General features: G+C 69.7%; 74 protein-coding genes and 4 pseudogenes (1 of these 78 only partly in view). 18 read left to right on the plus strand and 60 right to left on the minus strand.

The window, feature by feature from the left end; all coding sequences use genetic code 11:
• The 5 genes from ACI2L1_RS14320 to ngcE form a co-directional block, all read right to left on the minus strand.
• Nucleotides 1–495: the start of a sugar ABC transporter substrate-binding protein gene (locus ACI2L1_RS14320; RefSeq protein ID WP_404739710.1), read on the minus strand. The gene continues 597 nt to the left of window position 1, outside the view; the window shows 495 of its 1,092 coding nt (coding positions 1–495); the start codon lies at nt 493–495; its stop codon lies beyond the left edge, outside the window.
• Nucleotides 496–628: 133 nt separating this feature from the next.
• Nucleotides 629–1,828 (minus strand): ROK family protein, encoded by a 1,200-nt coding sequence (locus ACI2L1_RS14325; protein ID WP_404739711.1) that lies wholly within the window; start codon nt 1,826–1,828, stop codon nt 629–631.
• A gap of 183 nt (nt 1,829–2,011) precedes the next feature.
• The gene (locus ACI2L1_RS14330) at nt 2,012–2,932 is read right to left on the minus strand and encodes a carbohydrate ABC transporter permease (RefSeq protein WP_404739634.1); all 921 of its coding nucleotides are present in this window, start codon (nt 2,930–2,932) and stop codon (nt 2,012–2,014) included.
• 17 nt (nt 2,933–2,949) lie between these two features.
• Entirely contained in the window at nt 2,950–3,885 is a 936-nt protein-coding gene (locus ACI2L1_RS14335) for a carbohydrate ABC transporter permease (protein WP_404739635.1), read from the minus strand.
• Between the two features lie 67 nt (nt 3,886–3,952).
• Nucleotides 3,953–5,398, minus strand: coding sequence for an N-acetylglucosamine/diacetylchitobiose ABC transporter substrate-binding protein (ngcE, locus tag ACI2L1_RS14340; protein WP_404739636.1), 1,446 nt, complete (start codon nt 5,396–5,398; stop codon nt 3,953–3,955).
• A 422-nt stretch (nt 5,399–5,820) separates the two neighbouring features.
• Here ngcE and ACI2L1_RS14345 point away from each other — a divergent pair, with 422 nt between their 5' ends.
• Together ACI2L1_RS14345 and ACI2L1_RS14350 are read left to right on the plus strand one after the other, a co-directional pair.
• Complete coding sequence (locus tag ACI2L1_RS14345; RefSeq protein WP_404739637.1) at nt 5,821–9,549, plus strand: GH92 family glycosyl hydrolase; 3,729 nt, start codon at nt 5,821–5,823, stop codon at nt 9,547–9,549.
• A gap of 20 nt (nt 9,550–9,569) precedes the next feature.
• The gene (locus ACI2L1_RS14350) at nt 9,570–11,507 is read left to right on the plus strand and encodes an alpha-glucuronidase (RefSeq protein WP_404739638.1); all 1,938 of its coding nucleotides are present in this window, start codon (nt 9,570–9,572) and stop codon (nt 11,505–11,507) included.
• Here the strand turns inward: ACI2L1_RS14350 and ACI2L1_RS14355 are convergent.
• Genes ACI2L1_RS14355 through ACI2L1_RS14380 form a run of 6 tightly spaced genes read right to left on the minus strand, consistent with a single transcriptional unit; the run spans nt 11,501 to nt 19,230 of the window.
• Nucleotides 11,501–13,510 carry a beta-galactosidase gene (locus tag ACI2L1_RS14355; protein WP_404739639.1) on the minus strand — a complete coding sequence of 670 codons (2,010 nt, stop codon included), beginning with the start codon at nt 13,508–13,510 and terminating at the stop codon, nt 11,501–11,503. The genes ACI2L1_RS14350 and ACI2L1_RS14355 overlap by 7 nt on opposite strands.
• Complete coding sequence (locus ACI2L1_RS14360) at nt 13,507–14,184, minus strand: hypothetical protein (RefSeq protein ID WP_404739640.1); 678 nt, start codon at nt 14,182–14,184, stop codon at nt 13,507–13,509. The genes ACI2L1_RS14355 and ACI2L1_RS14360 overlap by 4 nt, the downstream gene beginning before the upstream one ends.
• Entirely contained in the window at nt 14,181–15,692 is a 1,512-nt protein-coding gene (locus ACI2L1_RS14365; protein ID WP_404739712.1) for a xylan 1,4-beta-xylosidase, read from the minus strand. Before ACI2L1_RS14365 ends, ACI2L1_RS14360 begins: the two co-directional genes overlap by 4 nt.
• Nucleotides 15,692–17,347, minus strand: a complete 1,656-nt coding sequence (locus ACI2L1_RS14370; protein WP_404739641.1) for an extracellular solute-binding protein — start codon at nt 17,345–17,347, stop codon at nt 15,692–15,694. Before ACI2L1_RS14370 ends, ACI2L1_RS14365 begins: the two co-directional genes overlap by 1 nt.
• A 36-nt stretch (nt 17,348–17,383) precedes the next feature.
• On the minus strand, nt 17,384–18,256 hold the full coding sequence (locus ACI2L1_RS14375) for a carbohydrate ABC transporter permease (protein ID WP_404739642.1): 873 nt from the start codon (nt 18,254–18,256) through the stop codon (nt 17,384–17,386).
• Complete coding sequence (locus tag ACI2L1_RS14380) at nt 18,250–19,230, minus strand: ABC transporter permease (RefSeq protein ID WP_404739643.1); 981 nt, start codon at nt 19,228–19,230, stop codon at nt 18,250–18,252. Before ACI2L1_RS14380 ends, ACI2L1_RS14375 begins: the two co-directional genes overlap by 7 nt.
• Before the next feature lie 203 nt (nt 19,231–19,433).
• Here ACI2L1_RS14380 and ACI2L1_RS14385 point away from each other — a divergent pair, with 203 nt between their 5' ends.
• Nucleotides 19,434–20,429 (plus strand): acetylxylan esterase, encoded by a 996-nt coding sequence (locus tag ACI2L1_RS14385; protein ID WP_404739644.1) that lies wholly within the window; start codon nt 19,434–19,436, stop codon nt 20,427–20,429.
• Here the strand turns inward: ACI2L1_RS14385 and ACI2L1_RS14390 are convergent.
• Together ACI2L1_RS14390 and ACI2L1_RS14395 are read right to left on the minus strand one after the other, a co-directional pair.
• Nucleotides 20,419–23,691: a GH92 family glycosyl hydrolase gene (locus ACI2L1_RS14390; protein WP_404739645.1), complete on the minus strand. Its 3,273-nt coding sequence runs from the start codon at nt 23,689–23,691 to the stop codon at nt 20,419–20,421. The two genes, ACI2L1_RS14385 and ACI2L1_RS14390, sit on opposite strands and share 11 nt — an antisense overlap.
• A gap of 355 nt (nt 23,692–24,046) precedes the next feature.
• Nucleotides 24,047–25,111, minus strand: a complete 1,065-nt coding sequence (locus ACI2L1_RS14395) for a lytic polysaccharide monooxygenase (protein ID WP_404739646.1) — start codon at nt 25,109–25,111, stop codon at nt 24,047–24,049.
• 232 nt (nt 25,112–25,343) lie between these two features.
• On the opposite strand from ACI2L1_RS14395, the gene ACI2L1_RS14400 reads away from it, so the two are divergent.
• Nucleotides 25,344–25,976 (plus strand): Uma2 family endonuclease, encoded by a 633-nt coding sequence (locus ACI2L1_RS14400; RefSeq protein ID WP_404739647.1) that lies wholly within the window; start codon nt 25,344–25,346, stop codon nt 25,974–25,976.
• A gap of 19 nt (nt 25,977–25,995) precedes the next feature.
• On the opposite strand, the gene ACI2L1_RS14405 is transcribed toward ACI2L1_RS14400, so the two are convergent.
• The 3 genes from ACI2L1_RS14405 to ACI2L1_RS14415 form a co-directional block, all read right to left on the minus strand.
• Nucleotides 25,996–26,577 (minus strand): phosphohydrolase, encoded by a 582-nt coding sequence (locus ACI2L1_RS14405; RefSeq protein ID WP_404739648.1) that lies wholly within the window; start codon nt 26,575–26,577, stop codon nt 25,996–25,998.
• Between the two features lie 703 nt (nt 26,578–27,280).
• Entirely contained in the window at nt 27,281–28,786 is a 1,506-nt protein-coding gene (locus ACI2L1_RS14410) for a sensor histidine kinase (protein ID WP_404739649.1), read from the minus strand.
• On the minus strand, nt 28,783–29,508 hold the full coding sequence (locus ACI2L1_RS14415; RefSeq protein WP_404739650.1) for a response regulator transcription factor: 726 nt from the start codon (nt 29,506–29,508) through the stop codon (nt 28,783–28,785). The genes ACI2L1_RS14410 and ACI2L1_RS14415 overlap by 4 nt, the downstream gene beginning before the upstream one ends.
• Nucleotides 29,509–29,966: 458 nt before the next feature.
• Here ACI2L1_RS14415 and ACI2L1_RS14420 point away from each other — a divergent pair, with 458 nt between their 5' ends.
• Nucleotides 29,967–30,554 carry a TetR/AcrR family transcriptional regulator gene (locus ACI2L1_RS14420; protein WP_404739651.1) on the plus strand — a complete coding sequence of 196 codons (588 nt, stop codon included), beginning with the start codon at nt 29,967–29,969 and terminating at the stop codon, nt 30,552–30,554.
• Here the strand turns inward: ACI2L1_RS14420 and ACI2L1_RS14425 are convergent.
• The 4 genes and pseudogenes from ACI2L1_RS14425 to ACI2L1_RS14440 form a co-directional block, all read right to left on the minus strand.
• Nucleotides 30,469–31,194, minus strand: coding sequence for a hypothetical protein (locus ACI2L1_RS14425; protein WP_404739652.1), 726 nt, complete (start codon nt 31,192–31,194; stop codon nt 30,469–30,471). The genes ACI2L1_RS14420 and ACI2L1_RS14425 overlap by 86 nt on opposite strands.
• Before the next feature lie 338 nt (nt 31,195–31,532).
• On the minus strand, nt 31,533–33,053 hold the full coding sequence (locus ACI2L1_RS14430; RefSeq protein ID WP_404739653.1) for a DHA2 family efflux MFS transporter permease subunit: 1,521 nt from the start codon (nt 33,051–33,053) through the stop codon (nt 31,533–31,535).
• 90 nt (nt 33,054–33,143) lie between these two features.
• Nucleotides 33,144–33,874 (minus strand): annotated as a pseudogene (locus ACI2L1_RS14435) (AMP-binding protein); the annotation flags it as partial.
• Nucleotides 33,875–33,879: 5 nt separating this feature from the next.
• A pseudogene (locus ACI2L1_RS14440) lies at nt 33,880–34,126 on the minus strand (aminotransferase class I/II-fold pyridoxal phosphate-dependent enzyme); the annotation flags it as partial.
• A gap of 630 nt (nt 34,127–34,756) precedes the next feature.
• On the opposite strand from ACI2L1_RS14440, the gene ACI2L1_RS14445 reads away from it, so the two are divergent.
• Nucleotides 34,757–34,888, plus strand: coding sequence for a hypothetical protein (locus ACI2L1_RS14445; protein WP_404739654.1), 132 nt, complete (start codon nt 34,757–34,759; stop codon nt 34,886–34,888).
• Nucleotides 34,889–35,135: 247 nt separating this feature from the next.
• Here the strand turns inward: ACI2L1_RS14445 and ACI2L1_RS14450 are convergent, their stop codons facing one another.
• The 3 genes and pseudogenes from ACI2L1_RS14450 to acnA all read right to left on the minus strand — a co-directional run bounded on the left by ACI2L1_RS14450 (nt 35,136) and on the right by acnA (nt 41,693).
• Complete coding sequence (locus ACI2L1_RS14450) at nt 35,136–37,982, minus strand: SpoIIE family protein phosphatase (RefSeq protein ID WP_404739655.1); 2,847 nt, start codon at nt 37,980–37,982, stop codon at nt 35,136–35,138.
• Between the two features lie 402 nt (nt 37,983–38,384).
• Nucleotides 38,385–38,658: pseudogene (locus ACI2L1_RS14455) on the minus strand (GNAT family N-acetyltransferase); the annotation flags it as partial.
• Nucleotides 38,659–38,975: 317 nt separating this feature from the next.
• Nucleotides 38,976–41,693: an aconitate hydratase AcnA gene (acnA, locus tag ACI2L1_RS14460; RefSeq protein ID WP_404739656.1), complete on the minus strand. Its 2,718-nt coding sequence runs from the start codon at nt 41,691–41,693 to the stop codon at nt 38,976–38,978.
• 237 nt (nt 41,694–41,930) lie between these two features.
• On the opposite strand from acnA, the gene ACI2L1_RS14465 reads away from it, so the two are divergent.
• From ACI2L1_RS14465 to ACI2L1_RS14475, 3 genes are all read left to right on the plus strand, one after another.
• Nucleotides 41,931–42,782, plus strand: coding sequence for a class I SAM-dependent methyltransferase (locus tag ACI2L1_RS14465; RefSeq protein ID WP_404739657.1), 852 nt, complete (start codon nt 41,931–41,933; stop codon nt 42,780–42,782).
• A 206-nt stretch (nt 42,783–42,988) separates the two neighbouring features.
• Nucleotides 42,989–43,189: a DUF4236 domain-containing protein gene (locus ACI2L1_RS14470; RefSeq protein ID WP_404739658.1), complete on the plus strand. Its 201-nt coding sequence runs from the start codon at nt 42,989–42,991 to the stop codon at nt 43,187–43,189.
• A gap of 83 nt (nt 43,190–43,272) precedes the next feature.
• Nucleotides 43,273–44,802: a helix-turn-helix domain-containing protein gene (locus tag ACI2L1_RS14475; protein ID WP_404739659.1), complete on the plus strand. Its 1,530-nt coding sequence runs from the start codon at nt 43,273–43,275 to the stop codon at nt 44,800–44,802.
• Nucleotides 44,803–45,037: 235 nt separating this feature from the next.
• Here ACI2L1_RS14475 and ACI2L1_RS14480 read toward each other — a convergent pair whose 3' ends face one another.
• From ACI2L1_RS14480 to ACI2L1_RS14490, 3 genes are all read right to left on the minus strand, one after another.
• Nucleotides 45,038–46,291 carry an NAD(P)/FAD-dependent oxidoreductase gene (locus ACI2L1_RS14480; protein WP_404739660.1) on the minus strand — a complete coding sequence of 418 codons (1,254 nt, stop codon included), beginning with the start codon at nt 46,289–46,291 and terminating at the stop codon, nt 45,038–45,040.
• 196 nt (nt 46,292–46,487) lie between these two features.
• The gene (tal, locus tag ACI2L1_RS14485; RefSeq protein WP_404739661.1) at nt 46,488–47,603 is read right to left on the minus strand and encodes a transaldolase; all 1,116 of its coding nucleotides are present in this window, start codon (nt 47,601–47,603) and stop codon (nt 46,488–46,490) included.
• A gap of 119 nt (nt 47,604–47,722) precedes the next feature.
• On the minus strand, nt 47,723–48,160 hold the full coding sequence (locus tag ACI2L1_RS14490) for a hypothetical protein (RefSeq protein WP_404739662.1): 438 nt from the start codon (nt 48,158–48,160) through the stop codon (nt 47,723–47,725).
• 84 nt (nt 48,161–48,244) lie between these two features.
• Between ACI2L1_RS14490 and ACI2L1_RS14495 the strand changes: the two genes are divergently transcribed.
• Nucleotides 48,245–48,952, plus strand: a complete 708-nt coding sequence (locus ACI2L1_RS14495; RefSeq protein WP_404739663.1) for a helix-turn-helix transcriptional regulator — start codon at nt 48,245–48,247, stop codon at nt 48,950–48,952.
• 49 nt (nt 48,953–49,001) lie between these two features.
• On the opposite strand, the gene ACI2L1_RS14500 is transcribed toward ACI2L1_RS14495, so the two are convergent.
• The 4 genes from ACI2L1_RS14500 to ACI2L1_RS14515 form a co-directional block, all read right to left on the minus strand.
• Entirely contained in the window at nt 49,002–49,286 is a 285-nt protein-coding gene (locus tag ACI2L1_RS14500; RefSeq protein ID WP_404739664.1) for a DDE-type integrase/transposase/recombinase, read from the minus strand.
• A complete protein-coding gene (locus ACI2L1_RS14505; RefSeq protein WP_404739665.1) occupies nt 49,172–49,687 on the minus strand; it encodes an IS3 family transposase in 516 nt (171 codons plus the stop codon). The genes ACI2L1_RS14500 and ACI2L1_RS14505 overlap by 115 nt, the downstream gene beginning before the upstream one ends.
• The gene (locus ACI2L1_RS14510; protein WP_404739666.1) at nt 49,684–49,851 is read right to left on the minus strand and encodes a hypothetical protein; all 168 of its coding nucleotides are present in this window, start codon (nt 49,849–49,851) and stop codon (nt 49,684–49,686) included. Before ACI2L1_RS14510 ends, ACI2L1_RS14505 begins: the two co-directional genes overlap by 4 nt.
• 213 nt (nt 49,852–50,064) lie before the next feature.
• Entirely contained in the window at nt 50,065–51,183 is a 1,119-nt protein-coding gene (locus ACI2L1_RS14515; protein WP_404739667.1) for a hypothetical protein, read from the minus strand.
• Nucleotides 51,184–51,328: 145 nt separating this feature from the next.
• Between ACI2L1_RS14515 and ACI2L1_RS14520 the strand changes: the two genes are divergently transcribed.
• Nucleotides 51,329–52,510, plus strand: a complete 1,182-nt coding sequence (locus tag ACI2L1_RS14520; RefSeq protein ID WP_404739668.1) for an amidohydrolase family protein — start codon at nt 51,329–51,331, stop codon at nt 52,508–52,510.
• 71 nt (nt 52,511–52,581) lie between these two features.
• On the opposite strand, the pseudogene ACI2L1_RS14525 reads toward ACI2L1_RS14520, so the two are convergent.
• From ACI2L1_RS14525 to ACI2L1_RS14535, 3 genes and pseudogenes are all read right to left on the minus strand, one after another.
• Nucleotides 52,582–53,064: pseudogene (locus tag ACI2L1_RS14525) on the minus strand (flavin reductase); the annotation flags it as partial.
• A gap of 204 nt (nt 53,065–53,268) precedes the next feature.
• Nucleotides 53,269–54,003, minus strand: a complete 735-nt coding sequence (locus tag ACI2L1_RS14530) for a TetR/AcrR family transcriptional regulator (protein ID WP_404739669.1) — start codon at nt 54,001–54,003, stop codon at nt 53,269–53,271.
• A gap of 37 nt (nt 54,004–54,040) precedes the next feature.
• Nucleotides 54,041–54,955, minus strand: coding sequence for an NADP-dependent oxidoreductase (locus ACI2L1_RS14535; RefSeq protein WP_404739670.1), 915 nt, complete (start codon nt 54,953–54,955; stop codon nt 54,041–54,043).
• Nucleotides 54,956–55,100: 145 nt separating this feature from the next.
• Between ACI2L1_RS14535 and ACI2L1_RS14540 the strand changes: the two genes are divergently transcribed.
• Both ACI2L1_RS14540 and ACI2L1_RS14545 read left to right on the plus strand, forming a co-directional pair.
• Complete coding sequence (locus ACI2L1_RS14540; protein ID WP_404739671.1) at nt 55,101–56,195, plus strand: NAD(P)/FAD-dependent oxidoreductase; 1,095 nt, start codon at nt 55,101–55,103, stop codon at nt 56,193–56,195.
• 75 nt (nt 56,196–56,270) lie between these two features.
• Nucleotides 56,271–57,074, plus strand: coding sequence for an SDR family NAD(P)-dependent oxidoreductase (locus ACI2L1_RS14545; protein ID WP_404739672.1), 804 nt, complete (start codon nt 56,271–56,273; stop codon nt 57,072–57,074).
• 66 nt (nt 57,075–57,140) lie between these two features.
• Here ACI2L1_RS14545 and ACI2L1_RS14550 read toward each other — a convergent pair whose 3' ends face one another.
• The 3 genes from ACI2L1_RS14550 to ACI2L1_RS14560 form a co-directional block, all read right to left on the minus strand.
• Nucleotides 57,141–58,577 carry an FAD-dependent oxidoreductase gene (locus tag ACI2L1_RS14550; protein WP_404739673.1) on the minus strand — a complete coding sequence of 479 codons (1,437 nt, stop codon included), beginning with the start codon at nt 58,575–58,577 and terminating at the stop codon, nt 57,141–57,143.
• 198 nt (nt 58,578–58,775) lie between these two features.
• A complete protein-coding gene (locus tag ACI2L1_RS14555) occupies nt 58,776–59,531 on the minus strand; it encodes a response regulator transcription factor (protein WP_404739674.1) in 756 nt (251 codons plus the stop codon).
• 176 nt (nt 59,532–59,707) lie between these two features.
• Entirely contained in the window at nt 59,708–60,199 is a 492-nt protein-coding gene (locus ACI2L1_RS14560; RefSeq protein ID WP_404739675.1) for a MarR family winged helix-turn-helix transcriptional regulator, read from the minus strand.
• A 135-nt stretch (nt 60,200–60,334) separates the two neighbouring features.
• Here ACI2L1_RS14560 and ACI2L1_RS14565 point away from each other — a divergent pair, with 135 nt between their 5' ends.
• Nucleotides 60,335–61,789, plus strand: coding sequence for an MFS transporter (locus tag ACI2L1_RS14565; RefSeq protein WP_404739676.1), 1,455 nt, complete (start codon nt 60,335–60,337; stop codon nt 61,787–61,789).
• 211 nt (nt 61,790–62,000) lie between these two features.
• A complete protein-coding gene (locus tag ACI2L1_RS14570) occupies nt 62,001–63,746 on the plus strand; it encodes an LLM class flavin-dependent oxidoreductase (protein ID WP_404739677.1) in 1,746 nt (581 codons plus the stop codon).
• 67 nt (nt 63,747–63,813) lie between these two features.
• On the opposite strand, the gene ACI2L1_RS14575 is transcribed toward ACI2L1_RS14570, so the two are convergent.
• The 20 genes from ACI2L1_RS14575 to ACI2L1_RS14670 form a co-directional block, all read right to left on the minus strand.
• Nucleotides 63,814–64,644: a sulfurtransferase gene (locus ACI2L1_RS14575; protein ID WP_404739678.1), complete on the minus strand. Its 831-nt coding sequence runs from the start codon at nt 64,642–64,644 to the stop codon at nt 63,814–63,816.
• A complete protein-coding gene (locus tag ACI2L1_RS14580; protein ID WP_404739679.1) occupies nt 64,637–65,686 on the minus strand; it encodes an LLM class flavin-dependent oxidoreductase in 1,050 nt (349 codons plus the stop codon). Before ACI2L1_RS14580 ends, ACI2L1_RS14575 begins: the two co-directional genes overlap by 8 nt.
• Nucleotides 65,677–67,557 (minus strand): dipeptide ABC transporter ATP-binding protein, encoded by a 1,881-nt coding sequence (locus ACI2L1_RS14585; RefSeq protein ID WP_404739713.1) that lies wholly within the window; start codon nt 67,555–67,557, stop codon nt 65,677–65,679. The genes ACI2L1_RS14580 and ACI2L1_RS14585 overlap by 10 nt, the downstream gene beginning before the upstream one ends.
• A gap of 209 nt (nt 67,558–67,766) precedes the next feature.
• Nucleotides 67,767–68,639, minus strand: a complete 873-nt coding sequence (locus ACI2L1_RS14590) for an ABC transporter permease (protein WP_404739680.1) — start codon at nt 68,637–68,639, stop codon at nt 67,767–67,769.
• Nucleotides 68,636–69,595: an ABC transporter permease gene (locus ACI2L1_RS14595; RefSeq protein WP_404739681.1), complete on the minus strand. Its 960-nt coding sequence runs from the start codon at nt 69,593–69,595 to the stop codon at nt 68,636–68,638. Before ACI2L1_RS14595 ends, ACI2L1_RS14590 begins: the two co-directional genes overlap by 4 nt.
• Nucleotides 69,596–69,607: 12 nt before the next feature.
• Nucleotides 69,608–71,212, minus strand: coding sequence for an ABC transporter substrate-binding protein (locus tag ACI2L1_RS14600; RefSeq protein ID WP_404739682.1), 1,605 nt, complete (start codon nt 71,210–71,212; stop codon nt 69,608–69,610).
• Between the two features lie 160 nt (nt 71,213–71,372).
• Nucleotides 71,373–72,287: an LLM class flavin-dependent oxidoreductase gene (locus ACI2L1_RS14605; RefSeq protein WP_404739683.1), complete on the minus strand. Its 915-nt coding sequence runs from the start codon at nt 72,285–72,287 to the stop codon at nt 71,373–71,375.
• 57 nt (nt 72,288–72,344) lie between these two features.
• The gene (locus ACI2L1_RS14610) at nt 72,345–73,367 is read right to left on the minus strand and encodes a methyltransferase (protein WP_404739684.1); all 1,023 of its coding nucleotides are present in this window, start codon (nt 73,365–73,367) and stop codon (nt 72,345–72,347) included.
• A 157-nt stretch (nt 73,368–73,524) separates the two neighbouring features.
• Nucleotides 73,525–73,977 (minus strand): nuclear transport factor 2 family protein, encoded by a 453-nt coding sequence (locus ACI2L1_RS14615; protein WP_404739685.1) that lies wholly within the window; start codon nt 73,975–73,977, stop codon nt 73,525–73,527.
• Complete coding sequence (locus ACI2L1_RS14620) at nt 73,974–75,464, minus strand: FAD-dependent monooxygenase (protein WP_404739686.1); 1,491 nt, start codon at nt 75,462–75,464, stop codon at nt 73,974–73,976. The genes ACI2L1_RS14615 and ACI2L1_RS14620 overlap by 4 nt, the downstream gene beginning before the upstream one ends.
• A 5-nt stretch (nt 75,465–75,469) precedes the next feature.
• A complete protein-coding gene (locus ACI2L1_RS14625) occupies nt 75,470–76,159 on the minus strand; it encodes an antibiotic biosynthesis monooxygenase (protein WP_404739687.1) in 690 nt (229 codons plus the stop codon).
• 11 nt (nt 76,160–76,170) lie between these two features.
• Complete coding sequence (locus ACI2L1_RS14630; protein WP_404739688.1) at nt 76,171–77,502, minus strand: FAD-dependent monooxygenase; 1,332 nt, start codon at nt 77,500–77,502, stop codon at nt 76,171–76,173.
• Nucleotide 77,503: 1 nt separating this feature from the next.
• The gene (locus ACI2L1_RS14635; RefSeq protein ID WP_404739689.1) at nt 77,504–78,451 is read right to left on the minus strand and encodes an aromatase/cyclase; all 948 of its coding nucleotides are present in this window, start codon (nt 78,449–78,451) and stop codon (nt 77,504–77,506) included.
• A gap of 35 nt (nt 78,452–78,486) precedes the next feature.
• Nucleotides 78,487–79,275 carry a 3-oxoacyl-ACP reductase FabG gene (fabG, locus tag ACI2L1_RS14640; RefSeq protein WP_404739690.1) on the minus strand — a complete coding sequence of 263 codons (789 nt, stop codon included), beginning with the start codon at nt 79,273–79,275 and terminating at the stop codon, nt 78,487–78,489.
• 9 nt (nt 79,276–79,284) lie between these two features.
• Nucleotides 79,285–79,554, minus strand: a complete 270-nt coding sequence (locus tag ACI2L1_RS14645; protein ID WP_404739691.1) for an acyl carrier protein — start codon at nt 79,552–79,554, stop codon at nt 79,285–79,287.
• 104 nt (nt 79,555–79,658) lie between these two features.
• On the minus strand, nt 79,659–80,882 hold the full coding sequence (locus ACI2L1_RS14650) for a ketosynthase chain-length factor (RefSeq protein ID WP_404739692.1): 1,224 nt from the start codon (nt 80,880–80,882) through the stop codon (nt 79,659–79,661).
• Complete coding sequence (locus ACI2L1_RS14655; protein WP_404739693.1) at nt 80,879–82,150, minus strand: beta-ketoacyl-[acyl-carrier-protein] synthase family protein; 1,272 nt, start codon at nt 82,148–82,150, stop codon at nt 80,879–80,881. The genes ACI2L1_RS14650 and ACI2L1_RS14655 overlap by 4 nt, the downstream gene beginning before the upstream one ends.
• Nucleotides 82,147–82,476: a TcmI family type II polyketide cyclase gene (locus tag ACI2L1_RS14660; RefSeq protein WP_404739694.1), complete on the minus strand. Its 330-nt coding sequence runs from the start codon at nt 82,474–82,476 to the stop codon at nt 82,147–82,149. The genes ACI2L1_RS14655 and ACI2L1_RS14660 overlap by 4 nt, the downstream gene beginning before the upstream one ends.
• Nucleotides 82,477–83,196: 720 nt before the next feature.
• Entirely contained in the window at nt 83,197–83,379 is a 183-nt protein-coding gene (locus ACI2L1_RS14665; protein ID WP_404739695.1) for a hypothetical protein, read from the minus strand.
• 287 nt (nt 83,380–83,666) lie between these two features.
• Nucleotides 83,667–84,713, minus strand: coding sequence for a LacI family DNA-binding transcriptional regulator (locus ACI2L1_RS14670; RefSeq protein WP_404739696.1), 1,047 nt, complete (start codon nt 84,711–84,713; stop codon nt 83,667–83,669).
• A gap of 108 nt (nt 84,714–84,821) precedes the next feature.
• On the opposite strand from ACI2L1_RS14670, the gene ACI2L1_RS14675 reads away from it, so the two are divergent.
• Together ACI2L1_RS14675 and ACI2L1_RS14680 are read left to right on the plus strand one after the other, a co-directional pair.
• Complete coding sequence (locus ACI2L1_RS14675; RefSeq protein WP_404739697.1) at nt 84,822–86,057, plus strand: phytanoyl-CoA dioxygenase family protein; 1,236 nt, start codon at nt 84,822–84,824, stop codon at nt 86,055–86,057.
• Nucleotides 86,054–87,073, plus strand: a complete 1,020-nt coding sequence (locus tag ACI2L1_RS14680; protein ID WP_404739698.1) for a Gfo/Idh/MocA family protein — start codon at nt 86,054–86,056, stop codon at nt 87,071–87,073. The genes ACI2L1_RS14675 and ACI2L1_RS14680 overlap by 4 nt, the downstream gene beginning before the upstream one ends.
• Nucleotides 87,074–87,129: 56 nt before the next feature.
• On the opposite strand, the gene ACI2L1_RS14685 is transcribed toward ACI2L1_RS14680, so the two are convergent.
• The 4 genes from ACI2L1_RS14685 to ACI2L1_RS14700 are packed head-to-tail and all read right to left on the minus strand — an operon-like array spanning nt 87,130 to nt 91,181.
• Nucleotides 87,130–88,149, minus strand: coding sequence for a Gfo/Idh/MocA family protein (locus tag ACI2L1_RS14685; protein WP_404739699.1), 1,020 nt, complete (start codon nt 88,147–88,149; stop codon nt 87,130–87,132).
• A gap of 25 nt (nt 88,150–88,174) precedes the next feature.
• Nucleotides 88,175–89,077 carry an ATP-binding cassette domain-containing protein gene (locus tag ACI2L1_RS14690; RefSeq protein ID WP_404739700.1) on the minus strand — a complete coding sequence of 301 codons (903 nt, stop codon included), beginning with the start codon at nt 89,075–89,077 and terminating at the stop codon, nt 88,175–88,177.
• Nucleotides 89,078–89,082: 5 nt separating this feature from the next.
• Nucleotides 89,083–90,162: an ABC transporter permease gene (locus ACI2L1_RS14695; RefSeq protein WP_404739701.1), complete on the minus strand. Its 1,080-nt coding sequence runs from the start codon at nt 90,160–90,162 to the stop codon at nt 89,083–89,085.
• Nucleotides 90,162–91,181, minus strand: a complete 1,020-nt coding sequence (locus ACI2L1_RS14700; protein WP_404739702.1) for a sugar ABC transporter substrate-binding protein — start codon at nt 91,179–91,181, stop codon at nt 90,162–90,164. The genes ACI2L1_RS14695 and ACI2L1_RS14700 overlap by 1 nt, the downstream gene beginning before the upstream one ends.
• Before the next feature lie 432 nt (nt 91,182–91,613).
• Here ACI2L1_RS14700 and ACI2L1_RS14705 point away from each other — a divergent pair.
• On the plus strand, nt 91,614–91,831 hold a 218-nt coding region (locus ACI2L1_RS14705; RefSeq protein WP_404739703.1), incomplete at its 3' end, for an aldehyde dehydrogenase family protein.

Consider the following 91,831-nt stretch of genomic DNA (forward strand, 5'->3'; position numbering starts at 1 on the left):
GGTCGCCTTGGAGCCGAGCGCGTCCAGCAGGGCCTGACCCTGCAGCTCGCCGACCTTGACGTTGTCGAAGGAGACGTACGCGGAGACCGGGCCCTGGGCCAGACGGTCGTACGCGACGACCTTGACGCCCTTGCTCACCGCGGACGCGATGGAGGACTTGATGGCGGCCGAGTCCTGCGCCGAGACCACGATCACCTTGACGCCCTTGGTGACCATGCTGCTCATCTGCTGGGCCTGCTTGGCCGGGTCGGCCGCGGCGTTGGCGTAGGAGACGGTGCAGTCGCTGCACAGCTCCTTGACCTTCGCCTCGAAGTACGGCTTGTCGAACTTCTCGTACCGCGCGGTGACGTTGTCGGGCAGGAGCAGGCCGATCGACTTGCCGCCCGAGCCGGAGCTGCTGCTGTCGCTGGCGTTGTCGTCGTCGCCGGCCTTGCCACAGGCCGCCGCAGAGACGGCGAGCGCCGAGATCGCGACGGATACGGCCACACGACGCATGAGCGTGTTCACTTTTGAAACCTCCCTGACGAGGCCGCGTCGTTGCGGCCGAGGTGGCTGGAAGTCAACTCGGCCACACGTGCGACGTCAAGAAGTAAATACTTAACGAGATGGCAACGACCTCCTGCGTTATCTAAGTGAACGCAGGTGCCGCCGCATGCAGCGTGCTGTCCAAAAGGGTCGAATCACCCATCTCGCTGAGGGCGAGGGCGAGTGCTCCGAGCACCTCCGCGCGACCTCCAAGTGCCCCTGGAAGCACGGACAGTTGACGTGCCGCACTGGGGATCGCATAGCGGCCGACGGACTCCCTGATCGGCCCGAGCACCAGCTCACCGGCCTCGGCGAGATCACCGCCCAGGACCACTCGGCTCGGGTTGAGCAAGTTGCAGAGATTGGCGACTCCACTGCCGATGTGTCGGCCGACGTCGGCGATCACCCGACGACAGCCAGGATCTCCGTCCCGTGCGAGTCGAACAACGCCTTCCATGGTCAGGTCGGTGCCGTGGCTGGACTGGAGCAGCGGGAGCACATAGCGCGCGGCCGCGAAGGTCTCCAGACAGCCGCGGTTGCCACAACGGCAGACGGGGCCGGACTCATCAAGAGTAATATGCCCGATTTCTCCCGCTGTGCCACCCGGGCCCCGGTAGATCTTGCCGCTGATGACCAGCCCGGCGCCCACACCGCTCGCGACCTTGATGTACGCCAGGTCCCTGACCCCCCGGCCGCTGCCCCAGACCAGCTCACCGAGGGCACCGAGGTTGGCGTCGTTGTCCACGTGCACGGGCACGCCGAGGCGCCCCTGGAGCTCCTCGGCAGGCTTGGTGCCGATCCAGCCCGGCAGGATGGCGGAGGAGCCCAGGGAGCCGGATTCCAGGTCGATCGGGCCGGGGACACCGAGGCCCACCCCGGCGATCTTGGAGCGGTCCACTCCGGTCGCCTCGATCAGCCGGTTGACCAGCTGCTCCGCCCGGTCGAAGCCCTGAGTGGAGGAGGCGTCCACGTCCAGCGGTTCGGACTCCTCGGCGAGCACCTGGTGGGCGAGGTTCCCGACCGCGACACGCAGATGGGTGTGCCCGAAGTCCACCCCTATGACGATGCCGGCGTCACCGCTCAGCGAGACCGCACGGGCCCGCCTGCCACCCGCCGAAGTCGGCGTGACCTCGACGGTTCCGCCGTCCTTGAGCTCGCGGACGATGTTGGAGACGGTTGCCGCGGACAGTCCCGTGGTCCGCGCGATCTCTGCCTGCGTGAGCGACCCGGCCAGCCGGACGGCACGTACGACCCGTTCCAGGTTGGCTCGGTGCAGCGACGACTGCGACCCCGGAGTCTCCACGACGACCTCCTGCGCGCGGGACCGCATCGATGAGGCCCCGTCTATGTCCAACTAGTGAACTCTAAGCTGAGCCGTTCGGGTCGCCTCCCGTCAAGAGGTTGAACAGTATCCGGGGCGTAGGGCACGCGTGAGCGCACCGTCACCGGGACCGGGAACGGTGCGCTTGCGTGCGCTCGCGGAGCGCTACTTCAGGGTCGCCGAGGTGAGGCCCGCCTGTACCTGACGCTGGAAGGACAGGTACACCACCAGCATGGGGATCATCGCGATGGTCACCCCCGCGAAGAGCACCGGAAGGTCCGAGGCGTACCCCGTCTGCTGCTGGAGCTGGATGAGGCCCTGGGTGAGCACATAGCGCTCCGGATCGTCGCCGCTCTGCGGCTGCATCAGCACCGTCGGCAGGATGAACTGGTTCCACTGGCCCAGAGTGTTGAAGATGCCGACGCTGATCAGTCCCGGCTTCGCCATCGGCAGCATCACCTGGAAGAAGGTCCGGGTGTGCGAGGCGCCGTCGAGGACCGCGGCCTCGAAGACCGCCGTGGGCAGCGTCCGGAAGAACGCGTGCATGAAGAACACCGTGAACGGCATCGAGTAGGCGACATACACCAGGATCAGCCCCTGGTAGGTGTTCAACATGTCCAGCCGTTTCACCATGAAGAACAGCGGGACCAGGGCCAGGAACACCGGGAACATCGCGCCCGCGACGAAGAAGAAGTACAGGAACCTGTTGCCCCAGAACTGGTAGCGGGCCAGGACGTAGGCGGCCATGGAGCCGAGCAGCATCGTCAGCGGCACCGAGAAGACCAGCACGATGACGGTGTTCAGGAAGTAGTCGCCGATGCCCTTGTCCCAGGCCCGTCCGAAGACGTCGAGGGACCAGTTCTGTGGCCAGCCGAAGGCCGAACCGCCGATCTGGGCGTCGGTCTTGAAGGAGCTGAGCACCAGCCACAGCAGTGGCAGCACGATCAGCAGGGCCCACAGCGCGAGGAAGCCGTGCGAGAAGACGTTCAGGACGACGCCCTCGCTGCGCTCGCTGTCGCGGGCCGGGGCCGTGCCCGTGGCCCGCTGCGCCGGGACGGCCGCGGTCTCCTTGATGGGTGCGCTCATCGTCGTATCTCTCCCGCTCAGAACTCGACGCGGTCGCGGCGGGTGGCACGCAGCATGACCACGGACAGGACCAGGGTGAGCAGCAGCATGACGACGCCCATCGCGCAGGCGTATCCGCTCTTGCCGAAATACTGGAAGTTGCGCATCATCACCGTCGACATCACGTCGCTGTGATGGTCGGGGCCGCCGCCGTAGGCGCCCATGTTCTGGGTCATCGACGAGACCAGCACGAACATGTCCATCGCGACGATGCCCAGATAGACCCAGGCGGTCTGCACGGTGTCCCAGAGCAGCGGCAGGGTGATGCGGAAGAAGGACTGGTTGCGGCCCGCGCCGTCGATGAGCGCGGCCTCGTAGATGTCCTTCGGGATGGACTGCATGGCCGCCGAAAACAGCACCAGGTAGAAGCCGACCCCGTGCCACACCACGGCGATGAGCAGCATCCACAGCACCAGGTTGGGCTCGTTGAGCCATTCCATGGGGTTCTCGGCGTCGACCAGCCCGAGTTTGATCAGGAATCCGTTGAGCAGACCGCCGCTGTCACTGCGGTACACCGCGTTGAACAGCACGGCGACGATCGCCAGCGACAGCACCTGGGGAAAGAAGTACACGACTTTGTAAATCTGCGATCCGGCGACTCCGCGCACCCCGCCGGCCTTGCTGCGCCCGCCCGCGTTCAGCATGAACGCGAAGAACAGGGAGAGCAGAATGGTGATCACCGGGATGAAGATCAGGAACAGGATGTTGTGCCAGATGGCCTGCACGAAGACATCGTCCTGGATCAGCGCCTTGTAGTTGTCCAGACCGATGAACTTGAACGTCTGCGACTGCCCTTTCCAGTCGGTCAGCGAATAGCCGAACGTCTGGACATACGGCCAGATCACGAAGATCACGTAGAGCGTCACGGGAACGAAGAGAAATCCCGCGACAAACCTGTACTGCCCTTTGCGCATTGGCGATTCCTGCCCCTGGTGTCCTCCCCCGGGCCGGAGCGCTCCGGCCCGGGAAACGGCGTTGCGGTCAGTCCCGGTGGTTCTTCTTGGAGGCCGGGTCCTTGGCCTGCTTGTCGACCGCGGCTTGGGCCCGCTTGAGCCACTCCTTCGGCTGGATGCGCTTGGCCATCAGCTCGTTGGACGCTGCCTCGATGGCGGCGCCCATCTCGCTGTACCACTCGGTGTACAGGTAACGGAAGGTGTCGTCACCGGCCGCCTTCGAGGCCTCGACGGTGGACTGGGTGCCCGGCCGCAGCTTGACGCCCGGATCGACGCCGTCCTTGAGGATGGTGAGGGAGTTGGCCTCCTTGGCGAAGAGGGTCGACCACTCCTTGGAGAGCATGCGCCGCATGAACTCCTTGGCACCCGGCAGGTTCTTGGCCTTCGCCGGGATGATGAAGGGCTCCCCGGAGCCGGCCCGGATCGCCTCGAAGGGCAGCGCGCTGTCGGGCAGCAGCGGCATCGGCATGAACTTCATGTCGAAGTCTGACGGCGTCTGCTTCAGCTGTTCGTTCTCCAGCCAGGAGCCGCAGGTGATGAAAGCGGCCTTGTACTGGTTCCAGCGGGTCTGGGACTCGGTGTGGGTCAGGCCGTTGGTGCCCGGCATCAACAGGCCCTTCTCCACGACCTCGTAGATCGCCTCGACGCCGGCCTCGGCCGCATCCGAGCCGACGAAGGCCTTCGGGTCCAGGTTGTCGATCGCCTTCATGGCGTCCAGACCGCCCTTCTTGGCGATCAGGTCCATGATGGCGACGTTGATGTAGTACGGGTACTTGCCCTGGTGGGCGAGGCCGCCGATGCCCTGCTTCTTGGCGTCCTGACAGACGGCGAGGAAGTCGTCCCAGGTCTTGGGCTCCTCCCAGCCCTTCTCCTTGAAGAGCTTGCCGGAGTACCACAGGCCCCAGACGGTGTAGATGTAGTTGAGGGCGACGACCTTGCCGCCCTGGAGCCCCGCGTCGAGGGTGCCGGGGATGATGAGGTCGCGGACCTTCTTGCTCGGGTCGTCGACCGCGGGTGCGTCCAGGACCTCGGCGAGGTCGAGCAGCTGCCCGTTCTTGTAGAGGACGTCGACCTTGATCTGCTGAGCGCCTGAGTCGTCGACGATGTCCGGCGGGTTGCCCGCGTTGAACCGCGGTTGCAGCTTTCCGGTGATCTCCTGGGTGCCGGTGTGGGTGGAGGTGATCCCGAGCTTCTTCTGGAAGTCGGCCTCCCAAGCCTTGGCGTAGTCGTCGCCATAGCCGCCCTTGAAGATCACGACGTCGAGCTTGCCGCCCTTCGCCGCGCCGAAGGGGTTCTCCTTCGACGTGGCGCCCTTGGTGCTGTCGTCGCTCGAATCGTCGCCCCCGCCGCTGGCGCAGGCGGACAGAAAACCGGTCGCGGGAACGGCGGCCAGTCCGAGTGCGGCGGACCGCTTGATCAGATCTCGGCGGCCGACACCGTGTTCACCGTGACTGTCTGCGGAAGTGGATCCCATGCTCAAGTCCTCGCCTTCTCCAGGACTCAGGCGGTGAACCGGATCCTCCCCGGCACCGCGGTCAGGTCAAGCAGGTTCGTGCAGGAGGTTCGTGCAGGAGGAGTGAATTGCCGACAGGTATAGTCCACTTCCGGTCGGCGGAGCAAGATCGAATGCAAGGTTGGTCATGGGTCTTTTCCGAGTTGAGACCTCGCGGAAATATGAGCGCCCTGTGCGAAGCTTGCCGGAAAAATCCGCGACAAAGGCCCCGAATGCCGCAGCCAACACCCTTGACATCACTGTGCACTTGGGCCACTACTGATCCTTGCACGGAATTGGTGACAACGTTGTCCGTCCTCGTGCAGGGAGGGTACTCGCCGATGGCTCGGTACAGAACTCGGCTCAGACGGAGTACGGCGGTCGTGATCACGGCCGCCTTTTGCGTGACAGTGGGCTCGCAGGGCGCGGCGGTCGCCCTGCCCGACGCTCCCGCCCCGGCCGACCTGGGGTTCTCCTCCTCGTTCGAGGCGGGTGACCCGGCCCCCGACTGGGTCAGCAGCGTCGACGGCGGTAAGGCCTCCGGTGTCGACGGCGGCTACCGCACCGGCATCCCCGGCAACGTCACCGACCAGGTCACCGACGTCCGGGCGAGCGCGGAGAACACCGGCGGCGGTGAGGTGAAGGAGAACCTGGTCGACGGTGAGCCCGGCACCAAGTGGCTGTCCTTCGAGCCCACCGGCTGGGCCGAGTTCGACCTGGCCAAACCGCTCAAGGTGGTGACCTACGCGCTGACCTCGGCCAATGACTTCGCCGAGCGCGACCCCAGGGACTGGACCCTGAAGGGCTCCACGGACGGCAAGGACTGGAAGACCCTCGACACCCGCTCGGGTGAGTCGTTCGACGAGCGGTTCCAGACAAAGTCGTACGACATCCAGGATCCGGCCGAATACCAGCACTTCCGGCTGGACATCACGAGGAACAACGGCGCCTTGGGCATCCTCCAGCTGGCCGATGTGCAGTTCTCCACGGGCGGTGCCGACGCGCCGGTACCGCCGGACATGCTCTCGCTGGTCGACCGCGGTCCGAGCGGATCGCCCACCGCGAAGGCGGGCGCCGGGTTCACCGGAAAGAGGGCTCTGCGTTACGCCGGGCGGCACATCGCCGACGGGCGGGCCTACTCGTACAACAAGGTCTTCGACGTGAACGTGAGGGTCGACCCGCTGACCCGGCTGTCGTACCGGATCTTCCCGTCGATGGCCGATGGCGACCGCGACTACGACGCGACGAACGTGTCGGTGGACCCGGCCTTCACCGACGGCACCTTCCTGAGCGACCTCGGGGCGCGTGACCAGCACGGATTCGCGCTCTCGCCGCAGGGACAGGGTGCCGCGAAGGTGCTCTATGTCAACCAGTGGAACAACGTGCTGTCACGGATCGGGTCGGTCGCGGCCGGGAAGACCGTCGACCGGATCCTCCTCGGGTACGACTCCCCGAGCGGGCCGGCGAAGTTCCGGGGCTGGCTGGACGACGTGACGCTGGAGCGGGCCGCGCCGGAGAAGCCCAAGACGCATCTGTCCGACTACGCGCTCACGACCCGCGGCACCAACTCCAGCGGCGGCTTCTCGCGCGGCAACGACTTCCCGGCGACGGCCGTGCCGCACGGCTTCAACTTCTGGACGCCGGTGACCAACGCGTCCTCGCTGAGCTGGCTCTACGACTACGCGCGGGCCAACAACGCCGACAACCTGCCGACGATCCAGGCGTTCAGCGCGAGCCATGAGCCGAGCCCGTGGATGGGTGACCGGCAGACCTTCCAGGTGATGCCGTCCGCCGCGGCCGACACCCCGGACACCGGCCGGGACGCGCGGGAGCTGGCCTTCCGGCACGAGAACGAGACCGCGCGGCCGTACTACTACGGGGTGCGGTTCGAGAACGGGCTGAAGGCGGAGATGGCACCCACCGACCACGCGGCGACCCTGCGCTTCACCTTCCCCGGCGACGACGCGAGCGTGCTCTTCGACAACGTGACGGACCAGGCGGGGCTCACGCTCGACGAGGAGAACGGGACCTTCAGCGGCTACTCGGACGTGAAGTCCGGGCTGTCGACGGGGGCGACCCGGCTGTTCGTGTACGGCGTCTTCGACCGGCCCGTGCAGGAGGGCACGTCGAGCGGGGTCAAGGGGTACATGCGCTTCGACGCCGGGTCCGACCGGACGGTCACCCTGCGGCTGGCCACCTCGCTCATCAGCCTCGACCAGGCGAAGGACAACCTGCGCCAGGAGATCCCGGACGGAACGTCCTTCGACGAGGTCAAGCGCGGCGCCCAGCGCGTCTGGGACCGGATCCTCGGCAAGGTCGAGGTCGAGGGTGCGACGCAGGACCAGCTGACCACGCTGTACTCCAGCCTGTACCGGCTGTACCTGTACCCCAACTCGGGCTTCGAGAAGGTGGGTTCGAAGTACCAGTACGCCTCGCCCTTCTCTCCGATGCCGGGTCCGGACACCCCTACGCACACCGGCGCGAAGATCGTGGACGGCAAGGTGTACGTCAACAACGGCTTCTGGGACACCTATCGGACCACCTGGCCGGCGTACTCACTGCTGACGCCCTCTCAGGCGGGCGAGATGGTCGACGGGTTCGTCCAGCAGTACAAGGACGGCGGCTGGACCTCCCGTTGGTCCTCCCCCGGGTACGCGGACCTGATGACCGGCACCTCCTCGGACGTCGCCTTCGCGGACGCGTACGTCAAGGGCGTGGACTTCGACGCGAAGTCGGCGTACGACGCGGCCCTGAAGAACGCCACGGTCGTGCCGCCCTCGTCGGGCGTGGGCCGCAAGGGCATGGAGACCTCGCCCTTCCTCGGCTACACGAGCACCGACACCCACGAGGGCCTGTCCTGGGCGCTGGAGGGGTATCTCAACGACTACGGCATCGCGCGGATGGGCCAGGCGCTGTACAAGAAGACCGGCGACAAGCGCTACAAGGACGAGTCGGAGTACTTCCTCAACCGGGCCCGGGACTATGTGAACCTCTTCGACACCAAGGCAGGTTTCTTCCAGGGGCGCAGCGATACGGGTGAGTGGCGCGTCGAGTCCTCGAAGTACGACCCGCGCGTCTGGGGCTACGACTACACCGAGACCAACGGCTGGGGCTACGCCTTCACCGCCCCGCAGGACAGCCGGGGTCTCGCCAACCTCTACGGCGGCCGCGGCGGCTTGGCGGAGAAGCTGGACGAGTACTTCGCGACCCCGGAGACGGCCTCGCCGGACTTCGTCGGCTCCTACGGCGGTGTCATCCACGAGATGACGGAGGCGCGGGACGTCCGGATGGGCATGTACGGGCACTCCAACCAGGTCGCCCACCACGTCAATTACATGTACGACGCGGCCGGGCAGCCCTGGAAGACGCAGAAGAACGTCCGGGAGGTGCTCTCGCGCCTGTACGTCGGCAGCGAGATCGGCCAGGGCTACCACGGCGACGAGGACAACGGCGAGCAGTCGGCCTGGTACCTGTTCTCGGCGCTGGGCTTCTACCCGTTGGTGATGGGCAGCGGCGAATACGCGGTCGGCTCACCGCTGTTCACCAAGGCGACGGTCCATCTGGAGAACGGCCGGGACCTGGTGGTCAGGGCGCCGAAGAACAGCGCACGGAACGTGTATGTGCAGGGCCTGAAGGTCAACGGCCATACGTGGACGTCGACTTCGCTCCCGCACTCGATGCTGTCCCAGGGGGCCGTCCTGGACTTCGACATGGGTCCGCGGCCCTCGAAGTGGGGCACGGGGAAGAACGCGGCCCCGGTGTCGATCACCCAGGACGACGAGGTACCGACACCTCGCGCCGACGTGCTCGCCGGTGACGGGGCGCTGTTCGACAACACCTCGGCGACGGACGCCACCGTGACCTCGGTGGATCTGCCGGTGTCCGGACCTGTCAAGGGCATCCAGTACACGGTGACCTCGGCCGCGGACCACACGAAGGCACCGACCGGCTGGACGCTCCAGGGATCGGACGACGGGACCACGTGGAAGACCCTCGACCGGCGGTCGGCGGAGTCCTTCGCATGGGACCGGCAGACACGGGCGTTCACCGTGGGATCCCCGGGTACGTACGGGAAGTACCGTCTGGTGCTCGACGGCGAGGCGGTCGTGTCGGAAGTCGAACTGCTCGCCTGAGCAAGGGCGTTGGGGGTCTCATGCAGGGTGTCGATCCGGCCTGGCTGCCAGACGGTGCGTTCCGGCCGATCGGCACCCGGCGGACGCTGATCCGCGGCTCGGGTCCGCTGGTGGACACGGTGCACGGGGAGGTGGCGCAGGCCTGCCGGCGGTTCGGCGGAAGCGTGTCGCGCGAACTCGGCCCGCACGACCTGGTGTTGGAGCTGGCCGGTGACGACGACTCCGAGGGGTTCACCTATGCGCGCGGTGACGGGTGTACGACCGTCACCGCGTCCGGTGCGCGAGGGCTGCTGTACGGCCTCTTCCACGTCGTCCGGCTCGGGGAGGCGGCGTTCCTCGGCGAGGCCCAACCCGAGTCACATCGCCCCGAGTTGGCGCTCCGGATGCTCGACCACTGGGACAACGTGGCCGTGCATCCGGTCATGGGCCAGGTGGAGCGCGGGTACGCCGGTGGGTCGCTGTTCTGGGAGGACGGGCGGGCGCGCGCCGACCTGGAGCGGGTGCGGGCGTACGGCAGGCTGCTGGCGGCCTGCGGGATCAACGCCGTGGCCGTGAACAACGTCAACGTGCACGCGGCGGAGGCGCGGCTGCTGACCGACCGCCTCCATGAAGTGGCCGATATCGCGGGCGCGTTGAGGCCGTACGGGATTCGCACCCATCTGTCGGTGACCTTCGCCTCGCCGGTCGTGCTGGGCGGGCTGGCGACGGCCGATCCGCTCGACGAGGCCGTGCGGGCCTGGTGGGACGAGGCGGCCGCGCGGGTGTACGCCGTGATCCCCGACTTCGGCGGGTTCGTGGTGAAGGCCGACTCGGAGGGGCAGCCGGGGCCGTTCGCGTACGGGCGCAGTCATGCGGACGGCGCGAACATGCTCGCCGCCGCGCTCGCGCCGTATGGCGGCACCGTTCACTGGCGGGCCTTCGTCTACGACCACCACCAGGACTGGCGGGACCGCTCGACGGACCGGGCGCGGGCCGCGTACGACCATTTCGTGCCACTGGACGGGGAGTTCGCCGACAACGCCGTCCTCCAGGTCAAGCACGGGCCGATGGACTTCCAGGTACGGGAGCCGGTGTCACCGCTGATCGGGGCGATGCCGGGGACGCGGCTGGCCGTGGAGCTGCAGGCGACGCAGGAGTACACCGGGCAGCAGCGGCATGTGTGCTGGCTGGGGCCGATGTGGAGCGAGGTGCTGCGGTTCGGGATCGCCGGGGAGACGTCGGTCGGCGCCCTTGCTCGCGGTGGGCTCGTGGCCGTGTCCAACGTCGGCGACGATCCGTTCTGGACCGGGCATCCGCTGGCCCAGGCCAACCTGTACACGTTCGGGCGGCTGGCCTGGGAGCCCGGTGCGGATCCGCATCAGGTCCTCGACGAATGGATCCGGCTCACGTTCGGAGACGGACCGGCGGCGGGGGTGCGAGCAGTGTTGACGGGATCATGGCGAACGTACGAGAAGTACACCGCTCCCCTGGGCGTGGGCTTCATGGTGCAGCCGGGGCACCACTACGGGCCGAGCGTCGACGGGTACGAGTACAGCCCCTGGGGCACCTACCACTTCGCGGACCGCGACGGCGTCGGTGTCGACCGGAGCGTGGCGAGCGGGACCGGGTACGCGGGGCAGTACGCCAAGCCGTGGGCCGAGGTGTACGAGTCCACCGAGAGCTGCCCCGACGAGCTGTTGCTGTTCTTCCACCACGTGTCGTACGGGCACATGTTGAAGAGCGGCAAGACGGTGATCCAGCATATCTATGACACACACTTCGAGGGTGTGGAGGAGGTGGAGGCGGCCCGGGAGGTGTGGGCCTCGCTGGCGGACCTCGTGGACGCGGCGCGCCACGCGCGGGTCGCGGAGCGGTTCGAGGAACAGCTCCGCAGTGCCCGCGAGTGGCGCGATCAGGTCAACAGTTACTTCTTGCGGAAGTCGGGGGTGCCGGACGAGCGAGGGCGGACCGTCTACTGACGGCGGAGGATCGCGACGCCCCTGGGGTCGAGGGTGAGTGGGGCGCCCGCCTCCGTCTGTTTCCCGGTGAGCAGGTCGGTGGCCGTCTCGTGGACCGTCAACTCGGCTGCCACCGCCATGTGGTTGAGGAGGAACAGCAGGCGGGTGCCGTCCGGGGCGACCCTGGTCGCGGTCTCCAGGCCCTCGTGCCCGGCATACGGGCCGATCAGGTCGTGGCGGGACAGGACACGGCGGACCACCTGGTCGACGCCGGGCTGGTCGAGGGCGGTGGCGACGTACCAGCCCTCGCCCTGCCCGTAGTGGTTGCGGGTCACGGCGGGAGTCCCCGCGTAGAAGTCGGTGCCGTATGTGGCGACCGTCTCGGCGCCTCGGAGCCGCACGATCTCGAAGACGAGCCGCCCCTCGGACGCCAGCTCCGGGACGGGCTGGGCGAACTCCGGTGCGCGGGAGTCCCATTCGTCGATCCGGATGCCCATGAGGGGGGCGAGGGGGCCGGGGACGTCGGTGAGGAAGGCGCGGTCGTGTTCGTCGACGCGGCCGGAGAGGAAGGTGGTCAGGACCGTACCGCCGCGTTCCGCCACCGCTTCCAGGCGGGCGGCGAGGTCGCCCTTGACCATGTGCAGGACGGGGGCCAGGACCACGTCGTACGAGGTGAGGTCGGCGGTGTGCGGGACGACGTCCACGTCGGCGCCGGCCTCCCGGGCGGCGCGGTAGTAGGCGTGCACCACCTCCTGGTACCTGACCAGCCGCGAGGGGCCGTCGGAGATCTCCAGGGCCCACCAGCTGTCCCAGTCGAAGAGCAGGGCGGTTCGGGCGGGGGTGCGGGCGCCGAGGGAGGCGCCGCCGAGCAGCTCCAACTCCTCGCCCAGCGCGGCCACTTCCTCGAACACTCGGGTGTCGTCGCGGCCCGCGTGGCCGATGACCGCGCCGTGGTACTTCTCGCAGGCGCCGCGGGAGGCGCGCATCTGGAAGTAGAGGGCCGCGTCGGCGCCATGGGCGATCGCCTGGAAGGTGGCCAGGCGCAACTCCCCCGGTCTGCGCAGGGGGTTGACGTCACGGCAGGCCGTTGTGGACGGGGTCTGCTCCATCAGCCAGAAGGGGGCGCCGTCCTTGAGTCCGCGCATCAGGTCGTGGGCCAGGGCGGGCCAGGTCGGCGGGGCGTCGACGGGCGGGTAGCTGTCCCAGGACGCGAAGTCGAGATGGGGCGCCCAGCGGTGGTAGTCGAGGGGGCGAAACATACCCATGAAGTTGGTCGTGACGGGGGTGACCGGATCATGGGCGCGGATCACCTCCTTCTCGGCGAGGAAGCAGCCGAGCAGTGCGTCGGTGGTGAAGCGGAAGTAGTCGAGCGTGATGCCCTGGAAGGCGGTGTGGTCGGGGCCCCGCCAGTGCTCAGTGAGGGCGCTCGGCGGCTCGATCTCGCCGAAGTCGGTGTAGCGGTGCGACCAGAACGTCGTCCACCAGGCGTCGTTGAGAGCGTCCAGGGTGACGTACTTGTCCCGCAGCCACTCACGGAACGCCCCGGCGCACAGCTCGCAGTAACAGACCCCGCCGTACTCGTTGTTGATGTGCCAGGCGAGCAACGCCGGGTGGTCCGCGTACCGTTCGGCGAGCCGCGCCGCCATCTCCGCGGCGAGTCTGCGGTACGCCGTTGAGCTGGGGCAGAAGTTGTGACGCTGGCCGTAGCGGTGCCGACGGCCCTCGAAGTCGGTGCGGTTGACCTCGGGGTACTGGCGCGCGAGCCAGGGCGGGAGGGCGGCCGTGCCGGTGGCCAGGCAGACCTGTCGGCCCTCGGCCGCCGCACGGTCGAGGATGCGGTCGAGGACCGTGAAGTCGTAGGTGTCCTCGGCGGGTTGGGTGAGGGACCAGGAGAAGACGCCGACGGTGAGGGTGTCGATGCCTGCCCGGGTGAACAGGCGGTGGTCCTCGTCCCAGACCTCCTGCGGCCACTGCTCGGGGTTGTAGTCGCCGCCGTACGGGATCTTGGAGCTCGACGGGCTCATACGGTGAAGTCCTCCTGGGTCTCGGCGATCACCGGACGGCTGCTGTGCAGCAGGGACAGCAGCAGCGGGGCGGCCAGCAGCGCGGGCAGGGCCTCGGTCAGTACGGCGGTCCCGGCGGCGGTCAGGACGAGCAGCGAGGCGGCGCCGAGGGTGGCGCGGCCGCGCCGGAACAGGAAGTACGCGGCGAGGCGGGCGGTGTCCCTCGCGCGAAAGGCGAAGAGAGCGGTGAGCACCAGCGCGTGCGCGCCCCAGAGGAGGGAGGCGGCACCGATCGCCGCGAGCAGCACCGCCCACCAGCCGGGCAGGCCGGTGGCGGAGAAATGGGTGAGCGTGAAGGCGATCACCGTGAGCCAGGCCAGCAGCGGGGCCCACAGCCTGAGCGACGGAAGCGCGTTGAGGCGCCAGCCGCGCCAGTAGGTCCGGGCCGGGTGGAGGTCGGCGAGGTCGCGGTCGCGGTGGTGGAGGGCGTACAGGGCGGCGGCCGTCGCCGGGCCGAGGGGCAGCAGGCATACGGCGGCGAGGGGGAGGTTGGCGGGGTCGGGGCCGATGAGAAGCAGCGCGGCCAGGCCCGGCGAGGCGGCGATGAGCAGGAGGGCCTCGACGGTGACGAGGGTGTGGACGAGGGCCGCGGCTCGGGAGAGGGAGCCCTGTCCGAAGGTGACGGGGGTGCTCACCGGGACTCCCTTCCGAGCAGCCGGCGCTCGTCCCACCACTCCGGTGCTTCCTCCACGACCGGGCTCACCTCGACCAGGGTGACCTCGTGCCGGGCCAACGTCAGGTCCAGTTCGGTCCGTTCGTCCGTCACCGGCAGCCGAAGGTGCTGTCGGCCGGGCTCGGACGCCTCGTGGAGTACGTCGATCTGGTGCGGCTCGGGCGAGCGCGGGCTGCCCATCCGCTGCCAGGCGGTACGGGCGTTGCCGTGCTCCTCGTCGACCACGGACCGTCGTACGAACGCCTCCCGCGCGCCCCGCACCGGCACGGACAGGCGCAGCCTGTGCCGCTCGGGACCCGGTGTCTCGCCGCTCGCGTCGACCGGGGCCCAGGCGAGGACGGTCACCCGGCCGTCGGGGTGCCGGGTGACCAGGTGGTCGGCGCCGCGGGTGAGGAGGTCGGGGCCCATGCGGGCCATGAAGGCGTAGAGGTGGTACGTCGGTTTCCGCACCTGTCGGTGGGTGAGCAGGCCGAAGCCGCCGTGGAAGAGCGCGGTCGGCGGTCCGGCCTCCTCGAACATGTCGCTGAAGGTCCAGTACGAGAAGGAGTCGACGTGGTCGCCGCCGCTCGCGAGGACGGGTGCCAGGTAGGCCGCGTGGAAGGCGGTGTCGTGGACCGGGTTGTCCGGGCGGTAGGAGGAATTGAACTCGGTGATGTGGACCGGGAGTTCGGCCAGCCGTGTGCCCTTCAGCCGCTCGCGGGGCGTGGCGAACTGGTCCAGGAGGTGCCGCGCGGGCGCCAGCGTCTGGTGGACACCGAAGGGGACGTGCTGGGCGGGGCCCGAGGTGTAGGCGTGCTTGGACACGAAGTCGACCGGGACATCGCGCTGTTCGGCGAACTCCGCGAAGCGGTCCAGCCACTCGTCCGCTCCGGGTGAGATCGCGGGGCCGCCGACCTGGAGCTCCGGGTCCACTTCCTTCACCGCGGCCGCGGTCACCTCGTACAGCCGGTGGTACGCCTTCTCGTCCGCGCCCTCCCAGAAGTCGGGCAGGTTGGGCTCGTTCCACACCTCGATGGGCCAGGTGCGTACCTCGTCCAGGCCGTAGCGGTCGACGAGATGGGTGAGGGTCGCCTTGACTAACGCCGCCCACTCCTTGTGCGAACGCGGTGGGGTGACATTGCCGCGCCACCAGAAGATCGTCTGTGCCCCCGACGCCAACTCCTCGGGCATGAAGCCGAGTTCGAGGAACGGCCGGATGCCGAGCTCCAGGTAGGCGTCGATGACCTGGTCGACGTACGTGAAGGAGTGCCGGACGTGCCGGGTGCCCTGCCATTCGTAGGGCCGGTACACCCCCATGCCGTCGCTCAGCAGCCCGTGTCCCCGGATGTACCGGAATCCGATGTCACGCTGGAGGAGCTTCAGTGAGTCCTGGTAGTCGCGGCGCAGGGCGAGTTCGGTCCGGCCGGTGCCGACGCAGTGGCGCCAGGCGTCGGAGAGTCGGCCGGAGGGCTCGGCGGGGACGCGGAGGATCACGCGTTCTCCTTCTTGAACCGTTCGTACGCCTTGTTGTGCAGGTCGACGAGCTGATCCATGTTCTTCGCCTTCAACTCGGCGAGGTGCGCGTCCCAGTCGGACATCGGGCGCTTGCCGAGGACGAACTGGAGGGTGTTCTGGATGGCGGTGTCCTTGAGCGGGGTGTCCCAGAGGGTCGCCTGTTCCTGCTCGAAGGACTGGAGCGGGTGGGCCGGGTCGACGGGGAGTTCCTTGCGCTGGGACATGGCGTCCTCGAACTTCTTCTCGTCCGGGCTGAAGGTGGAGGAGACCAGCTCCCAGCTGCCGCCGTAGGTGAACACGCCGTTGAAGAAGCCGTAGTCCTTCTGGAGGTCCTTGGGGGCGTCCGGGTCGGATCCCATCAGCGAAATGCCGGGCTCCAGCGTGTACTTGCCGCCGGACTCGGTGTAAGTGACGCCCTCGACACCCCACTTGCAGAACTTCTGGCCCTCGTCGGAGTACCAGAGCCAGTCCACGAACTGCATCATCGCGACGAAGGTGTCGCTCTTGAGGGCCTTGCTGGAGATCATGATGCCGTTCTCCAGCCGGATGCCGCTCAGCAGGACCGGCCCCGCCGGGCCGAGGGGCACCGGGACCATCTCGATCTTCGCGCCCTTGACCTGCTTGTTCAGGTTGTAACGGTAGTTCTGCACCAGCTCCTGCGGGTTGGCGCTGATCACGTACGACTTCTCCGCGAGCAGCTTCTGCACGGCCTGGTCGTCCTGCTGGGTGAAGCTCTCCGGGTCGAGGAGCTTCTCGGAGACGAGCTTTCTGAGGTACTCCACCATCTGCCGGTAGGCGTCCTGGGTCGCGGTGAAGACGAACTTCTGCGCCTTGGTGTCGAAGCTGAGGTTGTCGTACGTCCAGCCCGCCTTGACGCCGTACGCCTGGCCGAGATAGCGGAACAACGCGCCGCACGGGAACGGGGTGTTGGTGCTCCAGCGGTCGGTCCACGGGTATTTGTCGGGGTACTCCGCCTTGAGCGCCTTGAGGACGTCGTACACCTCGTCCCAGGTCGTGGGGAGGGTCAGTCCGTGCTTGTCGAGGATGTCCGTGCGGAAGGACAGCGAGTAGCCGGACTTGGGCTTCTCGTGCAGGCCCGGCAGGAGGTAGTACTCGCCGTCGGACTGGCGGATGGAGTCGAGTTCGGGCTCCAGGTTCCACTTCTTGACCTTGTCCCGGAAGTTGGGCATCAGGTCGACGTACTTGCTGACCGGGAGGATCGCGCCCGAGGACACGAAGGCGACCTCGCCGGGGTGGTAGGTCTTCGGGATGATGAACGGGGCGTCGCCCGAGCCGATGAGGACGCTGCGCTTCTTCTCGTAGTCGGCCAGCGGGACGTCGAGGGGCTTGATAGTGATCCCGGTACGCTTGGTGACCTCCTTCCAGAACAGCCAGCTGTTCTTGAGGGGGTACACCGGGTTGTCGTTGTGCAGCATCGAGAAGGACAGTGCCTTGGCGGCCTTGAACTGCTGGCCGGCCTGGTAGTCCTTCATCGCGCCGTTCTGCTTCTTGGTCAGGTCCTTGGAGTCGCCGCCCTCGTCGCCGCTGCCGCAGCCGGTGAGGGTGGCGAGACCGATGAAGCCCGCGGCGGCCAGCATCTGACGCCGCGACAGCTCTCCTGCGTTCTTCACGGGAACTCCCTTGGTGCGTAGGTGAGATGAGGGGGGTCAGCCCTTGACCGCGCCGAGCATCACGCCCGAGACGAAGAAGCGCTGGACGAAGGGGTACACGCAGATGATCGGCAGCGCGGTGAGCACGATGGTGACCGCCTGGATGCTCGCGCCGACCTGGCTGAGCTGTGCGTCGGTGGCGCCCGCATTGCCGCCGGTGGTGGCCCCGGCGATCATGTTGCGCAGATAGACGGTGACCGGCATCAGGTCGGAGTGGTCCATGTACAGGAAGGCGCTGAACCAGGAGTTCCAGAAGGACACCGTGTAGAAGAGCACCATGGTCGCCACGACCGCCTTGGACAGCGGCAGCACGATCCTGAGCAGGATGCCGTAGGTGTTCAGGCCGTCGATCTGCGCGGCCTCCTCCAACTCGGTCGGCAGACCTTCGAAGAACGCCTTCATCACCAGCAGGTTGAAGACGCTGATCGCGTTGGGCAGCGCGATCGCCCAGACGCTGTTCTTGAGACCGAGGCTGGTGACCAGGACGTAGTTGGGGATGAGACCGCCGGTGAAGAACATCGTGAACACGGCGATGCCGACCAGCACCCCGCGCCCCTTGAGGTGCTTCTTCGACAGGACGTAGGCGTAACAGGTCGTCAGGACCATGGCGACGACGGTGGCGACGACCGTGTAGAGCACGGTGTTGCCGTAGTTCCGCCAGAACATCGCGTCCTGGAACACGATCTTGTACGTGGTGAGGTTGAACCCCTTGGGCCACAGGGTCACTTCACCGGCCCGGATCTGCCGTTCCCCGCTGAAGGACCGCGCGACGATGTTGACGAAGGGGTACAGGGTCACGACCACGACAAGAGTGAGGATCACCCCGTTGACGCCATGGAAGACCCGGTAGGAACGGCTCGGCTTCACCACAGACTGGTCCCCACTGTGCGGCGCGAGAGCGTGTTGGCGGAGGTGATCAGGACCAGGCCGATGATCGCCTCGAACAGGCCGATGGCGGCCGCGTAGCTGAAGCTGTTGGATTCAACACCCGCCCGGTAGACGTACGTCGAGATCACGTCCGCGGTCGGGTAGGTCAGCGGGTTGTACAGCAGCAGGACCTTCTCGAAGCCGACGGCCATGAACGTGCCGACGTTGAGGATCAGCAGCGTGATCATGGTGGGGCGGATGCCGGGCAGGGTGACGTGCCAGATCTGCTGCCAGCGGTTGGCGCCGTCGATGCGCGCGGCCTCGTACAGGTCCTCGTCGATGGTGGTGAGCGCGGCGAGGTAGAGGATCGTGCCCCAGCCGGCGGTCTGCCAGATCTCGGAGCCGACGTAGATCGTGCGGAACCAGTCGGGTTCCTGGATGAAGCGGATCTCGTCGTGGCCGAACCAGCCGAGGGCGTGATTGACCGGGCCGTCGGTGGCGAGGATCTGCATGGTCAGGCCCGCGACGATCACGATCGACAGGAAGTGCGGGAGATACGTCACGGACTGCACGAACCGCTTCAGGGAACGCCGGCGTACCTCGTTCAGCAACAGCGCGAGGACGATCGGGATCGGGAAGCAGAACGCGAGGGTGAGCCCGCCGAGCCACAGGGTGTTGCGGAACACCTGCCAGAAGGTCGGGTCGCTGAGGAACATGCGCACATAGCGCAGGCCCACCCAGTCCTCGCCGAACATCGAACCGCCGGGTTCGAAGCGCCGGAAGGCGATCACGTTGCCGATCATCGGCAGATAGCGGAAGACCAGGAAGAACAGCAGCGGCAGGACCGCCAGCGAGTACAGCTGCCAGTCGCGGCGCAGGGCCCGACGCCATCCGCCGCGCGGCGCCGGACGGCTGACCGCCGCGGGTGGGTCCTCGACGCTGGATGGTGGAGAGGCCGACTTGATGGATGTGCTCACGCTCGGTCCTCTCAGACGGAGGCACGGAACCGAAACTTTCGAGCTCTTACCGGTAACTTCGCGGCAACTTAGAGGCACCGAGAAAGCGCTGTCAATGGGTCACGCAGGAGATACCTGGGGTGTGAGTGGGGTAGAACAGGGAGGCCAAGTCCCCGTGACCTCCGCAAGTTTCACTGTTTTGACCGACTCATGCGAGGTGTCCTGTGCCTGCGTTCGACCTGCCGACGAGGGAGCTGGAGCGGTACCGTCCCGATGTCCAGGAACCCCCGGATTTCGACGAGTTCTGGCGTGACACTCTGAAAGAGGCGGCGCAGACGGATGTGTTGGTGTCGGTGCGCCCGGCATCGAACGGACTACGGCTGATCGAGACCTGGGACGTCACCTACCGGGGCTTCGCCGGAGATCCGGTGCGCGCCTGGTACAGCAGGCCCGCCGGCGTGCGCGAGCCGCTGCCAGCGGTTGTCGAGTACGCGGGCTACGGCCGCGGTCGCGGACTCCCCCACGAGCGGCTGACCTGGGTGAACGCCGGGTACGCGCATCTGCTGATGGACAACCGCGGCCAGGGCGACCAGTACGGCAATGGCGGTGCGACACCCGATCCGCACGCCTCGGCACCGGGCGGACCGGGTCCGGCGGTGCGGGGCCTGCTGGACCCCCGCGACCACCACTACCGACGGCTGATCACCGACGCGGTGCGCGCGGTGACGGCGGTGCGGGCGCTACCGGGCGTCGACGGGGGACGTGTCGCGGCCGTAGGCAACAGCCAGGGCGGCGGGCTGGCGCTGGCAGTCGCGGGACTGGTGCCGGACCTGGCGGCGGTCCTGGTCACCGCGCCCTTCCTGTGCGGCATCCGACGCGCCCTGGGCCTCACCGACGCCAGCCCGTACGGCGAGATCACCGCGTATCTGTCCGTGCACCGGGGCGCCGAGGAGGCCGCGTATCGCACGCTCGCGTACATGGAGGGCGTCTCCTTCGCGCGGCGCGCTGTCGCCCCGGCCCACTTCGGGGTCGGCCTGCGCGACACGGTGTGTCCGCCGAGCGGGGCGTACGCGGCCTTCAACCGCTACGGGGAGCTGAGCGGCGCGGACCCCCGCAAGGAGATCCGCGCCTATCCGTACAACGGTCACGAGGGGGGCGACGCTGTGCAGGTGCGTCGCCAACTCGACTGGCTGACCCAAGTGTTGGAGCTCAGCTGGTAGCCATCGTGAACACGTGCAAGTCCGTGTTCCGCGGCAGCGTCACGCTCGCGATGGTCTTGCCGTCCGGTGCCGTGAACGGCTTCGTGGCGAAGACGTACGTCGCCACCGGGTCCCGGTCCGCGCCCGCCACGTTGCGGTAGGCGGCCCGGGCGACGACCTCGTTGCCGTACTGGACGGTGCCGCCGCCTCCCCCGACGGTCCAGTCCGTGAAGGCGAGGTCGATCGTGCCGGTGCTGCCGTCTGTGTACGTGACGGTGGCCTGGGACTGCTGGTTGCCGTTGACGGCGCTGCCGACGAAGGACAACTGGCTTACAGGCTTGTCCAGTTGGATGGTCCGTCCGGACGCCGTGGCGTTGTCGGGCCGCCCGCTCGGTGAGTTCGGCCAGGTGAAGGTCAGGCCGTTCACCGTGCCCTGCTTGCCCGGGGTGAGACCCGCCGCCGCCAGTGCCTGGCGGGAGTAACTCCAGCCGCCGCCGTCGTAGTCGGCCTCGTCGTGGTCGCCGGAGTCGTCCGAGATCCCGGTGTTGTCGTAGGCGGCGAGGAGGGTGCCGGGGGCGGCGACCGTGAGGGACACGGGCTGTTCGTAGGCCGTGCCGTTCGAACTCACCGTGATTTGGGCGTCGTAGAAGCCCTGTGGGGTGCTCTCGGCCGAGCTCAGCGTGATCTCCTGCGAGCTGTCGACCACTGTGCCCTCGGCGGGAGTCGCCGTGATGCCCTCGGGTGTCTCGACGTGGAAGCGGACCTCGGGGCCCGTGCCGTCGCCGCTCAGCGACAGCGCGCGGACACCGACCTTCGTGCTGCCGCCCGGTGCGATCGTCGCCGTGGTCGGGCCGACGCCGATCTGGTACGGCTGCTCGCCCGCACGGAAGGACGGCGGCGGGGCCGCGGAGGCACCCCAGGCCGGGTCGGGGGTGCCGGAGAGGGTGTAGTCCAGTCGGCCACCGTCCCGGACGAAGGAGGCCGGGAGCCAAGCGGCTTGACTGGTACGGCCGTTGACCCTGAGTGAGTGGACGTACGGCGAGTCGGCAGCCGCTCCCTGTGCGCGGACGGAGATGTCGTTGGCGCCGGGCCGGTCGATCTCGACGCGCGGGAACAGCGGTGAGGCGAGGACCAGTTCGGACCGGGACGGCACCTGGGGGTACATGCCGAGCGCGGAGAAGACGTACCAGGCGGACATCGCGCCGAGGTCGTCGTTGCCGGGGATGCCGCCCGGCTGGGTGGACCAGAGTTGGCGCATGGCGGCGCGGACGGTCTCCTGTGTCTTGTACGGGGCGCCCGCGTAGGCGTACAGGTAGGGGACGTTGATCGACGGCTCGTTGTCCAGCTCGGACTTGTCGCCGCCGCTGCCGGTGAAGGCCCAGCCGCCGTTCTCGTCGTGGAAGAAGGTGTCGAGGCGCTCAAGGGCCTTGTCTCGGCCGCCCATCGCGGCGAACAGGCCCGCCGGGTTGTGCTGGACCATCCAGGTGTACTGAGCCGCCGTACCCTCGACGAACCCGTTGCCGGTGGCCGGGGTGAAGCCGTTGACCCAACTGCCGTCCGCCTTGCGGTTGGCGATGTAGCCGCCGCTCGGGTCGGCGGCGATGTTGAAGTTGTTCTGCCACCACTGCGATCTCTTCGAGAAGGCCGCCGCTGTGTCCTTCTCCCCTGTCGCGCGGGCCAGTTGGGAGAGCGCGAAGTCGGCGCCCGACATTTCCAGGGTTTCGGCGGCGCCGCCCCAGGCGTTGGAGACGGAGGGCATGTAGTGCAGCTTCAAGTACTTGTCGAGGGAGGGTCGTTGGCCGACGGACAGCACCGGCTTCCCGGCGGACGACAGGTCCTGCTCCGTCGGGACGGTGGCGGCCCTGACGAGGGAGTCCAGTGCGCCGTGCAGGTCGAAGTCCGTGCCGCCGAAGGCGTGGATGCCGGCCAGGGCGATGGGTGAGGGGTCGCCGTTCATGACGTGGGTGCCGCTCGCGCCGTGCAGCCAGCGGTCCCAGACGCCGCCGTTCTGCTCGGCGAGTTCGTAAAGGGACTGGGCGATGTCCGAGCCGGTGCTCGGGTCGAGGAGGGTCAGCAGCTGCACCTGGTCGCGGTAGACGTCCCAGCCGGAGAAGGTGCCGTACTGGGCCCGGTGGCCGCGTCCGAGGGTGTGCACCTCGCCGTCGCCGCCCCGGTATCTGCGGTCGGCGTCACTGATGACGTTGGGGTGCAGGAGGGCGTGGTAGAGCGCGGTGTAGAAGGTGGTGCGCTCGTCGTCGGTGCCGCCGCCGACGCGGATCGCGCGCAGCCGGTCGCGCCAGGCGCGGCCCGCCGCTTCACGCACCGAGTCGAAGGAGCGTCCGGGTGGGTTCTCGGCGGCGAGGTTGGCCTCGGCGCCCGCCCGACTGACGTACGAGATCCCGATCCTGACGCCGACCTGCTCGGTGCCGGGCGCGAACTGGACGTATCCGCCCGCCCCCTTGCCCGCGACGGGCCGCCCGCCCTGCGAGAACCCGCCCGTACCGCCGGACGCCTTGAGTGCACCGGGGCTGAGCCTGTCGTCCTGCCAGGCGCCGGTGGCCGCGAAGGGGCGGTCGAAGTGCGCGGTGAAGTGGACGGTGTAGTAGGAGCGTTGGCCCTCGGGGTCGAGATAGCCGCAGAAGTTTCCGGAGGTGACCGAGCCGGACACGGTCCTGGTCTCCGGGTCGATCTCGACCGTCGAACCGGTCGAGCCCACCTCGGAGTTGGCGGTTCGGAACAGCAGCGAGGCAGGCTTGTCGGCCGGGTAGGTGAAGCGGGCCGAGCCGGTGCGGGCGGTGGAGGTGAGATCGGCGGTGACGCCCGAGGCGAGGCCGACCTTGTAGTGGCCGGGCTCTGCGGTCTCGTCGGCGTGGCTGAAGTCGGCCGCGTACACCGCATCCTTGGTGTCGCCGGCCGGGGACGAGGTGACCTCGCCGGCGAACGGGAAGAGCGGGATGTCCCCGCTGCCGCCCGCACAGCCCGTGCCGGACATGTGCGTGAGGCTGAAGCCGCGGATGCGGGTGGCGTCGTACAGGTAGCCGCCGGGCGCGGCGGTGCGGGTGGCGTCGCCGCGGGTGTTCTCGGGGCTGAAGGAGAACATGCCGAAGGGGGTGACGGCGCCGGGGAAGACGTTGCCGCCGTTCTTCGTGCCGATGAGCGGGTCCACGTAGGCGGTCGGGTCGGTGACGAGACCGGGTGGCGCGGCGGAGGCCGCGAGGGCGGGGGTGGCGCCGGTGACCGTGAGTACGGCCGCCAGCAGCAGGGTCGTAGGACGGAAACGCATGATGCGGCCCCTCCTCCTTCGGACGGGTCGCGCACCACAGGTCGCACAAGCCGCGGGGACAGTAACGTGCGCCACGCGTATCACGGAAGACCGCGTACGGACCGAGTGACATGCGGGGACTTCACCTGACTGGTCCCAGCCACCTCCCCCAACTGATTTGACACCGTTGTCCGTTGGCGCGGTAGGGTCATGTACAGACCACTCGACAACGTTGTCGCGCATCGGGTCGTCACAAGCCATGCACCATCCGCGCCGGCCATCACCCCCCTGCGCCGGCACGGCTCGCGGACCCGGTGGCGCACTGTCCCACCGGGTCCGCCCAGAGCGGAAGGTTCCCTCGTGTGCTGACGGTGACTCAGCCGACCTGACAGGGAAGGGTCGTTGCCGTGTCACCACCGGAGCCGGTGACGACGTAGCCGAACGTCGTACTCTGCCCCGGACTCAACGAGCCGTTCCAGTCCGCGTTGTGGACCATCACGTCCTGGCCCGTGTAGGTGGCGTTGCCGTTCCAGAGACTGTCGACCTTCTGCCCGGTCGGCAGCGTCCAGTCGACCATCCAGCCCAGCATCGGGACGTCACCGGAGTTGGTGACGGTGACCTCGGACTGGTATCCGCCGCTCCAACTGCCCGTGGTCCTACGGGTGGCGGTGCAGGTGCCGGGGACCGGATCGGTCGGGTTGCCTGGCTCATGGATGCCGGTGACCTCGCCGTTGCCGCCGTCGAAGACGACGTCGGAGCAGGAGTAGAAGGTCTCCGCGCTGTCCGAACGCTGCCAGACCATGTAGATGATGTGGCGTCCTGACTTGTTGGCCGGAAGCTGACCGGTCCAGGAGTAGTTGGCCTCGACGGTGCCCGGGCTGCCGTTGAGCGGCGGGTGGTCCACGGAGAGGAAGGGCTGGTCCTCCATGTCGTCCCAGGTGAGGGTCTTGGTCGGGTCGAAGCCGTCCTTGGTGACGTAGACGTAGAACCAACCCGGGTGCGCGGCCCAGGCGTTGTAGGAGAAGTCGACCGTCTTGCCCGAGGTGAGGTGGGTGAGCGGCCAGTCGTTGCGGGGGGCGTTGAAGCCGGTGAAGTTGGTGTTGCCGCCACTGCACAGCTGGCCGTCGGGGACGAAGCCTCGGGTGCGGCCGGCGCCGTCGGAGCGCAGTACGGAGAACCAGTTGTAGAACGGGGTGGTGCCGCTGACGAGTTGGGCGTTCTTGCAGGCCGGGTTGACCGGCTTGATCTCACCAGTGTCGGTCAGCGCGTCCTGCCAGCACAGGAAGGTGCGGCTGGCGGGCTTCATGGGGGTGCCGTGGGCCTCGGCCTCGCCGCCCGCGGTGATGACGAGACTGAGGGCGGGGATGGTGGCGAGCAGGGAGACGAGGACCAGGAAGAGGGCTCTGGGGCGGGTCACCCTCGATAACTTTGTCAGGATCATGACAGTCCAGTCCGTTCCTTGAGGTACGGGCCGTGCGGGTGTGTGGGGTTGCCGTGAGGCGGGAGCGGCACGCGGGCGGGTTCCGGTCCGTCCATGTGGGAGCGCTCCCACCTCACTTCTGCGGAAGGTAGCGGTATGCGGCGCAGTTGTAAACGGGGGGCGCTGGGGTCAATGGCGTGCCGTGGTGTCGCCGGTTCGGGTGGCGGGATCTTCGTACGTACGATCACGGCACGTGACGGCGTCCAGACTGGCGTTCATGGGACCAGGGATGACCACACCGCAGCAGGCCAATGAGGACACCTGGATGTTCCCGCCGACTGAAGGCTGGACCTTCGACCAGGTCAAGGGCTTGGAGCTGCCTTTTGACTGGGAACTCGTGGACGGACGGATCGTGGTTCGAGCACGGACCAAGTTCTGGCACAACCATGTGCGGGACGGGGTGCTGATCGCTTTGAGGGCGGCTCGAACCGAGTTGTACGAGGTCGTGACCGGGCAATTCGTGGTGGTCGACGACCAGAACACACCGAAGCCCGACGTCATCGTGTTCGACCCCCGACAGCTGAGCTTCTTCGACGTCGAGTGCGTTCCGGTGCAGAAAGTCGCCCTCGTCGTGGAAGTCGTCTCCCCCGGCTCACGCCAGGACGACCGCGTACGCAAGCCCGCCCTGTTCGCCGCGAACAAGGTCCCTTTCTACTGGCGCGTGGAACTGGACCGGGACCAGGGGCTCGCGGTGCACGAGTACTGGCTCAACGCGGACACGCTCGCCTACTTCCCCGCGCCGTCCCACCCCGTGCACCACGACAAGCTGGTCACCGAGCTGCCGTTCCCCGTCGAGATCGATCTCGACGCGCTCGTCGGATTCTGATCCCGGGGCTCGGTGACGGTCACACCGGGTAGGCAGCCTGGAAGGCCAGTCGCTCCTCCGCGCCTTCTCCTACGGCGGTCAGCGCGTCGTCGAACTCCAGGAACTCCTCCCACACCGTCCGCCCGCTCGCCTCGGCCAGCCTCCTGACCACGAGGTCCTCCAGCTCCGTGACCCGCTTGTTCTTCCAGATCTTGTCGGCGAGGCTGACCAGCAGGTCTTCGAGGCCGACGTCCGGGAGGGTCCAGGCCGCGTGGGTGGCGGCGAAGCGGGCCAGGTGCGGGGCGACGCCGTGGGCCAGGAGGAGTTCCTGGCCGGTCTTCTCGTGTGCGGAACCGGGTCCTGAGAGTTCGCAGACGTGCGCGGTCTTGCCCACGTCGTGCGTGGCGGCGCCGAACAGCACTGCCTCGCGGTCGAGTTGGAGTGTGGGTTGCTGCCGTGCCAGCCAGTCCGTGAGCTCGTACGCCACCTCGTGCACGAGTCGCAGATGGGCCGCGAGGCGGGGCGGGGCGTCGAGAGTCCGAAGGAGACGGGCCACCGCGTCGGGGAGGGGGCGGGGGCCGGGGTCGTGGAGGGCTCGGTGCAGGAGGTCGGGGATGGTCACGCGGCAAGGGTAGGGGCGGGGGAGGGAGTTGGGCGGTCGGTTCGACGCCACGGTCGGCTCAGTCCTGTCGGCAGGCTGGGGTTCGCGGGTATCTCGCCCGTACGGCAGGATCGGCTCCACCGTCGACTCACAAGCTGGGCGAGCCCGGCCCGCACCGCAGGCTCGGCCCCATGGCCCACTCACTCCACGGCCCGCTCAATCCTGCGGCCGGCTCAGCCCGCGGGCGACGCACCTCCGTGGCGGGATCACCCGCGCGGGCCGGCGCCCTTACGGCATGCGCGGCCCCGCAGCCCCGCAGCCCGCAGCCCGCAGCCCGCAGCCCGCAGCCAGTTCACCCCCTCCAACGACTCACCCCACGCCCCGGCCCGGCCCGGCCCGCCCACTGGTCACTGCTGGGCTGGGCGTGCCGTGGGGCAGAGTTCGACGGTGGGGTCGGGCATGAGGGATGGACACGCCGATTCGCTTCACCACCGGCCTGAAGGCCGATGCACTGCAAATGAATCCCGGTAGCGCCTATGGCACCGGTGGACTCCTCGGCGCTAGCGGCATCGCTGGTCGGCCTTCGCATGTCCCACGTGTCACAGGGGTGTTCAGGGTGAACAGGCCGGCGAGCTGTGCGCTTCAGGATCCGGGTGACCAGGGTAGTCGGGCGGCTACCGGTCTGTTGTGGCCTGTCGCGCAGTTCCCCGCGCCCCTGAGGGGGTTACACCGACGCCGGATTTCCTGTGACCGCTCGCTCCTCCATCTCGGTCTCGGTCGCCGCCGGGAGTTCGATGGTGAACTCCGTTCGGCCCGGCGTGCTGTCCACCCGGATGCCTCCCCCGTGCGCGCCCGTGATCGCGGCCGCGATGGCCAGGCCCAGGCCTGAGCCGCCGGACTTGGCGTCGGCGCGGGAGCGGGAGGTGTCCGCCCTCGTGAAGCGTTCGAAGACCGTGGGCAGGAGGGTCGGTGGGATGCCGGGGCCGTCGTCGCGGACTCGGATCACACAGCGCGTGTCGGCGGCCTCCACCGATGCCACCACCCTTGTGCCGACCGGTGTGTGCATCCGGGCGTTGGACAGGAGGTTGGCCACCACCTGGTGCAGGCGGGCCTCGTCGCCGGTCACCAACGCAGGGGCCTCCAGGCTCAGTTCGAGCTGCCAGTCGTGGCCGCTGCCCGCCGCTCGCGCGTCCCACACCGCCTCGGCGACCAGCGCCGCCAGATCCACCTCGGCGGAGTGGAGGGGGCGGCCCTCGTCGAGGCGGGCGAGCAGGAGCAGGTCCTCCACCAGGCCCGTCATACGGGCGGACTCCGCGGAGACGCGCCGCCAGGCCAGCACCGGCTCGATCCGGTCGGTACCGCGGTTCATCAGCTCGGCGTATCCGGCGATCGAGGCGAGCGGCGTACGGAGTTCATGGCTGGCGTCGGCCAGGAACCGCCGCATGCGCTCCTCGCTGCGCTGCCGCTCGGCGAGGGAGGACTCCACGTGGTCGAGGAGATGGTTGAGCGCGGCGCCGACCTGGCCGGCCTCGCTGTCGGGGTGGGTGTCGCGTGCGGGCACACGGGTCAGGCCGGTGACCTCACCGTGCCCGAGGGGGGCGCGGGAGACCTCGGCGGCGGTGGCGGCGACCCGGCCGAGGGGGCGCAGCTGTCGCCGTATGACCACCGCGCAGACGCAGCCGGCGGCGGCGAGCCCGGCCACGGCGACTCCTGTCTCGATCATCACCAGTCCGCTGATCACGTCCTGGACGTCGTCCATGGGCAGGCCGGTGAGGACCCGGATGCCGCCGTTCACGAGGACGGTGACCCGATAGGTGCCGAGGCCGGGCACGGTCCGGGTGTGCATGGCGCCGTCGGCCCGGACTCCGGCCAGGGCGGTGCGCTGCTCGGCACTGAGGTCCTGGGGAAGGGCGTCCGCGACGACGACGGCCGCGGAGACGATGGCGCCCTTCTCGTCCAGCCGCGCGGAGAGCATCCCGGCGGGCTGCCCGTTCTCCCTCAGGAAGGTCAGGTCGCCCTCCAGGTCCGGGTGCAACGAGGCCCCTCCCAGGGCCCGTTCGGCGATGCCGAGGACGCGGTCGTCCATGTTGCCCATCAGATAGGCGTGCTGGAAGAGCGTGGTGACCAGACCCATCGCGACACAGACGACGACCAGGGTGGTGCTGACGAAGACGAGCAGACGGGTCCGGATGGACCGGCTGCGCATCCGTGTGCTCGGGCGGCGGGTCATCTGCCGTCCTCCGCGGCCCTGATGGTGTACCCGAGACCGCGTACGGTGTGGATCATCGGTGTCCGTCCCCTGTCGATCTTCCGGCGCAGGCCGGAGACGTACACCTCGACGAGGTTTCCGCCGCCGTCGAAGGAGCTGCTCCAGACGCGGTCGAGGATCTGGGCCTTGCTCAGCACCTGGCGGGGGTGTTCGAGCAGCAGGCTGAGCAGGTCGAACTCCTTGGCGGTGAGCTGTACCGGCATGCCCGCCCGGCGCACCTCGCGGGTGTTCTCGGTCAGCACGAGGTCGCCGAGGACGCGTACGGATTCGTCGGTGCGGCCGTGAGCGCCCCCGGCCCGGCGCAGCAGCGCGCGCAGCCGCAGCACGACCTCCTCCAGGGAGAAGGGCTTGGTGACGTAGTCGTCGGCGCCGGCTTCCAGTCCGTCGAGCCGGTGCTCCAGGGCGTCGCGGGCGGTGAGCATGAGGACGGGCAGATGCGGGTTCTCGTGGCGCAGCCGGCGCAGTACCTGCAGGCCGTCCAGGTCGGGCAGCATGCCGTCGAGCACGACGGCGTGCGGTGCGCAGCCGCGCGCGATCTTCAGCGCGCTCCGCCCGTCAAGCGCCGGGTAGGGGCGCCAGCCCGCCTCGGTGACGGCGACGGACAGCACTTCGTTGAGTGCGGGCTCGTCGTCGACGATGAGCACTCGTACGCGGCCGGTTCGGAACCCGGAGGTGCCAGTCATGTACCGATCGTGTCCCTGTCCGCTGAGGGAACCCTGTGTTCCACCTGAGGATGGGTGATGACCTGCAGCGTTTCCTGCCCGGAACGGCGAAAGGGCCGCACCCCTGTCACCGGAGGTGCGGCCCTTTGCCGGGGCCCTCGGCCTCGGTTAGTTCGGCGGTGCTGTGCAGCGTCCTCGGCGGCGGCTTCCTCGTTCAACGGTACGACGGGGGACGCCTGCGGGTCGGTCTGGTAGGGGCGCCAGAGCACCTCGGACCGCTCCCGGCCGTCGGCCCCCCCCCCCACAGGTCGAGGGAACAGTTGAGACGTTGCCTTCAGAGGTGGCATCAGGGGCAGGTCAGATCGGTCCCGGCCTCAATCCGCAAGGTCGGCCTCGAGATGATGGGCTGCGAAACGGCTCCAGTCTATACGACAGGCGTCGCTTATCCATTCCGTGTCGTTCATGGGTAGGGTGGCAGCGTGCTGGAACCCAACGCAGAGACCTCGGCAGGCCGCGTCGACCCTCGGGTGCTCAGGACGCGCGCGCTGCTTCGCACGGCCGCGCTGGAACTCGCCTCGGAGCGCGACGCCGACACCATCACGATGGCCGACATCGCTGAGCGGGCCACGGTGAACCGGGCCACCGTCTACCTCCACTACAAGGACCGGGACGAGCTGCTGCTCGAGGCGATGGAGGGCGAGATCAGTGGTCTCGCCCGCGCCGCCGCCAGCTGCCCGCTCGCCCATCCGCCGGACCGGATGCCCCCCGAGCTGGTGCAGCTGTTCCAGCACGTGGAGTCGCACGCCACGCTGTACCGGCGGCTGCTGGGCCCGTCCGGCACTGCCCGATTCGTCAACCGGCTGCGGGACCTGCTCGCGCAGGAGGTGACGGTCCAACTGCGCGCCCCGGGTGGCCAGCCGTCTGGCGCACTGCCGGACGACCTGCGCGCGCACTATCTCGCCGGTGCCTTCGTGGGCCTGATCACCCAGTGGCTGACGAGGTCGGACCAGGTGTCCTACCAGGAAGCAGCGGCTGTCGCGTGGGAAGGACTGCGGCGCGCCTCCTGACGCCGGCGTTGTCGGCCGCCTCTCGGGCCAGGGCGTGCGCGGCCCGCATGCCCTCCTCCACGGCCCGGACCGCGTTCAGGTCGCGGGCATCGGCTGCGCCGCCCGCGACGCGGTGGGTGACGCCCGCGGCGGTCAGTACTGGACGCAGCGCGTCCACCGGCGTTTGCCCGGCCGAGATCACCACGGTGTCGGCCGGTTCCAGCCGTTCGGTGCCCTCGTCGTCACGCAGCAGCACGCCTTGCGGCAGTACGGCCCGGTAGCGCACCCCGGTCCGCCGGCGCACGGCCGAGGTGGTGGCCACGTCCGTGATCACGTTGACACTGTCGGAGGCACACGTCTCGGTGACATACGCGGCGAACCCCTTCCAGGTGATGATGTGACCGTGCCGGACGTAACGCGCCGTGGTGTCGCAAGGAGAGACGATCGCCGAGGAGGAGGGCGGCAGCCCACCGTCGTCGGCGGTGCGCCAGCGCAGGCGGCCCGCCGCGTCGCGGTAGTAGTTCTGCATGACGATCTGCCGCAGGGCCTCGGCCTGTAGGCCCGGCCAGTAGCCCGCATCGTGCCGGTGGAGGCGCTCCAGTAACCGGCAGGCGTCGTCGCCCGCGGCCAGGATCTCACCGGAACGCGGACGGAGCGACAACGAACCCCTCGACAACTGCATCGGCCTGCGGAACAGCCCCGAGCACGCCCGGTGATCACGCTGGCGCACCGGGAAAATCCAAGATCCCCGACAGAGTCCAGCTGAGAGAGCCGGGCCCTGGGTGGGCCGCGCGGATGGGGGTCTGCTGCGGCTGCAACCGACCGAGCCGGTGTCTCCCCCAGATGCGGCCCGTGCAGGGAGCGGAGTCTTTCCCGTACGGGGTGGGAACGCCCGGAGTCCAAGGCGGGGCCGCGGGCCCGAGGACGCGGAAGGGCGGCGCGGCCTGGACCGTGAGGTCCGTCCGACCGCGCCGCCCGTCTCGAGGCCGCCCGAGGAGGTCAGACCGCGGCTTCGCCCAGTTGCACGGGCTCAGCGGCCGACGAGGACGCTTCACTCGGCTGCCTGCTCGGCAACAGCACGCAGGGCAGCAGGGCAAGGACGGTCAGCCCGAGCGCCCACCAGAACGTCGTCGAGAAGGCACCCGCCAGCGAGTGCGCGATGCCGCTGCCCGGCAGCACCTGGGTCAACCCGGCAGCGCGGCCGTCCAGTTCGGCCGTGGCGCGCTGTTGGAGCACCAAGGCGAGCGCCGCCGTACCGACCGAGGCGCCGATCCGCTGGAAGATGTTGAAGGCGCTGGCCGCGTGCGGCACCGTGGCGGCCTTGAGATTCGAGTAGGCGGTGGTCATGCAGGGGAGCATGGCCGCGCCGAAGCCGAAGCCGCGGACCACCATCGACGAGCAGAGCAGGAGCTTGCTGGTGTCGGCGGTGATCAGACCGAACGGGAGGGTCGCGACCGCGGCGAGGATGACACCCGCGATCGAGACCGACCGCGCCCCGTACATGGCGGTCAGCCGGCCGACCACCACGATGGCGAGCAAGTAGCCGATGCTCTGCGGCATCAGGAGGAGGCCCGACTCCATGACGTCCGCGCCGCGCACCAGCTGGAAGTACAGCGGCAGCGGGATCATCGCGCCGAACATCGCCATGCTGAGGAAGAACGTCGCCGCCGTGCCGCTGGTGAAGTTGCGCTCCCGCAGCAGCCGCAGGTCCATCAGAGGCGCGAAGCGGGTCCGCAGTGCGTGCACGCTGAAGGCCGCGATCAGCAGGACGCCGGCAATAAGCCCGATGATCGTGCGGCCGTTACCGAAGCTGCCCTCCTCACCTACCTCGGACAAGCCGTACAGGAAGGCGCCGAGGCCAGGTGCGAGCAGGACGAGGCCCAGCACGTCCAGGCGAGAGCGGCCGGGGACGACCACGTTTCTGATCTTCATCAGGGACAGCACGATGGTGACGAGGCCCAGGGGCAGGTTGAGGTAGAAGATCCAGCGCCAGCCGATGTCGTCGATGACGACTCCGCCGAGGGTCGGACCGACGACCGGGGCGAACATGGCTGGGATGGAGACGATGCCCATCAGCCTGCCCAGTCGCTTGGTGCCCGCAGCCTGTGCCAGCAGCGACTGGCCGACCGGCATCACCAGACCGCCGCCGATGCCCTGGAGCACCCGGAAGAAGATCAGGCTCTCCACCGACCAGGACAGGCCCGCGAGCAGCGACCCGGCGAGGAAGATCACCTGCGAGAAGAGCCAGGTCTGCTTGGCGCCGAAGCGTTCGACGGCCCAGCCGCTGAGCGGGATGGTCATGCACAGGGCTAGCAGATAGCCGGTCACGGACCACTGGACGGCGGACAGTTCGGCGTCGAACTCCTTGGCGAGCGTGCCGACGGCGACGTTCACGATCGTGCTGTCCAGCAGAGTGGCGAACCCGCCCAGCACCAGGATGCCGGTGAGCCACCACAGATCGGGGCCGATGCGTTCGGAGTCGGCCGCGGCCACCGGCGGCGCCGCGTTGTCCTTGCTCATGGGTGTCCATTCCTTCCGAGGATCGGTCGGCCCCGATCGTTCCACGACACCTGTCGTCTGTGCAACACATGTCGCTTAACCGTCGGCCGATCAGCCCGGAACCACGGACCCCCTGCCGACCAGGGCCGCCAGCTCGCGCTTGAGGACCTTTCCACTGGGTCCGAGTGGGAAGGAGTCGACGAACTCCACTCGTCGGGGGTACTTGTAGGCGGCGAGCCGCTCTCGGCTCCAGGCCACGATCCGCTCGCCGGGCGGCTGCCCGGCCGCCATGCCAGGCCGCGCCACGACCACCGCGCACACTTCCTCGCCGTGCCGCTCGTCGGGCAGGCCGATGACGGCGACCTGCGCGACGGCCGGGTGGTGGACGAGCACCTCCTCGATCTCGCGTGGGTACACGTTGTAGCCGCCACGCACCACCATGTCCTTCTTGCGGTCCACCGCCGACAGATAGCCGTCCTCGTCCTTGACGCCGAGGTCGCCCGACCGGAACCAGCCGTCCACCAGCACCTCGGCGGTCGCCTCGGGACGCCCCAGGTATCCGGCCATCACGTTGTGGCCGCGGACCACGATCTCGCCCACGGTGCCCGCCGCCACCAGTTCGATCCGGCCCTCCACGTCGGCCCGCGCGATCTCCACCTCGACGCCCCGGATGGGCAGCCCCACCGTGCCTGGCCGGGTTGGCCAGGCCTTTTGGTTGTACGCCACCACCGGGGAGGTCTCGGTGAGTCCGTACCCCTCGCACACCGGGCAGCCGAGGGTCCGCCGGACCTCGTGCCGGAGCAGGCGCGGTCGAGCGGGGGCCGCCGAGGTTCGTGCCGCGCCGTTAGCCGGAGCTGAAGATCAGGGCGGTCTCCTTGCCGTGCAGCGCCGCGAGTTCGTTCTCCAGCAGGACGTGGTAGCGGTTGGTGCCGCCGATGCTACGGGAGCCGCCGGAGCCCGCGCCGAACGCGTCCAGGGCGGTGCGCATCGCATCGAGCACCGCTGGATTCTGCCCCATGCCGAGGTAATCGCTGCTGCACCAGACGCTGATGTCGAGGTCGCGGCCGCCGTCCGCGGTCCGCGGTCCGCGCTATCGCGCTGGGGAACCGCCCGGCGCGGTGCCCACACCACCTACCAGCAGTGCGACGGATGCCAGGGCGATGATGAGGCTGCCGAGGCCGGAGACGGCTTCGCCACGGGCCTTCAGCAAGTCTGATGGATGAGAGACGGCGACGTCCTGAGGGGCAGCGGGGTCCGCTGTCGCACTGACGACGTTCTGCACGGACGACACCTGGTCAGGGTCGGTCCGCAGATAGATGGTGATGTCTCAGGAGCCATGTCCGTGGGGGCACGGAGATCACGCTCGGTGAGGTGCTGAGACGTTCAGCTACTGAAGCGAGCGTTCCCTGGCGTCAGTTTCATTCTGGTCGCGGGCTGGGCTGTCGGTATGCCGTGTCGGCGTCGGGCTGGCAGGCGGGGCACAGCTCATGAGCCCCGTGGCGGGTGATCACGGTTCCCCAGCCATTGCATGTGTCGCAGTCGGCGGCCATGGCGGTGCTGGCGCGAGGGCTCGAGTGGGGAGCGGGGGTCGCTCCGGAAGCCATGTAACTCTCCTGGATCGAAATTTTCGTTTCCTTTATAACGCAAAGCCCAGTTTAGCCCATATCGTGCCCGATTGGATCTGTTTGTGCTGATTTTATGTCCATTTTGCGTTTGGACGGCGCATGACACTGGCCTGTCGCCCCCGCCTGCAGGCGGCCATGGCCGAGGTGGCCGGATACGGCAGGCGACAAATCAAGGACCTGGCCAAGCCGTACTCCGGTCCGGACCTGACCCGTGCTCCTCACCCACCGTGACCTCGACAAGTGGGCGTCGACCGCTGATCCCTGCACCGTCACCGCCCGAGGGCGACCTCGATGGGCGCGTTCGGGCAATCGGTGAGGACCTCCGCCAGGGCCGCACCCGAGCTGCCGATGCGGCCTCGCAACAGCGAACACCCCACGTGATCGGCGAGTGCCAGTTCGGAGCCGTTGGTCAGGACGGCCCTGAGCTGGACCCGGTCTCTTCTGACCGCCGATGAGCGCCGATACGGGGTTATCCGGGTCAGGTCTCTGCCCGGCCGGTGGCGTGCACGGGAAGAGAGTCCTCGTTCAGCGGCTGCTCGGTCCAGATGCACTTGCCGTCGCGCGTGTAGCGGACGCCCCAGCGCTGGCTGAGCGCGGCTACCAGTTGCAGTCCGCGCCCGCCTTCGTCGGTGTCCCGGGCGCGGCGAATGCGGGGGGTGGTCAGGCTTCCGTCGGAGACCTCGCAGATGAGGCTGCGGCTGCGGACCAGGCGGAGTCTCAGGGGTCCCCTGGCGTGACGCACCACGTTGCCCACCAGTTCGCTGGCGAGCAGTTCCGTCGTCATCACGAGCTCGTCGAGCTGCCATTTGGCCAGTTGACGACGGATGTGGGAGCGCGCCTGGCCGGCGGCGACCGGATCTTCCGGGAGCGTCCAGACGGCCACGTCGTCGGGGTGCAGAGCGTGGATACGCGCGATGAGCACGGCCGCGTCGTCGCCGGTCTGCTCGCCTTCCGGCAGCAGGGTTGCGGTGAGCGAGGCGCACAGCCGGTCCAGGCGGACGGCCTCGTCCCTCTGCTCCCGCTCGTCCCACCGCGTCCACGGTGCGGTCGCGCTGGACGGGGGCATCGTGTCCGCTGCGGTGGCGAGGGCGGTGGCCAGTTGCGCGATGCCGGTGTCGATGTCGCGGTGGACGGATTCGACGAACCCGTCGGTGCAGAGCACCAGGAGGCTTCCCTCGGCCAGATCCACTTCGGTCGTCTCGAAAGGGGGTGTGGCCGCGCCGAGGGGCGGATCGGCCGCCAGGTCGAGCAGGTGGACGGTGCCGTCGGGGGTGACCACGGCCGGCGGGGGGTGTCCCGCGCAGGAGACCGTGCAGCTACCGGTTGCCGGATCGTACAGGGCGTACAGACAAGTGGCGTAGAAGTCGTCACCGAGTGCGCTGACCAGGTCGTTGAGGTGGGAGAACAGCTCGTCGGGAGGCAGCTCGAGCCCGGCGAGGGTGTGTACGGCGGTACGCAGCCGCCCCATGGTGGCGGCCTCGGACAGGCCATGGCCCATGACGTCGCCGATCACCAGCGCGACCCGGTCACCGGACAGCGGGATGACGTCGTACCAGTCGCCGCCGAGCATGTCCCCGCTGGCCGGGAGATAACGGGCGGCGGTGGTGACGGCGGGCAACGGCGGCAGGGCGCGCGGCAACAGTCCGCGCTGCAACTCCTGCGCGCGGCGATGCTCGGCGTCGTACAGCCGGGCCCGCTCCAGTGTCTGTGCGATCAGTCCGCTCAGCGCGATCAGCAGTCCGCGCTCGGCGTCCGTGAGGCGGCGTGGTCGGTCGAAGGAGATGACGCAGCCACCCACGACACGCCCGGAGACCGTCAGCGGGAGAAAGGCCCAGGCGTGTTTTCCGCCGAGGGCCGCGAAGCCGGCGAGCCCGGGATAGCGGTCCTCCAGCTCCTGAGGCGAGTCGATGAACCGCGGTACACCGTCGTTCAGCGCCTGGTCGAGAGGGTTGTTCTCGGGACGCTCCGGGAGGCGCTCCACGTACGAGCGGGGGTAGCCGACCGATTGGAGCGTTCGGTCGCCGCCGAGGCCGGATGCGTGCACGATCAGTCCGGTGGCCCCGACGAGAGGCAGCAACCGCTCGGCCACGGCGTCGATCACATCCCGCACGGTGAGTGCCTCGGCGAGTGCCCTCGTCAGGCCTCCGATTCGGGCGGTGCGCTCGGCGGCCGCACGTTCCTCGGCGGCGTGTCTGGCCTGCATCTCGCGCTGCTCCGTGACATCGGTCAGATAGACCGTCAGCCCGTCGGGCACGGGGATGATCCGCAGGTGGTATGAGCGCAGGTCGGTCGGCGACCTCACGTCGAGACCAGTGGCGACGCGGTCCGCCATGGCGTCGCGGCACTGTGCGGCGAGGCCGGGCACGGCGACCGGCGGCAGCTCCCACAGCACGCGGCCGATGAGGTCGTCCGAGGCACCGAGGAGTTTCTGGGCCCGCTTGTTGACGTACATGATCCGCCCGTCGGAGTCGACGGCAAGGAATCCGTCGCTCATGTGCTGCAGGGCGCGGCCGACGGAATCCATCGCGGCCCGTGTCTCGGTGGTCTCCCACAGGCGCCCCACCATGCGGGCCGGTCGGCCGTCGTCCCTCTCGATGATCCGGCCCCTGGCCTCCACCCACCCGACGGTGCCCTCGGGGCGGACCACCCGGTGCCTGACGCCGTACTCCCCGCCCTCGCGCAGGGACTGTTCCGCCTTGGTCACCACAGCCGGCAGATCCTCGGGATGGACCAGCCCGCGCCAGGTCTCGATCCGTCCGTCGAAGTATTCGGGGGGGATGCCGAGTACGAGCGGCATGTCCTCGTCCCAGACGATCTCGCCGGTGAGGATGTTCCAGTCCCATGCGCCGACCCGTACCGACTCCAGTGCCGCCCGCAGCGGCGACGCGGCGTGCCGATCCGCGGGGGCGGGCCCCAGCAGGCTGGCGACCCACCGGGCGGCCACCTCTAGAAGACCCTGCTCCGCGGCGGCGGGCGGCCCGGGTCGGCTGGTCACGACGGACAACGCCCCGATGGTGGCGCTGTCACGGCACAGGGGAACGGCCGTCACACCGGTGTGCGGGGTGGAGGTCCGCCCTGGGAATGCCGGCAGCCACACGACCGCGTGTTCGTGGATCGCCCTGGCCGTGGCTGCTTCCGTCTCGGCTTTGACGTGTTCCTCGGAGAGGCGGAGCTCTTCTGGCTTTGCGACGGTCAGCGCGCAGTGCATGCGCAGGGTGCCGCCCGGCCCATCGAGGACATACACCACACCGCTCAGAGCGCCGACAGCCTTCACCGTCTGCTCAAGTGCCGATCGCAGGGGAGCGCTTCCTGGCGTTTCGTCCACTTTCATATCTTCGCACCGGGCAGGTGGATAGGCGGCGCGTCTCACGCACCGAGGGCCCCGCAGCCCGGCGAAACCAGGAGGAGGCGGCCGAGATCCACGAGGCGCGCGCCGCCCTGGAGGGATTGCCGCCGCGCGGGCCGCGGACACGCAACGCGCCCGGATCATCCTCGCCGGCAGCCACTCTGGCGACTACCTGCAACGGGACTGATACCCATAGTCAAATGTGGCGGATGGGGAGATCGGTATCCAGGTATGACTCGTTTGCCGTCCCGCCCACTCTGAAGAACCCGGACGCAGTTGCGGGCGGTGCTGAAGAAGGCCGACCGCAAAAACACCATCGACAGGGAGCTCGAGCTTTCGCACGCATCCCTGACGGCCTCGACCTCTTCGACGCCGCCCCCTTCGGCTGTGCCCCGGCACTCTCCTGAGCAGCATCTGGCCGATCATCGCCCCGTCGAGTTCAACGACGAAACTCCCCGGGCCACCGTTCGGGCACCTCGGGCATCTCGCGCTCAAGTTCGTCACGCGGCCGGGGGCCGCCGAGGTAAGTGTGCACCTCTGGCGACGCCGGCAGCTCGACGAACGCCGCACGGTCGCGTGCCTCGGGCTCTTGGAGCACGAGCCGCTCGGTCTTGATCGGGGCGGGCGGCCAGGCGACGGGCCCGAGTTCAGTCATGCCGACCAACTGATCGGCAGGCTCGGCAACGATCAAGCCGAGCGACGGCGACGACACGCAGCTGCAGCACATCGCCCAGCGGCGCTCGTTCGCCACACGCTCGCAAGGACAGAAGAACCCCGCACCTGGTGTCCGGGCCGTCGGCTTGATCAGTCCGCGAGCCAGGTGCGGGGTTCTTCGTCGTCGTGGATGCGCAGCTCCGCTCCGGGAACAGATCGCGTGCGATCACGCTCGCAGGCGCGTCTTCCGCCCCGTCGCGCGCGAGCGCCCTGCCCCCGCGCGCGAGATGCAGGGGCAGGGCGCTCGTTCACATCAGGTCAAGAACCGGCAAGTTGGCGCAGCACGTAGTGCATGATGCCGCCGTTGCGGTAATAGTCGGCCTCACCGGGGGTGTCGATACGGACGACCGCGTCGAACTCGACGCCCGTGTCGGTGGTGACCTTGACGGTGCGCGGCGTGGTGCCGTTGTTGAGCTCCTCGACGCCGGTGAAGGAGAAGGTCTCCTCGCCGGTCAGGCCGAGGGCCTCGGCGCTCGCGCCCTCCGGGAACTGCAGCGGCAGGACGCCCATGCCGATGAGGTTGGAGCGGTGGATGCGCTCGTACGACTCGGCGATGACGGCCTTGACGCCGAGCAGCGCGGTGCCCTTGGCGGCCCAGTCGCGGGACGAGCCGGAGCCGTACTCCTTGCCGGCCAGGATGGCCAGCGGGGTGCCCTGCTCGATGTAGTTGCGGGAGGCGTCGTAGATGAACGACACCGGGCCGCCGTCCTGGGTGAAGTCGCGGGTGTAGCCGCCCTCGGTGCCCGGCGCGATCTGGTTGCGCAGGCGGATGTTGGCGAAGGTGCCGCGGATCATGACCTCGTGGTTGCCTCGGCGGGAGCCGTAGGAGTTGAAGTCACGACGCTCCACACCGTGCTCGGTGAGGTACTTGCCGGCCGGGGTGTCGGCCTTGATGGCGCCGGCGGGCGAGATGTGGTCCGTCGTCACCGAGTCGCCCAGCTTGGCGAGCACGCGGGCACCAGTGATGTCGGAGACCGGGGTGGTCTCCATCGTCATGCCCTCGAAGTACGGGGGCTTGCGGACGTACGTCGACTCCGCGTCCCACTCGAAGGTGTTGCCGGTCGGGATCGGCAGCGCCTGCCACTGGGCGTCGCCCGCGAAGACGTCGGAGTAGGACTTGTTGAACATGTCCTCGCCGATGGCGTTGGCCACGACGTCGTTGACCTCGGCCTCGGAGGGCCAGATGTCCTTGAGGTGGACCGGGTTGCCGTCCTGGTCGATGCCCAGGGCGTCCTTGGTGATGTCCACCTTCATGGAACCCGCGAGGGCGTACGCGACGACCAGCGGCGGGGAGGCCAGGTAGTTCATCTTGACGTCGGGGTTGATACGACCCTCGAAGTTCCGGTTGCCGGAGAGGACCGAAGTCACCGCGAGGTCATGGTCGTTGACGGCCTTGGAGACCTCTTCCGGCAGCGGGCCGGAGTTGCCGATGCAGGTGGTGCAGCCGTAACCGACCAGGTTGAAGCCGACCTTGTCGAGGTAGGGGGTGAGCCCCGCCTTGTCGAAGTAATCGGTGACGACCTTGGAGCCCGGGGCGAGGGTGGTCTTGACCCACGGCTTGCGGGTCAGGCCCTTCTCGACCGCCTTCTTCGCGACGAGCGCGGCGGCGACCATGACGTACGGGTTCGAGGTGTTGGTGCAGGAGGTGATGGCCGCGACCGTCACCGCGCCGTGGTCGATCTCGTACGTCGAGCCGTCGGGGGCGGTCACGGTGACCGGGTTGGACGGGGCGCCGTTCGGGGCGACGGCCGGGGCGTCGGAGGCCGGGAAGGACTCCTGGCCCGCCTCGTCCACGGAGTCGACGTAGTTGCGGACGTCGACCTTGAACTGCTCGGCGGCGTTCGCCAGGACGATGCGGTCCTGCGGGCGCTTCGGTCCGGCGATGGAGGGGACGACCGTGGAGAGGTCGAGCTCCAGCTTCTCGGAGAAGTCCGGCTCGGCCTTCGGGTCCAGCCAGAGACCCTGCTCCTTGGCGTACGCCTCGACGAGCGCGAGCTGCTGCTCGGAGCGGCCGGTGAGCTTGAGGTACTTGATGGTCTCGTCGTCGATCGGGAAGATCGCGGCGGTCGAGCCGAACTCCGGCGACATGTTGCCGATGGTGGCGCGGTTCGCGAGGGAGGTGGCGGCCACGCCCTCGCCGTAGAACTCGACGAACTTGCCGACGACGCCGTGCTTGCGGAGCATCTCGGTGATGGTCAGCACGAGGTCGGTGGCGGTGGTTCCGGGCTTGAGCTCACCGGTCAGCTTGAAGCCGACGACGCGCGGGATGAGCATCGAGACCGGCTGGCCGAGCATCGCGGCCTCGGCCTCGATGCCGCCGACGCCCCAGCCCAGCACACCGAGGCCGTTGACCATGGTGGTGTGCGAGTCGGTGCCGACGAGGGTGTCGGGGTACGCCTGGCCGTTACGGACCATGACCGTGCGCGCCAGGTGCTCGATGTTGACCTGGTGGACGATGCCGGTGCCCGGCGGGACGACCTTGAAGTCGTCGAAGGCGGTCTGGCCCCAGCGCAGGAACTGGTAGCGCTCGCGGTTGCGGCCGTACTCCAGCTCGACGTTCTGCGCGAACGCGTCGTGGGTGCCGAACTTGTCCGCGATGACGGAGTGGTCGATGACCAGCTCGGCCGGGGAGAGCGGGTTGACCTTCGCCGGGTCGCCGCCGAGCTCCTTCACGGCCTCACGCATGGTGGCGAGGTCGACGACACAGGGCACGCCGGTGAAGTCCTGCATGATCACGCGGGCCGGCGTGAACTGGATCTCCTGCGACGGCTGGGCCTGGGAGTCCCAGCTGCCGAGGGCGCGGATGTGGTCGGCGGTGATGTTCGCGCCGTCCTCGGTACGGAGCAGGTTCTCCAGCAGAACCTTGAGGCTGTACGGCAGGCGGGCCGAACCCTCCACCTTGTCCAGCCGGAAGATCTCGTACGACTCGTCGCCCACGCTCAGCGTGGCGCGGGCGTCGAAGCTGTTCGCCGACACGACAGTCTCCTTCATTTCTGTGCGCTTACCACCGCATCCTGCCGCCACGCCGTCTTGGCCGATCCGCTAAGGTAAGGCTAAGTTAGGTATGCCTTACCGCCAGGCTCGGCGGAAGCGTGCTGCTGCGGTACGCCTCGGCAGATATCTCGATGTCGAGATAACTCTAGTACATGAGGCCGAGATGGTCATGCCCGGCCACGTTGTGATGTCCGGCGCTCCTGGGGCACGATCTTCGGCATGCCTGACGGATGGCAGTGGGACAGGACCCTCTTCCAGGGAAGTGCGGCCCACTACGAGCGCGGCCGGTTGCCGTACGCCCCGGGTTTCGCCGAGACGCTGGCGACGGTCCTCGGCCTGGACGGCCGGGGCCGGCTGCTCGACGTCGGCTGCGGCCCCGGCATCGTGCTGCTCCCTCTGGCCCGGTTCTTCGCCGAGGCGGTCGGCCTCGACCCGGACGAGGACATGCTGGCCGAGGCCGAGCGGCAGGCGGGACGCCGCGGGGTGACCAACGCGCGCTGGGTGGTCGGCCGCGCCGAGGACCTGCCGGCCGGTCTCGGCGAGTTCCGGGTCGTGGTGTTCGCCCAGTCGTTCCATTGGACGGACCGCGACCGGGTCGCCGCCACCGTGCTGGAGATGCTGGAGCCGGGAGGTGTGTTCGCCCACATCAGCGACCACAAGGATCCGCCGGCCGAACCGACACCCCTGCCGCTGCCCACTCCCCCGTACGCGGAGATCGGCGACCTGGTGCGCCGGCATCTGGGCCCGGTTCGGCGCGCGGGACAGGGCGTGCTCGTCAACGGCACGCCTGGCCGGGAGGACCTCGTCCTGGAACGGGCCGGGTTCAAGGGCTTCGAGCACCATGTCGTACCCGCCGGGCAGGTGGTCGAGCGGACCGCGGACGACCTCGTGGCCTGGGCGTTCTCCCGGTCCGACTCCGCACCCCACCTCTTCGGCGACAGGCTGGCGGACTTCGAGCGGGACCTGCGCGCGGTACTACGGCAGGCATCTGCCGACGACCGCTTCGCGGAGCACCTTCCGCCGACCCAGCTCATGATCTGGCGCAAGCCCGGTCATACGCGGACCTGTTGAGAACAGGGCATCCCACTGTCGACCGGGGCGCCGGGCGAGCCGGCCGCGAGGGACTTCCCCAACTCACCTGCGACAGCACGGCCGATGGTTTCCGAGGCTCCGGCCACCAGAACCTGCATACGACCGATCCCGGCACTCATCAGTTCGCCGCACCGGGGTATCCGGAGGGGGTCGAAAGCATCCGACCGACCCAGACGGGAGCCACCATGCCGCTCACGTTCCGCAAGAGTTTCCGGATCCTTCCCGGGGTGCGGCTGAACATCAACCGGCACTCCTGGTCCATCACGACCGGCGGCGGCAGCCACGGGCCGAAGCACACCCACAGCAGCACGGGACGCCGTACGACATCGATGGATTTGCCCGGACCTTTCGGATGGCGCCGGACCCGTAACGCCAAGCGTCACTGACGTTCCCTCAGGTCCGCACGGGTCTCTCACCCGAACGGACCTCCCGAAATGCGCCATCTCATATCTGAGATAGCCTCAACCCCATGGCAGACGACTACCTCGTACGCATCGGCAAGCTCATCCGTGACGCCCGGCAGCACAGAGGCTGGACGCAGTCGCAGCTTGCCGAGGCGCTCGGCACCAGTCAGAGCGCCGTCAATCGCATCGAGCGCGGCAACCAGAACATCAGCCTTGAGATGATCGCCCGTATCGGTGAAGCACTGGACAGCGAAATCGTCTCTCTGGGCTACGCGGGCCCGATGCATCTGCGCGTGGTCGGCGGTCGTCAGCTCTCCGGCGCGATCGACGTCAAGACGAGCAAGAACGCGTGCGTGGCCCTGCTGTGTGCCTCGCTGCTCAACAAGGGGCGCACGGTGCTGCGCAGGGTCGCCCGCATCGAGGAGGTCTATCGCCTTCTTGAGGTGCTGAGCTCCATCGGGGTGCGCGCCCGCTGGATCAACGACGGCGTCGACCTCGAACTCGTGCCGCCTGCCGAGCTGGACATGGACGCCATCGACGCCGAGGCCGCCGTCCGCACCCGCTCCATCATCATGTTCCTCGGTCCGCTGCTGCACCGCATGGACGGCTTCAAGCTGCCCTACGCCGGCGGCTGCGACCTCGGCACCCGGACCATCGAGCCGCACATGATCGCGCTACGCCGGTTCGGTCTGGACGTCGCGGCGACCGAGGGCCAGTACCACGCCCGGGTGGACCGGAAGGTCCGACCCGACCGTCCGATCGTGTTGACCGAGCGCGGCGACACGGTGACCGAGAACGCGCTCCTCGCCGCCGCCCGCCACGACGGCGTCACCGTCATCCGCAACGCCTCCTCCAACTACATGGTCCAGGACCTGTGTTTCTTCCTGGAGGCGCTGGGCGTCAAGGTCGAGGGCATCGGCACCACCACCCTCACCGTGCACGGTATGCCGGCCATCGACGTGGACGTCGACTACTCCCCCAGCGAGGACCCGGTCGAGGCGATGAGCCTGCTCGCCGCCGCCGTGGTGACGGAGTCGGAGCTGACGGTGCGCCGGGTGCCGATCGAGTTCCTGGAGATCGAGCTCGCGGTGCTGGAGGAGATGGGGCTCGACCAGGACCGTACGCCCGAGTACTTCGCGGACAACGGCCGTACACGGCTGATCGACCTGACGGTCCGCCCCTCCAAACTGGAGGCGCCGATCGACAAGATCCACCCGATGCCGTTTCCCGGCCTCAACATCGACAACGTCCCGTTCTTCGCGGCCATCGCAGCGGTCGCGCAGGGCCAGACCCTCATCCACGACTGGGTCTACGACAACCGCGCGATCTATCTGACGGACCTGAACCGGTTGGGCGGCAGGCTCCAACTCCTCGACCCGCACCGTGTGTTGGTCGAGGGCCCGACCCGCTGGCGCGCCGCCGAGATGATGTGCCCGCCGGCCCTGCGCCCCGCCGTGGTGGTCCTGCTGGCGATGATGGCGGCGGACGGCACGTCCGTACTGCGCAACGTCTACGTCATCAACCGGGGTTACGAGGACCTGGCCGAGCGGCTCAACTCGGTGGGGGCGCAGATCGAGATCTTCCGGGACATCTGACGCACGGATGCCGCCGCACCCAGCCTGACCTGCTACTTAGAGGGTCAGGGAAAGGTGCGGCGGCATCTGTGGGACTTCTCTGGGACTTTGGGCCTGCGGCGGGCTACGGGCCGGGCTTCACGGGCTCAACGGGGTCTCACTCGTAGCCAGATCACCAGCTGCGCTTCAGCCAAGGAGTCTGCGGACGCACCCGGGCCACCGGCCTGTCTCTCACCCTGAGTCCACCTTCTGCGGCCTATCGTCTGGTGGGGTCGTGCGGGCCGAGAATGTCGCTCAGGGGTACGTCGAGGTCGGCGAGCCGCGTCGGATCGACCGGTTTCCCCGAGGTGACGAGCGCGCGGATGGGGTCGGCGACGTCCCAGACGTTGACGTTCATGCCGGCCAGAACCCGGCCCTCGGCGAGCCAGAAGGCGATGAACTCGCGGGTGTCGGTCCGGCCGCGGAAGACGACCTGGTCGTAACCGCCGGGTTCCACGTAGCCCGTGTACTCCATGCCCAGGTCGTACTGATCGGTGAAGAAGTACGGGACGCGGTCATAGCTCACGTCCCGACCCAGCATGGCCTTGGCCGCGGTCTGGGGCTGGTTGAGGGCGTTGGCCCAGTGCTCGACGCGGATGTGCTTGCCGAGCAGCGGGTGGAAGGCGTTCGCGACATCCCCGGCGGTGTAGATGTCCGGGTGGGAGGTGCGCAGATGGGCGTCGACGCGGATGCCGTTGCCGACGTCGAGACCGGCGGCTCTGGCGAGCTGGGTGTTGGGGGTGATGCCGACCCCGACGATGACCGCGTCGGCGTCGACGCGGCTGCCGTCGGCCAGCAGCACGCCGGTCGCCCGGCCCGCGTCGCCTGTAATCTCGGCGACTTGGACGCCGCAGCGCAGGTCGACTCCGTGATCGGTGTGCAGTGCGGCGAAGATCTGGGACACCTCGCGACCCAGTACGCGCAGCAGGGGGAGTTCCGCGGTCCCCAGGACGGTGACCTCCCCACCGGCCGCGCGGGCCGCGGCCGCTGTCTCCAGGCCGATCCAGCCGGCGCCGATCACCGCGATGCGGGAGGCGGATCCGAGGGCTTCCTTGATGCGGTCGCTGTCGGCGAGCCGGCGCAGGTAGTGGACCCCGTCGAGATCGGCCCCGGGCACCGGCACCCGGCGGGGTGAGGAACCGGTGGTCAACAGTAGTTTCGCGTAGCCGATGCGACTGCCGTCGGCGAGCGTCACTTCATGTCCGGCTGGGTCGATCGCGGTGACGGTGGCGCCCAGGCGCAGGTCGATGTCGTGCTCGGCGTACCACTGCGGCGCGTGGACATAGACCGTCTCACGCTCGACCTTGCCCAGCAGATAGCCCTTGGACAGCGGCGGCCGTTCGTAGGGGCGCTCGCTCTCCTCCCCGAGCAGCACGACCGGGCCGTCGAAGCCCTCTTCCCGGAGGGTCTGCACTGCCTTCGCACCGGCCAGGCCGGCTCCGACGATCACGAATCCTGTGTTCGCGGCCATGTCCTCTCCTTGGCTGCGTCGGCTCTGCCCGCAGAGCATTGCCAGTCCGCTTGCGAGCCGGCCCCCGCCCGCGTGGCAGGCGGCAGCCATCGTCGTCGATGGCGCTGGGCTGCGGGCGGTTGTAGGTGTTTCCCGGTGTGTCTGCCGATCGGTGGTCGCAGGACTCGCCGGGACCTCCGGTCGGCGACCGGCCGGATCAAGTGGCGGCGCGCCCGGAGTGCAGTTCGGCGTCGAGTTGCTCGAACAGCTCGTTGCCGGAGGCCGTGAACTTGCTGATGCCCTCGTCCTCCAGTACACGCACAACGTCGTCGTAGGACACTCCGACGGCCTCCAGGTCATCGAGTACCTGCCGGGCTTGCGCGTATGTGCCATGGATGGTGTCGCCCGTGATGCGACCGTGGTCCGCGACCGTGCGCAAGGTCTGCTCCGGCATGGTGTTGACCACCCCTGCCGCCACCAGTTCGTCGACATAGCGGGTGTCGTCGTAGGCGGGGTCCTTCACGCCGGTGGAGGCCCACAGCGGGCGTTGCGGGCGCATCCCGGCCGCCGCCAGGGCCCTCCATCGCTTCGAGGCGCACGCCCGCTCGAACAGCTGATAGGCCAGGCGGGCGTTGGCGATCGCGGCCCGGCCGCGCAGGTCCCGCGCCTGCGGCGTGCCGATCTTGTCGAGTCGGCTGTCGACCTCCGTGTCCACCCGGCTGACGAAGAAGGAGGCCACTGACGCGATGGACGCCAGGTCGCGGCCCGCCTCGTGCGCCCTGTCCATGCCGTCCACGAAGGCGCGGAGCACCTGGTCGTAGCGGTCCAGGGAGAAGATCAGCGTCACGTTGACACTGATGCCCTCGGCGAGCGCCGTGCTGATCGCCTCCAGGCCCGCGCGCGTGGCGGGGATCTTCACGAACAGGTTCGGCCGGTCCACCAGCCACCAAAGGGCCCGCGCCTCGGCGACCGTCGCCGCCGTGTCGTGGGCGACGCGCGGGTCCACTTCGAGCGACACCCGCCCGTCCACGCCGGCACTGGCCTCGTACACCGGGCGCAGTACGTCGCAGGCCCAGCGCACGTCGAACGCGGTCAGCAGCCTGACCGCTTCCTCGACCCGCACCCCACGCCGGGCAAGATCTGCGATCTGCTGGTCGTAGCGGGCACCCGAGCGGATCGCCTTGGCGAAGATCGTCGGGTTGCTGGTGATGCCCACCACCCGCTGTTCGCCCACCAAGTCGGCCAGCCCGCCACCGGCGAGCCGCTCCCGGCTGAGATCATCCAGCCAGACCGCTACGCCTCGGGCGGCCAGCCGGTCCAGGCTTTCACTCATGATCTTCTCCCTTCTCCCTCGCCTCGCTTCGGGCAGCGCCCTCCACGTGCTGTCCGCGTGCCGGGTGAGCCGATGGAGGCGCCCACCCGCACGTCACCTTCCGTGGCTGCTGCCTGCCGTCAGTGAGACTGCCGCTGGCCGTGGTAGCGCTGGGCGAGCCGGGCGAGGGCGACAGCGCCGAGCAGCAGGCCGAAGTCGCGCAGCGCGACATCGTAGTGACCGGGGATGGTCAGCAGGTTGACGATGATGCCCGCGAGCCATCCGGCGACCAGCCAGCCTCCGAAGCGCGGGGCGAGCGCGACGGCGAGGCCCGCGACGATCTCGATCACTCCGACGGCGTACATGGCCTGCTGGGCGCTGCCCGGAACGATGTCGTTGATCCACGGGGCGAGGTAGGTGGGCCAGTCCACGAGCAGGTTGGCGAACTTGTCCAGCCCGAACAGGATCGGCGCCACGGTGAAGCCGGCGCGCAGGATCACGAACGCCTGGTAGCCGGGGTCGGTGAGCGCTTCACGTCGGGGAGGGGCGGATGGGGTGGAAGTGGTTGCGGACGACATGACGCTCTTCCTTCTATCGACAACTCTTACTAACGATAGAAGCGCGAAAACCTTCTTTAGTCAATCGCTGTTGGTTTTACACTGGTGTTCGTGAACCCGTCGAAGGAAGCACCCCGCCCCGACGTCTCCGCCGTCGCCGCTCTCGACGAGCCGACCCGCAGGAGGCTCTACGACCACGTCGTGCGCCAGCCGGGTCCGGTCGGCCGCGACGAAGCCGCCGAGGCCCTCGGCCTTGCCCGGCAGACTGCGGCCTTCCACCTGGACCGGCTGGCCGACGAATCACTGCTCGACGTTGTCTACGAGCGGCGCAGCGGGCGCACCGGACCGGGAGCGGGGCGGCCCGCCAAGCTCTACAAGCGCTCCGCCAGGCAGGTCGCCGTCAGCCTCCCGGAGCGGCACTACGAGCTGGCCGGACGCCTCCTCGCCCAGGCGCTGGAGGAATCCGAGGCCACCGGTGAACCGGTCCGTGCGGTCCTGCACCGAAAGGCCCACGAGTTGGGCACACAGCTCGCCGGCCCGGGCCAGACGGACGTGTTCGCCGTGCTGGAAGAGAACGGCTTCGAACCCCGCCGTGACGGTGATGCCATCGTCCTGGGCAACTGTCCCTTCCACGCGCTCGCCCGCGAGCACACCCAGACGGTGTGCGGCATGAACCTCCACCTGCTCAGCGGCGTGCTGGAAGGACTCGCCGACAGCGGCCTCCAGGCGTGCCTGGCGCCCAGCCCCGGTCACTGCTGCGTCCGGCTCGAGCTCGCTTCCCCGCCGCCCGCTAGCGGCCTGCGCCCGTCATGAGGCGTAACACCGCCCGAAGATCGCGGTGCGGGCGGCAGCCCGGTTTGGGTCAGGAGTTCGTGTCGAGCAATTCTCGTTTGATGGTGGCGAAGAACGACTCGGCGATTGCATCGTCCCAGCACTGCCCGGTGCGGCCGACAGACAGACGGACGCCGAACTCCGTTGCCAGGGAGGCGAATTGCTGGCTGGTGTACTGGCAGCCGCGGTCGGAGTGGAAGATCACCGACCGGGTGGGACGACGCTGTCGGCAGGCCGTAGTGAGGGCGTCGGCGACCAGATCAGTGCGCAGGTGAGCCAGCCCTCCTCTGTCGGGACGTAGGTGATGTCGCCGCACCAGCGGGTGTCGAGTCCGTCCGGGTCGGGTGCGCAGTCACGGAGGATGAGATCGGGCCGGGTGGCGGCGCTGGGGTCGGGGATGGTGGTCACATGCCGTCGTCTGCGGCGGCGGCCCTCCAGGCCCGCCGTTCGCATCAGTCTGGCGATGCGGCGGCGTCCGCAGGCAGCGCCCTCGCGTTTCAGCACGGCGTGGATGCGTGGAGTGCCGTAGGTGCCGCGGGACTTGGCGTGGGTCTGGGTGATCTGCTCGGTCAGCTCGGCGTCACGGGCCGCCCGCGGACCGGGCCTGCGGGTGCGACGGGCGTAGAAGGCGGTGCGGGAGACCTGCAGCAGTCCACACGCGCGCTTGACGTTGTGACCGTCTCGCTTCTCCGCCTCGATGAACGGGTGCACCGTCACCGGGTCTCCTTCGCGAAGACAGCCGTGGCCCGCCTGAGGATGTCCACGTCCTCGCGCAGTCGGCGGTTCTCCCGCCGCAATGCGGCCAGTTCCTCGCGTTCGCTGCCGGTCAGGCCATCGCGGTCGCCCGCGTCGACCTCGGCCTGGCTGACCCACAGCCGCACCGCGGTCTCGGTCCGGTCGAAGCCCTGGCGATCTGACCGACCGAGCGGTCACCGCGCCGCCACAGCTCGACGATCTCGGCCTTGAACTCCGACGTGAACGAACGACGAGGCCGAGGCTTCTTCTTCCCCATGCCCTCCATGAAGGACATCTTCCCGGGGCAGAACCCCTGATCTCGGATGTCCGTCAAAGCGAGGTCTCCCGGTGCGACGTGATCAGTGGCTGGGCAGACGTGTGGCCTTGAGGCCTTCGAGGGGGTACTCCTGGGGCAGGTGAGCCGGGTCCCCCGGGACGGTGATCTGTACGGTGATCGGCCGGGAGCTGCCAGCGGCGAGGAACTGGTCGTTCTCGGCCTCCAGGTACGCCTTGCCGTCCTGGGCGATGACATGTACGCCGGATGCTTCGGCCTTCGCGCCCTTCACCGTGGGCAGATCGAAGGAGATCCGGAACCTCCTGACGTCCTCGGCCTTGCCGCTGCCCTTGCTGACGGCGGTCAGCGTGAGGTCGAAGCTGTACACCCTGCCCCGGGGCTCGCCGCTCTCCCATGTCCGGTTGAACTTCTTGGACACGGTGATCTCGTCGTAACTGGGTGGGACAGGCAGGGGGGTGATACGCCCGGCGCCGTTCACGATTTCCAGGGCGCCAACGGGTACCCTTCCCCGCCCGATGCGCTGTGAGTGGTCGGGGACAGTGGCCGTGGTCAAGTCGAGGTGGTTGACGTTGCCCGCAGAGTCGACCGCGTAGAAGTTGCCCTCCCGGTCGAAGAAGGTGGCCGCGTACGACTTGCGCGAGCCTGCTGCGGCGCTGGCTTCCGCCGGGGGGAAGACCTCCTTCTTGAGGACGGTCTTCATAGGTTGCCTGCTCGGGTTGACGAGCAGCAGGTCGCCGTTGTCCCCCTCCACCGAGATCAGCCGTCCGTCCTTGGGGTGGTAGGCGAAGTCGTCCCACCGGCCGCTTCCCGGGGCGTTGCGAGGCATGGCTTTCAGGGCCGCCACATCGATGGCGTAGCTGTGGGCGTCGGGGTTGCTGACGACGAAGAGGATCTTCCCGTTGGGATCCATGTCACCGTCGAACCAGGGCCCGTTCGGCAGTCCGTCGACGACCTGGTCCTTGAGGGTGCCGGCCGCCACATCGATGGTGATGAGCTTGTTGTGGCTCACTGCCAGCAGCAGGGGCTCCTCGTCGTCGCCGCGGTACTGCGCACCCATTGCGGTGTAACCGGGCTCGTAGGGCGGCACGTTCTCGACGACGCGGGTGTCACCGTCGATGGGGTCGAAGCGGTAGATCAGGGTGTTGGTCCTGCCGACGGCGAGATACACCTTGCGGTGAGCCATGAACTGGGTGTCCTTCCACGAGAAATTGAGGGACCACTCAATGATTCGCGCATGTTCACCGGCGCCACAAGTACTCTCTGTGTCCGTTCGAACACAATAAGCCACCGCGACCCGGCGGCTTGCTGCCCGCACCTAACGTGGGGTCATGTACACGATCCAGGCTGGTTCATTATTCGACGGCCGCGCGATGTCCGGCCCTGCCACGGTTCGTGTGTCGGACGGCAGGATCGTGGGGGTGGAGACCGGCACGCCGACCGTGGACAACGGCGATGTGATCGACCTCGGGCCGCAAGCCTGCCTCCTGCCAGGCCTGATCGACTGCCACGTCCACCTGGCCTTCGGCGCGGGCCCGGACGCGGTCACCGCGCTCCGCGAGGCCGACGACACCGAGTTGCTGGAGCGGATGCGGCAAGCGGCGCGTTCCGCGGTGCGGGCCGGCATCACGACGGTGAGGGATCTCGGCGACCGGAACTACCTGGCCCTGGCCCTCGCCGAGGAACTCAGCCGGCGTCCGGCGGACGGACCGGAGATCCTCGCGGCCGGGCCTCCCCTGACCACGGTCGGGGGCCACTGTTTCTTCCTCGGCGGCGAGACCGAGGGCGCCGACGCTCTGCGCGCGGCTGTGCGGGAGCGGCATGTGCGCGGCTGTGCGGTCGTGAAGATCATGGCGAGCGGCGGCACTATGACGCCGGGGACGGCGCCGTACGAGTCCCAATTCTCGCTTGCCGACCTGCGCGTGGTGGTCGACGAGGCTCACCGGCTCGGTCTGCAGGTCGCCGCCCACGCGCACGGCGCTGCGGCGGTCAGGGACGCGGTGGAGGCCGGAGTCGACACCGTCGAGCACATGACCTTCTTGACGGCCGACGGCAGTGACACGGATCCGGCCCTGCTCACCGCCGTCGTCGAGCGCGGCACGTTCGTCAGCCTGACGGCGGGGACGGACCCCCGGGCGCCACGCGAACTGCCGTCGGCCGTCGCCAAGGAGTTCGGCGCCATCCTCGGTGCCTGGCTCGAACTCTACAAACACGGAGCCAGGATGGTGGTCGGCTCGGACGCCGGCATAGGACCGCACAAACCGCACGACGTGCTCCCGTACGGTGTCTCCGACATGATCAGGATCGGTGTCGCCCCGCTCGACGCGCTCGCCTGCGTGACGAGTGTCGCGGCCGAGGCGTGCGGAGTCGGCGGCCGTAAGGGGCGGATCGCCGTCGGTTTCGACGCCGACCTTCTGGCCGTGGGCGGAGATCCCTCGGAGGACCCCGCCAGGCTGCGGGATGTTCGAGCCGTTTTCCGGGCCGGAATCCGGGTCCGCCAGGGCCTGTTCTGATTCCCCGTCGTCCGTGCGAAGCACCGGCGCAGCGGCGTTCGGTGCGTGCCCTCGGCGTGCGACGTCCCAGGTCATGTGGCGGAGGGCGGCGTGCGCCGAGTGGGGGTACCTCCCACGCCCTGGAGGCAGTGGGGGAGCGTGCCGGGCGTCGGGGCGCAGGCTCCGCAGCGTTCGGCTTGGGTAGGGACACATCCTCCACTCTCAGGGCGACGGCCTCCTCTGGACGTATCCCCGTGCAGTAGAACGCGGCGAAGAACACATGGCTGCGGCCGCCGCGTGAGCGGTGCCAAATCCAGCTGAGCAGCCCTGCAGCCTGCTGCGCATTGAGCGGACAGCGATGGTCGATGACAATCGCAGTCCGCGGGCGGGTACGGGAGTTGCGCGAACTTGTCCGGGGAGCGGATCGCGAAGACGCGGGCGGTGTCCGCGCCGTCCTCCGCGAGCGGGTGCGGGACGAACGCCCGCCGGGACGGCAGGGCCGACGGGGTGCGGGAGTGCCGGTCCAGGCACACCGGCAGCAGGGGCGGCTCGGCGGAGGCCTCCGAGAAGGCGCTGCAGGGAGCCCTCTGGGCGTGCCGCCGGTATCAACGGTGGTCACCCCAGCGACAGTTGCGGGGATCGCTCCGAAGAATCCGCGAACGCCTCGGGGTCCACGTGTGCCATGACCGCCTCCGCGTCGACTGGTTGTGCGGCCCGGCCGTTCCCGGCCCGCACTCCGGAGGCTGGTGCCCGCCGTTGGAGACGTGGTGGAGATGCGCTCAGGCCGTGCCGGCGGCGCCCCCGTAGCCGTGCAGGAACGCGTCGACCGCACGGGTGACGCAGGCGCGGACCTGTGCCGGACTCGGGGCGCGGCTGGCGTAGGGGCTGATGGTGATCTCGGAGTTGACCAGGGCGACGAAGTGGAGGGTGGCGCGGGCGGGGCTGGAGATGTGCAGGAGGCCGGCGTCGGTGAGCTGGGAGAGGCGCCGGGAGACCTCGTGCTGGACGCGGAGGGGTCCTGCCTGCTGCCAGGTGTCGATCAGGGCGGGCGAGAAGTGCTGCACCTCGGCCTTGATCTGCCGGATCATCGCGAAGTGGTCGGGGAACTGGGTGCGCTGGCCGACGAGGGCGCGGCCGAGGGCGATCAGGTCGGCGCGGGCGTCGGTACCGGAGAGCTGTTCGGCCACCGTCGCGATGAAGGCGTCCGCGACCTGGCTGGCGCTGTCGTGGACGACCTCCGAGAAAAGGTGGTCCTTGCCCTGGAAGTGGTTGTAGATCGTGCGGGTGGACACCCCGGCCTCGGCGGCGATGGCCTCAATGCTGGTGCGACTGTATCCCTCGCGGCCGAAGACGGTACGCGCGCCTTGCGTGATGGCCCGGCGTTTCGCGGCTCTGCCGCCGGGTCGGCCGGGGCGTGGCGGCACGTCCGGGTCGGCGGGGGCCGCAGGTGTGGTGTTCAGGGGAGCCTCCGGTGGATCGGCGGCCTGTCGGCCACATTGCCATGCATGTTGCATTTTACTTTCTTGGTCAAGCGGTCCGCCGCTCGGGCTCTCAAGCCAAGGGTGGCATCTCCAGAACGGTCTTGCCCCGGCCGTGTCCGCCCTCCACGGCCCGGACCGCCTGGGCGGCCCGCTCGAACGGGATCACGTGCGTCACCTTCGGATCCAGGGCTCCGGTGCGGACCAGTTCCACGACCGCGCCCAGGATCGCGGGGTCGCGCACCGGCCCCACCGGTGCGCCGCCGAGTGCGGCGACGGCGTCCCGGTCGGCGCCGCTCACCAGTTTCGTACGGTCCGTCAGGAGCGCGGCGCTCTCCCGCAGGACCTCTCCGCCGACCAGGTCGAGTACGCCGTCCACGCGGCCCGGTATCCGCGCGGCGAGGCCGGGTCCGGAGGCGACGAACCGTACACCGAGTTCCTCGACGAATGCCCGCTTGTCCTCGGCCGCCGAGCCCACCACGGTCAGCCCCAGACCCGCCGCGACCTGCGCGGCGGCCACGCCCACGCCTCCCCCTACTCCGGTCACCAGCAGCGTCGCGCCTGGCGGCAGGGCGAGTTGGCGTACCGCGCCGTAGCCGGTGGCGGCGGCGATGGGCAGGGCGGCGGCGTCGGTCCAGGAGACCTCCGGCGGTTTGCGGACCGCCGCTCTCGCGGGCAGCAGGGTGTACTGCGCGTACCCGCCTGCCGTCGGGCCCCCGAGGACCGCGTCGCCCACGGCGAAGCCGGTGGTGCCGGGGCCGAGCGCGACGACCCTGCCGGCCGCCTCGCCGCCCATCACGGCGGGCAGCACGACGGCGGGCGCCCCGGCCGGACGGCGGCCCGAACGGCGTTTCCAGTCAACGGGGTTGACGCCGGCCGCGCGTACGGCGACCAGCAGGTCATTGGGGCCCGGAACCGGTCGCGGGAGGTCGGCGAAGTGCTCGACCTCCGGTCCACCGAAACTGTCGTACACATAGGCCAGGGGCATGCGACACCTCGACGTCTCTTGCTTCGGCCATTAATTGCCATACAGATTGCACTTTACCTGGGCCGCCGGTTAGGCTTCCCGGGCGTCGGCGGAGCCCTGTCTTCCGCCGGTGGTACCGACGCGGTGAGCACAAGGAGCGCAACGTATGGGCAACACGGTCGCGATCGTCGGGGGCGGATACGGAGGGGCTGCGCTGGCCCGTGAGTTGGACCCGGACTTCGACGTCGTCCTGATCGACCCCAAGGACGCCTTCGTCCACGCGGTGGCGGCCCTGCGCGGGCTGGTCGACGAGGAGTGGGCCCGGCGCATCTACTTCGGGTACGACGGGTTGTTCACCCGGGGCCGACATGTGCGCGACCGCGCCGTGGCGGTGGACGCGCAAGGTGTCACCACGGCCGACGGCACGCGCATCGACGCGGACTACGTCGTCCTCGCCACCGGTTCGTCGTACCCCTACCCGGCGAAGCCGGACACCGAGGACAGCGCCGACTCCGTGCTGCGACACGCGGACACGCGGGCCGAACTCGCCGCCTCCTCCCGGGTGTTGCTGCTCGGGGCCGGTCCCGTCGGGCTTGAGCTGGCCGGGGAGATCACCGAGCGGTGGCCGCAGACGGAGGTGGTCGTGGTCGACCCCGCCGAGGACGTGCTGGGCGGGCGTTATCTGCCCGAGCTGCGCGGCGCGTTGCGCGAGCAACTGGCCCAGCGGGGCGTGCGGCTGGAGCTGGGCAGCGCGCTGACGGCCCCGCCGTCGGCGCCCGCGGGGGTGCGCGAGCCGTTCTCGGTCACCACCGAGGCGGGCATACGGATCGACGCGGACCTGTGGTTCCGCTGCTACGGCATGACGCCGCTCAGCGACATGCTGGCCGGTGAACTCGCCGCCGCCCGGCGGCCGGACGGGCATGTGGAGGTCGACGACCACCTGCGGGTGGCGGGCACGCCGAACGTGTTCGCCATCGGTGACGTCACGGCCGTGCCCGAGCCGAAGCGGTCCAAGGCGGCCACCGAACACGCCGTCACGGTCGCGGCCAACATCAGGGCGCTGGCCGCCGGGCGCCCGGTGGAGCAGACCTACCGGCCGGGGCCGGACGCGGTGCTCGTGCCGCTGGGTTCGACCGGCGGCGCCTCGCAGGTACCGGGCCCGGACGGTCCGGTAGTGCTGGGCCCGGCGGAGACCTCCGGCTACAAGGGCGCCGACCTGCTGCTCGGGCGGTTCGGCGAGATGTTCGGCGCCTCCGCCTGACCTTTCCGGCACCCGAAACGACCGTACAGCGCCGCTTCCCCGCACATCCGCCTGGCTACGAGAGGTCGTTGACCGATGACGAACGGAACGCAGTCCCTGATCGGCAAGGTGGCCGTGGTCACCGGCGGCGCGGGAGGGATCGGCGTCTCGACGGTGGAGGCGCTGGCGGTCGCGGGGGCGCATGTCGTCCTCGCGGACGTCGCGGACGACATGGCGAGGGCGGCCGCCGAGAAGCTGGCCGCGCAGGGGCTCTCGGTGGTCGGGCACGGCGTCGACATATCCTCCGAGGCGAGCGTCGAGCGGCTGGTGGACTTCGCCGTCGACACCTTCGGCGGCATCGACGTCCTGGACAACAACGCCGCGCTGACGTCCGCGATCCGGCAGGACCGGGACGTCGTGTCGATGTCGGTGGAGCTGTGGGACCAGGTCCTCGCGGTCAATCTGCGGGGGCCGATGCTGCTGTGCAAGCACACGGTTCCGGTGATGATCGAGCGCGGCGGCGGGTCGATCATCAACATCACCAGCGGCCAGGGCCTGTCCGGTGACCGGGTGATGGTCGCCTACGGCAGCTCCAAGGGCGGGCTGATCGCGCTGACCCGGTTCGTGGCCGCCGCGTACGGCGCGGAGGGCATCCGCTGCAACGCGGTCGCGCCGGGGCTGGTCCGCACGCCGGCGCTGGAGGCGGACATGCCGGTGCCGGTGCAGCAGATGTTCCAGAGCGCGAACCTCATCCCGCGCCTCGGCACTCCGGAGGACGTGAGCCAGTTGGTGGCGTTCCTCGCCTCCCCGGCCGCCTCGTTCATCACCGGGCAGGTGCTCTCCGTGGACGGCGGCTTCCTCGCCCACCTGCCGACGCTCTCGCCGCTGCCGCCGCGCTGAGAGCCCGGGATGGTCTGCACACGGCCGGACCTGGCGGACCGCTCCGACGCGGTCCGCCAGGTCCGGTCAGCCCGTCCAGGGGGCGAGGCCCGCCTCGATGACGGGGACCCGCGGCGCTCCGGCCCAGGCGTAGTAGCCGTCGGGGCGGACCAGGAGCGCCTCGTCGCCGCGGGTGCGGTGGGCGACGACCAGCCCGTCCCGGGCAAGCCCGCCGACCTCCGTGCCCGGCGGCAGGGCCAGCACGAAACGTCCCTCGCGCAGCACCTCGTACAGGCGCCCTCGGTCCAGCTCCAGGTCAGGGGCGCGCTTGCCGGTCAGGGGGTGCGCGCCTCTCGGGGCGGGGTAGGAGAAGCCGATGCCGGTGATCTCGCCGACGGCCTGCCGGGTCACCGGGCGTACGTGGGTGACCACCAGCTTGCGTACGGCGCGCAGGGCGATCTCCAGCGGGTTGTGGGCCATGGCGAGGCGCAGGTTGAGGCCGCTGCTGCGCAGGACCGCCTTGCCGATGGGGTGGCGTTCGGCGTGGTAGGTGTCCAGCAGGGCGTCGGCGGACCGGCCGTTGTGTACCGCCGCCAGCTTCCAGCCGAGGTTGGCGGCGTCCTGAAGGCCGGTGTTCATGCCCTGGCCGCCGGCCGGGGAGTGCTGGTGGGCGGCGTCGCCGGCCAGCAGGACGCGGCCGACGCGGTAGTCCGGGACCTGGCGTTCGTCGCTGTGGAAGCGGGACAGCCAGCGCGGGTCGTGCATCCCGAAGTCGGAGCCGAAGGCCCGCTCGATGAGTTCGCGCAGCTCCTCGAACTCGACCGGGGAGTCGTCGGGTTCGCCCCGGTGCGCGCGGTCCCAGCCGCCGACCCGCCAGTAACCGTCACCGAAGGGGGCGATGAAACCGAACGCGCCGCCGGCGCCGTGCACCCGCACCACGAGGGGCGGCTCCTCGGTGAACTTCACGTCGGCGAGCGCGACCGACCTGATCACCACCTTGCCGGGGAAGGGCAGCCCGAGCGCCTCCCGCACAGCGCTGCGCACCCCATCGGCGCCGACGAGATACCCGGTCCGTACGGTCGTGTCGCCCGCCCCCGTCCGTACCGACACGGTGACGCCGTCGCGGTCCTGCTCCAGACCGGCGACCTCGGTGCCGTACCGGATGACCGCGCCGTTCTTCAGGGCCCGGCGCAGCAGCAGCTTCTCCACCTCGTACTGCGGGGTGACCAGCAGGAAGGGGAACCGGGACGGCAGCGCGCCGATGTCGAACGGCACCGCCCCGAACAGCCGCAGCTCTCGGATGGTCTGGCCGGTGAGGACGAGTTCGTCGGCGAGCCCCCGGGCGTCGAGGAGTTCGAGGGTCCGGGCGTGCACGCCGAAGGCGCGGGTCAGGTTGCTGATGCCCTTCGGGCGCTTCTCCAGTACGACGACGTCGACGCCGGCCGCCGCGAGGTCACCGGCGAGCAGCAGCCCGGTGGGGCCTGCGCCGGCGACGACGACGGGGGACTCATGCGTGTGAGACATCCGCGACTCGCTTCCGTCGGTGGGAATCGGAGTCCGCCCCCTGGAGGGGGTCGGAAAACGCGGTGGCGCCGGAGTCCGTTTTCCGGTCCGGCACCACGCGAGTGATTTCGTGCGGTCGCCTCGATCTATTCCGTCACGGCGACAAAAATTACGGCAAAAGTCCTCACGCAGCTCTTAGTATTGCCATGAGCGAAAAATTCAGGCGTGTCCGAGCCGGAATCCGACGCCGCGTACGGTGACGACCCAGCCGCTGTCGCCGAGCTTTCTGCGGAGGCTGCTGACGTGGGTGTCGACGGTCCGCCGGGACCAGGAGTCGCCCCACACCTGCTGGAGCAGGCGCTTGCGCGGGATGACCGTGTCGGGGTGGGAGGCGAGCAGGCAGAGGAGATCGAACTCCTTGCGGGTCAGGTCCACCCCGCGGCCGTCCACACAGACCTCGCGGGAGTTCACGTCGATGTGCAGCGGGCCGTGGTCGATCGCCCCGCCCTGCCTGCTCTGGATGCGCACACGCCTCATGACCGCGTCGATGCGGGCCATCAACTCACGGAAGCCGTACGGCTTGACCAGGTAATCGTCCGCGCCGGCCTGGAGTCCGAGGACTCTGTCCAGCTCCGAGCCGCGCGCGGTGACGACGATCAGCGGGACACAACTGACGGCGCGGATGGCCTTGCACACCTCCAGGCCGTCCAGGTCCGGCAGTTCGAGTTCCATCAGGACGAGGTCCACGCTCTCGTAGGCGGCCAGGGCGACGCTGCCCCGGTCGGCGGCTGCCACCTCGTGGCCGTGCCGGCGCAGTCCCTCCTCCAGGGCGCAGGCCGCGGAGGCGTCGCCCTCGACCAGCAGGATGCGCCAGCCTGCGGTGCCGGGTACGGCGACGGGTGCCGGGCCCGGCAGGAGTTCGGTGCGCTGGTTGGGTATAAGGGGCCCTCGTAAGAACTCTGACGTTTGCGTCATACTCTCCCCCGGTAAGTCATGTTCGTCGCACGAAGCAAAACTCACGTACGATTCTATGAAACCGGGGCCGTACATTCCAGCCCGCCGCAGTGAATTTTCTGTTGCAGCAGTATGAAACGGTTTTCGGTCACTTGGCGCGCACGGAATCTTCTTTACGAAATTCGGTTGCGCGTTTATCAGGCACGTGCCCGGTCATCGGCGTCCAGCAGTCGGCGCAGCAGCGTCGTCAGCGTGTCCCGCTCCTCGGGGGTGAAGCAGCCGAGGAAGGAGTCCTGGGACTCCTGGGCCACCTGCCACAGCCGGCGCTGCAACTGAGCCCCGTCGCCGGTCAGTTCGACCAGTTGCCGGCGCCGGTCGGACCGGTCGCGGGTGCGGCGCACCAGCCCGCGCTCCTCGATCGCGTCCAGGTAGCCGCCCAGGTGGCTGCGTTGGAAGCCGAGCCGGTCGGCCAGCACGTGCTGGGGCAGCGGGCCGAAGTCCGAGAGCGCGGTCAGAGTCGCGAAGTGCGGCAGCCGCAGCCCGTGCCGGCCCACCGCCTCGACGAGCGCGTCGTGGCCGATTCGCGCCATGTGCCCGGCGAGGTAGGACGGCAGCGCCAGCAGGCTCGGCGGGCGAGGCGCGCTGTCCTGGGTGGTGGCGCCCGAAGCAGATTCAGGGTTTTCGCTCATGCGTTCACGATACGGGAATGCGGTGACTGGACGTAAGAATGACATCGTGTAATCATTCCAGGACGACACTAGTTCGGCGCTCATTCCGTGCTCCGAAACAGCGGACCGAGGCGCCCGTCCCCGGAGGACCGCTCCATGACCGACACACCAGCCCCCGGCGCACAGCGCGGCACCGCCGCCCCGTTCGCCGCTCTGCTCCTGGCCGTCCTGTCCTTCTCCCTGATGCAGACGATGGTCGTGCCCGCGCTGCCCGACCTCCAGCGCGAGTTCGACGCCTCGACGACGGCCGTCTCCTGGGTGCTCAGCTCCTTCCTGCTCACCGCGTCGGTGGCGACGGCCCTGCTGGGCCGGGTCGGCGACATGTTCGGCAAGCGCCGGGTACTGATCGCCAGCCTCACCGTCTTCGCCGCGGGCACCCTGCTCGCCGCCCAGTCCGACTCACTCGCCCTGCTGATCGCGGCGCGCGCGGTGCAGGGTGTCGGGTCGGCCGCCTTCCCGCTGGCGTTCGGCATCGTGCGCGACCAGTTCCCGCGCGAGCGGGTGCCGGTGGCGATCGGCCTGATCTCGTCCACGTTCGGCATCGGCTTCGGCGTCGGGCTCGTCATCCCCGGCCCGATCGTCGACGCCCTCGACTGGCACTGGATCTTCTGGCTCGGACTGGTCGTCATCCTGCTCGGCATCGCCGCCGTCACCGCGTTCATCCAGGAGTCCTCGGTCACCAGCCCCGGGCGCATCGACTGGGCCGGTGTGGTGCTGTTGAGCGCGGGTGTCGTGGCACTGCTGCTCGCCATCAGCGAGGGCAAGTCGTGGGGCTGGACGTCCGGCGGGGTCGTCGGCCTGTTCCTCGCCGCCGTCGTGCTGCTCGCGGTGTTCGTATACGCCGAGAGCAAGGTCCGCGAGCCCCTCATCGACCTCGAACTGCTGCGCCGACCCGCGGTGCTGACCAGTCACATCACCGCGCTCATCATCGGGTTCGGCATGTACGGCGCGTTCACACTGGTGCCGCTGCTCGCCCAGACCCCGTCCGAGGCCGGGTACGGCTTCGACGCGTCCGTCACCGAGGCAGGGCTGTTCATGGTGCCGATGGCCGTGACGATGCTGATCGCCAGCCCCCTCGCGGGGCGCCTCGGCGCGGTCGCCGGCTGGAAGCTGCCGCTCGTCCTGGCCTGCCTGATCGGCGTCGTCGGCTTCGCGGTCTACGCGGGCGCGCACGACACCGAGTGGACCATGTACGTCGGCTCCGGGGTCCTCGGCATCGGCGTCGGCTTCGCCTTCGCCGCCCTCGCGAACCTCGTCGTCAGCGCGGTCGACCGCAGCCAGACCGGCGAGGCGACCGGCATCAACACGATCATGCGTACGATCGGCGGCTCCCTCGGCGCCCAGATCGCCGCGTCGATCGTCGTCTCCAAGACGATCCCCGGCACCCGGGTACCCGCCGAATCCGGCTACACCACCGCGTTCGTCATGTCGGCGATCGCCCTGGGCGTCGCGACGCTGGCCGCGCTGGCGGGGCCGGGCAGGTTCTGGGGCAGGGCTCCGGCGCCGGTGACGGCGACTGCGGGCAAGGAGCAGTCGCGGTCGGCGGCTTGAGGGCGTTGGCGCGCGGGGGACGGGCCTGGGGCGCGTGGCTTCACGGCGGCGAGGGGGCGTGGCCGAGCCATGGGGTCAGGACGCGCCCTCTCATCCGAGCACAACCCCCTTGCCGTTCCGGCCAGTTGTCGCCCACTGCCTGCCCCGCCCGCCGGGAGGCACCGGCACCCCTACCCCAACGTCGCGCCGACAACTAGGAGTTCGCGCACATATGCCTGACTACGGACACGACCTCCTCTTCGGTGCCGTCCTGGTGCCGAGTGCGGGGCATGCCGATGACGTGGTGGCGCTGGCCCGGGTCGCCGACCGGGCGGGACTGGATCTGGTGAGCGTGCCGGACCACCCTTACCGGCCCGAGCTGCTCGACGCGTGGATGGCGCTCGCGGTGATCGCCGCGTCCACCACCCGCGTACGGGTCTTCCCGAACGTCGCGAACCTCCCGCTGCGCCCGCCCGCCGTGCTGGCCCGCACCGCCGCCGGCCTGGACCTGCTCAGCGGGGGCCGGGTCGAACTGGGGCTGGGTGCCGGGGCGTACTGGGACGCCATCGCCGCCGACGGCGGAGCGCGTCGCAGCCCCGGCGAGGCGGTGCGGGCAACCCGCGAGGCCATCGACGTCATCCGGGCGCTGTGGAGCGAGGGCGGCCGGGTCCGCGTACCCGGCGAGCACTACAGGCTCGACGGCGCCACCGCAGGGCCCGCACCCGCGCACCCCATCGGAATCTGGGTCGGCGCCGTCGGCCCCCGCATGCTGAAGCTGACCGGCGCGAAGGCGGACGGCTGGCTGCCCAGCGTCCCGCATGTACCGCCGGGCCGCCTCGCCGCCGGGCACCGGGTCGTCGACGAGGCGGCGGTCGCCGTCGGCCGCGACCCCTCCGAGGTCCGCCGGCTGTACAACCTCTCACCGGGGCCGGGCGGCTTTCCGCAAGGCCCTCTCGACGCCTGGCCCGAGCAACTCGCCGCGCTCACCCTGGAACACGGCACCAGCAGCTTCCTGCTGCCCGCCCATCAACCGGCCCTGCTCCAGGCGTTCGCTGCGGACGTGGCACCGGCGACACGGGAATTGGTGACGGCGGAACGCAAGCGCACGGCGGACACACCGAGTTCGGAGGACGGCTCGGACGCGGCCGGCGGCCAGGACGGCGCCGTCGGTGCGGCGACTGCCGTGCGGCATACGGCCGTTGAGGGCGCGGCCCGCAGTTCGGGGGCAGCATCCGCCGGGCCGCGTAAGGCTGTGACGTACGCGGCGGGTGGCCGGGACGGTGTCGCGGGACGGCGTACAGGTGTCGTTGGGGCCCCGGTCCCGGCCAGCTTCGCCCCCAACCGCGCCCGACCAACCCCCTCCGGGGATCCGCTGAACGTACGGCCCACCCCGCCCCCCAAGGCATGGCGGTCCACCGAGCGGTTGTGGGACGAGTCGACGCGCCCCGTCGGGCCGCCCGCCGACCCGGAGCGGCGCTATCCGCGTCGCGAGCAGGAGCCGGCCCGGAATCTCGTCGCCGCGCACGACCAGCTTCGCGCCGATCTCGACCGGCTCGGCGAGGTGGTGCGGGAGGTGCTGGCCGACACCCTCGCCCCGGGGGAGGCGCGGTCGGAGATCCAGCGGCTGAGCCTGCGGCAGAACTCCTGGACGCTCGGCGCGTACTGCGCGTCGTACTGCCGGCTCACCACCCTGCACCACACCCGGGAGGACGAGGACCTCTTCCCCTACCTGCGCCGCTCCGAACCCCGGCTCGGCAAGGTGCTGGACCGGCTCACCGAGGAACACCACGCCATCCACGGGCTGATCGAGCACATCGACCGTGAACTGGTCGCCTTCGTCCGCGAGGAGGGCGGCGAGAAGGAACGGGAGGCGCTACGGGCGGCGATGGACCTGCTCACAGACACGCTCCTGTCACATCTCGCGTACGAGGAGCGGGAGTTGATCGAGCCGATGGCGAGGTTCGGGACGGGCTGGTGAACGCCGGCCCCGACCCGGGCGCCGGTCACCGGTGCCCTCCTCCCCGGGCGCCGGTCACCGCTCGCCCCTATCCGGGCTCCGCGCCCGTCGCCACCGGCCGGGACAGGTCCCTCGACCAGGCGGACCAGGAGCCCGGGTAGAGGGCTGTGCCGGTGATGCCGGCGTGTTCGAGGGCGAGGAGGTCGTGGCAGGCGGTGACTCCGCTGCCGCAGTAGACGACGACGTCGGTTCCGTCCTCGACCCCCAACGCCCGGTAGTGTTCGCGGAGTTGAGTGGACGTCAGGAAAGTACCGTCCGGCGTGAGGTTCGCGCTCCAGGGGGCGCTGTGGGCGCCGGGGATGTGGCCGGAACGGACGTCCGTCGGGAGGACGTTCGCCCCGGAGTACCGGTCGACGGCACGGGCGTCGAGGACGATCGCGTCGCCCGCCGCGACCTGATCGGCACTCCGCAGCGACTCCTTGGGCCACTTCACCGGCGTCAGCCGCGCCTCGGGGAGTACGACGGCGCCGGTCTCGGTCTCGCCGGGCCAGCCGGTCAGCCCGCCGTCGAGCAGGGCGGCGGGCCGTCCGGTGCGGCGCAGCAGCCACACCAGGCGGGCGGCGTACGGCCCTCCGTCGGCGTCGTACGCCACCACGGTCGCCCCGTCCCCGATGCCGAGCGCACCCAACGCCCGTGCGAACTCGGCCGGTTCGGGCAGGGGGTGGCGTCCGCCGGTCTCGTCGGGCGGGGCGGACAGGACCGTGTCGACGTCGACCCAGACCGCGCCGGGCAGATGGCCGGTGAGGTAGGCGTCGTAGCCGCTGCGGCCGTCCAGGAACCAGCGGACGTCGGCGAGGACGAGGGTGTCGCGGTGGGTGCGCACCCACCCGGCGTCGACCACGGGCGGCAGCTCAGGCACCGGTCACCGCCTCGGTCCCGAGGCCGGCGACCTGGGGAAGGACCTCGGCGGCGGTCAGTTCGGTGGCCGCCTGGACCTCCGCGTACGGGATGCCACCGACGTCGATGGCGAGGAGGTGCAGGTCGTGGCCCCACAGCTCGTGCAGGCGGCCCAGTTTGTCGACGACCTCGGCGGGGCTGCCACAGATCGCGGGCCCGTTGTCGCCGATGTACGTGTCGAAGTCCGGCGGGGTCGTGAAGTGCGTGGTGCCGGGCTTCTTCACGGTCAGGTAGTTGTTCATGTAGGAGGCCCACACGGAGCGCGCCCGTTGGGACGACTCGGCGACGAAGACGTGGCTGGCGGCGCCGAGCCTGCCGGGCGGGTCGGTGCGTCCGCTCCTCTGCCACAGGGTGCGGTACGCGTCGAAGACCGGTACGAACGTGCCGGGTTCACGCGCGGTGGTCCCCACGACCAGCGGCAGCCCGTGCTCCACCGCGAGCTGCACGGACTCCGACCCGACTCCGCCGCTGATCCACAGCGGCGGCTTCGCCTGCAGCGGCCTCGGCTGCACGGTGACTTCGGCCAGCGGCGGCCTGAACCCGCCCTGCCAGGTGACCCGTTCCTCGGTCCACAGCCGGATCAGCAGCTCCGTGTTCTCCCGTTTGCGCGCCGCCTTCGACTCAAGGGACTGGCCGAACACCGCGTACGGCTCGGGGAAGAAGGAGCCGCCCGCGATGAGTTCGAGCCGGCCGCCGGACAGCAGGTCGACGAGCGCGTAGTCCTCGGCGACGAGTACGGGGTCGCGGTTGGCGACGAGTGTGGTCCCTGTCGCCAGCCTGATCGTCGACGTGTGCTCTGCGATCGCGGCCAGCACCAGCGCGGGCGAGGAGATGACGTCCCGCTCCCCGAAGTGGTGCTCGCCGACGGTGTACCAGGCGAACCCGGCGTCCTCCGCCTCAGTCGCCGCGCGCACCACGTCCCGCAGCCGCTGGCGCTGGGTGAGCAACTTGCCGGTGAGCGGATCGGGCAGAAGACTGCCGAACGTGATGAGCCCTAGCTGCATGGAATGTCCTCCGTCCCGCTGCGGCCCGGCACAGCGGCCAACAGCTCCCGGGTGTAAGGGTGTTGCGGCGCCTCCAGCAGTTCCGCCGCAGGCCCGCTCTCCACGATCCGGCCGTCGCGCATGACGGCGATCCGGTCACTGACCTGCGCGACGACGGCCAGATCATGAGAGATGAACAGATAACTCAGCCCACGCCGCTCCTGAAGCCCGACGAGCAGCTCCAGGATCCGGGCCTGAACGGTGACGTCGAGCGCCGACACCGGCTCATCGCACACCAGCACTTCCGGCCCGAGCGCCAACGCCCGTGCGATGGCGACCCGTTGTCGCTGTCCTCCGGACAACTCGGCCGCCTTGCGCCGCTCCACGTCGACGGGCAGCGCCACATCATCGAGCAGCCGCCGCACCTCCCCGGCCCACTCCGCCCTGCTCCCGATCCCGTGATTGCGCAACGGCTCGGTCAGCAACTCCCCGACGGTGAAACGGGGGTTCAGCGAGGCGTAGGGATTCTGATAAACAAGCTGGATACGACGGTGGAGAGCCCGCCGCGCGGCGCCCCGTACGGTGGTGACATCGACCCCGTCCAGCAGCACCGTCCCGCTGTCGACCCGCTCCAGTCCGAGAATCATCCGCGCGGTCGTCGACTTCCCCGACCCGGACTCGCCCACCACCCCGAGGGTCTCCCCCCTGCCCAACTCGAACCCGACCCCGTCGACGGCGGTGCGTGTACGACGTCGTGACAGCACCGGCCCCCGGACGGGGAAGGCCCGGGTGAGACCGGTGACGCTCAACAGGGGAGCCGATGGGGCCGGTTCGCCGTCGGTGGGCCGAGCGGCGAGGGTGGCCGCAACCGCTGCCGCGGGGGCAGCCGTGCGGGAGGGCGAGCGGCGGCGAAGAAGCCGGGCCATGAGCGGCGACGCAGAACGGGGCGCTTCCGCCGAAGCGTGACCGGACGCTGGGGAACGGCCGTGTGCGGAGCCGGCATCGGGAGTCGGCGCGGCGCCGGGTGCTTCCACCGCCCCATCCACCGACGTGGTACCGGGCGCAGCCACCGGGGCGGAGCCCGCCGTGCCGGAACGGCCGCGCCGAGGCCGGGCCGTGAGGGCCGGTGCGTCCGCCAACAGCTGGCGTGTGTACGGGTGTCGGGGATCCGCGAGTACCCGCCCGGCAGGCCCCGCCTCCACCACCTGTCCCTGCGACATCACCACCACGTGCTGCGCCCGGTCGGCGACCACCGCGAGGTCGTGGGTGACCAGGAGCATGGCGGTGCCGGTGGTGGTGACGACTTCCTGGAGGTGGTCGAGGAGTTGGCGTTGGACCGTGACGTCGAGGGCCGAGGTGGGCTCGTCGGCGATGAGGAGGCGGGGGCGGGCGGCGGTGGCGATGGCGATGAGCACGCGTTGGCGCATGCCACCGGAGAGTTCGTGGGGGTACTGGCGGGCGCGTTGTGCCGGGGCGGGCAGTCCGGCCTCGGCGAGGAGGTCGACGGCTCGGGCGGGGGCGTCCCTGCGGGTGGCCAGGCCGTGTACCCGGAGCACCTCGGTGACCTGCGCGCCGACCGGTTTGACCGGGTCGAGGCTGACGCCGGGGTCCTGTGGGATCAGCCCGATACGCCGCCCCCGCACCTCCCGCCACGCCCGCTCCCCCAGCCCGGTCAGCTCCTCTCCCTGGAGCCGAACAGAACCGCCCAGCACCACACCCCCGGCCGGCAACAGCCCGACCAGGGCATGAGCGGTACTGCTCTTCCCCGACCCGGACTCCCCCACCACAGCGGTGATCTCCCCGGCCGCCGCTGTCAGATCGAGCCCGTCCACAGCGAGGTGCGTACCACTCACGGTGCGGTACCCGATCCGCAGCCCCCGCACGGCCAGCATCGGATCCCCGGCCGACTCCACAGGGGGAACCTCGGCGCGAGCACCGGTGCTCGCGGCCGCGCCGTCGTCGTACCCGGCCGCCGCACGAGAACCCCGGTCCCCCGCCGAGCCGTAAGCGGAGAGGTCCGGGTCCGGCGCCGGGTCACTTCGGTACCTGGCAGGCCTCAGAACCCCGGCCGAGTCGTGATCACGCACCGGTTCCACCGGATTCACCGATGTCCCCCTTCCGCTTCGAGCACCCGTGACAGCCGGTTCGCCGCGAGGACGACGACCGTGACCGTGAGACTGGGCAGCGTGGTCAGCCACCAGGCCGTCGCGAGGTAGTTGCGGCCGTCGGCGACGAGGGAGCCCCATTCGGGGGCCGGTGGGGGTTCGCCGTAGCCGAGGAAGCCCAGGCTGGAGACGGCGAGGACGACGAGGCCGAAGTCGAGGGCGGCCAGGGCCAGGACGGGGCCGATGGCGGACGGGAGGATGTAGCGGGGGAGGATGCGCCACCATCGCGCACCGCAGAGGATCGCGGCCTCGACGTACGGTGCGGCCCGTACGCGCAGTACTTCCGCCCGCATGACACGGGTGAACGCGGCGACGCTGGTCGCGCCGATGGCGAGGGCGATCTGGCCGGTGCCCACGCCGAGCGCGGTGACGAGGGTGAGGGAGAGCAGGAGCGGCGGGACGGACATCGTGACCTCGACGGCCCGCATGATGACCGCGTCCGTCCAGCGGCCGAAGAACCCGGCGACGAGCCCGAGGATCACTCCGCCGCCCAGGGCGATGAGGATGGCCAGGGCGGTGGCGCGCAGCGACAGGGCTGCGCCGTGGACCACTCGGGCGTAGATGTCGCGGCCCAACTGGTCTGTTCCGAAGAGGTGTTGGGCGCTCGGTGGTTGGAAACGGTCCGCCGGTACGCCGGTGAGGGGGCTGCGGGAGGTGAACCAGTCCGGTACGAGGGCCCAGCCGAGGACCAGCGCGAGGACGAGGACGGAGAGCGTGACGCCGGGTGAGCGGAGGGGGGCCGACACCACGCGGCGAAGCCGTGCGGGCTCCTGGACCGGCTCGACGGGCAATCGAGTCAGCGTCGTCATGCGGTCACCAGCCGTCCCGTGGCGCGGATGCGGGGGTCGAGCACCGGATACAACAGGTCGATCAGCAGGTTGACCACGGCGAAGGCCAGAGCGGCGACCACCACCACCCCCTGTACGACGGGCAGGTCCTGCGCGGAGACGGCGGACTGGGTGATGCGGCCCATGCCGGGCCGTGAGAAGACCGTCTCGACGACGACCGCGCCGCCGATCAGAGAGCCGACGAGCATCCCGGCGACGGTCGCGGCAGGGATGGCCGCGTTGCGCAGCCCGTGGCCGAAGAGGAGTCGGGCCCGGCCCGCGCCGGTGGCGCGCACGGTGTCGGCGTACGGCTCCTGGAGGGTCGTGTGGAGGGACTTGCCGAGGACCTGGGCGACGAGTGCGGCTCCCGGGATCGCCATGGTGCAGGCGGGCAGGACCACGCTGTCGAAGCCGCTGTCGCCGAGGGAGGGGAAGAGGTGCCAGCGGAAGGAGAGGAACTGGATCAGGACGAGCCCCACCCAGAAGGAGGGCAGGGACACCGCGAACGACGGGAGTGAGCGCAGGAGTTGGCGTAACAGAGGGCTCGCGGTGAGGTTCGCGGCGACTCCGAGCAGGGTGCCCAGGGTCAGCGCGAGCAGCAGTGCGAGGGTGCCGACCTGGAGGGTCGGCGGGATCGCGTCGACGATCACGCGGGAGACCGGCTGCCCGGTCTGGAGGGACGCGCCGAGGTCGCCGTGGAGCGCGTCGGCGAGCGCGGAGCCGTACTGGACCATCAGCGGCCGGTCGAGGCCGAGTTCCGCGCGCGCCTGGGCGATCTGCTGCGGTGTCAGTTCGGCGAAGCCGCCGCGCCCGCTGAGCATGAGCGCGACCGGGTCGCCGGGCAGCAGTCGCAGCGCGCCGAAGGTGAGGGTGAACGCGGCCCAGACGACGAACACCGCGCGCAGTGTTCGGGTGGCCACGTACAGGGCAGTGTGCACAGTCGACCTCCCTCAGCCCAGCCAGGTGTCGTACAGGTCGAACCGGTTGGAGGCGTCGAGCGTGAAGCCCTTGACCTTGTCGGAGACGCCGTGGACCTGGGCGCCCTCGTACAGCGGGACGGTGTCGGCGTGGTCGAGGATCCAGCGGACCGCGTTGGACACGGCGGTCTGGCGGGTCTTCGCGTCGGTCGCCGCGGCCTCCTGCTCCAGGTAGGTGTCGAGTTCGCTGGGCGGTAGGTGCCAGAGGTTGGCGCTCTTGGTGTAGAAGATGCTGCGCAGGACGTCCGGGTCGGCACGGGTGACACCGACGGCGGTGAGGTCGAAGTTGCCCTTCTGCTGCTGCTCGACGTAGACGGCGGGCGTGACGGCCCTCAGCTTCAGGTCGACGCCGATCTTCCGGAGCTGCTGCTGCACGGCCTCGTTCGCGGGCGGCATCGGCGCGGGGATCAGCCAGGTGAGGGCGAGCGGTTTGCCGTCCTTCTCGCGGATGCCGTCTTTGCCCTCCTTCCAACCCGCGCTGTCCAGCAGGGATTTGGCGCCCTGGGGGTCGTAGCGGAGTCTGTCGGAGAAGTCCTCGTAGTACGGAGTCGTCGAGGACAGCACGCTCGTGGCGGGCTTGTACGAGTCGCTGAACACGGAGTCGACGAGCCCCTGCCGGTCGATGCCTTTGAGGAGCGCCTCGCGGACCTTCTGGTCGGCGAGGACCCGCTGGTGGTTGAGGGAGAGCGGCGGTACGAGCCCGGGTCCCGGGGCCGCCAGGACACGGAAGCCGTTGCCCTTGAACTGGGCCTCGTCCGTGGGCTGGAGGGCCTTGGCCAGGTCGACCTGACCGGAGGAGAGAGCGCCGGTGCGGGCTCCGGCCTCCGGGATGAACGTGAACTTCACCTCGTCGAGGCGGGCGGCGCCCTTGTGTGTGGCGAGGGACGACGGCCAGGCGTAGTCCGCCCGCTTCTTCAGTACGGCTTCCTGGTTGGTGGTGTAGTGGTCCAGGACGTACGGGCCCGAGCCGATGAACTTGCCCCGGCAGCGGTCGGCGGCCGAGGCCGTGAACGACGCGGGCGACAGGATCCCCAGGCCGACGGTCGAAGTGGCCTGGAGGAACTGGGCGTTGGCCGTCGCGAACTTGACGGTGAGGGTGTGCGCGTCGGTGACGGTCGTGCCCTGGTAGCCGATCAGATAGCCGGGGGCGCCGTTCGCGGGCAGCTTCACCAGGTTGTCGAACGTGGCCTTCACCGCCGCCGCGTCGACGGGCTTGCCGTCGCTGAAGGTGACGCCCTCGCGCAGCGCGAACGTGAATGCGCTGCCGTCCGCACTGGTCGTGAACGACTTCGCCAGCCACGGCACGATCTTGCCGGACTTCGGATCCTGAGCGGTGAGCGAGTCGACCACGGACCGGGTGACGTCGATCGCGCTGATCTGCCCCGTCTGCTGCGGATCCAGGCACCCCGGATCCGCCTCGGCCCCGACCAGCAGCGTCCCCCCGTCACGCGGCGCCCCGTCACTCGTACCGCCCGAGTCCGTGCCCCCGCCCGAACACGCGGCGACGGGCAGGACGACCGCGAGCAGCGCGCCCGCGAGACGAAGCCGACGGCGCGAGCGGGTGGTTCTGATGGGCATCTCAGGACCTTTCTCGAAGGAACTCGGGTCTCGAAGGAACTCGGGGAGGCGGCGAGGGGGTGAGGCTCTGCGCCTCACGGACGGGGGCACGGCCCCTGCGGGGAAACCGGGCCGCCGGCCCGTCGCGAACGCCTCAGGACAGCGGGCGTGTTCTCGTTCGTCAGCCCTTGGCGACTGCCTCACGGACGGCCGGCACGATCTCCTCGGCCCACCGCCCGAGGCCGACCTGACCCGAGGGGTCACCGGACGCGAAGTACACGAACCCTGATGCGCCGTGTTCGAGGACGGCCCCGGTCAGTTCGGTGATCCACTGACCGACGGAACCTCCCAGCCACCGCCCGGACGAGTCGCGCGGGGCGTTGACGGGGGTGTCGGTGATGCGAGCCGGCAGGTTGAAGACGGTCGCGATGTCCGCGGGGTCACGGCCGACGGAGCGCGCGGCTTCCTCGACCAGCGGCCGTGAGCTGCGGTACCGCTCGCTGTGCCAGTCCGCCGCGTTGCCGGGGATCCAGCCGTCCGCCGAACGCCCGGTGACCGCGAGGGACTTGGGGCCCACGGACCCGGTCCAGACCAGCGGGGCGGGCACCGGTGCCGGGTCGAGCCCGCCGACCTGGGTGAACTCGCCGTCCAGGGTGACCGGGGCCGGGCCGCCGGACAGCGCCCGCACCAGGCCGATGGCCTCCTCCAGGGCGCGCACGGCGGCGGCCGGGTCGAGCCGGGTGACACCGAAGCGGGCGATGTCGTCCCAGTAGCCGCCCGCGCCGATGCCGAGGACGACCCGGCCCCCGGAGAGCACGGACAGCGTCGACAGGGTGCGGGCCAGCAGCGGCACCGGGCGGGTCGGCAGGTTGGTGACGGTCGTTATGCCGGTGATGGTCCGGGTCCGGCCGAGGAGCAGTCCGAGCGTGCTGTACGCCTCCAGCCGATCGCCGTAGTACGGGTGGTCGGACAGGGCGAAGAAGTCGAGCCCTGCCCGGTCGGCGTACTCGACCCGGCGTACGACGTCCGGCGCGTCGTCGACGGCGACCCCCGGTCCGATCCCGAACCACAGTTTGCGTGCGAGCAGTTCTGTCATCTGCTTCTTTCCTCGGTACGGATTTCAGTGGGCGGCACGGGAGACACACACCCCGTGTCAGACCCGTACAGCTTCGACCACGCTGCAGTGCCCACCCGGCACGACCCGCGTCAGCTTGAGCCCCGAGTCCGCCAGCAGCGCCTCGAACTCACCGGCCGTACGCTGCTGTCCCCCGGCGACGACCAGCATGTCGAGGTCCATCAGGGAAACCGTCGGCGACGGCCGAGGCCGGTCCGCCAACACGGCCTCGACCAGCAGCACATGCCCCCCGTCGGCCAGCGCGGCACGCGCGTTGGTCAGGATGCGCCGGGACTGCTCGTCGTCCCAGTCGTGGATGATGTTGGAGAGGATCACGGCGTCACCGCCGCCCGGCACGGACTCGAAGAAGTCCCCGGCGACCAGCTCCGCCCGGTCGGCCACCCCGGCGTCCCGGAGCGGCTGCCCGGCCGAGGCGATGACCTCGGGCCGGTCGTACAGAATCCCGCGCGTCCCGGGCGCGGACGCGAGGACGGCGGCCAGCAGCGCGCCCCTCCCGCCGCCCGCGTCGACGATCGTCGAGAACCGCCCGAAGTCGTAGGCGGCGACGACCGGCGCGATGATCTGCCGGGACGCCTCGGTCATGGCCCGGTCGAAGACGCCGAGCACGTCGGGGTGGTCGTGCAGGTAGTCCCAGACGGACTTGCCGAGCACCTCGGGGAAGGCGGTGTGCCCGGTGCGTACGGCGTCGGCGAGGCCGGCCCAGGCGTGCCGTTCGGCGGGCAGCCCGGTCCAGATCGCGAAGTTGCGCAGGCTGACCGGGCTGTCGGCGCGCAACGCGTCGCCCAGCGCGGTCAGTTCGAAGACCTGGCCGTCGTGTTCGGTGAACAGGCCGATATCGGCGCCGGCCCGCAGCAGCCGGTAGAGGCTGGGCGCGTGCGTGTCGGTCGCGGCGGCGAGTTCGGCGAGCGGTCGGGGGCCTTCGGCAAGTGCGTCGGCGACGCCGAGTTCAGCGGTCGCGCTGACCGCCTGGGCGAGCCATCCTGCGGTGGCGAGCTGCAACACCTGTGCGTGCAGGGGCAGTTCACTGGTGCCTGGGGGCATGGCGGAGCTTCCTCCTTGACGGCGGGGTCGGCCGGTGGGGTCCGACCGGGAGACACCGACAGGCCCATCTGAAGTGTGTCGGGGCCGGTCGGGCGGTACAAGCCGCGCTGATGTCAGGTCTTTGCGCGGTACGTCAGATCTCTGCAAAGTCGCTGGGTCAGTGCCCCGGCGCGCCCTGCGGGCCCTGCCCTTCGTGCCACACCAGGTCGAAGACGAACCGGTCGATGCGCCAGCCGTCGGCGGTCCGCACCGCACCTGCCTCGTAGTGGCCGCCGATGGTGAAGTGGACGCCGGGCTCGGCGGCCTTGCGGACGTGTACGGCGGTCAGGTGCGCGCGGATCGTGGCCCGGTCGCCGTCGACGTCGATGAAGTAGTTGGACGCGGTGTGGTGGGTCCGCTCGAAGGTCGTACGGGCCATCTCCTGGAACTCGGTGAGTCCCGCGATCCCCTTGTACTCGCCCATGGGGAAGGTGAGGTGGACATCGTCGGTGAAGACCGCGCCGAACCAGTCGTCGCGGTGCCGGTCGCGGTCGAGGTGGGTGACGTAGCGGTCGGCGAGGGCGGTGAGGTCGGCCCTGTCCCGCAGGTCGGCGAGGGTCTTTTCACTCATGCCGGTACTGCCTTTCGGTCGGTGACGGGTCCGAACCAGCGGTGCAGGGCGTCGGTGAGTCCCTCGCCGCCGGGCGCGGCGGACACCCACGCGGCGTGCCCGTCGGGGCGGATCAACAGGGCGTGCAGGCCGGCCAGTTGGTCGTGCGGGTCGTCGGCCGGCTTGGCGGTCGTGACGGTCACCCGGTCGTGCCAGGGGGCGGCGGCCGTGCGGACCTCCGGGTCGTCGGCGAGGTCGAGGAGGACGCCGCGCGCGGGGTGCAGGAGTTGGGCGGTGCTGGTCTCCCCGGCGGGCCCGACCAGGGCGCGGGGTGCGACGCGCCCGCCGGTCAGCGGGTGGCCGCCGTCGAGGTCGTACCGGACGTCGATACCGCTCACCGCGCCGGCGAGATGGCGTTTGACGTCGTCGTACGCGATGAGTTCGGCGAACAGGGCGCGCAGCGGGTCGGACTCCCGGCCGCCGAGGAAGACCGTGCCCTGGGCGCGGGTGTTCAGCAACAGACGGGCGCCGACCGGGTGGCGTTCGGCGTGGTAGGTGTCGAGGAGGCCGGGGTGGGCGCGGCCGGTGACCTCGGCGGCGAGCTTCCAGCCCAGGTTGACGGCGTCCAGGATGCCGGTGCTCATGCCCTGGCCGCCGGCCGGGAGGTGGATGTGTGCGGCGTCCCCGGCGAGCAGGACCCGGTCCGCGCGGTAGGTGGCCGCCTGCCGGGTGGCGTCGGTGAAGGAGCTGACCCACTCGGTGTCGGCGTCGGCGATGTCCTCGCCGGTGAGCCGCCGCCAGGCATCCGCGACCTCGGCGAACGTGACGGGCGCCGCGTCCTCGCGGGGCGGAGCGCCGTCCGGGCAGACGATGATGCGGTCGACCTCGTCGGTCAGGGGCGCCGCCATCACCATGCCGTGTTCCAGACGCTCCCCGAGCGGCCGGGGCCGCAGCGTGCGGCCCACCACGTCCGCGAGGTACATGACACGGGCGGCCGGTGTGCCGGGGAAGGCGATCCCGGCGGCCTCACGCACGGGGCTGTGCGCCCCGTCGGCGCCCACGAGGTAGGCGGCGCGCAGCCGCCCAGGCCCTTCGGGGGTGCGAACGGTGATCTCCACCGCCGAGTCCCCGGCATCCAGCCCGGTGAACTCCCACCCCCGGTGGACGACCGCGCCGAGTTCGACCGCCCACTCCTCCAGCACCGCCTCGGTGCGCGACTGCGGTATCCCCCGGGCCCCGAAGTGGGCACCCGGCAGGACGGTGTAGTCGAACCGCACCCCGCCGAAGTGGCCGACAGGGCTGATCTCCGGCGTTCCGAAGCGCGGCAGCAGCCCCCGCTGGTCGAACGCCTCCATGGCGCGGGCGGTGAAACCCAGCCCCCGGGACTGTCCGGTGGGCTCGGCGAGCCGCTCCACTACCGTCACGCGCGCGCCGCCCAGGCGCAGTTCACCGGCGAGCGTCAGCCCGGTCGGCCCCGCGCCGACGACGATGACGTCGGTGTCGGCCATGCCGGTCAGTCCTTCTTCGACAGAGCTGACCGGGAGTGTGTCACCCGGTAGGTGTTGGCCTGCCGCCCGGTGACGAGGGACCGCGCCCGCTCCCGGCCCCGGCGAATGTCAGCCGGCCGCTGCTCCTCGGGAAGGGTGTGAAACGCGTCGTACGCCTCCTTGCTGTCCCACTGGGCGTAGTTGACGACGTACGTGCCTTCCACGCCCCGGAAGTAGGTGTGCGAACGGTAGCCGGGCACGGTCGTGATCCACTCGTCCGGCTTGGCGAGGGTCTCCAGAAGGTCCTTCTGGTCCTCGGGGCGCGTGTCGAAAACGATCACTACGGTGTAGTCGTCGCGTTCCGGCGAGATCTCGATGCCCCGGTCCAGCGCGGGGTGGTGCTGCGTGAAGGCCAGTTCGGTCTTCAACAGCCGTACGGTCCGGGCCAGTTTGTGGAACAGGGGTACGGTCTTCTGCTGGAACTTCTGGCCCTCGTACCGGGCCTGGAGGTCGGCGGCACTGCGCCACTGGATGTAGTTGACGGTGCCCGGCTCGTCCACGCCCGAGTGCAGCGTCGAGGAGATCCAGCCGGGGTAGTCGGCGTGGTCGATGATGTCGCGCATCGCGTCGAGCACGTCGTCCTGGAGGGGCCGGGTGTCCGTCTCGAAGAGGTTGAAGACGGTGAGGTAGCCGTCGTCGGGCGAGATCAGGGGCATGGCGGGTTTCCTTACGTCGTTGGTGGGCCGAACCAGCGGGCGAGCACCTCTTGCGGCGGCGGGTCGGACGGGTCCGCCCAGACGGCGTGCCCGTCGGGTCGTACGAGGGTCCAGTGCTCGGCGTGGGCATAGGGGACGCCGCCCAGGATGTCGGCGGGGCCGAGGAGCAGCCCCCGTCCGGCGCGCAGGAGTTCGGTGCTGTGCGGCAGCCGGGCGCCGACGCCGTCGTACCGGACGTCGAGGCCGCCGATCGTCGCGGCGAGGTGGGCGCGGACCGGTTCGTGGCCGATGAGTTCGGTGAGCAGGGCGCGTACGGGTTCCACCTCGGGGCCGCCGAACAGCAGCAGCGCCTGCGCCTCGATGGTGGAGAGGGTGCGCGCGCCGACCGGGTGGCGTTCGGCGTGGTAGGTGTCGAGGAGGCCGGGGTGGGCGCGGCCGGTGACCTCGGCGGCGAGCTTCCAGCCCAGATTGAAGGCGTCGTGCAGGCCCAGGTTGAGGGCCTGGCCGCCGATGGGGGGCTGACGGTGCGCGGCGTCGCCCGCGAACAGGACGCGGCCGTGCCGGTAGTGGGTGAGCTGGCGGGTCGTGTCGTCGAACGCGTTCACCCACAGCGGGGTGCCGCCGCTGACGTCCTCGCCGGTGACCCGCTTCCAGGCGCGCGCGATCTCGTCGTACGCGGGCGGCCCGGTCCGTACGGGCACCGGTGTGCCGTGCTCGTGCACCATGACCCGCGTCACCCCGTCGGCCCGGCGCGCGGCGACGGCCAGGCCGTCCGGCAGCCGCTCGAAGCGCCGGTCGGGGACCTCGATCCCGGCGACGTCGGCCCGCAGCAGCTCGCGCCGCGCGTCGTGGCCGGGGAAGTCCGCGCCGAGGAGGCGGCGTACGGTGCTGTCCTCGCCGTCGCAGGCGACGAGCCAGGCGGCGCGTACGACATGGCCGCCGGTCTCGACCTCGACGTACGCGCCCGTGTCGGTGACCGCCCGCACCTCCTGCCCACGCCGCACGTCGGCGCCGAGCCCGGCGGCCCAGCGCGCAAGCAGCCGCTCGGTGTCGAACTGGGGCACCTTCCACAGCCCCGGCCGGCTGCCGGGCAGTGTCAGATCGACCGGGATCCCGGCGAAGTGCCCGCGCGAGTCGCTCGCCGGGCTGTCGCCCCCGTCCCACAGCCCCCGGCTGTCGAAGATCTCCATCGTGCGGGCGTGAAGGGTCGAGGCCCGCGACTCGGTGGTGGGCTCTTCGAGCCGTTCGAGTACGACGACGTCGGCGCCGCCCAGGCGCAGCTCCCCGGCGAGCAGCAGCCCGACGGGGCCCGCGCCGACGACCACGACCTGTGTGTCCGGCACGTCAGCCCCGCTCCCCCGCGAGCGTCTCGGCATACGCCCTGGCGTGGTCGAGGGTGGCGAGGCTGTTGGTGGACAGGGCGGTGTGGACGTACGTCCGGGCGTCGGCCACGGTCGCCTCGGGGCCGAGGACGGCGGCGATGTTGTCGGTGTTGAGGCTGACGGTGTGCTGGGAGGAGGCGACGGTGCCTTCCCCGGTCTCCTCGAAGGTCCACACGCCGGTGTGCAGGGTCAGCAGCGCGGGCAGGGTGACCTGTTTGTAGGCGATGCGGTGGTGGGGGAAGGTCACGCGGTACGACTTGGTGGTGTGCGTGGAACCGTCCTTGGCGCGGGTGTCCATCTCCAGGGTCTGGAGCCCCGGGGTGTCCTCGGTGAGACGTACGGACGCGACGTGCGGGAGCCGCTCGGCCCACTGGTCGGCCTCGTTGACGAAGTCGAAGAGGTCCTTGGCGGCACCGGTGACGGTGACGCTGTCGGTGAAGGAGAACGTCAGGTCCTCGGCGGCGTGGGCGGCTTCGACGTTGGTGCGCAGCGCGGCGAGTTCGGAGCGGCTGTTGCGTTCGACGGCCTCGTCGATCCAGGCGAGCCCTTCCGGGTCGTCGTCGACCGCACGGTAGTCGTGTGTGAGCCGGACCCGGGCCTTGTTGTCGCCGAGGGGTTCGATGATCCAGGCGCCGCCCATCGCAGCGACCGGCGGGGTGCTGATCTCCTGCCGGAAGGTGATGCGCAGGCCCTCCGGGTCCAGGGTGCGGCGGGAGGTCCAGTTCTTGGCCTCGCCGCGTGCCGTGGCCCAGATCCGGATGCGTTCCTCGGCGCCGGTGTGCTCGACCTGGTCGACGTGGATGGTGGGCGGGAAGATCCGGGGCCAGTTCACCACGTCGGCGATGAGGCGGTAGACGGCCGCCGCGGGGGCGCCGACGGTGATCTCGTGCTCGACCTCACGGGTTGTCATGGGGCGGGCTCCTTCGTCATGGTCCTGGGTTCCGGTCAGAAGTTGCCGAGTCCGCCGCAGACGTTGAGGGCCTGTGCGGTGATGGAGGCGGCGGTGTCGGAGGCGAGGTAACCGACCAGGCCCGCGACCTCTTCCGGGGTGGAGTACCGGCCGAGCGGGATCTTCGCCTGGAACTTCTCCAGGATCGCGTCCTCGCTGGTGTCGTAGGCGGCGGCGTACCCCTGCCGGACCCGCTGCGCCATCGGCGTCTCGACATACCCGGGGCAGACCGCGTTGACGGTGATACCGGTGGGCGCGAGTTCGTTGCCGAGGGCCTTGGTGAAGCCGACGACGCCGTGCTTCGACGCGGAGTAGGGGGCGCCCAGTACGACGCCCTGCTTGCCGGCCGTGGAGGCGATGTTGATGATGCGGCCCCGGTCCTTGTGGCGCAGTCCGCCCGTGGTCAGGACCTCGCGGGTGAGCCGGAAGACGCTGGTGAGGTTCGTCTCGATGACGTCCTCCCACAGCTCGTCGGCGATATCGGCGGTGACGCCGCCGCCGGACCGGCCCGCGTTGTTGACGAGCACATCGATCGTCCCGAACCGCTCCAGCGCGGCCCGCACGAAGTCCCGTACGGCCTCGGGTTCGCGGACGTCGACGGTCGTACCGGCCACGTCGAGCCCCTCGGCGACGAGTTCCTTGACGGTGGCCTCGACGTTCTCCGCGTCGCGGGCACCGATGAACACGCGGTGCCCCTGGACGGCGAGCAGCCGGGCGACGGCCAGGCCGATGCCGCTGGTGGCGCCGGTGACGAGAGCGACGCGGCCGGTGGTGGTCGTGGTCATGGTGGCCTCTCAGACGGTGCGGGAGACGGTCAGCAGGTCGTTGACGACACCGATGAGAGCGCGCGGCGTGAGCGCGTCGGTCAACAGGTCGTCGTCGAGAGCGATGCCGTACGCGCGCTCGATCCGGCTGCCGGTCTCCAGGAGGGCCAGCGACTCGTAGCCGAGCGCGGTGAACTCGGTGTCCAGGACGTCACCGTCGAGGTCGACGCCCTCTTCGGCGCCGGCGGCCTCCAGGAGGATGCGCTTGAGATCGGCGAGTGTGAATGGGTCGGCAGACACGGGAGGGTCCTTCCGGTGGGGGGCTGGCTGGGTGGCGGGCGCGTGCGGAGGCTTCGGGGTGCGTGGGGGCGCGTGCGGGGAAACGGGCCTTCCCGGCAGGGCGGTCAGTGCGGTGCGGGCGCTCGTAGGACGACGGCGGAGTTGAAGCCGCCGTGCCCCCGGGCCAGGACCAGCGCGGTGCGCAGGTCGAGGCGGCGCGGCTGGTCGACGACGAGGTCGATGTCGTACTCGGGGGAGAGCTTGACGTTGACGGCGGCGGGGACGATGCCGTCGCGCAGGGCGAGCAGGGCGGTGGCCAGGTCGAGGGGGGCGGCGCCCGAGTAGAGGCGGCCGGTCATCGTCTTGGGGCAGCTGACCGGGACGCCGTGCGGGCCGAAGACCTGGGTGAGCGCGGCGGCCTCGGCGCGGTCGAGTTCGGGGTCGCCGGCCGCGTCGGCGAACACGACGTCCACGTCGGCGGGTTGGGCGCCCGCGTCGGCTAGGGCGAGTTCGACTGCCTTGCGCAGGCCGGGCGGGCGTCCGCTGCCGGGCTTGGGGTCGAAGGTGGCACCGTACCCGGCGATCTCGCCGTAGGAGTGCGCGCCGCGTTCGCGGGCGGCCTCGGCTGCCTCCAGGATCAGGATCGCGCCGCCCTCGCCGGGCACATAGCCGCGGGCGTCGCGGTCGAAGGGGAGGTAGGCGCGGGCGGGGTCCTCATTGGTGCTGAGCCGACCGCCGGCGAGCTGCGCGACCCAGCCCCAGGGGCACAGGGAGGCGTCGACGCCGCCGGACACCACGAGACGGGTGCCCTTGCGGATCTGCCGGCGGGCCTGGGCGACCGCGTCGAGGCCGCCGGCCTGGTCGCTGACGACGACGCCGCTGGGGCCCTTCATGCCGTTGCGAATGGAGATCTGGCCGCTGTTGACGGCGTAGAACCAGGCGAAGGACTGGTACGCGGACACGTACTGACTGCCCTGACTCCACAGCTTGCGCAGCTCGTTCTGGCCGAACTCGAAGCCGCCGGACGCGCTCGCGGTGACCACGCCCATGTCGAAGGAGGCCAGCTCGTCGGGGCGTACGCCCGCGTCGGCCAGCGCCCAGTCGGCGGCGGCGAGGGCGAGCCGGGTCATCCGGTCGGTCTGCGGGATGAGCCGGCCCGGCAGGTGCTCCTCGGCGGTGAACCCGGTGATCTCGCCGGCGAGTTTCGCCGGGTAGCCGGACGGGTCGAAGCGGGTGAGGCGGCCGATGCCGCTGCGGCCCTCGCACGTGGCCGCCCAGTGCTCGCGCGTCCCGAGCCCGGTCGGCGAGGCGACGCCGAGTCCGGTCACCACGACGGTCGCCGTACTCACACCTGCTTCCTTTCCGGCTCGGCCAGCACCATCGCGCTCTGGAACCCGCCGAACCCGCTGCCGACGGTGAGTACCGCGTCGATGAGCTGATCGCGGGCCTCCAGCGGCACGTAATCGAGGTCGCACTCGGGGTCGGGGGTGTGGAGGTTGGCGGTCGGCGGGACGACGTCGTACTCCATGGCCAGGACTGAGGCGGCGATCTCGATGGAGCCGATCGCGCCCAGGGAGTGGCCCACCATCGACTTGATCGAGCTGACCGGGGTGCGGTAGGCGTGCGCGCCGAGGCTGCGTTTGAACGCGGCTGTCTCGTGGCGGTCGTTCTGTTTCGTGCCCGAGCCGTGCGCGTTGATGTAGTCGACGGCCTCGCCGGGCAGCCGCGCCTCGTCGAGGGCGACCCGGATCGCCTCGGCCATCTCCGCGCCGTCGGGACGCAGTCCGGTCATGTGGTAGGCGTTCGAGCGGGTCGCGTACCCGGCGATCTCCGCGTAGATGTGGGCGCCGCGGCTGCGGGCGCTGTCGAGCTCCTCCAGCACGAACACGGCCGCGCCCTCGCCGAGCACGAACCCGTTGCGGGTGCCGTCGAAGGGGCGGGAGGCGTGGGCCGGGTCGTCATGGCGGGGGGTGGTGGCCTTGATCGCGTCGAAGCAGGCCATGGTGATCGGGGAGATCGGCGCATCCGACGAGCCGGCGACCATGATGTCCACCGCTCCCTCGCGGATCAGCTCGGCGGCGTACCCGACGGAGTCGATGCCCGAGGTGCAGCCGGTGGAGACGACGGTGGCGGGGCCCTCGGCGCCCACCGCCCAGGCGACCTCGGTGGCGAAGGAGCTGGGCACCAGGTGGTCGTAGAGATGCGGTGCCGCGTACGCGTGGTCGACGAGGTCGAGCCGGCCGCCGTCGCTGACGACGCGGTACTCCTCGTCAAGGCCCATCGTGGCGCCGACCGCGCTCCCGATGGTGACGCCGGTGCGGTACGGGTCGAGGTCGGCGAACTCGATCCCGCTGTCCGCGACCGCGCCGCGCGCCGCGACCACCGCGAACTGGGCGGCCCGGTCCATGCGCCGCACTTCCTGCGGGGTGAGGCCGTGCTCGTACGGATCGAAGTCGATCTCGGCGGCGACGCGGGAGCGGAACGGCGCAGGGTCGAAGAACGTGATTCCCCGAGTCGCCGTACGCCCCTCGCTCAGCAGGCTCCAGAAGTTCTTGGCGCCCACGCCACCTGGCGCGAGGACCTCAAGTCCCGTGATGACGACGCGACGCGCGCTCACGCGGACGCCTCCCACGAATAGAACCGCGTCGCCATCGCGTCCGCCGGTGAGCGCCAGGTAGCCGGGTCGTACGCCTCGATGAACGGCTTCAGGTCGTTGCTGATCCCGATGAACCGGGGGTCGGTCTTCGCCGCCTCGATCAGCTCTCCCCCGTTGTCCTCGTCGAAGTCCTGGAGGTGGAAGTACAGCCCCCGATAGTGAAAGAGCTGGCGCCGCCTGGTCCCCATCCTGTGCGGCATCTCGGTCGCGTCGAAATCGGCGAACAGGCCGGCCACGTTCGCGCTCGCGCCCGGTTCCAGCCTGGCGACGATCAAGGTGCTGTGCATGCGTACCTACTCCCCGCTCATGTAATGACCATGACATCGCAGCGGTGCATGTCGCGTCCGGCTTCCCTCAAATGCCCACGCTGACCCGCGACTTCAAGCCTCCGGGGTGCGGGCGGTCACGTTCAAGGGAGGCCGGTTCAGGGCTTTGTCAGGGTTTTTCGGGGGACTGCGCAGAAAGGTCAGACGGATGCCGGTCAACGACAGAGGGGGGTGCGGGCGGGACAGGGGAACTGCGGGATGGGTCAGATGATCGTCATGAGGGCGTGGGGGTTTCGCGGGGGTGTTACGGCGAGCGGTACGGCTGAGGGGCGTGATGCCGCTCGGGGAGCGCGCGCCGCGCCGGCGTGGCTCGGCATGGCTGCCGTACTGCCGGCGCTGTAGCCGGTCTCGCAGGACACAGCGGGCGCGGCCGGGGAGGGAAACGGGGCGATTTCCGACGGTGCGCCGAGCGCCCTGGCGGCCGGCGCGGGATTCGGTCTGCAGTTCTTGGCCATGGCTCAGATGGACGGCGACAGCGGTCTGTGGCCGGTGATGCCGGGCCGAACAGTGTCCGACGTTGTGATCGCAGGCGTATGGGCGTCGTACGGCGGCCGATGGACCCTGCCGATGGGAGCGTGGGGTTGGTGGCGGCGGCGGTGGCGGTGGCGGGCATGGTGGGGACGGCCGCCATTGTGCTCTCGTCGCTGTATCCAGATGGCCCCATCGCGCGGATCGACGAACTCACCTCTGCGAGGCGTCGGTCTGGGCCTGCGCGAGCCAGGTCCTGGCGTTCTGGAGAGCGTCGAAGGAACGGTCCTTGACGCCGGGAACGCCGTTGACACGGTAGCGGGTGCACTCGTTCCTGTACCGGGCGTTCGCCTCGCCGGCCGACTTCAACATCCAGCCGGGCGATTGGCTCTCCAAGGCCAACCGGCGCATCCTGCAGGCCTGTCCGGCCGACCGGATCGACGCCGGCACCGCCCGCATGAGGCCGGTCCCGCCCGTCGATCCGCCCCCACCGCCGGCTGGTGGGCGCGCCATGTGTGAGCGGTGAGCGGACCGCCGGATGTCACCGGCCGCACGCGTCCGGCTTCGGGGGGGCTGCGCGGGTTGGGCCGCGGGTTGATTCGGGGTCTGGTTCGGGCGTACGGCGGTGGCGGCGCCGTCGGTGGCATCGTGGGCGTCGTGGGCGGAGGGCACAGCTCTGGGCGTCACCCAAGGAACGGCACGGGAGAAGCGTCGGGCGGCAGGTTGAACGGTGTGACCACCTGGATCGCCGAGGGGAGGGCCGGGCCGTCGTCCGGCAGGGCTTTGTGGGCCCGCATGACGGCCTGGCAGGCGCGGCGTACGTCCTGGCGCAGATCGTGGTGGAGGACGGCGGAGAGGCGGCGCTCCCGCAGGAGCCGCGTGTTGTCGTGGTCGAGGTCGTGTGCGATGAAGACGGCACACGGCCTGTCGAGGTCGTCGAACGCGTCCAGCGTGGCTAGGTTGCCCCCGCCCATGGAGTAGACCGCGACGATGTCCTCGTCATCCTTGAGCGCCTCGAGAACGAGGGCGCGCTGGGTGGCGTCCAGGCCGTCGCTGTCGGTGACCTCGACCAGGGAGCGCTTGGCGTCGGAGAGCCGCATGGCGCTGCGGAAGCCCATCTCGCGCTCCTCCTCACCTCTGAAGGAACCGCGGCTGATCGTGGCGAGCACGTTGCCCGGCCGATCGCCGAGCCACTGCTGGAGGAGGTAGGCGGCGGTGGCGCCCGCCGCGCGGTTGTCTATGCCGATGTACGCCAGGCGCGAACTGTGCGGCAGGTCGGTCACCAGAGTGACGACAGGGATGCCGACCGCGACCAGTCGCCCGACGGCGGCGGCGATCTCCGGCAGGTCGGGCGCCTTGAGGATCACGCCCTGCGAACCGCGCTTGGCGATCTTGTCGAGGGTGCCGATCAGCTCCGCCGACGGGCAGGTCTCGCGGAAGTGGAAGCGTGAGCGCACGACGGCGGGATGCAGAGAGGGAAGTTCGGCCTCGAGCGCCTCGCGTACGGCGGTGGAGAACCGCTCCGGTGTCTGCATGACGATGTCGATCATGAAGGTCCGGCCCGCGATCCGGACCTGGGTCTGCTGCCGGTCCAGATCCTTGATGGCTTCCTGCACCTCACGAATGGTGCTCTCCCGCACATTGCCCCGGCGGTTGAGGACGCGGTCGACCGTGGCGGTGCTCAGCCCTGCCTGGCGGGCGATTTCCCTGATCGGATAGGGGTGACGCATGGCTGACCTCGAAGGAAGATGATGGGTTTTTGATTTACTGCTGAGGATTGCCTGATGGATCCAGGTTCTCAAGACTGGCAGAAAAGCAGTCACTGCGAAAGGACCTGGATGCCCTCCCCAGCGACGGCGAAGCGCACATGGCTCACCGAGGCCGACTGTGATCTCGGCGCGCTCCGCTCACTCGTCGAGCAGAAGACCGACATCGGGGACTACCCGTCGGCCGCGGGCGTGGAGCAGAACGTGGTGCTCTACGACAGCGAGCGGCTCCGGGCCCTGGCGGTCACCGCTGAGGGCCGTCGGGACATACAGGAGGAGCTGATTCGGGCGCTGCTCGACGGCCCCGGCATCGTGGTTCTCAAGGGCGCGTTCCCGGACGGGGCCGTCGTGGACGGGGCGTCCGACGCCTTCCGCGCGCTGATCGAGGAGGAGCGCGCGAGCAGCGCAGCCCGCGGCGACCACTTCGCCGAGCCCGGCGCGAACGACCGTGTCTGGAACGCCCTGGACAAGGTGGCCGTACGGACGCCCGAGGTGTTCGCGGACTACTACGCCAACGACATCCTGGAGCTGATCTCCGAGGCCTGGCTCGGCCCCGCCTACCAGGTCACCTCGCAGGTCAACGTGGTCAACCCGGGCGGCGCGGCGCAGAACGTGCACCGCGACTACCACCTCGGTTTCCTCTCCCAGGAGCGCGCCGCCGCCTACCCGGCGCATGTGCACCGCCTCTCCCCCGTACTGACCCTTCAGGGCGCGGTGGCCCACTGTGACATGCCCGTCGAGTCCGGTCCGACCCTGTACCTGCCGCACTCGCAGAAGTACGAGCCGGGTTACCTCGCCTGGCGACTGCCGCGGTTCGTCGAGTACTTCGACGCCCACCACGTCCAGCTCCCCCTGGACAAGGGGGACGCCGTCTTCTTCAACCCCGCGCTCTTCCACGCCGCCGGACACAACCGGTCCACCGGCATCCGGCGTATGGCCAACCTGCTGCAGGTCTCCTCCGCCTTCGGACGCGCGATGGAGACGGTGGACCGCGAGGCGATGGCCAACGCACTCTTCCCGGTGCTGTTGCGCCGCAAGGCCGAAGGTGCTTCCGAGGACTGGCTGCGCCGTGTGGTCGCCGCCACCGCCGAGGGCTACCCCTTCCCCACCGACCTGGACCTCAACCCGCCGGTCAGCGCTGACATCGGGCTGGCTCCGCCCTCCCAGGCGGACACCCTCTGGCAGGCCGTGACCGAGGGCTGGGCCCCCGAGCGGCTGCGCAAGGATCTGCAGGCGGCAGCCGCGAGCCGCGCCCTGTCGCTGCGCGAGCACCGACCCGTTCAACTTGAGGAGGTACGAGAGGTATGACAGACGAACCCCTGCGTATCGGTGTACTGGGCGCGGCCCGGATCGCCGAGCTGTCGATCGTGGGACCCGCCCGTGCGGGCGGTCATCGACTGGTGGCGGTGGCCGCCCGTGACCGCGACCGGGCCGAGGCGTTCGCCGCCACGCACGGCGTGGAGCGGGTGGCCGGTTCCTACGCCGACCTGGTCAGCGACCCGGAGGTCGAGGTCGTCTACAACCCGCTGGCCAACAGCCTGCACGGGCCGTGGAACCTGGCGGCGCTGCGGGCCGGCAAGCATGTGCTCACCGAGAAGCCGTCCGCGAGCAACACCGAGGAGGCGACCGAGGTCCACGAGGCCGTCGCCAAGGCGGGCACCGTGTTCATGGAGGGCTTCCACTACCTGTTCCACCCGGTCATCACGCGCCTGCACGAGCTGCTCGACAGCGGGGAGCTGGGCGACCTGCGGCATGTCGAGGCCATGGTCGCCATGCCCGCGCCGCCGGACAGCGACGTACGGTGGTCGCTGCCGCTGGCCGGCGGTGCGCTGATGGACCTCGGGTGCTACAGCCTGCACGCGTTGCGGATGCTCGCTCCTTGGGGTGGCGGCGCGCCCCGACTGGTCGCCGCGAGCGGTGGCGAGCGGGCCGGGGCCCCGGGAGTCGACGAATGGCTCTACGCCGACCTGGAGTTCCCCGGCGGCGCCACCGGCACCGCCCGCTGTCACATGGCGTACCACAAGTGGCAGATGGACCTTCGCGTCGTGGGCACGCGCGGTGAGGCCACGGTGAAGAACTTCGTCCAGCCGCATCTGGACGACCGGGTGGTGGTGCGTACGGCGGCCGGTGAGCGCGCTGAGGAACTCGGCCGTCGGTCGTCGTACACCTACCAACTGGAGGCGTTCGCCGCGCATCTGCGGCATGGCGCACCGCTGGTGCTCGACGCCGATGACGCATTGACGACCATGCGGTTCATCGACGAGTGCTATGGGGCGGCCGGATTCGCCGTCCGGCCGCGTACGGTCCTTCCGACCACGGCATGACACAGCGGGAGGGGGCGGTACCGGTCCGGTACCGCCCCCTCCCGCTGTGCGTACGCCTACCCGTACAGGGCCGGGCGTTCCACCAACTCCACCTCCACGCGCCGCCCCTCCCGCTGGGACAGCACGCCCGCCTCGCACACGGCCGCGGCGGCGTATCCGTCCCAGATGCTGGGGCCGGTGACCTCTCCGCGACGGGTGGCGTCGACCCAGGCCTGGACCTCGCGGTCGTAGGCGTCCTGGAAACGCTCGAGGTAGTCCGGCGTGACCCGTCCGCCCCAGCGGCCGCCGGTGGTGACCAGTGGTTCGTGCTCGGCGCCGATGCCCACGGTGCCGTGTTCGCACACCGCTTCGGCGTGTACCTGGTAGCCGAAGCCGCAGTGTCCGAAGATCTCGACGCCGACGAGCGCGCCCGACTCGGTCTCGAAGAGGACGAACTGAGGGTCGCTCATGCCGGCGGGAGCCTTCGCCGACGGTGCCGGTTTGTGCACGGTGACCGCTGTGATCTCCTGGTCGAGGAGCCAGCGTGTCACGTCCATCTCGTGCACGACCGAGTCGTTGATGAGCATCTCCTCGGTGAACCACTCGGGCATGGCCGGGTTGCGATGCCGTTGGTGCAGCATCAGTGTCCGGCCCAACTCCCCGTCGTCGAGGACCTTCTTGAGCTTCAGGTAGTCGGCGTCGTACCGACGCATGAAGCCCACCTGCACGCGCCGGTGCCCAAGCCGCTGTTCGGCCTCCAGGACGCGAAGGGCGGCGGCGGCATCAGGAGTGAGCGGCTTCTCGCACAGCACCGGCAGGTCCCGGCGAAGGGCCTCGATCAGGGCCGCCTCGTGGGCGGGCCCCGGTGAGGCGATGAGGACCGCGTCCACGTCCTGTGCCGCCATGGCGACCGCGGGATCGGTGTACGCCGTGCAGCCTTCTATCCCGTCGGCCAGCGACTTGGCCCGTTCCGCATCGATGTCGACGACGGCCGTCACGCGGGCCCCGCTGATGACGTCGCTGAGTCTGCGCACGTGGTCGGCGCCCATCTTGCCGGTGCCGACGACAGCAACGCCCAGCGCTCGCTGAGATGACATGTTCCGGTGTCTCCAGTGGTCGTGGTCAGTTGCTCTGGGGCGCGCCGACCTGAAGTTCGTCCGCTTCCGGGAGCTCCTCGACGTCCACGCCCCGGACCTGGGACAACTCGTGCTTGAGGGCGGCGAGTTCGGAGCCACCGGCCATGTGATTGGTCAACTCCTCCAGCGTGATGTCGCTGCGCTCGGCGGACAGCTCCATGGTGCCCAGGCGCAGCACGCTGAAGTGGTCGCCGACCATGTAGGCATGGTGCGGATTGTGGGTGATGAAGATGACGCCCAGTCCGCGGTCGCGGGCGGCGGCGATGTACTTGAGCACCACGCCGGACTGCTTGACGCCGAGAGCGGCGGTGGGCTCGTCCAGGATCAGGACGCGGGCGCCGAAGTAGACGGCGCGGGCGATCGCCACACACTGGCGCTGACCACCGGAGAGGGTACCGATGGGCTGTTCCAGGTTGTCCAGGACGATGCCCATCTCGCGCAGTTCGGTGTCCGCGGTCTTCTTCATCTTCTCGATGTCGAGACGGCGCACGGGCCAGGGGCCCTTGGTCATCTCGGAGCCGAGGAAGAAGTTGCGCCACACCGGCATCAGCGGCACGGTCGCCAGATCCTGGTAGACGGTGGCGATGCCCTTGTCGAGCGCGTCGCGCGGGGTGGAGAAACGCACCGAAGTGTCGTCGACGAGGAACTCGCCCTCGGTGTGCTGGTGCAGCCCCGAGATGATCTTGATGAGGGTGGACTTGCCGGCGCCGTTGTCGCCCAGCACGCAGGTCACCTGACTGGGGTGGACCTTGAGGCTCACCCCGTGCAGGGCGCGGATGTTGCCGTACGCCTTGCCCGCGTTGCGGAGTTCGACGATCGGCTGGGCCTCGCCCTCGGGAGCGGTGTCCTCGAGGATGGCTCCGTGGGTGCCGGTTTCGTTGCTTGTCATGTGGGTCACCTCCGGGTCGCTGTGCGCTGGACCCACAGATTGATGAGGACGGCGCCGAGGAGCATGACGCCGAGGAAGGCCTTGAACCAGTCGGGGTTCCAGCCGGCGTAGACGATGCCCTGCTGGACCATGCCGAACATGAACGCGCCGAACACCGGGCCGATCGCCGAGCCGGCGCCGCCGGTCAGCAGACAGCCACCGATGACCGCGGCGGAGATGTAGATCAGCTCCTGGCCGACGCCCTCACCGGACTGCACGGTGTTGAAGGAGAACAGGTTGTGCATGCCGACGAACCAGGCGCCGAAGCCGACCAGCATGAACAGCGAGATCTTGCTGAACGTCACGGGCACACCGACGGCCCGGGCGCTGTCCTTGTTGCCGCCGACCGCGAAGGTCCAGTTGCCGTACTTGGTGCGCAGCAGCACCCAGGTGGCGATGGCGGCGAAGACCAGCCACCAGACGACGGTGATCTTCACCTGGACCCCGCCGACGTCGAAGCTGGAGGCGAAGACCTTCTGCGCCTGGCTGAAGCCGTCCATGTCACTGATGTCGTCGGTGGCCACGTTGCCGGTGACCAGCTTGGTCACCGCCAGGTTCACGCCCTGCAGGATCAGGAAGCTGCCGAGGGTGATCAGGAAGCTCGGCAGTCCGGTCCTGACGACCAGCCAGCCGTTGAAGAACCCGATCCCCAAGGACACGAGCAGGGCGACGATCACGCCGACCCACACGTTCACGCTGAGCTGGTAGCTGAGCATGCTCGCGGTCAGCGCCGAAGTGACCACCGCGACACCGGCCGACAGGTCGAACTCACCGCCGATCATCAGCAGTGCGACCGGCAGGGCCATGATCCCGATGGTGGACGACTGGTAGAGGATGTTCGCCATCGAGGAGCCGTCGCGCACCGGCGGCGCGGCGATCAGGAAGAAGACGTAGACCGCTGCGGCGCCGAGGAAGACACCCACTTCGGGGCGGGCCAACAGGCGTAGGGCCAGCGGCCGTTCAGAGGTGCGGCCGTCCTTTTGGAGGGCCGGCGGAGCCGGCGACGGGGAGCCCGTCGCCGGAGCCGTGGTCTGGGTCACAGTCATCACCGAGTGCCCTTCGCGGCGAACGCGGCGACCTTGTCGATGTTGCTCTTGTCGACAATGGCCGGGCCGGTCAGCACGGCCTCCGAACCGCCGCCGCTGTAGTTTCCGTTCGTCTTGTAGAGCCACAGAGAGTCGACGGACAGGTAGCCCTGCAGGTAGGGCTGCTGGTCGATGGCCCACTGGATCTTGCCGGACTTGATGGCCGCGACCGCGTCCTTGTTGAGGTCGAACGTGGCGACCTTGGCCTTGCTGCCCGTCTCGGATATCGCCTGCGCGGAGGTGAGTGCCCACGGGGCGCCGAGGGTCGCCACGTAGTCGATGGAGCTGTCCTGCTGGAGCTTGGCGGTGATCGTCGACTTCACGGACGGCATGTCGGTGCCGTTGACGTACAGGATGTCGGTCTTGCCGGTGAAGGTCTTCTTCAGTCCGGCACACCGCTGGGTGAGGGCGATGTTGCCCTGCTCCTGGATGACACAGACCGTGTGCTTGGCGCCGACCGCGCTGAGCTTCTTGCCGAACGCCTCACCGGCCACCACCTCGTCCTGCCCGAAGAACTCCAGCAGGCCCACCTTCGTCCAGTCACTCACACCGGAGTTGAAGCCGACGACGGGTATGCCGGCCGAGTTCGCCTTGGCGACGACGCTCTTGAGGGCGTCCGGCTTGGCCAGGGTGATCGCGATGCCGTCGACCTTCTGGTCGATCGCGTTCTGCACCAGGTTGGCCTGGTTGCCGGCGTTCGGGTCGGACGAGTAGACGAGCTTGACGTTGTCCTTGGCGGCGGCGGCCTGGGCGCCCTTGCGCACGATGTCCCAGAAGGTGTCACCAGGCGCGGCGTGCGTGACCATGGCGATCGTCATGCGGGGAGTGGTGGCCTTGCCGGCCGAGACGTCGTTCCCCGTGTCGTCGGCCTTCTTGCCGCCGGAGCTGCTGGAGCAGCCCGCGGCGAACAGAGTGGCCGCCGCCATCACGGCAACGACAGGCACGATTCTGCGGGAACGGGAGCGGGAGGAGTGGTCCATCTTTCGGCACCTCACTGTGCGGCAGATCGAGGGGAGGAGGCTGACCGAGCGAACGCTGCGGATCACATGCCGTTAACACGGCTGTTGCCTATGACGGAGATGGAACCCTCACCCCACCCCGGGGTCAACGCTTGTAATGACATCATTTATCCATCAGGGCAAGATGTCAGAACAATTGCTTGACGCTGGTTACGCCTGACCTCTACACCTGAAATGACGGGACGCCCCTGGCCCCTCCCCCTTCACCTTCCCGACGGCGACGGATAGACGCCTGACGCGAACCGGGGGGCCTCGAATGAACGGCCTTTTGATGCACTACCCACGGGTCGAACGTAATCGATATAAACCCGTTGCGGAACCGTATGCCGACAGAAATAACGAAGGTCGCCCCGTCCGCGTCCGAGTCCGGCCCTGAAAGGAAACCCGCACACGATGAAGCACCTCCGCCACTGGATCAACGGCAAGCCCCTAGAGGGTTCGTCCGAGCGCTACGGCGCCATCCACAACCCCGCCACGGGACACCAGGAGAAGCAGGTCCCCTTCGCGTCGGTCGAGGAGGTGGACGCGGCGGTCCAGGCCGCCAAGGACGCCTTCGTGACCTGGGGCCGGTCCTCGCTGGCCAAGCGGACCACGATCCTGTTCCGGTTCCG

Source organism: Streptomyces sp. NPDC019531, assembly GCF_044903305.1.
In the GTDB taxonomy this organism is placed as follows: Bacteria; Actinomycetota; Actinomycetes; order Streptomycetales; family Streptomycetaceae; genus Streptomyces.

Excerpts from the sequence above, each read along its gene's own strand:
- fabG (WP_404739690.1), bottom strand. The coding sequence starts at position 79,275 with ATGACCACGACCACCACCGGCCGCGTCGCTCTCGTCACCGGCGCCACC.
- ACI2L1_RS14330 (WP_404739634.1), bottom strand. The coding sequence starts at position 2,932 with ATGAGCGCACCCATCAAGGAGACCGCGGCCGTCCCGGCGCAGCGGGCC.
- ngcE (WP_404739636.1), bottom strand. The coding sequence starts at position 5,398 with ATGGGATCCACTTCCGCAGACAGTCACGGTGAACACGGTGTCGGCCGC.
- ACI2L1_RS14625 (WP_404739687.1), bottom strand. The coding sequence starts at position 76,159 with ATGCCCCTGATCTCGCCCGACGACGGCTACCTCACCGTCTTCAACCTC.
- ACI2L1_RS14600 (WP_404739682.1), bottom strand. The coding sequence starts at position 71,212 with ATGCCCATCAGAACCACCCGCTCGCGCCGTCGGCTTCGTCTCGCGGGC.
- ACI2L1_RS14545 (WP_404739672.1), top strand. The coding sequence starts at position 56,271 with ATGACGAACGGAACGCAGTCCCTGATCGGCAAGGTGGCCGTGGTCACC.
- ACI2L1_RS14490 (WP_404739662.1), bottom strand. The coding sequence starts at position 48,160 with ATGTCGTCCGCAACCACTTCCACCCCATCCGCCCCTCCCCGACGTGAA.
- ACI2L1_RS14635 (WP_404739689.1), bottom strand. The coding sequence starts at position 78,451 with ATGACAACCCGTGAGGTCGAGCACGAGATCACCGTCGGCGCCCCCGCG.
- ACI2L1_RS14660 (WP_404739694.1), bottom strand. The coding sequence starts at position 82,476 with ATGCACAGCACCTTGATCGTCGCCAGGCTGGAACCGGGCGCGAGCGCG.
- ACI2L1_RS14390 (WP_404739645.1), bottom strand. The coding sequence starts at position 23,691 with ATGCGTTTCCGTCCTACGACCCTGCTGCTGGCGGCCGTACTCACGGTC.
- ACI2L1_RS14685 (WP_404739699.1), bottom strand. The coding sequence starts at position 88,149 with ATGTCATCTCAGCGAGCGCTGGGCGTTGCTGTCGTCGGCACCGGCAAG.
- ACI2L1_RS14590 (WP_404739680.1), bottom strand. The coding sequence starts at position 68,639 with ATGACGACGCTGACTCGATTGCCCGTCGAGCCGGTCCAGGAGCCCGCA.
- ACI2L1_RS14335 (WP_404739635.1), bottom strand. The coding sequence starts at position 3,885 with ATGCGCAAAGGGCAGTACAGGTTTGTCGCGGGATTTCTCTTCGTTCCC.
- ACI2L1_RS14610 (WP_404739684.1), bottom strand. The coding sequence starts at position 73,367 with ATGCCCCCAGGCACCAGTGAACTGCCCCTGCACGCACAGGTGTTGCAG.
- ACI2L1_RS14355 (WP_404739639.1), bottom strand. The coding sequence starts at position 13,510 with ATGAGCCCGTCGAGCTCCAAGATCCCGTACGGCGGCGACTACAACCCC.
- ACI2L1_RS14700 (WP_404739702.1), bottom strand. The coding sequence starts at position 91,181 with ATGGACCACTCCTCCCGCTCCCGTTCCCGCAGAATCGTGCCTGTCGTT.
- ACI2L1_RS14520 (WP_404739668.1), top strand. The coding sequence starts at position 51,329 with ATGTACACGATCCAGGCTGGTTCATTATTCGACGGCCGCGCGATGTCC.
- ACI2L1_RS14570 (WP_404739677.1), top strand. The coding sequence starts at position 62,001 with ATGCCTGACTACGGACACGACCTCCTCTTCGGTGCCGTCCTGGTGCCG.
- ACI2L1_RS14445 (WP_404739654.1), top strand. The coding sequence starts at position 34,757 with ATGACACTGGCCTGTCGCCCCCGCCTGCAGGCGGCCATGGCCGAGGTG.
- ACI2L1_RS14560 (WP_404739675.1), bottom strand. The coding sequence starts at position 60,199 with ATGAGCGAAAACCCTGAATCTGCTTCGGGCGCCACCACCCAGGACAGC.
- ACI2L1_RS14695 (WP_404739701.1), bottom strand. The coding sequence starts at position 90,162 with ATGACTGTGACCCAGACCACGGCTCCGGCGACGGGCTCCCCGTCGCCG.
- ACI2L1_RS14585 (WP_404739713.1), bottom strand. The coding sequence starts at position 67,557 with ATGCTGGCCGTGCGGGGGCTGCGGATCGGGTACCGCACCGTGAGTGGT.
- ACI2L1_RS14410 (WP_404739649.1), bottom strand. The coding sequence starts at position 28,786 with ATGACCCGCCGCCCGAGCACACGGATGCGCAGCCGGTCCATCCGGACC.
- ACI2L1_RS14535 (WP_404739670.1), bottom strand. The coding sequence starts at position 54,955 with ATGCCCCTGGCCTATGTGTACGACAGTTTCGGTGGACCGGAGGTCGAG.
- ACI2L1_RS14350 (WP_404739638.1), top strand. The coding sequence starts at position 9,570 with ATGCAGGGTGTCGATCCGGCCTGGCTGCCAGACGGTGCGTTCCGGCCG.
- ACI2L1_RS14395 (WP_404739646.1), bottom strand. The coding sequence starts at position 25,111 with ATGATCCTGACAAAGTTATCGAGGGTGACCCGCCCCAGAGCCCTCTTC.
- ACI2L1_RS14690 (WP_404739700.1), bottom strand. The coding sequence starts at position 89,077 with ATGACAAGCAACGAAACCGGCACCCACGGAGCCATCCTCGAGGACACC.
- ACI2L1_RS14470 (WP_404739658.1), top strand. The coding sequence starts at position 42,989 with ATGCCGCTCACGTTCCGCAAGAGTTTCCGGATCCTTCCCGGGGTGCGG.
- ACI2L1_RS14565 (WP_404739676.1), top strand. The coding sequence starts at position 60,335 with ATGACCGACACACCAGCCCCCGGCGCACAGCGCGGCACCGCCGCCCCG.
- tal (WP_404739661.1), bottom strand. The coding sequence starts at position 47,603 with ATGAGTGAAAGCCTGGACCGGCTGGCCGCCCGAGGCGTAGCGGTCTGG.
- ACI2L1_RS14615 (WP_404739685.1), bottom strand. The coding sequence starts at position 73,977 with ATGAGTGAAAAGACCCTCGCCGACCTGCGGGACAGGGCCGACCTCACC.
- ACI2L1_RS14475 (WP_404739659.1), top strand. The coding sequence starts at position 43,273 with ATGGCAGACGACTACCTCGTACGCATCGGCAAGCTCATCCGTGACGCC.
- ACI2L1_RS14675 (WP_404739697.1), top strand. The coding sequence starts at position 84,822 with ATGCCCTCCCCAGCGACGGCGAAGCGCACATGGCTCACCGAGGCCGAC.
- ACI2L1_RS14605 (WP_404739683.1), bottom strand. The coding sequence starts at position 72,287 with ATGACAGAACTGCTCGCACGCAAACTGTGGTTCGGGATCGGACCGGGG.
- ACI2L1_RS14580 (WP_404739679.1), bottom strand. The coding sequence starts at position 65,686 with ATGCAGCTAGGGCTCATCACGTTCGGCAGTCTTCTGCCCGATCCGCTC.
- ACI2L1_RS14540 (WP_404739671.1), top strand. The coding sequence starts at position 55,101 with ATGGGCAACACGGTCGCGATCGTCGGGGGCGGATACGGAGGGGCTGCG.
- ACI2L1_RS14415 (WP_404739650.1), bottom strand. The coding sequence starts at position 29,508 with ATGACTGGCACCTCCGGGTTCCGAACCGGCCGCGTACGAGTGCTCATC.
- ACI2L1_RS14515 (WP_404739667.1), bottom strand. The coding sequence starts at position 51,183 with ATGGCTCACCGCAAGGTGTATCTCGCCGTCGGCAGGACCAACACCCTG.
- ACI2L1_RS14550 (WP_404739673.1), bottom strand. The coding sequence starts at position 58,577 with ATGTCTCACACGCATGAGTCCCCCGTCGTCGTCGCCGGCGCAGGCCCC.
- ACI2L1_RS14620 (WP_404739686.1), bottom strand. The coding sequence starts at position 75,464 with ATGGCCGACACCGACGTCATCGTCGTCGGCGCGGGGCCGACCGGGCTG.
- ACI2L1_RS14555 (WP_404739674.1), bottom strand. The coding sequence starts at position 59,531 with ATGACGCAAACGTCAGAGTTCTTACGAGGGCCCCTTATACCCAACCAG.
- ACI2L1_RS14480 (WP_404739660.1), bottom strand. The coding sequence starts at position 46,291 with ATGGCCGCGAACACAGGATTCGTGATCGTCGGAGCCGGCCTGGCCGGT.
- ACI2L1_RS14530 (WP_404739669.1), bottom strand. The coding sequence starts at position 54,003 with ATGCAACATGCATGGCAATGTGGCCGACAGGCCGCCGATCCACCGGAG.
- ACI2L1_RS14430 (WP_404739653.1), bottom strand. The coding sequence starts at position 33,053 with ATGAGCAAGGACAACGCGGCGCCGCCGGTGGCCGCGGCCGACTCCGAA.
- ACI2L1_RS14670 (WP_404739696.1), bottom strand. The coding sequence starts at position 84,713 with ATGCGTCACCCCTATCCGATCAGGGAAATCGCCCGCCAGGCAGGGCTG.
- ACI2L1_RS14465 (WP_404739657.1), top strand. The coding sequence starts at position 41,931 with ATGCCTGACGGATGGCAGTGGGACAGGACCCTCTTCCAGGGAAGTGCG.
- ACI2L1_RS14680 (WP_404739698.1), top strand. The coding sequence starts at position 86,054 with ATGACAGACGAACCCCTGCGTATCGGTGTACTGGGCGCGGCCCGGATC.